Source organism: Candidatus Hartigia pinicola (genome assembly GCA_020541205.1).
Taxonomy (GTDB): Bacteria; Pseudomonadota; Gammaproteobacteria; order Enterobacterales; family Enterobacteriaceae; genus Hartigia; species Hartigia pinicola.
The window spans coordinates 1-115,343 of the sequence record CP048208.1 but is presented as its reverse complement, the minus strand read 5'-3'; the positions used below and the strand labels follow the sequence as shown (position 1 = coordinate 115,343).

General features: G+C 24.8%; 48 protein-coding genes, 2 tRNA genes, 1 other RNA gene and 2 pseudogenes. 14 read left to right on the top strand and 39 right to left on the bottom strand.

Translation table 11 applies throughout. The features are described 5' to 3' along the window. Positions 1-472 precede the first annotated feature (472 nt). Positions 473-545: transfer RNA gene (locus GFV14_RS00265), tRNA-Arg, on the top strand. A 459-nt stretch (positions 546-1,004) separates the two neighbouring features. Here GFV14_RS00265 and spoT read toward each other — a convergent pair. The 4 genes from spoT to GFV14_RS00245 all read right to left on the bottom strand — a co-directional run bounded on the left by spoT (position 1,005) and on the right by GFV14_RS00245 (position 6,192). Then, positions 1,005-3,125, bottom strand: a complete 2,121-nt coding sequence (spoT, locus tag GFV14_RS00260; RefSeq protein ID WP_457914359.1) for a bifunctional GTP diphosphokinase/guanosine-3',5'-bis pyrophosphate 3'-pyrophosphohydrolase — start codon at positions 3,123-3,125, stop codon at positions 1,005-1,007. Between the two features lie 20 nt (positions 3,126-3,145). Continuing rightward, positions 3,146-3,421: a DNA-directed RNA polymerase subunit omega gene (gene rpoZ / locus GFV14_RS00255; RefSeq protein WP_457914358.1), complete on the bottom strand. Its 276-nt coding sequence runs from the start codon at positions 3,419-3,421 to the stop codon at positions 3,146-3,148. A gap of 43 nt (positions 3,422-3,464) precedes the next feature. After that, on the bottom strand, positions 3,465-4,088 hold the full coding sequence (gene gmk / locus GFV14_RS00250; RefSeq protein ID WP_457914357.1) for a guanylate kinase: 624 nt from the start codon (positions 4,086-4,088) through the stop codon (positions 3,465-3,467). Positions 4,089-5,619: 1,531 nt separating this feature from the next. After that, complete coding sequence (locus GFV14_RS00245; RefSeq protein ID WP_457914356.1) at positions 5,620-6,192, bottom strand: DNA-3-methyladenine glycosylase I; 573 nt, start codon at positions 6,190-6,192, stop codon at positions 5,620-5,622. Positions 6,193-10,170: 3,978 nt separating this feature from the next. Between GFV14_RS00245 and GFV14_RS00240 the strand changes: the two genes are divergently transcribed. Then, a tRNA-Pro gene (locus GFV14_RS00240) sits at positions 10,171-10,244 on the top strand. 3,565 nt (positions 10,245-13,809) lie between these two features. On the opposite strand, the gene GFV14_RS00235 is transcribed toward GFV14_RS00240, so the two are convergent. From GFV14_RS00235 to smpB, 9 genes and pseudogenes are all read right to left on the bottom strand, one after another. Further along, positions 13,810-15,033, bottom strand: a complete 1,224-nt coding sequence (locus tag GFV14_RS00235) for a phosphopentomutase (protein WP_457914355.1) — start codon at positions 15,031-15,033, stop codon at positions 13,810-13,812. A gap of 5,986 nt (positions 15,034-21,019) precedes the next feature. Then, a complete protein-coding gene (gene rplI, locus GFV14_RS00230; RefSeq protein ID WP_457914354.1) occupies positions 21,020-21,469 on the bottom strand; it encodes a 50S ribosomal protein L9 in 450 nt (149 codons plus the stop codon). A 46-nt stretch (positions 21,470-21,515) separates the two neighbouring features. Continuing rightward, positions 21,516-21,743 (bottom strand): 30S ribosomal protein S18, encoded by a 228-nt coding sequence (rpsR, locus tag GFV14_RS00225; RefSeq protein ID WP_457914353.1) that lies wholly within the window; start codon positions 21,741-21,743, stop codon positions 21,516-21,518. A 4-nt stretch (positions 21,744-21,747) separates the two neighbouring features. Further along, positions 21,748-22,065, bottom strand: a complete 318-nt coding sequence (gene priB, locus GFV14_RS00220) for a primosomal replication protein N (RefSeq protein WP_457914352.1) — start codon at positions 22,063-22,065, stop codon at positions 21,748-21,750. A 2-nt stretch (positions 22,066-22,067) separates the two neighbouring features. Continuing rightward, a complete protein-coding gene (gene rpsF / locus GFV14_RS00215) occupies positions 22,068-22,460 on the bottom strand; it encodes a 30S ribosomal protein S6 (RefSeq protein ID WP_457914351.1) in 393 nt (130 codons plus the stop codon). Positions 22,461-22,674: 214 nt separating this feature from the next. Next, positions 22,675-23,412: a 23S rRNA (guanosine(2251)-2'-O)-methyltransferase RlmB gene (gene rlmB / locus GFV14_RS00210; RefSeq protein ID WP_457914350.1), complete on the bottom strand. Its 738-nt coding sequence runs from the start codon at positions 23,410-23,412 to the stop codon at positions 22,675-22,677. A gap of 141 nt (positions 23,413-23,553) precedes the next feature. Beyond that, positions 23,554-25,999: pseudogene (gene rnr / locus GFV14_RS00205) on the bottom strand (ribonuclease R). 4,382 nt (positions 26,000-30,381) lie between these two features. Then, positions 30,382-30,744: a transfer-messenger RNA gene (gene ssrA, locus GFV14_RS00200) on the bottom strand. Positions 30,745-30,792: 48 nt separating this feature from the next. After that, complete coding sequence (gene smpB, locus GFV14_RS00195) at positions 30,793-31,275, bottom strand: SsrA-binding protein SmpB (RefSeq protein WP_457914349.1); 483 nt, start codon at positions 31,273-31,275, stop codon at positions 30,793-30,795. A 154-nt stretch (positions 31,276-31,429) separates the two neighbouring features. Here smpB and GFV14_RS00190 point away from each other — a divergent pair, with 154 nt between their 5' ends. Further along, positions 31,430-31,864, top strand: coding sequence for an SRPBCC family protein (locus GFV14_RS00190; protein ID WP_457914348.1), 435 nt, complete (start codon positions 31,430-31,432; stop codon positions 31,862-31,864). After that, positions 31,857-32,162, top strand: coding sequence for an RnfH family protein (locus tag GFV14_RS00185; RefSeq protein ID WP_457914347.1), 306 nt, complete (start codon positions 31,857-31,859; stop codon positions 32,160-32,162). The genes GFV14_RS00190 and GFV14_RS00185 overlap by 8 nt, the downstream gene beginning before the upstream one ends. Before the next feature lie 381 nt (positions 32,163-32,543). Here GFV14_RS00185 and bamE read toward each other — a convergent pair whose 3' ends face one another. Together bamE and nadK are read right to left on the bottom strand one after the other, a co-directional pair. Further along, positions 32,544-32,882, bottom strand: a complete 339-nt coding sequence (gene bamE / locus GFV14_RS00180) for an outer membrane protein assembly factor BamE (RefSeq protein ID WP_457914346.1) — start codon at positions 32,880-32,882, stop codon at positions 32,544-32,546. Between the two features lie 7,162 nt (positions 32,883-40,044). After that, on the bottom strand, positions 40,045-40,944 hold the full coding sequence (gene nadK / locus GFV14_RS00175) for an NAD(+) kinase (protein WP_457914695.1): 900 nt from the start codon (positions 40,942-40,944) through the stop codon (positions 40,045-40,047). 97 nt (positions 40,945-41,041) lie between these two features. On the opposite strand from nadK, the gene grpE reads away from it, so the two are divergent. Continuing rightward, complete coding sequence (grpE, locus tag GFV14_RS00170) at positions 41,042-41,632, top strand: nucleotide exchange factor GrpE (protein WP_457914345.1); 591 nt, start codon at positions 41,042-41,044, stop codon at positions 41,630-41,632. A gap of 471 nt (positions 41,633-42,103) precedes the next feature. On the opposite strand, the gene ung is transcribed toward grpE, so the two are convergent. Further along, positions 42,104-42,778, bottom strand: a complete 675-nt coding sequence (gene ung / locus GFV14_RS00165; protein WP_457914344.1) for a uracil-DNA glycosylase — start codon at positions 42,776-42,778, stop codon at positions 42,104-42,106. Between the two features lie 1,541 nt (positions 42,779-44,319). Between ung and waaA the strand changes: the two genes are divergently transcribed. Continuing rightward, positions 44,320-45,597: a lipid IV(A) 3-deoxy-D-manno-octulosonic acid transferase gene (waaA, locus tag GFV14_RS00160; protein WP_457914343.1), complete on the top strand. Its 1,278-nt coding sequence runs from the start codon at positions 44,320-44,322 to the stop codon at positions 45,595-45,597. Between the two features lie 315 nt (positions 45,598-45,912). Then, positions 45,913-47,373, top strand: a complete 1,461-nt coding sequence (locus GFV14_RS00155) for a glycosyltransferase family 39 protein (RefSeq protein WP_457914342.1) — start codon at positions 45,913-45,915, stop codon at positions 47,371-47,373. Between the two features lie 38 nt (positions 47,374-47,411). Here the strand turns inward: GFV14_RS00155 and rfaC are convergent, their stop codons facing one another. From rfaC to rfaD, 3 genes are read right to left on the bottom strand one after another with little or no spacing between them, the layout of a single operon-like run. After that, positions 47,412-48,383, bottom strand: a complete 972-nt coding sequence (rfaC, locus tag GFV14_RS00150; protein ID WP_457914341.1) for a lipopolysaccharide heptosyltransferase RfaC — start codon at positions 48,381-48,383, stop codon at positions 47,412-47,414. Continuing rightward, positions 48,383-49,429 carry an ADP-heptose--LPS heptosyltransferase RfaF gene (gene rfaF, locus GFV14_RS00145; RefSeq protein WP_457914340.1) on the bottom strand — a complete coding sequence of 349 codons (1,047 nt, stop codon included), beginning with the start codon at positions 49,427-49,429 and terminating at the stop codon, positions 48,383-48,385. The genes rfaC and rfaF overlap by 1 nt, the downstream gene beginning before the upstream one ends. A 10-nt stretch (positions 49,430-49,439) precedes the next feature. Continuing rightward, positions 49,440-50,378, bottom strand: coding sequence for an ADP-glyceromanno-heptose 6-epimerase (rfaD, locus tag GFV14_RS00140; RefSeq protein ID WP_457914339.1), 939 nt, complete (start codon positions 50,376-50,378; stop codon positions 49,440-49,442). Between the two features lie 1,681 nt (positions 50,379-52,059). Here rfaD and ribB point away from each other — a divergent pair. From ribB to GFV14_RS00125, 3 genes are all read left to right on the top strand, one after another. Next, a complete protein-coding gene (gene ribB, locus GFV14_RS00135; RefSeq protein ID WP_457914338.1) occupies positions 52,060-52,713 on the top strand; it encodes a 3,4-dihydroxy-2-butanone-4-phosphate synthase in 654 nt (217 codons plus the stop codon). 1,310 nt (positions 52,714-54,023) lie between these two features. Beyond that, positions 54,024-54,596, top strand: a complete 573-nt coding sequence (rpoE, locus tag GFV14_RS00130) for an RNA polymerase sigma factor RpoE (RefSeq protein ID WP_457914337.1) — start codon at positions 54,024-54,026, stop codon at positions 54,594-54,596. A 208-nt stretch (positions 54,597-54,804) separates the two neighbouring features. Further along, positions 54,805-54,963 carry an RseA family anti-sigma factor gene (locus GFV14_RS00125; protein WP_457914336.1) on the top strand — a complete coding sequence of 53 codons (159 nt, stop codon included), beginning with the start codon at positions 54,805-54,807 and terminating at the stop codon, positions 54,961-54,963. Positions 54,964-54,976: 13 nt separating this feature from the next. Here the strand turns inward: GFV14_RS00125 and GFV14_RS00120 are convergent, their stop codons facing one another. The 3 genes from GFV14_RS00120 to hemF form a co-directional block, all read right to left on the bottom strand. Then, positions 54,977-55,135 (bottom strand): hypothetical protein, encoded by a 159-nt coding sequence (locus GFV14_RS00120; protein WP_457914335.1) that lies wholly within the window; start codon positions 55,133-55,135, stop codon positions 54,977-54,979. Between the two features lie 2,034 nt (positions 55,136-57,169). Then, complete coding sequence (murI, locus tag GFV14_RS00115) at positions 57,170-58,033, bottom strand: glutamate racemase (protein WP_457914334.1); 864 nt, start codon at positions 58,031-58,033, stop codon at positions 57,170-57,172. A 3,995-nt stretch (positions 58,034-62,028) separates the two neighbouring features. After that, a complete protein-coding gene (gene hemF, locus GFV14_RS00110) occupies positions 62,029-62,943 on the bottom strand; it encodes an oxygen-dependent coproporphyrinogen oxidase (protein WP_457914333.1) in 915 nt (304 codons plus the stop codon). A gap of 11,003 nt (positions 62,944-73,946) precedes the next feature. Between hemF and erpA the strand changes: the two genes are divergently transcribed. After that, a complete protein-coding gene (gene erpA / locus GFV14_RS00105) occupies positions 73,947-74,291 on the top strand; it encodes an iron-sulfur cluster insertion protein ErpA (RefSeq protein WP_457914332.1) in 345 nt (114 codons plus the stop codon). Between the two features lie 899 nt (positions 74,292-75,190). On the opposite strand, the gene mtnN is transcribed toward erpA, so the two are convergent. After that, positions 75,191-75,883 carry a 5'-methylthioadenosine/S-adenosylhomocysteine nucleosidase gene (gene mtnN / locus GFV14_RS00100; protein WP_457914331.1) on the bottom strand — a complete coding sequence of 231 codons (693 nt, stop codon included), beginning with the start codon at positions 75,881-75,883 and terminating at the stop codon, positions 75,191-75,193. A 2,693-nt stretch (positions 75,884-78,576) separates the two neighbouring features. Here mtnN and GFV14_RS00095 point away from each other — a divergent pair. From GFV14_RS00095 to eno, 3 genes and pseudogenes are all read left to right on the top strand, one after another. Then, positions 78,577-79,309: pseudogene (locus tag GFV14_RS00095) on the top strand (HD domain-containing protein); the annotation flags it as partial. A gap of 2,058 nt (positions 79,310-81,367) precedes the next feature. Beyond that, complete coding sequence (locus GFV14_RS00090) at positions 81,368-82,996, top strand: CTP synthase (RefSeq protein WP_457914330.1); 1,629 nt, start codon at positions 81,368-81,370, stop codon at positions 82,994-82,996. A gap of 93 nt (positions 82,997-83,089) precedes the next feature. Beyond that, positions 83,090-84,391: a phosphopyruvate hydratase gene (gene eno / locus GFV14_RS00085; RefSeq protein WP_457914329.1), complete on the top strand. Its 1,302-nt coding sequence runs from the start codon at positions 83,090-83,092 to the stop codon at positions 84,389-84,391. A gap of 2,416 nt (positions 84,392-86,807) precedes the next feature. Here eno and prlC read toward each other — a convergent pair. The 16 genes from prlC to mnmG all read right to left on the bottom strand — a co-directional run bounded on the left by prlC (position 86,808) and on the right by mnmG (position 114,084). After that, positions 86,808-88,847 (bottom strand): oligopeptidase A, encoded by a 2,040-nt coding sequence (prlC, locus tag GFV14_RS00080; RefSeq protein WP_457914328.1) that lies wholly within the window; start codon positions 88,845-88,847, stop codon positions 86,808-86,810. 2,024 nt (positions 88,848-90,871) lie between these two features. Continuing rightward, positions 90,872-91,264: a DNA polymerase III subunit psi gene (locus GFV14_RS00075; RefSeq protein ID WP_457914327.1), complete on the bottom strand. Its 393-nt coding sequence runs from the start codon at positions 91,262-91,264 to the stop codon at positions 90,872-90,874. Positions 91,265-93,158: 1,894 nt separating this feature from the next. Continuing rightward, the gene (locus GFV14_RS00070) at positions 93,159-94,142 is read right to left on the bottom strand and encodes a glycosyltransferase (RefSeq protein WP_457914326.1); all 984 of its coding nucleotides are present in this window, start codon (positions 94,140-94,142) and stop codon (positions 93,159-93,161) included. A 2,822-nt stretch (positions 94,143-96,964) separates the two neighbouring features. After that, the gene (asd, locus tag GFV14_RS00065; protein WP_457914325.1) at positions 96,965-98,071 is read right to left on the bottom strand and encodes an aspartate-semialdehyde dehydrogenase; all 1,107 of its coding nucleotides are present in this window, start codon (positions 98,069-98,071) and stop codon (positions 96,965-96,967) included. Between the two features lie 2,684 nt (positions 98,072-100,755). Continuing rightward, the gene (gene glmS / locus GFV14_RS00060; protein ID WP_457914324.1) at positions 100,756-102,588 is read right to left on the bottom strand and encodes a glutamine--fructose-6-phosphate transaminase (isomerizing); all 1,833 of its coding nucleotides are present in this window, start codon (positions 102,586-102,588) and stop codon (positions 100,756-100,758) included. 252 nt (positions 102,589-102,840) lie between these two features. Then, on the bottom strand, positions 102,841-104,214 hold the full coding sequence (glmU, locus tag GFV14_RS00055; protein ID WP_457914323.1) for a bifunctional UDP-N-acetylglucosamine diphosphorylase/glucosamine-1-phosphate N-acetyltransferase GlmU: 1,374 nt from the start codon (positions 104,212-104,214) through the stop codon (positions 102,841-102,843). A 351-nt stretch (positions 104,215-104,565) separates the two neighbouring features. Then, positions 104,566-104,988 carry a F0F1 ATP synthase subunit epsilon gene (locus tag GFV14_RS00050; protein ID WP_457914322.1) on the bottom strand — a complete coding sequence of 141 codons (423 nt, stop codon included), beginning with the start codon at positions 104,986-104,988 and terminating at the stop codon, positions 104,566-104,568. Continuing rightward, complete coding sequence (gene atpD, locus GFV14_RS00045) at positions 104,988-106,394, bottom strand: F0F1 ATP synthase subunit beta (protein WP_457914321.1); 1,407 nt, start codon at positions 106,392-106,394, stop codon at positions 104,988-104,990. Before atpD ends, GFV14_RS00050 begins: the two co-directional genes overlap by 1 nt. Before the next feature lie 34 nt (positions 106,395-106,428). Continuing rightward, positions 106,429-107,292, bottom strand: coding sequence for a F0F1 ATP synthase subunit gamma (atpG, locus tag GFV14_RS00040; RefSeq protein WP_457914320.1), 864 nt, complete (start codon positions 107,290-107,292; stop codon positions 106,429-106,431). Positions 107,293-107,337: 45 nt separating this feature from the next. After that, positions 107,338-108,879, bottom strand: a complete 1,542-nt coding sequence (atpA, locus tag GFV14_RS00035) for a F0F1 ATP synthase subunit alpha (RefSeq protein ID WP_457914319.1) — start codon at positions 108,877-108,879, stop codon at positions 107,338-107,340. Between the two features lie 15 nt (positions 108,880-108,894). Then, positions 108,895-109,428 (bottom strand): F0F1 ATP synthase subunit delta, encoded by a 534-nt coding sequence (gene atpH / locus GFV14_RS00030; RefSeq protein WP_457914318.1) that lies wholly within the window; start codon positions 109,426-109,428, stop codon positions 108,895-108,897. Between the two features lie 10 nt (positions 109,429-109,438). Next, on the bottom strand, positions 109,439-109,909 hold the full coding sequence (gene atpF / locus GFV14_RS00025; RefSeq protein ID WP_457914317.1) for a F0F1 ATP synthase subunit B: 471 nt from the start codon (positions 109,907-109,909) through the stop codon (positions 109,439-109,441). A gap of 48 nt (positions 109,910-109,957) precedes the next feature. Continuing rightward, positions 109,958-110,200, bottom strand: coding sequence for a F0F1 ATP synthase subunit C (gene atpE, locus GFV14_RS00020; protein ID WP_457914316.1), 243 nt, complete (start codon positions 110,198-110,200; stop codon positions 109,958-109,960). Between the two features lie 45 nt (positions 110,201-110,245). Further along, positions 110,246-111,043, bottom strand: a complete 798-nt coding sequence (atpB, locus tag GFV14_RS00015) for a F0F1 ATP synthase subunit A (RefSeq protein ID WP_457914315.1) — start codon at positions 111,041-111,043, stop codon at positions 110,246-110,248. A 525-nt stretch (positions 111,044-111,568) separates the two neighbouring features. Then, positions 111,569-112,192 carry a 16S rRNA (guanine(527)-N(7))-methyltransferase RsmG gene (gene rsmG / locus GFV14_RS00010; protein ID WP_457914314.1) on the bottom strand — a complete coding sequence of 208 codons (624 nt, stop codon included), beginning with the start codon at positions 112,190-112,192 and terminating at the stop codon, positions 111,569-111,571. Between the two features lie 2 nt (positions 112,193-112,194). Next, complete coding sequence (mnmG, locus tag GFV14_RS00005) at positions 112,195-114,084, bottom strand: tRNA uridine-5-carboxymethylaminomethyl(34) synthesis enzyme MnmG (protein WP_457914313.1); 1,890 nt, start codon at positions 114,082-114,084, stop codon at positions 112,195-112,197. Between the last annotated feature and the right edge of the window lie 1,259 nt (positions 114,085-115,343).

Here is a 115,343-nt window from a genome sequence, read left to right as displayed (position 1 = left end):
CATTTGATATCAGTCACATGCTTTATTAAATATCAGAAATAATATCACGAAATAAAAAAGTATATCTATTTTTAATCATAAAATCTAACAATAGATATACTTTTTATCTCAAGAAAAACTATCCTAAAAAAACAATTTTCATTTTAATTACACTTACTCACACTAGAATAGCATGAATACTTAATATTCTTTTTATTACCCATTAATTAATAATCGAATTGCATACCGAAGATACTATAATTAATTTACCATCCTAAAGATATAATATCATATTTATTTAAGTGCATAGTTTTATTAAATCATTACTTGTAAGTTCTTTTGAAAATTCCTTTAAAAGTTTTAAATTATAAATACTGAATAAAAATATAATCAAAATTATTATGTAGAATGTATTTTAAAAAATTAATATAATAAATAAATTTAATTAGATATGAAATAATAGATCAAATACTATAATATATATATTTTTTCAGTCCCTTTAGTTAAAAAGGAAATAACAAACCCCTCCTAAGGGTTAGTTGTAGGTTCGATTCCTACAAGGGACATAAGTGTATAATAATTTATCATTATACGTCCATATAAAAAATAAATTCTCTTATATATTATGTAGTTCACGAGCACTATCATTTAAAAAGAAAGACTTTCAAAATGACTACAGAAAACAAGGTTGACAAATTTTAAAGTAATTTAAAAACACATTAAAAAATTATTTCAAAAACTGAAATGTCTTATAATCATAAATCTAAAATTGCTTTATTCAATCTAATTCAGCGGTAACTATTTTTAGTTAGTAATTATTTCTAGAAACAAAATAAATAAAAATTTTATATATTAGTCAAGCTACATTTTATAGACTTTATAAATCGTTAGGCTATTAACGACTATATCCATCATAAATAGATACATTATGAGATTTATTTTATGCATTTCTTCAAAAAAAATCGAGATCACTTACTAAAATTAATAATTGTTACATATGCAATGATAATGACATTAATTTATTTTTAATGATTATGCTGGATAACATATACAACATCTGGAATAATGCGAATTTTATGCATTATATTTATTAACTGATCTCGATTTTTTGTTGTGAAACGAATAAAAGCGCAATAAATACAACCATCTTTTTTTTCTATGTTCATGCTTTGAATATTAAAGTTCGCATCATGAATAAGAGTAGTTAAATAAGAGACTGCACCTTGATCATCAATCATACCTACTTGAATTCCTGCAACAAAGTCAGCATTGTGATTATTATCCCATTCTACTGATATAAATTTATCTGGCTCTTTTTGGTAACCACGTATGTTACGACAAGATTCATTATGAATAATAAGTCCTTTTCCTGGATTGATTTGAGCGACAATCGGATCCCCAGGCATGGAATGACAACATTTAACAAAAGTAATAAAAACCACATCAGAACCTTTGATAAAATAATTATTATGGTTTTGTATAATTAATGCATTTTCCATCATTGTTACTTCTGAGTTATTTTGTAAATTATAAACAACGACAATGCTAATCGCATTACCAAGAGCTACTTCTTCTAATAGATTATTCATTGAATATAATTTTATGCGTGCTAATGCAATATCAAGATTCACTTTCGGCGCATCAGTTAATTTATTGCATGCATTACACACATTATTCAAAAAATGAAGCCCTTTATTAATAGAATCTTCAAGTGTAAGATTTTTTAGTAACTGACGTATTTTAGATCGCGCTTTTGAACTAACAACAAAATTTAGCCAATCTGCTGTTGGTCTAGCCCATGGAGCTGTAATAATTTCGATTGTTTGACCGCTGATGAGTACTTGAGATAATAAATAAGGTTGACGGTCAACACGTGCACCTATACAAGAGTGACCAATATTAGTATGGACAGCATAAGCGAAGTCAACAGGTGTTGCTCCTATAGGAAGCTCAATAATACGGCCTTCTGGAGTAAAAACATAAATCTCATCAGGAAATAAATCAGATTTAACGTTTTCAATAAATTCAACAGAACTTCCTGCACTCTTTTGCAATTCTAGCAAGCTTTGCATCCAACGTTGCGCTCGAACTTGTGCTGTTGTGCCAGTTTCACCTTGTTTTTTATACGCCCAATGAGCAGCCACCCCTCTTTCAGCCATTTGTTCCATATCTTCAGTACGAATTTGGACTTCAACAGGTACGCCATGTGGTCCAATTAATGACGTATGTAATGATTGATAACCGTTTGCTTTAGGAATAGCGATGTAATCTTTAATTCGACTAGGGCGGGGTTTATATAAATTATGCATCTGACCTAAAACACGATAACAAGTATCAACATCTTGAACAATCACTCTAAAAGCATATATATCCATAATAGAATGAAATTTTTGCTCTTTAAGGTACATTTTACAATAGATAGAATAAAGATGTTTTTCTCGACCATTCACTCGACATAATACTCCGGACTGAGTAAGTCGACTATCAATGTCATAGAGAATGGTTCTAATTATATCCTTACGGTTTCCTCGTGCAGATTTAACAACTTCCTTAATAACGCGATAGCGATTAGGATATAAAGCTTCAAAACCTAGCTCTTCAAGCTCAGTTTTTATGTGATGAATACCTAACCGATGCGCAAGAGGGCTATAAATTTCTAGTGTTTCTTTTGCAATGCGACGACGTTTATCTAGCCTTAATGAGCCTAGAGTACGCATATTATGTGTACGATCTGCTAGTTTTATCAGAATAACGCGAATATCTTTTACCATTGCCATAATCATTTTTTGAAAGTTTTCTGCTTGAGCTTCTTTTTGATTACGGAAATTAAGTTTATCTAATTTAGATACACCCTCGACAAGACCAGCCACTGTAGTACCAAATAGACTTTCTATATCTTGAAATGTTGCTGAAGTGTCTTCAATTACATCGTGCAGTAGAGCAGCCATAAGTGTTTCATGGTCTAAACGCATTTGAGCAAGCATACAGGCTACAGCAACAGGATGAGTAATATAAGGCTCACCGCTTAAACGGATTTGACCTGCGTGGGCATCCCGTGCGATATAAAACACTTTCCTTAGTAATTCAATCTTTTCTTTAGAAAGATACTGCTGAATTATTTGATTTAAATTTTCAAAAAGATACAAAACTAAACCCATATCAGTGATTAACGACTAGTTTCAGCAATAGAAGAAATAGCTCTCATTTCAGCTGTTTCTTGATCTTGTTGCTCTTGACGCTCACAAACATCTAGTATGTAACTATTAATTAAACCTGCTTCTATTTCACGTAAAGCAATCACAGTATATTTATCATTTTCTGTAGAAACTAAAGGATCTTTACCACCTATTTGTAACTGACGAGTCCTGCGAGCTGCAACTAGTATCAGGTCAAAGCGATTACCAATTTTCTCTACTGCGTCTTGAACAGTTACGCGTGCCATAATTGTGCTTCTCCAAAAGAAATAAAAAATACTAAAACTTTTCCTAGTCTGCAAGTAATTTTCTAATTAAAGAATCATATTGTTGTATTTGGCGACAGAGTCTTAAACGCCCGGAACGGAGAATAGATTGAAAATCGCTTAATGCAGTATTAAAATCATCATTAATGATGAGATGGTCGTATTCATTGTAATGTTCAATTTCACTTAACGCTTGAGACATACGTTTTTCAATAACTATACTACTATCTTGACCACGACCACATAAACGAAGATACAGCTCATCTTTTGATGGAGGTAGTATAAAAATACTGCAAACTATAGGCATGACTTTACGAATCTGTTGTGCTCCTTGCCAGTCGATATCTAACAGTATATCAACTCCATTTTTAAGTATGTTTTCAATCATTATCCGAGAAGTACCATAATAATTTCCAAAAACACAAGCATATTCCAAGAACTCATTGTTATCAGCCATTTCTAAAAAATCTGTTTTGGAAATAAAAAAATAATGTATACCATTGACTTCGCCTTGTCGAGCAGATCTTGTTGTATATGAAATTGAAACTTGTATATCATATAACAATTTTTTTTTGAACAACTCTTTGATGAGACTAGATTTACCAGTACCACTTGGCGCTGAAATAATATATAACGTGCCTTGTATCATGATGATTTTAAGTAAAGATTAAATGTAAAAGATAATAATCAATTCCATGCAGTATAGATATACTTCAGTCAATATAAATCATTAGAGATAAATTATATTTATTATGCTTAAAGTTGCATGAGTATTAACAAAATTTAAATACCTAAATTTAATAATCATCTATATTTTAATCTCTTTTGATTATTCTCTAGATATCATTCAAATTATTTAGCAAAATACAATATTTATATGATTAATAGAAGTTTTAAGAATATTAAAAAGTCATGTTATCCTGCATCTATCACTTAAGCTCTTTAAATTTTTTTAAAATTTATAAAATAAAAGATTTTTTGATTATAATTTTATTAATAAAATACTAAATGAAATTCAAAATGTATAATTTTATGACATTTAAGTTGTAAAAAATATAAAATATTTCTGCTCAAATAACTGTGACAATCAAAATAATAAAAATCTAAACATTTATATAGAGCTTATTCATAATCTTTCTTGCACAATATATAGATAATAAAAATTAAATCAACAAACTGAAGTAAATATTTAAATGATTTTATAATACCTCAAAAACATCGACATCTTTCTAGATAACACAATTTACATTAAATGAATCATTTTTTAATATCTCTCTAAAATATAATTCATTGTTGTATTATGACCTCATTAATAATACAGAGTACATACTATTTCTTAGAAAGTTCTAATAATTTTTAATGTAACAATCTATTAACATACTTGTTATTATAAGAGCATCTATTGCTAATAAAATTATACAAAGAAAAATTTTTATCTATATTTCATATGTGTATACTATGATTCTTAAAATTTTTTATATCACAGAAGGCTAATAAAATGTATCAATTTTCTTCACAGTGAACTTGTAAATAATAATAAAATACTATTAGTGATTGTTAATCAGTAATAACACGTACTTTATTTTTAAATTATTAAACTTTAATTCCAAATAGACTTATCTATATTTCTACAAGTTTCTTTCTTCAATTTATAAAAATCACCACATTGATCTTGCACCACATTGATCTTTCTTGAAAATGATTATAGAAATATACTATCTTTATAGTAAAAATTTTTAAAATATACAACAATGAATTCAACACAACACACACATGTAGTAATTTAGTGTGTGAATAATTTAATGATAAAATAATAAGAAATCAATTGACTTAAACAATTACTTTAATTTTATTAGTAATAATATATGTATTTTTCGAAAAAATAGTAATCATTATATTTACACAGAATTCTTAACCAACTTTAATACCTTTGTTTAAATTTGTTAGTAGTAATTACGTTTATTTAATTTTAAGAAAATTTATTACTTTATTGAAAGTATCTTATTTTTCAATATATTAATCATGTTACTAGTTAAATAAATAATATACCCTGCATTGTAATAGAGTTAAAATGCGATAAATTAATAAAACTAATATTTCATAATCACGTATTTCAATTTTAGATTAAATATATAAACATTACTAATATAATAACTATTATTTTGATATTTCTATATTTTTTATTGTAATTTATCATATTGAAAACAACTAATTAAATGGTCATTAATCATACCAATCGCCTGCATAAAAGAATAGCAGGTAATTGAACCTATAAACTTAAAACCTCGTTTTTTAAGTGCTGTAAAAAGTACTTCCGAAGTTAAAGTGCATGTAGGAATTTGTGAGTGTGTTTCCCATCGATTGACAATCGGTTGATGATTTACAAAACCCCAAACAAAATCAGAAAAATCTTCACCATTTTTAGCCATTTCAAGATAGACTTTTGCATTAGTAATAATAGAATTTAGTTTACTGCGATGACGAATAATACCTGGATTTTTTATTATACGTTTAATATCTTGTGAAGTCATACATACTATTTTTTCTGGTTTAAAATCATGAAACAGTTCTCGATATTTTTCGCGTTTTTTAAAAATAACATACCAAGACAAGCCAGCTTGTTGTCCTTCTAAACAAAGAATTTCAAATAATTTACGACTGTTCCAAGAAGGTCTTCCCCATTCGTTATCATGATAAGAGATATATTTAGGGTCTCGATTGACCCATCGGCACCGAGTGAGTAATAATTCCATCTTGCGTCCTTGTATGATTTTATTTTTATTATTGACGTCTGTTAAACTAACAAAGTACAATTTTATTTATACTTCTTAAAATAATTTTCTCTCACTATCTTGATAAAAATAAAATGATGAAACATACATTACTAATTTAATGTAAATAAAATAAATAATAGTTTTTATTAATGATAAAATTCATACATATTTAATCTGTACACCTAGAAAAAATGAGATGTACACTAATGAAATTAAGTTATATTATATGTATTGTGTACTAATCTTTACATCTAATATATAAATTTTTAATATTAAAATCTTCTAAAAGTTTTATTGTAATGCGATAAAATTACTCATCTTAGTCAGGCTATCTTAGTGTTAAAATACTAAATATAGAGATATTAAGATCACAATTACCACATAGTGATACTATACTCATTTTCTCTTGTTTTCACCTAATAAATAAATGTTATGTTTACATTCTTCTTGTACTACTGATGGCTCCTATGGATACATCTAAAATACATTTTATCTTACTAAAAAATTTTCACTTATTAATTAAACCTATTTCACAATATTCAAAAAATATATTTAGAATATTTTAAAAACACTTTAAACTCGATTATTACTATATTTATTTCCTTAAAACAAGCTAAAAAACTTCATATTGAGTATTAAGTAACCCATATTGCACATTCTATTCCATGATATCAATTTCTCATTATTTATTTTCAACCAATCTGTAATACTGAATGTCAAACAATTACTAACTAAGATTAGTTATAATTTTAACACTGACTATACATTCAAAAATTTCATAGTATTTACAAACTCCTTTATTCTCGTGGTTTTTTAAAACCAATAACTATAATATGTTTAGCATTAAACTAAAGTCGAGAAATCAACTTATTAATTGAAACATCCCAAGTAATATTTCTATTCAAATATTTTAACAAATAAAAAACATATTGACTTTGTTAATTAAAAATAACAATTTCTCACTTATGAACAAAGTAGAAGCATAGAAAATCTTGCTAAATATCTAGCATCATGGTAAATTATTTCTATTACTAAACAAAATCTATATCTTTTTATCTGTAATACATGTAAATCTATCGGTTTTTAAAGCTTATTTCGCTTCTTCATAAAGAAATAAAATTCTTTCTCTCTTGAGAATGATTAAAGGATTATTATAATTTATAACATTTATCTAGTCGACATCATTCTCAAACTTTTTTGCTATAAAATCTTTATACACAAAATACAGAATGTTCAGAAAGCGCTTTAACGAAAGTCAATAAATAATACAAACATGAGTAACAAATTCACTCAACTAATTTAAAACCTTGCTCACTATTTCACTTTAACAATTACTTATTTATTAATATATTAGCTAGATCCTAGAATTCAAAATATGAGTAGAATATTTATTCTGATTTTGATAGAATTGATTAACTCATGCAGGCACCTAAAAAATAAGCGCATAATTACATTATTAAGATTTATTAATTTGACTGATTTAAGACTAATAAAAATTATTAGTTATTTTAGTGCGTGCAATTACTAGAGTGCATTAAAAAATTTCTGATCAATATACGCAATAATTTACTGGTAAAATTGTTGATTAATGAATACATTCGCTTAAATAATAACATACTTATTGTATGTATTCTTTTGATATAGTAACATTATTAGTCGCTAATATAATTGAAATCTAACTTTAAAGATAAAAAGCTCTTGTTATCTTATTACCTTTATTGATGGATCCCATCGAGCTGATAATTGAAAATTAAAGTCAGTAATTTATATTCTTTAAAAAATAAAAGATTTATCACTAGTCATTAACTAAATCAGACGTTTCTTTATGCTAGTGAAAGTACTTACCCTGACTATAAGTAAAATTATAAATGATAATCTATCTAAAAATAACTGCATAGTTAAATTACCTGTCGTGTTTTAACTATAGAAAATTTAAAAAACATTCGCTATATTTTCTGAGCAAAGAGCTATCATAAAAAATTAAAATATAAGTTATCACGTTCACATACTTTTATTTTAATATAAATAAATACTATATGCGATAAAACTAATCACTTAAAAATATTATTACTTTAAGTAACAAATAATATCCATATAGATTTAAATCTTGCTACATACAAAACCTACTAACATAATATAATTTAATGACATATATCATGTTAATATTACTAACACGCAATGTGTAATAGCGTGTAGAATTCTCATCATAGCAATATATTAAAATATTGTTATGATCTTTAAAAAACAGAAACATAACTATCTTATGCAGAATCTAACCTGCATATAACTAATATATTAGTTATATTTTCGTTTAATGAATACTTAAGTAAATATCTGTAATATTTCACAGATTCCTAAGAAAATAAAATATTAATTTTATAGATTATCTTAAAAATTCTATCAAGATAATTTAATTAAAACTAAAAAAAGAATGGATATATTAATAACATACAGGTGATTAATAAAAAATATATTAAGTAATATTGTTAAATATATGTTTGATGACTTTTAATTTTTACTATCACATTGAATTTAAAATTAATAATATATTTCAACAGTATCAGTACATCATACAAACTATATTAGCTACTAGTGATACGCATTTTAAAAAACTTAATCATCTCTCTAAACTTAAAAATATAGAAATCCCTAGAGATTTTTAATTTCTTATACATAAAAACAATACATTCTAAATTTATCAAGTGACGATTCATATTGAAATGCTTCTTATATAGTTACTGTACATTTAATAATACGTTATTAATCCATTCAAATGCAGATTTCAAGACTTAACGCTAGATAAATAATATCAAGAATATACAGTGTACTTTCCTATGCTATCTCAAAAATATTTTACAATATGTAATAATAAACATTATTCGTCATGGGTTCACCTATATAAATTCTATCTACATACACTCTGAAGACATGCTCATAACTTATGCTAAGTAAATCTGCTAGATGATTTTCTTTCTTTAAAAATAACTTATTTTGTTTGATATTATTAGATACACCTAAAATCTTTCACTGAATCTCACAATTAATACAGAAAACTATTGAATTGTATTATAATCCTTTAATAAGATATATCCTTAGTGTGAAAACTTGCAGTTTATTAATAATTGCAAAATAATATTATTTATATATTTAGCACAAAAACCGATCTAAGAATATTTATAATTCACTTCAGAAAACTAACCAACTACGTATCTAATAGCTGTAATACTTAGAAAGAATAATATATATTATTCTTTCTAAAAAACATTTATAGAAAAGCAAATATTACTGAAAATTAATGTTGAGAATCTATAATAACATAGAAACATCTTGTACATTCTCACAGAGAAGTATGTTTTCTTCATAAAAAGAAATTAACGTATTTAAATATTTTTAAACTATATTAATTCTATGAGTAATTCATAGCATTAATAGAACTTGTGTAAATAATTATCTTTAATGTTTTTTTATAAAAAAATCTTATACTTACTTTAAAAGTATATTGCAAAACAGTACAATAAGTTAAACTAACCGATCGTATTATTGCATTAAAAATTCATCTCACGGTTATATAATATAAGTCAGAAACGTTTTGTTTATATTACTTCTACTTATCTAAAGAAATATATATCTTTTCATTAAGATAATTAGTACAGATAAAATAAAGTAGTTTGTATTAATTATTTAATTATATTTAGTTAACTACGCGCATTGTGATTAAACGTTTTTCACCTCTCTATTATAATAATAGAGTGATAACTAGAAAGATTTGTTATTAAACATCACCACATCAATTTACGATGAAATTTTTATATACTAACACCTATAAATGTTGATTTTTTTTAAAAAGATAATTAATAAAAGATTACATCTAGCTAATAAAATGATATAATATATCACTAAATATAATAAAAATATCTTGACTGAAATAACTAGTCACAGTACGATTTATACTATTTTCGGCGAGTAGCGCAGCTTGGTAGCGCAACTGGTTTGGGACCAGTGGGTCGGAGGTTCAAATCCTCTCTCGCCGACAAAATACTAAAAACTATTATTAAGGTAAGATATATCAATCATATGAATTTTATGATTTTATTAATTACAAATGATAAATTGTAACCAAATAAATTACAGCATGTTTTGATACATATTGATCCAATATCGTTTTATTTGATAAGATATTTTAGCTACAAAAATATTGTAAGTTTAAATATTATTGCATTAAAGTTTTAATTATTTTAAATTTTATCTTAATTTTATTATGATTTTTGATAAGGATAAAGTCTATATTTTCGTCATTATAAATAATTTTACACATAGGTAAAATAGCTAATATCTATTTATTATATTTAAAATAACGCATATTAAAGATCTATAAATATCATATTATACTCACCTCGATTTAATTTTCCTCAATGTAATTTTATATTTTCAAATCACTAGATCTTTCAATTACTTCTCGATGTTTAATTAAATTAGTCAAAAAAATAGAAAATAAATTAGTAAGTGACAATGAATAAATTACTGACTTGGTAAGTCATTTATATACTCTGAAATTATTACTCATATTATTATAACAGATAATGAATTCATAAACTCATACACTGAATGATGTTTGGTCAATATTTAATTGACTATCAATAATATATATCATTAATTTTCTTTGGTGAATTAAATATTTTAAAACGATATATACGAAATGTCTAGTAATACTGATCATTCAGTTTCAAGTAATGAGTAATATAGATTATAAAGTAACAGTTGAAATTTGCGTTTCTATAATAATCAAATTTCTGTATTTACATTATATTTTTATTTAAGACCGATGCTATCTTGATAAATGAAAAGTTTTACGCCCTATTGTCTAAAGTTTCTTAATTTCATTTCAAATTATAGCACGTACTAATTTACATGCACTCAATATAATACTTACATAATAGTAGTTAAGATATCATAAACTAATTAGTTATTAAGCAATTACTCACTCTATTAACATCTTAAATTTTTCTGAAGATCATAACTTAAACAATCACTTTGAACAGAAAAAATAAGAATGTAATATTCGAATACATCACTATCATAATGATGCATAAAAAACTTTTGAAAGTTTATTTGATTTATTTAGCATATCCACCATAACTGCATGCCTAAAATTAGGATAGTTTCAATAAATATTTTTATGCTCTTTACAATCAATCTTACTTTACCTAGTTATACGTTACATTAACTAGATTCACTTGCTGATTTTAATATTATTATAATTTAAATATCTAATTACTAATTAGTAATAAAATTTTTCATACATAACTACACTATATAATTATGATTTCTATAAAATTTTATAAAAAGTATAATAATTTTTAGGTAATATTGGTTAGATTTAGTGTTAAAAATGTGTTTTACAATTCTATCTGTTCAAGAGGGTGTAAAGGAAAGATGTTATAAAATCATAATAAAATCAATTTTTATGGAATAACGTTGCACTCTAAAGATTTTGTCATACTATCTATATGCAATTCATAATTACATCTTTATAGATGATACACATCCAGGTCATATATTTAACTTTTAAGCTAAAAATGTAAGTAAGAGATACTTCATGGTATTTTTTACAGTAATATAAAATTTTCAATCAGCCATTTTTACCTCATAAAAATTTTTACAAAACCATTAACATAATAATGAAATTCATTATTAAAAAGATCTCTAAAATTAAAAATACAGATTGCTATCAACTATTATAGTTGTATAAGTATTTTGTTAAGCACGGAAAGTTGTATTAATACTAAAGGTTAAAACTTAATCACAAGCTAATAAATCGAAGATTTAGTGAATATAAATAGTATTATATTCAATAGATTTAAATCATTGTATTATATCATCTTCAGTTAAATACAATGAAGATAATACGTACTCATATCTTAAAAAGATTAAAGTAAAACATTTATTGTATCAAAAAATTAAATTATAAAAAAGAAATAATAATGCAATAACGAATATCTTTCAGCTAATTACATAAAATAAAAAAGATTTATAAAATTTTACATCTAAAAATTACCAGAAACAAAATGAATTGACAACTGACGAATAAGCATAATGGCACATCAAGTAATTTTAAACTATTAGCACAGAATCGTGTTCAGAAAAACTTGTACTTTTAAAAAAAATGTAAAAGAAAATTAATATTTTATGAACGACATGAGATACACTCGATATAGTAATTTAAAATTTTTTCAATTTTATAATTATCAATAATAATTAACGATGAACATGTGATTTTAAAAAATAAAATAATCATATAAAATTTACAAATAAGTTTAATTAATTGAGTACTGATAGCTATAATTTTAATTTAATAAATACGCTAACTATCATTTACTGACATTAATTACACAAAAATAAGCTCAGATCATAAAGATCTATTAAAAATTTATTACATTCAAGCACCTTGATAACATATAAAATAAAATTAAAACACTAAGTTATATAAAGATATATGTAGCATGCAGACAACAACCTTAATATAAGTATGCAAATTGGTGATAATAATCATTATAATAATAAATATCTAGACTATTACTTAACATACTTAATTAATAACCATTTAAAATAATCTACGATTATTAGCAAAGATTTTGATTAAACTATTAACTATTTACTTAACTAAACGGCTGAAATTACTGTTTTGTACTCAATAATAAGCAATTAAATATTAATAATAAATATTTACTAAAAATGATATCTTTCTTTATTACGAATTACAAAATTAGAGTCTACGTAATTTAATAGCAAAGCTATTACAAATGCTAATAACTGCAATGTTCGGATAATATTCTAGTAAAATAATATTATTTATACTGTACTTCTTATATCTGTTCAGTACATTAACTCAGTAAACATTAAATAGTAATCTGTATAGATAATCTTATTAATTTAAAATAAAAGAGTAAATACAGTCAAATAAAATTTTGACTAAATAACTGATTTGTTATAATAAAATTATTTTTTTCAATTTAAATTATTTCATGAAATATAATTTGAGACTCAACAAAATAGTTTCTTCACTTCTTAATATGTTTTCATACACAACAAGTTAAAAAAAGACACTAGATTAGTTAATCTATACTAAAACCACAAATACAGTAGATTTTAGTGAAATATATTAGAATTTCTAAATAATACACATCAGAATAGAACAGATTATCAATACAAATATTTACTTACTTAAACTTTCACTCTAACAGTCGTACACACTAAGTTATCACAAGAAATAGATATTACACCAAACTCCGTGCTTGTTGTTACATAAAACACCAGGGTATTTCTATGTATGCAAAAAGTTTAATAATTTTTCTAAACACTAATAACACTTAATATATTACAAACATCTTTATCATTAACAATATTTATAAAAATATTCCATAAGATATTTTATAAATAAGTTAGATTAAAATACATATGAAATTATTAACATGAATTATGAGTATTACTATCTAATAATAATAGTAACTATTAATAAGACTCTATAAAAAAAATATACTATATAGCAGAGAAAAATAAAGTAGTAATCGACTTCTATGTATACTATATTTTTAATAATTAAATCATTGATTTACCATATTTCATAGGTGATAAATCAAAATATTTAGCAATAGTCTGACCGATATCTGAAAATGTTTCACGATGGCCTAATGATCCAGGTTTTACTTTAGAACCATAAAGCAAAATAGGGATATGTTCACGAGTATGGTCTGTACCTTTCCAAGTAGGATCACAACCGTGATCAGCGGTAATGATCAAAAGATCATTTTCTTTTACTAAAGACAGGAGTTCAGGAAAGCGACGATCAAATAATTCTAATGCAGCAGCATAACCTGAAACATCCCGACTATGACCATAAACCGAATCGAAATCAACAAAATTTGTGAAAACAATAGTTTTATCTCCAGCTATTTTCATCTCTTTAGCAGATGCATCACATAAAGCATTAATTCCCGTTGCTTTTATTTTTTTTGTAATACCTACATCAGCATAGATGTCTGTAATTTTACCGATAGAAACAACTTCACCTTGTTTTTCTTCAACTAATTTTTGAAGGATTGTTATTTCTGTTGGTTTCACAGAAAAATCATGACGGTTCCCTGTGCGTTTAAATCTCCCTACTTGATCACCAATAAATGGGCGCGCAATAACACGAGCAATATTGTAATTACTTTTACTTAGCTCTTCACGCGTAATTTTACACACAGCATACAATTTATCTAAACCATATTTTTCTTCGTGACACGCTATTTGAAATACAGAATCAGCAGATGTATACAAAATAGGTTTACCTGTTTTTATATGCTCTTCACCTAATTGATCTAAAATTACTACACCAGATGAGTGGCAATTCCCTAAATAACCTGGAAGCTTTGCACGTTTCAAGATAATATCTAATAAATCTTTGGGGAAACTATTTGTATCATTAATAAAATAGTCCCAATTAAATAAAACTGGGACCCCTACCATTTCCCAATGACCTGATAATGTATCTTTTCCAGAAGAAAGCTCACTTGCGTAAGCATAAGCTCCGATAATCTTTGTCTTATAATCAAAATTAACAAGACATTTACCACAAGACTCTTCTGCCGCTTTACCTAAACCTAAGTTCATTAAATTAGGCAGCTTTAATGGACCTTTACGACCTTTATTTGCCTCAGAACGTCCACAAACTTCCGCAATATGACCTAATGTATTTGAACCTTCATCATCAAATTTATACGCATCACTTGCCCCACCGATTCCTAGAGAATCTAAAACTATTATAAATATACGTTTCATGACCTTCCATTCAGTTATAGTGTTCAATAAAAATATATCACTGATAATTTTTCTTTTATAAATTACTCACTAATTTTAAAATAAAATATTTTGTATATTGTCATATTTTTTTATTAAACACTATCAGAAATATTTACTTTACGTTTAATTCTTCCTAAACTTTACTATTTAAATAAATCATTTACAGAAAGTTTTCTGTCTGAAAGTAAAAACAATACTGTAATGCTATTTATACTAATTTTCTACACAATATTAAAAACTGTGCTAACACGAACTAAAGAAGAATATCAAAAAACATAATGTATTCTCAACTATCTATTATTATCAGAATGATAGATATGTCCATATAGACTACGTTATGTTTTAAAATGATAAATGAATATTTTATTTGTTAATAAAATAAACTAGAACTTTTTGGTTGAAATATAAAATAAAAAATTTCTAGCATTATGTTAGCACTAGTAAAATGTATTAATTTTGATAAATATTATTTTTTACTTTTAAAGATAATACTTTAAACTAATATATTTAAATATAGAAATATACATGATTTATATAGTATATATGAGGCATTATTTTTGTTACAATTGTCATTTTAGATCTATTGTATGAATCAGCAATACTATTGATTGTGTAATCTGTGAAATATTATATTTTATTAAGATACTGCAAAAATTAATATTTTTCTAATACATAATATTAATGACTAAAACTTAAGTTAACTTGTCTTTAAAATTCATTAAACTTTCGAGCATTGGAGTCTCAAAGATCACTGAAAGTGTTTCACACTTCATTATTTTTAAATGTGCAAAACGGAATTATCAAAATCTATAATAATTAATCTTGATTAAAAATTACTTTAATAAAGTAATTTTTCTTGTTCAATTACTAAAACTCAAATCTTAACATAGTTAAGATTGAATGTATTTTATTTACTACAATATATATTCTCACAAAATTATTAACTTAGCACTATACTCTACCAGTCAATTTCCTAAAATCAGTAATAATATCTTGCTATTTTAAACTTTAAAATATTTAATCAATCCTAACATAGCAATTATCAAAAATATCATGCTTCAGCTTTTATTAAACACAGCATAAATACCAATGTCAGTTTTATAATCAGTAATACATATACCATTATGCATAAGGTCGAAACCAATAGAAAAGATGACAATATGTGAAAAAGAATTACGATATTATACAAGAAGCATAGTAAATATAGAATATTCACTGCATACACACACAAAAACAAAAACTAAAAATAAACAAAAAGATACATTAATACTCTGCATCTTAAATAAAAAATATTTTGTAGATGTGAAATATACCCGAAAAAACAATAATTATACAATGAAAATTTTTAGATCATGCATACTAAGTCCTCATATTCTTTTAATGGAGACACGTGATACACTCACATATTTATTAAATGCAGTAGTGTTAATTTATTACAAAATACTTCTTTACTATAAAAATAGTAATAAATATAGATAATATTCAAAGATATTTCAATATCTGTCTTCTATATATTAATCTAATATTACTATGTTGTTTTATACAGAAAGATAGCGTATAGTCTCTATGGCTTTTTAGTGCTATTTTAGTAAATTATTCTATATTACAACTCTTTTTTCCAACAGAGAAAATATATAGCATTAATAGTTCATCTATCACTTCTTCCTACTAATAATTTAGAAAATTATATTAGCGGCATTTTATTTACAATTATCTTGTTATTAATAAAATAAACTTAAGTAATACAACTAGTGATATTAAAAAGTGTTTTTAAAATTTTTTCGAATCTAGAAGTAATAAATATATCTTGTAAATCATTAATCTGAATTATCTGTATAAATATCAAATCACAAGATTTTGAATTTTATATAAATTATCTCAGAACAATAGAAGATTCTCTATCCAAAATCTTTCTAGATAATCACTAAATCATCCAAGCATTCAGGTACGATATAAGAATGTAACATCTCTACAGTATTTTTTAAAAAAATAGTACAAAATTAATGATAAATTAACAAAATCAAGAGTTATACTTTAAAAAACATTAGTATTTATTGTATGTTCAGCGACGTTTTCTATTGGATTGTATATGTCTGCGAGAATTCTTGATGTAGTAAGTGACTCTAAAAATCTAGAGTTAATTATATTTCCTTATTGTAATTATTTTCCCAAAAATGCAATACACATATTTTAAAATATTTAATCTTTGTTACTGACGTACAATTATTTTTTTTCAAAAAACAATTAATCATAGTCTACACGCTATTAAAATACAGTTTTTGTTAATAAAATGTCTTATTATTATAATTATTTGAAATTTATTTTAATGTATGACTGTAAATGATTATTTATATTGAAAATATTTTACCTAGATTATATTATTTTATGAGCTTTATCTATGTTTGTAATATTTTATGAATTGATGATCATAAATATTATTCTCATTTTATCTATTACTAAAAAAACTTCTAAACTAACTTTTTAATGTTTATTCTAAATAAATATAATCTATTTCTAACGTCTCTTTTTCTAATAGTGAAAAGTATAATAGATGATATAGCCTTCTCGTATCATTATTTAACGATTGTCTTAATTAACGATTGTCTTAATAACAACATTTAGAGATGTGATGAAATATAAAATATATTTTATTAAAATTGAAATTTAAGAAAAATATGTATTGGGATTTCCTTAGAAACAATATTTATTTTATTAAAATATTTCTAAAGATTTTTTTATTATAGAACTTATCTTACTCCGATAGAACATTTTTAATCTTTAGATGTAAACAATTTTTAAAAAAACTATTTTAAGTTTAAAAGTCACGAATCGAAAGAAAAGAATTTAAATAATCTAAACTCACCAAAATCACGTTATTTATATCGAAAACGTCAGTCATATTAGTGATAATTAAGATTTTTAATTAAAAATAAATACTGAATCCATTTGTTTCAACTGAAATCATAATAGTTAATTTAGCAAGCTTCTGTATTTTTTTATAAAACTAATGAGAAAAATAAACAAACATAAATCATTGTAATATTTTTAATTAACTTCAAATAATACCATTAAAACTTATTTAAAATCATACTATACTCAAGTAAGTGTTGAATGCCTGAATGCAAGAGTGAACAGCGCTAAAATTAATAGAAATTTTACTTAAAAGTTAATATAAATAATCTATATACGTTTTTATACTAAGTAAACAAATTGTAAAAATTACCTTTAACAAACTGAAACAAAACAACTTCTCTAAATATCGCGATTAATGAAAAAACATATTCAACTTCTCTTTCATACGCTAACTGTAAAATTTATGTACAACTTTTCATACACTTACTAAAACTATTTCGATGATGCAATTTATTAATCTGCCATTAAATCTCTAAGTTATTACACTAATCACATAAACAAATATTATGCGTCATTGACATGAAAAATATATTTATTTTTTACTATCAGTGAAAATTTATAAAAATCTTCACTGACTTTATATGATTAAGTATAATGTAATAAAAATGAACAACCGAGGTACTGTTCAATATTTTTATCCTAGATAACATACAAATATAATAATACTTTATAGCTAAGGTGTATAATCACACATAGTAATATGGAACCTATGTTCGATACGATGATTCAATAACACCGTAGAACCAAATAATGCAGTAAAAATGATCATATAGAAAATTTAACATTATTTCATAACGGAAGAAACTTTTGTTATTTTTTAGATTAGACTACGGTATCCGTAATAAATACATTAAGTAAATAATAAAAATAAGTCTTCTATAAATATATCATAATATTATGTTCGATACATATTATCGTTATTTACTATTTTCACACAAGAATTCGTAGATTATTCAATACATTAATGTATCATAATGATGCTAATATTTCTCCACTAACACTGATGGATTCTATTATAGTTGCACATCTAGTGTTAGACTAGAAGATTAAGCACATTTATATTAAAAAGTTATTAAAGAGTAAAAAATCTAATGAAATAAAAATAAAATATTAAGAAAGCTATTCTTGATATTGATAATTATATGATATTACAAGACAAAAACTAAAATTTAAATCGTATCTATATGGAGTATCTGGCGACTATTTTCTTATTACTGAAGATAATCCAGATAATTAAATATTTAAAAATTTCATTCATTTTATGCAGTTCATTTAATATTGTACTCTTACTGATTATCTTCAGTATATAATACATAAATCTAAACGTATGTATCTTTTGAGTGACTATATGCATTAACATGTTCTGAACATATACAAGTCTTTTATTGTCTTACTGACAATTTATTAATGCGACGTCACCCATAAAATCACCCCGTCATTATCTTAAATGCAAAAATTTATTGAAAGTTTTCACAACTATCTCAAAAGAATTTCTTGTTACGAATAATTCTCTTTCTAAAGATTAGAAGAATATAATATATAATAATTTTTTCTCAAGCATGACTAAGACTTATTTTCATTCATAATCACTTTAAAGATATATAAAAATACAAAAAATCCAACACAGATACCCTTACTAATTGGTATACGCTATAATTGTTAAAAAAATATTTTTAAATATTAAAAATATTTCTTAACCAAGTTCATAACTGAAAAATTTTATTATTGTAAACTAATGAATAAAATGATTATATTTTAAAATACTAAATAAAGTGCCAGTCATTACTTCATGCGCTTATATCAATTTTCAAAAAATAATTTATATTCATGATAGTCGATTAATGATTAACAATAATATTCGTAACTTCAACTTATGCTCTTACATTAAAAATAGAAAACTTCAATATATTCTAAATTTATTATTATCACCATTTTAAACGTTCATCTTAAAAATGTTAAAAATTTTCTTTATGAGTTGCAGTAAAATTATATTAAACCTAATATTATTTCTACTGTCTGTCAAAAATATTATATTTTCTCCTAAAATATATTGTATAGAATATTATTCTAAATTTAGTTAATAAAACTTCACGAGATAATTGAACACGCATTACTTTAGTCAACTAAAGCAATAAAAACTTATTTATATGTTAAAAAGCATTTTAATTTTACCGCAAGACTAATTCAAGAAGATAAACCAGGTTGTAGTAAGTATAAAAGATGTCAAAACATCTTAGACAATCAATTTAAAAACTGATTAATACTTTCGTGTATCAGTATCATCGGAAATACAATAAATAAACTAAATCAATATTAGAATAAAATTTACTCAGTAAGTTTTTATTTTGTAAAACATAATATTTTAAAAACTAATTAAAATATATAATAAATTTGATATGATCACTTCACTTCATACAAGTACTATTTTAAAATTATATTAATCGTTTTATAACTCGATTGATTACGCAAAATAAGTATTATTTATTAACTACGATATTATTTATCATGCAATGGCTACTGTTTATTAACTTGATTTATATTGTACAAAATATATGCTCAGCGTTAAGATTTATGAGATATGATAGTATTTTAAGTAACAATAATATATAGTGAACAACTAAAGTTCAATACTTCAGTAAATACATTTTGACACTTAGACATCAAAACAATAAAACAGTCACTCTTTTTAAAACAAGCAAAAAAACCACTAAACATAACAATAAAAATAGTTGTACAGTGATTGCAAGATAATCATTGCTATGACAATAATAAATTTATAATAAACATGTTAAAAGTATAAAAAATACTAAACGAATTATAAAAAATTAAAATGACATTGAAAATAAATCACCACAATGAAGTGAAGTTATTAGAATTATTTAAACTAGATAAAATAACTTTTAGATTCGTAAATTGTTGTGATAAAATTCACTCACAAATATTATCAATATAATTATACGTAGTATGTATAAAATAAAAATTTAAGTAAGAACAAAACATCTAAAATACTAGCACTTATACTTTTCAATCCATAGAGTGCAATTATTATTAGTTATTCAGAAATAATACTAACGTTCAGTTCGGTAAAAACATCGCTATGTAACTGGCAGCGAATTACATGATCACCAATGGTGCGTAAAACACCATTTGGCAAACGTACTTCACTTTTAGAAATTGAAATACCTGCCGCAGTAATTGCAGAAGCAATATCACGAGCACCGATAGAACCAAATAATTTACCTTCATCACCAGCTTTAGCTGATAGAGTAATAGAACCTATCTCAGTAATTTTTTCTGCACGATCTTTTGCAAGTGTTAAAATGTTTAATAACTTAGTTTCTAGTGCGGTTTGACGAGCTGCAAAGAATTTAATATTTTTCTTAGTAGCAATTACAGCTTTAGCCTGCGGCACTAAATAGTTACGAGCATAGCCTGATTTAACATGAACCTGTTCGCCTAACGTACCTAAACTAGCTATTGTATCAAGAAGAATTACTTGCATTACATTATCCTTTAAAATTTTATTCACAGAATATACTAACTGCTAATTACTGATGACGATCAGTGTATGGCAATAAAGACAAATATCTCGCACGTTTAATAGCGCAAGCGAGTTGACGCTGATATTTTGCACGAGTACCTGTGATACGGCTTGGTACAATTTTAGCACTTTCAGTGATGTAATTTTTCAACATAGCAATATCTTTATAATCAATTTCTTTAACACCATCCGCGGTAAAACGGCAAAATTTGCGACGACGAAAATAACGTACCATCTATCTATTCTCCCAAATCTATTAGATCAATCTTCTCGGCATGAAGCACTAATTTATTCAGTCCATTACGTCCTTCATGAGTACTAATAAAACCAGTCACTGTAATTCGACTGCCGACCGTTATATAGCAAGTATACGATTGTAAGATTTTCCCACTTGCAACAATAGGCATTCTGCACCATGCATACCGAGCGAATCCGCCTTCAAATTGTTCTGAGCGATGTGTAAGAACAAAGTAGCAATGAGGGATACCTGATGGACTTGTGTGTCTAATTAATCCCTTTCTAACAGTGCCTGCTAGTACTAAATAATTAGTTAACATATTCACGATGAATCTTCAGCGTCTCTCGTTTCTTCTTCATGATATTCATCAGGAAGTTCTTTGCTGCGACGTTCGTCTTTCACTTTAATCATTGGAGAAACTTCTGTTATCGCATGTTTAACACGTATTATCATACTACGAACAATAGCATCATTAAAACGAAAATAAGTTTCTAATTTATCAATCGCTGTTTTAGGAGCTTCTACATTAAATAATACATAGTGAGCTTTGTGCAGTTTATTAAGTGGATAAGCTAATTGACGACGACCCCAATCTTCTAAACGGTGCACATGTCCTTTTTCAGCAATAATTGTAGAGCTGTAACGATCTATCATTTCTGGAACTTGTTCACTCTGGTCAGGATTAACCATAAAAACGATTTCATAATGACGCATTAGTAGTTTTGCTCCTTACGGATTTTCAGCCTCTTATAAGAATTTATTATAGTCTGTAGAGGCAAGGAACTTATTGAGTTCGGATAAAATATTCCTTCACTATATCTATCTCTAAAAAAAATACAAGTGATAACGATAATATATCTATTCATTTTCTATTTAAAGACAATTTAAAAGCACTTCAGATATGATTATGTAATTATTTTTGTGTTCATTAATTCATTGCACGCTGACGTACCACTTCAAATAAGCAAATCCCTGTTGCAACAGAAATATTTAAAGAAGAAGAGCTTCCTAACATTGGGATTTTTATAAGGTCATCACAATGTTGACGCGTCAAACGGCGAAGACCTTTACCCTCAGACCCCATAACTACTGCTACCGGTCCTGTTAATTGAATTTGGGATAAAGTATTATCCGCCTTCTCTTCTGTTCCAATAATCCAAATATTATAATCTTTCAAAAAACGTAATGTTCTCGCTAAGTTAGTTACACGAATTAGCGGAACGCTTTCTGCTGCACCACATGCTACTTTTTTAACGGTTGAATTAAGTTTTGCAGATTTATCTTTTGGTACAATAACCGCATGAACACCGGCTGCATCAGCACTACGCAAACAGGCACCTAAATTATAAGGATCAGTAACACAATCAAGAATAAGTAAGAAAGGTAATTTTATATTTTTAAGTAAATGAGGCAAAATAGCTTCTTGATATTGTTGACAAGGTAATATCTTAGCAATAATCCCTTGATGTACAGCTCCTGCTGTTTGCGCATCTAACCATGGGCGCGTGACTATCTGAACTACTATTCCAAAACCCTCAATTACATTAACAATTGACATCAAACGACGATTTTTACACCCTTTTAAAATATATACTTTTTTTAGTCGTGATATATCATGTTTAAGTAAGGATTTCACTGCATGAATACCATAAATGATTTCGCTCATAAATATCTTTTATATTTTTAAAAAAAATAATACACGCCACTTAAGTTTGTTAACAATACTAAAAATGATTTTGCTAGCTTTTAAGTATCAATCATCTGGCATCACCTTAATACTTTCGTTATTAAGCAAAACAAATTATTCTTATAAGATTAGCATTTTCGCTGTATCTTTCACTTTTAGTATCACCAGTACTTTTGTTTTATTGTAGATCTTGGATTTTTTAACCTTTGAGTTTACATTGTTATTAATATTTTTACTTTTTGTCTAAACGGTAAAATTCGGCATTTGATTTAACATTTTTTTTTAATTGCATCACATGTATTACGTGCAGGTTTAGCAACATACTTGATTTCTTTTTTTATTTCATCATAGAAAGTTGGACTTTATGTTTCACTTTAGGCGATGTTGATATTAATGAAAAATCAAGAGTTCTCTCATCCATATTCACAGCTGCAACACGAATTTTAACTTCATCACACAGTCGATATGTTGTGCATGATAACTCACCAATTAATTGTTGCCCAACCGCGTCATAATAATAACAATCATCATTAAGTGTTGAAAGGTGCACTAAGCCATCAATAAATAAATTATGCAAACGCACAAAAAAACCAAAACCTGTTACACTAGTAATCAATCCTGTAAAAACTTTTCCGACTTGATTTTGCATAAAATCACATTTCAACCAATCTACTACATCTCGTGTTGCTTCATCAGAACGTCGCTCAATCAATGAACAATGTTTACCTAAATTAACCATATTATCTATATTTGTATGAAAACCACCAGTATGTGTTTGACAATTATTATTATAACCCTTTTTTTTAACTAATAAATATTTAATACACCTATGTAAAGTTAAATCCGAATAGCGACGAATTGGAGAAGTAAAATGAGCATAAGATTTTAAACTAAGCCCAAAATGACCACGATTTTTAGGATCATAAACTGCATGTTTCATTGAACGCAAAATCATAGTTTGTAACAGTTCGTGATCAGGACGTTGAGAGACTTCATGAATGACCTGCGCATAATCTTTAGGTTGAGGATTTGTACCACCCGGTAATATTAAGCCAAGTTTATTAAATACTGCACGTAAATTCATAATACTATCTTTTTGCGGAAAATCATGCGAACGATATAAAGCTGGCTCTTTATTTTTTTCAATAAAACGTGCAGCAGCAATATTAGCTAAAATCATACATTCTTCAATCAGGTTATGCGCGTCATTGCGCACTACTGGCTCAATACGCTCTATACGATTTTCAGCGTTAAAGATAAATTTTGCTTCTTCTGATTTAAAAGAAATAGCCCCACGATTAATGCGTGCTGCATCTAATACTTGATAAAGCTTATATAACGATTCAATATGTGGCACTAAGGATATATAGTATTTTCTCAGCTCATAATCTCCTTGTAGCAGTTTCCATACTTTAGTGTAAGTCAGCCTTGCATAAGAAGTCATAATCGCTTCATAAAATTTATATGAAGATAAATAACCAGATGCTGAAACTGTCATTTCACATACCATACATAAACGGTCGACACCTTGATTGAGTGAACATAAACCATTTGATAAAACTTCAGGTAGCATCGGTACAACTTGCAATGGAAAATAAACTGAATTTCCACGACTACGTGCTTCATTATCAAGCGGAGTATCCTGACGTACATAATAGCTCACGTCTGCAATGGCTACCCATAAGCGCCAACCACCATTTTTTTTTGTAGTGCAATATACAGCATCATCAAAGTCACGCGCATCCTCAGAATCAATAGTGACTAAAGGCAAATGACGTAAATCAACTCGGTTTTTTTTAGCAGATTCAGGTATATACTCACTGAAATCAGATAGTTGTTTTTCAACTTGAGTTGACCATAAATATGGAATTTCATGTGTACGAAGGGCAATATCTACTGCTACACTCGCATTCATACTTTCACCAAGTACTTTAATAATTTTCCCTACTGCTCGAGAATGACGACGTGGGCGAGTTACCAATTCAACAACGACAATATTATCAATATGAGCAGTATTAACTTGGTCTTTTGGAACAAAAATATTAAAGCTTAACCGATTATCATGAGGTACTACAAAGCCTATACCAGATTTAATAAGATATCGGCCAACAATTTGATTATTACGTGGCTTTAACACACGAATGATACGTACTTCAGTACGACCTTTACGAGTGTGATGGTAAGATTGCGCTAAAACTATATCGCCATGTAATACACGTTTCATTTCATCATGTGATAGATAATAATCTTCTTTTTTGCATTCAACACGAAGAAAACCATAACCTTCTCGATGAGCAATGATTTTCCCTTTAAGTAGAGTTAAATTTTCTGGAAGAGTATAGCATCGACTGCGAGTAAAAACTACTTGACTATCTCTTTCCATCGCACGTAAACGACGCTTCAATGCTTCCAACTCTTCTCTAGAAGAGAGATTTAATAATTGTGCAATTTCTTCGCGACTTACTAGTTTTGTACGTTTAGATAAAAGTTCAAGAATTAATTCTCTACTAGGAATTTTTTGATCATATTCCTGTATTTTTTGATCTTGAAAAGGATTATATAACATTATTACCTCCGTTGTTATCAGAATTGTTTATTACTGTTCTGACTATCAAGTCAGTAATTGGTAAAGCGAGTTATTATTTTTAATTATATTAAACAAGGTATATTTATTGACTGACTCTAAATGTTACGTGTTCCCTCATTAAAGTGCATTTTGAACATGGTAACCAATATAATATAGTACATTGTTCTGTTAACATTTACTTTTATAAGAGACTTAAACAATATTAAAATAACTTTTATACAAATAACCTTAATAGGTTTGACAACAGGCATATTTTTATTCTACATACCATTTATCAACAACCAACTTAATTAAGTTATTTTACTTAATTAAGTTGGTACACTTAATGCATACTTATTACAATCTAATTTTAAGAGATAAAATTCACTTTAGTGACTTTTGTAATATTACTTATTTTATTTTTTTAGAGAAAAACATTTTCAAGATGCAATTCTTTAAAATCATAATTTGTAAAATTCGTCAACTACATTATCATCTAAAATTTTTAAACAATAATTAAGATATTTTTAATAAAATTTATATAAATACTTTAAATTTTATATAGCTATATATATTAAATTTAATTTAAAATATGATAATACATCTCTAAATAATGAGAAAAACTTCTAAACAAGACAAGAAAAACTATTCTATAAATATATTAAAAATGTGATTCAAATAAGTAAGAAAGTAATGATAGTGAAATAAAAAGTATACTATGTAAGCTTTAAGTGAGTTTATTAAACGATCTAAACACTATTCAACGATAATTATTTTGTTATTATTTGTTGCTATATAAAATTTTATATCTTGTATTGAGTTCACAGGCCGTCACCTTATATCAACAAATAAAATATGCAGCATTACACTATAGTTGTATAAAATATATGATATATATTTTATATTTACTGGATAAATTTTAATACACTTAATATAAAGATAAAAAATTTTATACTGGCCATATTTTAAGTTATATTTTTCGCATGCAACTATAAAATATAAAATAAAATCACTTACATGGTTTGGGATATTTTAATAAATAGCTTTCATTATCGTCTAAAAAATTCATCAGATTATTTCAAAGAATATTTCAATACATTAACATTGAACAGTATTTAAAATATTTCTCAAAATTTAATATTATCTTTTACTTTACTCAATGTATAATAACTTTCTCACTTAGTATATACGCAATAAAATTTTATAAAAATTATTAAAATGTATAAACAATATTAAAATATATATTACTAATCTTAATTTTAGTTACGATTTTATTATTAATGTAGTGTAAAAAATTAGTATTTTTTAATTTTAAAAAACTGCTGCCAATCTTTATTAATTTAATTAATATCAAACTGATTGATAATGTTTATTTATCAAATAAATATACCACTTTAAACTTTATATATAATATTTTAATATACTACTTATATATAAATATAAAACGGTTTTTGATAACATGTAATTATTAAGATAATGCTAACGAAATGGATATTTTAATATTTTTATCTCTTAAAATCTAGTTATAAAATAATAAATAAGCGTATTTAATCAAAATTTAAAAAATAATTTGGTGATGTTTTAATATAACACATAAGAATACAACTTATAATATAACCAATAATCATTTGTATATTACAAAATAATCGTTCTCTAGTACAAAATTAATATATATTGAAAAATTAATTTTTTATACCCAAGGTGTTCAGTTAAATACTCATAATCATTATTTTAGATAATACTAGAGTTAAACTCAGAAAAACCCGTGAAATATGTACGCATATTATAGAATATACTAACCAAACACTAAATTAATAATATTATTTTTTAGAAAAACAAGATGTAATATTATAAAAACTGCAAAAACTTAAATTATTTCGTAACTATAAATACTAACTATACAAAGTACTTTTCAAACAAGATAATACATAATTCTTTTCATATTTTATACTGAGATTTCAATAGTACCAAACTATGACCACAGATAATGCAAAGAATTATTATTTTCATTATCTGTGAATTTTGATGAAAATGTATTTAATATTAAAAACTGTTTCTCAATCAGAATACTTACTTTATTCACTTACATTCATTCATGCTATCGTCAATATTAAACTTATTAAAATCGAGTTATTTTAATATCATTAAAGTAATAATTATTTTGTATATATTTAATAAAATCTTTATGAAATAAAAATCGCATAATAAAGTTATTAATTGATTTTTTAAATTTAGATATTATAGTTCTAATTTTTATGCATCAAATCACATTATAAATCTTTTTATAGATCTAATATTTCATTAGCAATAAATATATTAATGAAAAAATCACAACTCACTCAAAATTTTCATAAAATATAATTTTAATTTTATAAATTTATATTAATATACAACTTTTATTATAAAATTTTTTTGTATAAAGATCTTGTAGTGATAATGTCTATTTTAGACAAATTTAATAAATTATCAACTGACCACTAACGAAAATAAAACTTTTTATATCATTTAAATGTTTCTATAAAAAAATAAAAAATAATTTATATTATTATATAATTAATATTATTATATATTCATGATCAAAATTAAAGTTATTAATTTTACATCACTGCTTGCTAAGTAAGTAAATATTAATATTTAATCAATTAATTTTCTTATTGATATTTATATTTTAATTTTATAATGCAAGATCAAATTATTCAAATACAATTGAGTAACTATAATAAAAAGAAATTTATTATTAATTATGTTATTATAAATAATATAAAATATTATCATATCTTAATAGATGATATAATATCATTGTATTATGTAATATTCTTCACACTTACTTGTAAGATATTTTGTCTATAACATAAAATATTCCAGAGGAAATTTATACAAACTTAACTGCAAAAAATAATATTATTTTCTATATTAATATGTAGATAACATTGAATGTATAGTTTATTTTTTATTTACTTTATTAACTAAGTTAAGATTTACTTATTGCTTTATCTCCAAAAATACTGTATGAGATGATTTTTATAGAATACATGGAATATACAAAGTAAGTAACTTACTACAGTTTTTATAATGAAGATATAGATTGACAACTTAATAAATCGCCTACCTCTAAAATATACAATAAGTCGCAGGCCTCTATTCAAAACTCTCTATATAATTTATTATAAATAAAATTGATCCTCATACTCTAACTTTAGATTCTTTAGTATAGTATAAGTCATGCTTTACTGGATATATTAGCTCCCTATCTTTAGATATATACATAATTTAAACATGCAAAATGTTTAAATATTTATATCTTTTATATCTTAAAACTTTAAAAAATGAATAGTTTCATACTAAACTTATTTAGTTAATTTTATTTGAATAATTTGATTTACATCTAAAGAACTTACTTGTTTAATAAAATTTCACATACAATTTATTTAATGTTAATTTCTATGATGCTAATTCATAAAAATTTCCTGAACTTCCTGACATTTTATTTAATTTATACTGAAATTAATTCTTTCAAATATTAACAAAAAATATTTATCATGATTTCATAATATTAAAAAAACTACCTTCAGTATTGTTATACAAAAAATTGACTCGATAAACTAAAATTAGTATTTAAATAAATTTTATTATTTCTTCTATGTTTAAAATACTTAGATATAATTAAATAAACTTTTAAACATATTATCTTATGGCGTTCTATGAGTAACATAGAATTTATTCAGTATTTCTATATTAATTCTTTAGGTAATACACAATATAAATTTCTGAAAATGTTTAACTTATATGAACATATATTACATCTTTTAACAAATGCAATTATTTTGTATGCAGTCTAAAAAGCTTAAGTATTTTAAGCACAATCATTACTAATGATTAGTAAAATTTCATCAGTAACACTTGAAATATTTACTAGAAGTATCTTACTTAATAAGAAAACAATTTTATTATCATAAAACCTATTGTATTATTTATCTCCATACTATTAAAGTTTATGTATTTCTACTGATATAGTTCTATTATGATTTATATAATCATTAGCTAATATTTAAAAGTAACTTTATTTTAAACGTTAATTACAGAATCTAGTTTTTCTTTCTTATAGTTTTTATAGATTTTCAAAAATCAATAGAGAATAATTCATTAAAAATAATTTCTGAAAATGTATTATTATAAAATTGCTCCTACGATACGCAGGAAGTGGTATAAATATATCATGTCAATTCATTTTCTAGAATAGAAGTACATATAATTATAGATAAACAAATATTAAATGAAGGTATTTTAATTAATATTATTATTATAAGTTTATCTATATTTTAGATAATAAATTAAAATAACTTGTCCTTTTAAAAATTTATTTTATCATTAATTCACTAAATTTATGGAGCTGGCGGGATTTGAACCCGCGTCCGAAATTTCTAGCCTTCTTGGTACTACATGCTTAGTCTAGTCTTTAAATTCATTTGTTAATTGCAGACAGACACGCATCAACAAACTATCCTGATAAATTTAACGTTTAACCATAGGCTAGGCTTTTACGCGATCTCTTTTAAGTTTTGTCCTTTCTTGATCCCCGTCCTAAGAGCGGAGGCTAGGGAGAGAGGTTACTATGCAGGTTATTAAGCTGCTAGTGCGTAGTTTTTATTATTTGCAACTATTTTTTCGCGGCTTTTATCGAGGCAAACCGCCCCTCGGCATGCACCTTAAATTTTGTAAATTCCGTCGAATCCAGAATCAGCCCCCTAACTTTTTCCAGTTAGTATAACAGAGAATATTATAAAATCCACTACTTAACGATTAAAATGTTTTATGATGCGTTCTTTATCTCTTTGCCATTCGCGATTTTGTATATCAAAACGTTTATCGTATTCTTTTTTACCTTTTGCGACGCCAATTTTGACTTTACACCATGCATGTTTCCAATAAAGAGAAAGAGGAATAATAGTATAACCTTCACGATTAACTTGACCGTAAAGAGCATCTAGTTCTCGTTGATTTAGTAAAAGCTGTCTATTACGTATCGGATCACAAATTATGTGAGAGGATGCAACATTTAAAGGTGTAAAATGAGCACCAAACAAATATGCTTTACCATCTCTCAGCAAAACATAGCTATCAACAATATTAGCTTTACCAGAACGTAACGATTTCACTTCCCAACCCTGTAAAGATAAACCCGCTTCTAATTCTTCTTCAATGAAATATTCATAACGAGCGCGTTTATTTAAGGCAATTGTTGCAGAATGAATTTGATAATTTTTTTTCTTTCTCATTATTTACTCATTATACTACACCCTAATTTGAAAATATATTTCTATACTAGAATATATTCTCATTATGTAATGATGATCCTTAATCGATTTTATTTTTATTTAGTAAATTGAAATGCTATTATTATATGTATAATGTTTCTAGATAGGAAGTGATATGCTAAAAATTAAATATTCTCTATTAGTTTATTTTAGCGCAGAACAAATGTATAAAATTGTTAATGATATTATTGCATACCCCAATTTTTTACCAGGATGTATAGGCAGTCAAATTATTCATCATGGTTATGACCATGTGACTGCTTCCGTAAAAATATTAATAGCAGGTATTAGTAAGACCTTTATCACTAAAAATATTCTAGAGGATAATAAATCTATTCATATTCAATTGGTTGAAGGATGTCTTAAACAATTAATAGGGAAATGGATTTTCATTCCTTTAAGTTTAAATACCTGTAAAATTGAGCTTCATCTTAATTTTGAATTTACTAACAAATTACTTGAATCAGCATTTAGCAAAACATTTGACATACTCGCAAAGAATGTAGTTCAAACTTTTACATTAAGAGCTAAGGATATTTACGGTGTCTAATTTGAACATTGAAGTCGCTTATGCAATACCTGAAAAACAGTATTTATTATCACTACAAGTTATGGCAGGCACAATCATTAAAGATGCTATTATTGCTTCTGGAATTCTTATACTGGAATCAGATATTGATCTTGAAAAAAATAATGTAGGCATTTATGGTCGAATAGCAAAACTTAGTGACACATTGCGATCTGGTGATCGAATTGAAATTTATCGTCCCCTCATTTCTGATCCAAAAGAACTTCGTCGTACAAGATCTAAAAAAGTAAAACATATAAAAAATAATTACTACTTTTAAAGTCATACAATAAACTGAATATTATTGTATTTTTTTATAATGATGATTTAAATAAAATATTTTAAGTATTTACTAAAATAAAAATGTTAAATAACAAGATATAAATAAAATGTTAACTCAAGAAGTAATATAAAACTTCAGATATTTATTATAATGATATATATTTATTTTTGATAAATAAATGAAATAATTCTTTCTCATTAAACAGCAAATAATATCGTTGTTGACTGGATACTCTTTTGAATATTTTACAGTTAAAAATTTTTTAACTTATTTTATAATTATTTCAATAATGCGAGGTTGGTTAATATTTGATCTGAACAGTATTTAGATTAAGTATTTAAAGACTCAATATTTAATATATAATACATATATAATTATTTATCTTATAATATCTTTATGATGATGAATATTAGTTAAAATACCATCACGGTCGAAATTTAGCGTTAAAGTTTCTTGTTTAACAGGATCATGACCAAGTTCTTGTCGAAAAATATAATACCAAATCTGACCACTAAACATATCAGTTACCATTGGCGTACCTAAAATGTAAATAATTTGTTTTTGAGTCATTCCTTTTTTAATCTTATTAACATCTTGTACTGTTAAATAATTACCTTGGTTAATGTCAGGATGATAAACAAAACTTTCCATTATTGAACAACCAGAAGACATTAGTGTGAGTAACACTATAATAACCGTAAACAGTTTATAATACATAGATGACATTATTCCTTTTAAAATTCGATGTTAATGATAATTGATATGAGTATCATATAACAACCTTCTACGTTACTTTTATAAAGACAAAAGTATAAAATATTTAGAAAATAAATATTAAAAAAAATTCTTTATGTATTTAAAGTTATATGATATATATCATATAATCTATTATAAAATAAAAAACTCTGATTTAAAAATTTTATTTAGTCATTATATATGCTTTTATATTTATATTATTATTCCTACTAAATAATAATACCTACATCCTATCATTATACTAATCCGCATGTAATTTCTACTGATTACTATACCGGTATAATAACTGATAAGTACTCGCTGATATCAATACAGAAAAATTCATATCAATTTCATAAACAATATAACTTTAGAGAATTTATTGTTTATTAACCACCTAGATCTCTAATAAAATATTAGATAACATATACCTATCTACATAATTATAATGAGATACTTAAATATAATTGATTGCATCTACCAATAACGTTAGATGATAACTTTCATAATGTACTGTGTAACTATAAATATTGAGGAATAAATATTAAATTTATAATACATCTATTTGTATACCAGTAAAAAATATGTGTTATAACTGCATTCACTAATGATCTTATATACATGCTAAACATTAATAATGTGAAAATATGTTTTTAGGCGAAACTTTATTAACATTATTTTCACGCTAAACTAACTTGTTTATAAATACGTTGTGAAAGCTTAAATAGACAATTAGAATTTAATATACTTTTCTCAAAACATGTTTCAACTAAGCTAACCTTGCGCGCTTGATATGAAACATCTTTAAATACATTCAAGATATCTTCAAAGATTGAAGCTGGTATATAACTAATGTAGTTAACTGATTTAATACTATTTTATAAACTTTCAACATTGTCTCACAACTAGAACATAAAATTAGCATTTTATGTTAACTAACACATAGAGACATCGTTTAATTAACAGTTTTACTTCAATACTACATTTTATAATTCACTGTAATAAAAAAGAAGTTCTTTGAACTCATCTTAAAACAATAATTTAGTAATATTTCTATAGTTATATTTTTTACATATTTTATATGCACATCAAAGTGCTGATTAAAAGCGTACTATCACTTAGTGTATTATTTTATATAGAAAATTAAAGTTAGTTTAATAACTGTAAATATAACATATTTTTTAAAACATTATTAAATAAAAGGTAAACTACATTTTCTTGTAGATTTGCATTAACAAAATACTATTTTTGATTGCGATAGTAAAGTTCTATCGTAAAACAGAATTAATACATTTTATATAAAAATATTTAAACAAAACATTGTGTATATAAAACTATCTACATACTCTGTAATGTATTGATTCGTTAAATAATATTATTTACAATTTGTACTCAAAATACTTTTTAAGTACTACCAGTGCTATTTTTAAATTCTTACAAAAACTTAAATAAATTAACTACTGAAACATATAAAGTATAAAATAATTCAAAATAGATTTACTTGCATATTACAAATAAAACTGTTCATATTATGCTCTACTTTTCATCTCAACAATATACTAAGTAGATTGCAAAAGTAATAGTAAAGTTTTAAATATTATTTATTTAAAAAATTATAATTAAAACTATACGTTTTAGTATTTATAGTTTCAGTAAAGACGAAAAAATCCTATTTAGTAATTGTATTAATCTTTTAAGAGACAATTACTAAAGTCAGTCACACATCTCGATAATTCGTAAAATCAATAATTAACAATATTATTAAAGAATTGTGCAGATATACCATTGATAGCTGACGTGAATAGATATGTAAGAAACTAAATGAAGTAATGAGTAACAACTAACGTTTTACTATCTTAGTCATCAATTATTGTCTCTATGTAGTTTTTTTACATTCAAGATGTTTACTTAATACTGTAAATATTGCAATATAATTCAGAAGTTTAGATACTCCTAGTTTTTTTAAATTAGATGATGATACTATAATAAATACTCTAATCTAGATATACACAATACTCTATTTTAGTGATAGTTATTAAATTATTGTAAATATTCTCATCATTCATCAGTACATAACATGATTATTTCACAAACATTAGCACAAAATCCACATAGCTCGGTTAACATCTGGTAGAATAATAAAAAACACTTCACATTCATGCTTAATATTTTACTCATGCACTATATATAAGTTAAATCTCACTACTATTCAAACGCTCACTTAAGTAATAAAATATAATCTATTCATATAATTATAATCATTATAGGAAAAATTTTTATAAGAATTTAAATTACTATCATTACACTAACTTAATCTAGCACGTTAAAGATCTTATATAAAGATTGCAGTGCTCACAAAGATGATCAATCTATTTTACAATACTGAATTATTCAGAAAATTAACAACATACATATTTAATTTATACCGTGAGTGATCTAACGATATTAAATTTCACACTTATGATCTTAGATATAATAAATATTAGATCTAATAAAATAAAATAAAATAAAATAAAATAATAAATATATAGTTTGAGTAACACTTATAAAATATCACAATTATTTTTTATGTTAAAATTATATCAATAATTCATGCATGAATATAACTAGTTTTAAAGTGCAATAATATCCTAATCTTTAATTGTTTTTCTAGTTTTTTAAAAATAGTTAAATGCACCATTAAGTAAAATTAATCTAATGTTGTATTTGTTTTACAATTGTACTAAGGTAAAAATATAACGTCTATTAATGAATTTTTACTAATGATCTGAGAATGAATTTACGATTTCTTTAATTAATAAAACTATATTTATTTTTTTAAAAGTGATGTTAACAATCATATTGAAATTGTATTGTAAAAGAGTAATAGAATGTAGTTTTAATATTATAAACTACAAAATAGTTTAAATATAAAAATTCACCAAGAGCACATTTTTATATAATAAAATTTATATTAATTAATAAAATTCAGGACTAAATATTTACCATAAAATTATTTATCTTTTTAGATCTCACAGCATCATAGTTGATACTCATTTGCATTTTTAACTTAAATAACTTTATCTGGTAAACTTGTATAGAATTTTCATAACAAGAAAAAATAATAAGATATTATTCATTGTATGAAGATAAATTAAAATCACGCTATTTAAGATAGCGTAAAATAGTATTATACGTCAAAATTTCACATTAAAAAAACAAAAACACTAAAATTATTATTATACTTCAATAAAGAAATTTATATCGGTAAAGTTAAGTATGTTTTTAAAAAAATATATAAATCACGAAAATATTTTAAAAAATACTATTATATATCACTTCTTTGAAGACTAAACTCTTTCAACCTAAAAACCTAATTACATATTTTATATATATCGTCACTTTAGTGACGATTAAAATAGTAAACTGTACATCTAGATCAAAAAAACTTCAGGAGGAGCTCAATTATTACCTCACAAAAATCATCATTACTTATGATTTTATATTAAAAGCTTATATGCTTCTAAAAGAACAAAATCTTAAAATCCTTAAACTCAGCTTAGTGCAATACTAAGATAACCCGATCTAATGAGAAAATACTTTCCAAGTTATTCAACAATAATATGTAAATACATTTTTCTGCATCAAAAGATCAAGATTTTTAAGTACAACAATATTTAATTTAAATGTAGACAGTTAACTGCACGAGGAAAGACAAATCAATAACAACATAATTTTCTCTTTAAAAAAGCGAATATTATTTACTGGTAATAAAAATTACCTTCAAGGATATAACTATAGTAAAATTTTCAATTTAATCACTAAATAATAGAAAATAAATTTTATATAAAAATATTAACAATGAGTAAATTCGTTCTATTTTTATTAAAACATCTTAACCGAAATGTGCTAAAAAATAAACATGTGATTTTTTTTAAATAATCATTATCTATTTGTAATATATTAATAATCATGTAAGTAATTACATCTTAATATCTGTCACATAAAAAATGTTGCGTAACATGTATTAAAAATTTATTAAAATACAAATGATACTTTTAAAATACTGGGGCATGTGAAAACTATATATTATATTCAAAGATCTTATAAAATTCAATAAAGTAGTTACAATTTATATCCGATAATCGAATCACGATTAATATAAAATGTTAGTTTTTTATTTCATGTCAATGCAGAACACTTCCTCAAAACCTAACTGTCAATATGATTTAAAATGCTGTTTGTGGCATTCTTAATTGTTCTCTTAAACAATAGTTGCATTTAACTACTCTATTAGTATAACAATAGAAAGAGCATCAATAATAATCTCATATTATGAGAGATTTCTGTTTAACGAACATTAAAAAATTAACATGTTTTTGAATTCTCATTTAATACATCAAGCCCACAAATTTTATAGATTAACTATAATCTATCACATAACTCACAATAAGCTTCAGTATTCTTTCTAAATTTTTATGTGCTAACCAAACTAACGCCGAGATATAATCTAATAATTTTTTAAATCTAGAACACAAAAGAAATTTTAGTGCAATAATACTTTACAAGATAATTTACTACACTATATTTATTGAAATTTCTAAAAAATTTAGTCAAAATACTATACTTTAATTTAATAATTAGTAAACATATTATACAGGATTGTATGGTGTTATATTTATAAAGATATATAACAAAGATTATCTTTGTCCAATAGACATGTTATATCTAATATATCAGTTTAAAACTTTAATAAAATAGTTTGCATGTTATAGTATATGAAATGCTAATAACAATGTCATAATATAATCTGTAAAAACTACTTTAGATCAAGATAAAATAAAATATGAGATTTTTAGTAAAAAAAAATTATATTATTTAATATAAGTGATATTTTTATTATTTTATCAACTTTAGTTAATATAAACATTTGATTAATCTTTCAATAAGAAAGATGGTTATGTATTCATTTTGCATTTACACTACTTCTGATCTCAGAATGCTTTAATACATAATAACAAGAATATAAAAAATCACTACTATCTAAATATGTTTTTCATAAGACAATTCATAAAAAATAATATGCAAATACCTTTTGTGAAAATTATTTTTAATAAAAGTTAACACTGAACGGATGATAAAATCAAATTAAAGTAGTTTACTTTAAAATATAAAGAAAATGGAAAAAATAGTATTAATTATTTTTTATTTATTAAGTAATATTTCATTTAATTAAACTCAATTTTGCATTGTAAGTACTTTTTTCATAAATAAATATCATTTAAATCTTACTGTATATTTTTAAAAAATGTCATTATTACTAATAATAATATTTTATTTTATAAAAATATAAAATACCAATATTATATACACTTCTTAAATTTAGAAAATATTAAACATATACTTTCAATGTAAGTATTAATTATTATTTTATTCAGGATATTTCATTAAATTGATTATAACATAGTTACTGTCTTTATTTTAATCTTAGTTTTATTACAACATATACAAATCAATCTAAACAGAATATTTTTACTAAATTTAATATAGTTAGTTAACAAAGTAATAAAAAATCATCTATTAGTATATTTAATTTTAATACAACAATACTAAAAAAATATCAAGAATTCTAAAAAATTAACGCTCATAAGTTTATAAGATTTTAATAAATATTAATATTATAATTAATTAAAATGATCTTTATTATATTTACCTGATTATAAAATGTGTAGACACGACAAGTTGTCTGATTAAAAATAATTAATTTTAAATTTATATAATATATCTTCATATTATACTTTAATAAAAATTTTATGGTAGTGCAACATTGTAATAAGCTAATTGTAAATTTTTCCAAACAACCATTTCACTTAACTCTTCTAACTACTTTTGAATTTCAATACCTTTCATTTTTCATATAAAAACTTAATAAAAAAAACACACAATAAATTATTATTCTGATTTTTAGTCATAGTATACAATACATCTAAATGATTAAGTTTATTTTTATCTTTAATTTCAATATTTTAAGTAAATATTCAATAATTCTTCAGTTATTAGCATTATGTCAATTTATTGTAATAATTTACCGAATGATATTAATATCTACCTAATGTACTTTTCACTATTATTATCATTAATAACGCACAAATTCAATATGATTAAAATCATATTGAATATTCTATACAACAAACAATAATAAATTCTAGATTTTTAAAACTAAAGTAGATATTAAAATATCTTTTACAATTGTTTACATTGAGCAGTGTATTCAGAAAATCTCTAAGAAAATCTACAAAATATTTAATAACTTACGATTTTAAAATGATATTCAATTTAAATAATTATTATATTTTATTATAACGCATACTTGCACTAGTATATGATATATAAATTTCAAAAATATTTTATCTTCGTCCCCATGATCTATTAATATATACTTAATACATAAAAACGCTCTAAAGATTAGAAATGTTAAAAAACTTGTCTAATCATGATCTTATTTATTATTATAGTTAATTGTAGAAATTTTCAATTTCTAGCATGCTTTTATTATTTAATAACATATTTTTTTAGAAACACAAAATGTAAAAATAACTTTTTAATCATTTCTGCATAAATTATTAAAAAGTTATTTTTACATTTTTACGAGTACCATTCATGCAATTGTCTTCAATTACATTCTTAACATTTTTCTAATAAAATTAACTATTATCTGTCAATTTTTGTATTTTCTAATTATACAATTGTAATATACAACCTTCTTTTTAAAAAATATTTCCAAATGATCCTGTTCTACTTAAAATTTTCTTTTCAGACGAGACATAACATAACGAATATTATATAAAATGAATATCTCTCTAATATTTGTTACTTATTTATCTAATAAGGGCTAATTTAATATTTTAAGATATTTAGTAACTTAATACACCTATTGATAGGTAATGAAAGATACCAATAATATTCATTATAATTATTTTTAAATAACATAATGAAATAATAAATAGAATATTCTCTTAATTAGATTATATAAAATTCAGATTCACAACCCGGATCATCAAAAATATTACTAGTAAATTAAATAAATATCTATACTTTCCTGTAAAAAACATCTATATGAATAAAATCTTTACTAATTTTTATGTATTTGATAGTAAGATAAAAATTAAAAAGTTTTTTTAGACCAACCTAACTTTGAGCTTAATATATTAAAATAATTATAATTTTTAGGATGTATGAGATTAAGATTTTTTTTACTACGTCGTACTATCACTTCTTCACCATCCTGTACCGGTCCCATTATTTGACTATCGCAGATGACTTCATAATTAATATTACTGCGTAAAAACTTCATCCGAATACTACTCTTACTGCTAATGACTAATGGTCGTGATGAGAGAGAATGTGGAAACATTGGCACTAAAACAATAGATTCTAAGTTAGGCATCAGTATAGGTCCTCCTGCAGACAGAGAATAAGCTGTAGAGCCTGTTGGTGTTGAAATAATTAATCCGTCTGAACGTTGAGAAAAAGCAAAACATTCATCAATATACACTTCAAATTCAATCATATGTGCAATTTTACCTGGGTGTAATACAACTTCATTAAGTGCAGTGCTTTTACGAGATTTATGATTAGATCTTATGACTTTTGATTCCAATAAAAACCTTTTCTCTTCATAATACTCACCATTAAGAACATGAGACAGCTGTTGTAAAGCATTATCAGGATCAAGGTCCGTCAGAAAACCTAAGTTACCTCGATTAATTCCAATAACTTTATTATTGTATTTAGATAATATACGTGCAGCACTAAGCATGTTACCATCTCCTCCAACAACAATCACTAGATCAGCTTTCTGACCTATTTCCATAAGATTTCCTACATGAGCATTTTGTAATTTTAAATCTTTGGCAACTTGTTTATCAATAATAGGATGGTAATTTTTAGACAATAACCAAGTATAGATTAATTCATGAGCAGATAAAGAATACGGATATCGTGGACGTCCTACTATTCCTATGGTTTGAAAATGTGTTTTCTGTATACTTTTATCCTTAAACATATTTTGTCCTCTCATGCAATCACCTCACTTGAATCCCTGTTTAATACCCCCATAATACTCTCATTATAGGATAAATGCTAAATACGCGGAGATATTCATGAGTAATAAAGAACAAAATATGAATCATGAGCAAGCCCCTGATCTAAAGAAAGTCAAAAAAACTGAACTAAAACAAGACCTGGAAGAAAAATTAGTCAAACCAGAAGAAAACGTAATAAATTTAAATGTTCGCATTACTGAACTTGAAGATAAATTAGCTGCTTCTCAGAAAGTAGAGCGTGAAGCTATGATCCGTGCACAAGCAGAAATTGAAAATGTTCGTCGCCGAACCGCGCAAGATATTGAAAAAGCTCATAAATTTTCTCTCGAGAAATTTTCCATAAAATTGTTACCAGTTATCGATAACTTAGAGCGTGCTATCGAGGCAGCTAATCATAAAAGTGAAAACTCAAAAGCGATGTTAGAAGGATTGGAATTGACACTAAAAACATTTTTATCTGTAATAGAAAATTTTGGCATTGAAGTGATTTTTAAATCTAATATACCATTTAATCCAGAAGTACATCAAGCAATGACAATGATTGAATCGACTGATTATGAAAAAAATCAAGTTATTGATGTTATGCAAAAAGGCTATGTTTTAAATGGTCGTTTATTACGACCAGCCATGGTTATTGTATCTAAATAATAAACTATAGTTCATAGAAAATAATCAGGGATATGCTTCCCTGATTATTGCAATACTCTTTTAAGTTATTTTGATATTTAAAGTTCTTTTTAAAGAATAAAACTGATACTTGAACCAACTAACATTTCAATATCTAATGAATGGAATTGAATTGATTATTTTTATTAGTTTAGTAATGACACTGGTATGTAATATATTCCATATTTTGACTCATATAACTTTACAGCTAAAATATATACTTCATGCATAAAGCATTTAATATAGGTAAGTGCTATTAAAATTTTTGTCATGCACAAAATTTCTTTAATGTTTCACTACTTACACTGAATAACACTCATAAAATATTAGAAAACTTTAATAGTTTATTATGTATAATATATTATATGTAAACATTTATTGAATTATTTTGTACTTTTATGTAATTGTACATAACAACAAGTATAAAATATTAGCGTTATCTAAAAATTACCTCTAAACCATAACATTCCAATCAATAGGTATAAGTTTTTGTTTCTGTAATAAATTATTTGTTTTTGAAAAATGACCACAACCTAAAAAACCACGATAAGCTGACAACGGAGAAGGGTGAGGAGCTTTTAATATATAATGATACTTAGTATTAATACTTCTTCCTTTTTTTTGAGCAGAAGAACCCCACAATAAAAAAATAACACCTGTCCGATATTGATTAATAACTGATATTACTGTATCTGTAAAAATTTCCCAACCTAAATTGGCATGCGAATTAGGACTACCTTCTTTAACTGTTAAAACAGTATTTAATAACAGTACACCTTGATAAGCCCAACTTAATAAACAGCCATGTTCAGGATACTTGAAATCTGCAATATCTTTTTTTAATTCTCGATATATATTCGTTAATGACGGAGGAAACCTAACACCAGGAATAACAGAAAAAGATAAACCATGTGCTTTGCCTAAACTATGATAAGGATCTTGTCCCAAAATCACAACTTTAACATCTGAAAGCTCAGTATAATAAAATGCATTAAATACATCTTTCTGAGAAGGGAAGATAGTCAACCCCTTTTGACGTTCATTCGCAACATAAGCAAGAAGATTTTTAAAATAAGCCTTATTTTTTTCATACCTAATAATATCGCACCACGTTAACATATTAAACATAACTTCCTGTAATAATTAAATAACATAACTACATATCGAATTCTTAAAAGATCCAGTAATATAATAAATTATTTTCAGTATTTTAGTAAAATAAAAATTATTTTTATTTACTATAAAATAATAGTTAAAAGTTTTATCTTAAATTATATCGTTTATAAGTGTTCTAAATATTAATTAAAATCAAATAAACTAGCTTGATATATTTAAGATATATAAATAAAATATATTAAATAATCATTCAATACAGGATAAACATCAAAATAAAAAATCAAAATATTAATAATATCGCTAACATCATATTGTTATAATTAAAACACAAAATTATTAAATAATTTTGAGCATATCGAGGAAAAAAAGTAAGAACACGATAGATACACTAAAGTGGATTGTAATAAAATCTAGGGCTACTATTAAACCCAACTGCATTATTAAATATAGAAAATATTACATCAGCTTATACTATTATTTTTTCTAAACAAAAAATAATAGTATATTAAAAATCTACAGATAAATATTTATAATAATCTTATGTGCATTTCTAAAATTGAACAAGAATTTACCAGATCATAAAATATATATCTAGTCATTTCACACTTAACTATCACATTAAAAACATTCAGTTAATGAAATTTTAGTTTTTTCATGATTAAGATAATCATATTAAAATCTTTTACTTAAAATAAATAATATCTATAACATAGTCTCAATATATAAAAAATATTTTTAATCTAAAATTATCAAAAAAATTTTCTATTCTTGACACAACTCATGTAACTATTATGTATATAATAATATATATACAAGATTATTTAATGTAATATATTATCTAGTACTAAATAGTTGATATCCTGAACACATATACCTGTTCGCATAACGCATGTTTTATCATTTATTCAAAATCTTTTCAAACATAACTATTTATGTATACTTTAAAATTGAAAACCTCTATAAAAAGTAGTTAAGTCTAATAATATTGTAATAAATTATATCCTTTATGACTGAATATCTAAAACGACAATTGACTCATAAATCCATCATTTATTAATAAATTATTTTGTATACTGTATGCTTCTGTATCTTTTCAACATGATCTCCCATAGAATTAATTTTATAATAATTTGCAAAATCACAGAAATTCTCTATTACTATATTTTAAATATTTAAAAACATTGAATAAAAATTCATGTTATTGAAGAATTTTTTGAAAATACACTCAATATATTTATTGATTAACCAATATGACAATACTAATGAAACTTTAATGAAGATTCAGTGCTTTAGTTAAAAAAATAACCATATAACTTGTGTATCATTTACATTTAACTTAACATAACTTTTACAGTTAATATGGATACCATATCCTTATATAAGTTACTTACCTTTACCTTATCTGTAGAAAACAATTTTCTATTCTACTTAGATAGCATATAAATAATATAAATATAAAGATAATTTAATATTATTTTTATATATATATCTAAATACTTTTGTTGATCATTTATGTTAAGATATAATTACTTCTAGTCACTAAATCAGATCGAATGTTATTGCGTTTATATCAAATACTGCTTTATCTTATCCAACCAGCTACGTTGGCTTACTTGTTACTAAGAAGTCGTAAAACACCTGCATATCGAAAGCGCTTAAGGGAACGTTACGGTCTCTGCACGTATCAAGTTACATCTGGTGGAATTTTATTACATTCAGTTTCTGTTGGTGAAACACTTGCCGCCATACCTTTAGTTCGAGTACTGCGTCAACACTACCCATCACTACCTATTATCGTTACGACTATGACTCCCACTGGCTCTGAACGTGTTACCTCTGCTTTTGGCGATGATGTTTACCATTTTTATCTTCCTTATGATCTTCCCAGTTCTATGCGTCGTTTCTTAAAAAAAATTAATCCTATACTGGTTATTATTATGGAAACAGAACTATGGCCAAGTATGATTAATCAACTTCATCAACGCCAAGTACCACTTATACTTGCGAATGCGCGCTTATCTGTTCGATCAGCAGAAAACTATCAAAAACTAAGTTTTTTAGTAAAAAACATTTTAAGTAAAATTACTATGGTTGCAGCTCAACACCAAGAAGATGGAGAACGTTTCATTCAATTAGGGTTGAGACGGATGCAGCTTAATATTACTGGTAGTCTAAAATTTGATATCTCAGTCACTCCTGAGCTTGCTGCTAGCGCCGTTACTTTACGTAATCAGTGGGCTCCACATCGTCCAGTTTGGATCGCGACTAGTACACATGAAGGTGAAGAAGAAATTGTTTTAAAATCTTATAAAAAAATACTTGAAAATTTTCCTAATTTATTGTTAATCTTAGCTCCAAGGCATCCTGAGCGTTTTATCATCGCCGAAAAATTAACACAAAAAATGGGTTTTAAATTTCTTCGCCGTAGTGAAGGTATTATTCCTTCTGCAGAGATACAAGTAGTAATTACTGATACAATGGGTGAATTAATGCTATTCTATGGAATCGCGGATCTCGCCTTTGTTGGTGGAAGTCTTGTTGAAATAGGAGGACATAACCCACTAGAAGCAGCTGTACACGCTTTACCTGTTTTAATGGGACCAAGTACTTTTAATTTTAAAGATATTTGTGAGAAATTAATACAAGCCGATGCCCTTATTACTGTGTTTGACAGTGAATCAATGTCTAACGTTATAATTAGTCTTCTTTCTGATGAGAATTATCGTTTATATTACGGTCATCATGCGGCTGCTGTCTTACATGAAAACCAAGGTGCTTTACAACGTTTGTTAAAAATTCTGCAACCTTATTTGCCTCAAAAAGACCAATAAATCTAGCAAGTATTTCAAAATATTCACTTAAATAAAATTTAAACAACATCTAACTATATATTTATCCCTCTTAATTATTAATTAATATACTATCGTAGAATTATTTTTGATCTTTACATTAACTATTTTAATTTTATCAAACAGAACAATTACAATAACACGTAGATAAATTACTACGATATTTTTAAAACATAGAAAATAATTTAAGATTTTTGTATGTAAACGAGTAGTACTTAAAGCATTATGTAATGCGCTCAATTTCTTATTAATATTTATATTAGATAATAAATATTTTACTTAATTATTTAAAATAGTATGACAGAAGTCAATCAATCAAAATTAAAAAACTATATTTATTTATGGGTAATTAGTTACGCAATTTCGTGGATTATTGCAAGTTTTTACTTAGATCCAACAGTCCCTTATGATGCTATTGAAGCTGTTAATTGGGGAAGAAATAAAGACTGGGGGTCACCTAAAAACCCTTGGTTTGTAGGATGTCTTATGTGGCCCGCTATTTATCTAAGAATATCTTATAGCTTATATTGGTATTTTATCCATTTTTTTGGTATTGCATTGGGCTTGTTAGGCGTTTGGAAATTGGCATATTACTTAAGTAAGCGTTATGATTTAGCTTGGTTTGCAATGTTAATATTACATTTATCTGGTGTTATTAACTTCGATAGTATCCCATATAATGATAATTATATTTTAGTTACTTTATGGTCTTGGACTATATATTTTTTTCTACGAGCTATATATGAAAATCCGGCATGGTGGCTACTATTTTCTTTATGTTCCGGACTTGCAACAATGGGTAAGTATTCTACATTATCCCTCGTAGGTTCTGTGTTTTTATTAACATTATTTATTAAACAAGTGCGTCAAAGTTATCGCTACCCTATTTTTTATATAGCTATCCTATTATGGTTTTTAATTACATTACCTAATTTTTTTTGGTTAATATCTAGTAATTTTTCTGCTTTTAAGTGGCTGAACTCACAGATTAATCCCGGTTTTAGTTTTCATACCACCGTGGCTGCAGTAAGCGTTTTCTATCCTTTAATTATTGCAATTATTATTTTATATTACCATGGTGGAAGGCTAGGTTGGCCAAAACCACTTGCTAATCGCATGGCTAACTTTTTAATTTTATTTCCACTTTCTATAATTTATACGTGGTTTTCTTTCCATAAAGGAGCTCGTATTACTGAATGGCTGCAGCCATTTATGCCGGTATGCACACCATTACTTATTGGTTCTCTAACAGTCATTCCAAAAAAACCATTACAAAAATCATTAATAGGTTTAATAATTTGTAGTATTCTTATTTTATCAGGTTATTGTATTATACAAATCATGAATGTTCATGGTGCTGGACAAAAATTTATTGGTGTAAAAACTTTAATTGCTGAAGGTGAGCGGCGCTGGTATCATCGTTATAATACCCCACTAAAATATGTAGGTGGTGAAGATAATTTGCATCAATGGTTTATTATTTACGCTAAAGATCGACCAGATGTCATTCAACCTTGGGTGTTAGAAAATGATCTTCCACCTAATGTATATAATCGCTATATTACGCAAACAGACATCAAAATGTATGGAGCACTATTGCTAGGACATAAGTACAATGATTGCTTACATGAAAACTTTAAAAATGTACGTAAATATTGGCCACAGTTCATAATAGAAAAAGAAAATGTAACTTATCGTTCTGAACCTAATGCAAAACCAGAAACCATGTGTTTTGGATTTATTGCACCATCAAATTAACAATAAAAACTAAGTTGTGGTAGAAAACAACTTTATCGTTAAATATTTTTTATAATTTTCTTTAACTGTTGAAACACATGTTTTGGAGTGATAGATTCCATTCTGTTATCGGCAGACTTTATTCCGTTCTGCCCTTGTCCATACCCACCAATCAGGTCTGGATTTGTTGGACCAAAGAGCGTAAGGTTATTTTTATTTAATGCTGCTGTTAATTGACTAAGTCCAGTATCAACAGATACAATAACTTTAGCATGGATAATGTGCTGTGCTATTTCTTCGAGTGTTAATTTAGGTAACACCTCAACAAAATTAAAACCATCAGAAAGTCGTATAGCTCTTTGATATTCATACTGTTCTCCCCAAGGAAGCTTAATTTTTAAACTACTTGATGCTAATAATTTTATTAAAATACGCCAACACTCTTCTGGCCAGTGTTTATCATTACGTGTTGTTGAATGCAAGAAAAGTATATAAGTATTCTGATGGTTAGAAGAAGAATACAAAAAATTTTGAGCAATTCCATAGTCCACTTGGTGGTTTAAATAAGAATAATTCAAACTACTAGAAAACAATTGACGGATACGCTCAATCGCGTGCTGTTGCTTACAAATATGATAACAATGATCGTAAAAAAGTTGGGAAATAGGTTCACGAATAGTATGGTGATTGTAACCATGCTTAGGACCATTAGTTAGTCGAGTTACTAAAAAAGCACTTTTTAGCAAACCTTGTGCATCAATGATAGCGTCATACTGTTTTACCTTAAGTTGTTGACGAAATGCAGATCGTTCCGCTCGAATCGGTATAGTAAACCAATGCTTTCGCCATCGACGTATAGCTACAGGAATTACTTGATTAACTGCACTATGCCAAGTTGGAATTTGAGAAAACTTTTCCTCTACGACCCAATCAAACTGAATCCCAGGTAATGCTTTTTGAGCATCTGTTAATGCAGGCAAAGAGTGAATAACATCACCCATAGATGATGTTTTCACTAATAATACACGCATTAATTAATACCTATTTGTAAACGAGTTAATGCATCCATCACTAATTGAGGTTGAATATCGATTAAACTTTGATGATACCCATTTTCACTATGTCCTTTACGAATCTTATGATAACCACTGATTAAGCGAATCACCTCTGACTTATCTGATAAAGGTGGAGTAAAAGAAGGGCTGCTTTGCCCATATAATACAATAATTGGTTTATCTAATGCAGCAGCGATATGCATCAGCCCTGAGTCATTACTGACTCCAGCTTGACAATGAGATATTAAATTCATAGCTTGTTCTAATGATGTTTTCCCTGAAAGATTAATACAATACCTTCTTGAATTTTCTGTTAAACTTTGATAAATATTTTTACCTGCATCATAATCTTTTATCGAGCTAAATAATAAAATTGAATAGCCTTTTTCGTTAATTAGTTTTTCTGCAATAGCTGCATAGTGGTAATGTGGCCAACGTTTGGCTGGACCAAATTCAGAACCTGGAAAAAAACCGATAATAGGACGTAACGTATTAATATTAAAAAAATTTATAGTTTTAAGAACATCTCTTTTGTCAATCACTAATTTAGGCCAGAGAATAGGCGTTGCAATATCAGTTGCATAAGAGATTTTATGTTTATCATAAGCTAATGCAACATAACGCTGAACCATTAATGGAAATTTATTTTTATCTAAAGTACGAATATCATTGAGTAACCCGTAACGCATTTCACCAACCCACCCTGTTCTTTTTTGTATCTTAGTAAAAAAAGGTACTAAAGCAGATTTAAATGAATTAGGTAAAACTATAGCTTGATTATACTCTTTTTTACGTAAACTAATACCGATTTTTCGACGTTCAGATATGGAAAATTTTCCATGGACTAATGGCATTAATATCGCAGTATTCACCTCTGGCATTTTTGCCAATAAAGGATAACACCACTGTGGTGCTACTACATCAATTTGTACATCAGAATATTGCGTCTTTAATGTGCGATAAAGACTCTGTGACATCACCATATCACCTATCCAAGAAGGACCAATTACTAATATTTTCATAAATACTAGATTACATTTTTTTATTCAGGTATTCCATATATTCAGAAATACCTTCAGAAATTGTTTTAAAAGATGCTTGATATCCAACAGAGCGTAATTTTGTTATATCTGCTTGCGTAAAGGTTTGATAATGTTTTTTCAGTTTTTCTGGAAATGGTATATATTTAACTGATATATTCTTATCACTATGAAATTTCACAACTGCATTCGCTACGGATTGGAAAGATTCTGATCGACCTGTCCCGCAGTTAAAGATACCAGATACACTCTTTTTCCAAAACCATAAATTAACAGCAGAAACATCACTAATATAAATAAAATCACGATAAAAATTTTCGCTACCTTTAAAAAGCTGTGGTTTTTTTTCTTTATTAATTTGTGCGTTCATATTATACGCGACACTTGCCATTATACCTTTATGATTTTCACGAGGTCCGTATACATTAAAATAACGAAAACCACACACTTGTGTATTAGTTTTTGGTAAAATATTACGAACATATTGGTCAAATTGAAATTTAGAGTAACTATAAATATTTAATGGTTTCTCAAATTCACGTTCTTCAATAAAATTATTGTTACGAATACCATAGATGGATGCCGAAGAAGCATAAAGAAAAGGAATTTGATGTTCTAAACAAAAATGTAATAATTTTTTTGAATATTGATAATTATTATCCATTATATATTTACCATCCCAATTTATAGTAGATGAACAAGCACCTTGATGGAATAAAGCATCAATGTTACCAAAATTACTACCGGCTATAATTCTGACAATAAATTCTTCTTTATCAATATAATCTAGAATATCAAGATCAACAACATTGACATATTTAGTACCATCTTTCAGATTATCTACAACAAGAATATCTGTGCGGCCTATATCATTCAGTGTTTTGATGATATTACTACCAATAAAACCAGCTCCTCCAGTAACAATAATCATTGATTATACCTCAAAATAAATTTAGAGTAACACCAACATAAATTTATATTATAAATAATATTTTTAGAGTTGAATGATATATAATGAACAGTTATAATATTCTATTAATTAATTTTAAAAAGAATAATAAGCATAATCTTAAACATAAACTTAACTTATGTATATTATATTACTAAATAATATTAGTTTCTCACTATACAATAATTAAAGTCATTATATTACAATATATATTATTTAAAAATAATTTTATTACCAGATATATAAAAAATTAATAAAAAAAATTTTTTAGAGTTGCTGCAACTATCAAAATGATTTCATCGTAATAGAGATTGAAATATAGAGGTTATGACAGTTAATTAATGATGATTTTGTGAGAAGTATTATGTTATTCTTCATAATTTAATAAGAATAGAAAACATTCATAATTTCGATTTATATTGATTTTATATATTTTATTTGAGTACGCAAGATGACTATCATTTACTTAGAAAGATTAACTGATTTTGTATATAAAAGACAGTAATCTATATTTTTTTTGATTTTTAAGAATAATCTCAAATTGTTTAATTATACTCTTCTATAAAGATATAATAAATGATCATGTTTTGAATTGCATTAATCATTGATTAAATTATGTTAAAATATACAATACATAAATCATATTGATCTTAAATATACTTCAACCTAAAAGGTATTAATTATATCTTAATTACGATAAATATTTTATTGTTTGATAAAATATAATTTCTAGCTGATAATATATTCATATATTTATCAGATTAATTTAAATAAATGATAATAATTAATAAATTTATTATTTTATCTTCTGTAAGTACCTTATCATGTTATGTAATAATAAATATTAAAATATTATAAAAATATTGATCTGTATGAACAGGGTATTATCTAAATTGATAAACTCTTTATGTAATTAACATACACCGTCACTACAATAGTTTGAATTTTCATTCAAACATTCGTGTACTTATTTTTAAAATTTTATGCGTAATTTTCTCAAAATAAACGATACAAGGATATATACATACCAATATTTAAACTATCTATCTAATATTTCTGGTCTTATGTTTGTGTAGAAATATAGTAAATATAATTTTAAAAGTTCATTGCTAATATTTTTTAAAAGTAATTTTTAAAAAATATCAATCTTTGAATTTTTTTGGTTTTGAAAATTGCTTATCACCATATGTAGTGCTATATTACTTATGTTTTAGAGCTGAGTTTATCTCCTGGCTAACAATAATATTCAAAATATAACGGATATATATGTGTGTCAACCACAGGTTTCGTAATTTATTGAAAATAATAAAAATCAGAACTTCAGCTCTAAATATAGAAGTAAAAATTATCATTCAAATATAATTAAATAAAAACATTTATATTAATGAATTAACGTATTTACTATTGCTAACTAAAAAATTATGTCAAACTATATAAATCTATGATGATTTTATTAACCTACACAAGGTGTTATCTATATGTCATAATTTATTTATAGGAATCAACAGAAATAGCTTTACTCTATATAGTAGTTGCCTTAATTATTTTCGATGTATGATAGAATTTGTAAAATATATTTTAGTTGTTTTTGTGTTAACATTTCTTAACTTCTAACACTGCCTGATTCTGGTAACTAATAAATTATAACTTAAGAGGTTTTTCCATGAATCAAACGCTACTTTCTGAATTCGGTAGTCCAATTGAACGAGTTGAAAAGGCTATTGAAACTATACGCCAAGGTCAAGGTGTATTAGTTATTGATGATGAGGATCGCGAAAATGAAGGTGATCTTATTTTTGTAGCTGAAACAATGACAAGTAAACAAATGGCAATGACTATTCGTTATACTAGCGGTATTGTATGTTTATGCATTACTGAAGATCTTCGGAAGAAGCTTGCATTACCTATGATGGTTAAAAAAAATACCAGCCACAACCAAACTGCATTTACTGTAACAATTGAAGCAGCTAAAGGAGTTACAACGGGTGTATCTGCAGAAGATCGTATCACCACTATTCGTGCAGCGATTGCTGACAATGCTGTTCCTACCGATATGCATCACCCAGGACACGTATTTCCTCTATGTGGGCGAGAGGGTGGTGTCTTAACTCGTCGAGGACATACTGAAGCGAGTATTGACTTAGCTTTACTATCTGGTTTTAAACCAGCCGGAGTGTTGTGTGAATTAACTAATGATGATGGTACGATGGCACGTGCGCCAGAGGTTATTAATTTTGCAAAAACACATAATTTTACTGTTATAACTATTGCAGATTTAATTTATTTTCGTCAAAAAAATAAAAAAGAAAGCAAATGAAATTAATAAATATATATGTGATACTGAAATTTCTTTAAAATAGCATCTAATTATAGTTCATATTTTAAATTAATATACATTGAATTAAATTTCAAATACTTTGTCGTTTATTGTGATAGATAATAAATTTCTCTATATATTTTAAAAATTTATTATATCAATAATTTTTTCATAAATAACGTTAAGATAAAATATATGAGTAAATATTTAGTATTTATACAATAGAAAATTCATACTATATTAACACTGCATACTTAAGAATTGAATTACTTATCCCTGTCAATAAGGTTAAACGCTGGTATTCTTAAAATGACTAAATAATACTTATATCACTCGAAAACCTTAAGATCGTCACTTATATCAAATAAAATCTATCAAGATCTAAAGAATAATTTTTATGATTTATCACCTGTAAAGAAATATTTTTAAGTAATAGCTTAAAAGTTCTTTAGTGTATTATTGTAATACAATTATCATTATATTATTTTAAATTAACACCTTCACCTCTTGCAATTTATTTTTCATAAGATGAATATTAAGGATCAAATAAATAACTTAAATAATATTAATTCAATATAAGATTAATAATACTACAATGAAGATCTTATATTATAAAATACGATCATCAGTGAAACACTAGATTGATAATATGATAATAGACTTTTTCTTGCTAGATAAGAACAAAAAAAGAACATTGGTACATTCATTTTTTACCTACTCATTATTACCGACAATTTTTCTTGTCTTTCATTCTTGTCCAATACAGCACAATTAATCAGTTTATTAAATTTTTTAACATAATACGTTGATAAAGAAAAAGATAATACACAAGATTCTGTAATTTTTTTAATGTATTATCTTGCTATTAAAAAATAAACTTATTATTGATTGATTAATTAAAATAATTTGTCTTTAACAACATGTAATCAACTTATCTTTATATGAATAATAACACTTTCACTGAAAACATATTCAACATAATCATTCTATAATATTGCGGATTATATTATTATTAATAATATTATAATATATTATACAGAAAAAATTGTATGATGTTTGATATATGTTAAAGATTTTATGATAACCTATCAATCTAAATAATACTATTTTAGTAGAATTTCCAAATTTTTTATAATGCATTACACTTTAAAAAATGTTAATGGAGGTAAATATATTTTGTAAAATTTTACTGTTGGATTTATTCAATTTAACTGCAGATACTTTACTTCTCGCAGTAAAGTATTCTTTAAAAATCGAGACATGCACACACTAAAAAATTTACGCCTTTAGTTCGGGAGATTTTCCACGGAATGAGCGAACAACTAACAGACAAGATACTAGTCGAGAAAATTCAACATGGCGATCAGCAAGCATTTAACTTACTAGTGATGAAGTACCAACATAAAGTTACAAGTTTGCTGGCTCGTTATGTACCACAATCGGATATACCTGATGTTGCTCAAGAAACTTTCATCAAAACTTATCGTGCAATTTCAACATTTCGTGGTGAGAGTGCATTTTATACTTGGCTATACCGAATTACTGTTAACACCGCTAAAAATTATTTACTCTCTCAAGAGAGGCAGCCACCTTCCTCAAATCTGAAAACTAGTAATACTGAAAACTATGACACTGCAAATATTTTTAAAGAAAATTCGAACCCAGAGAACTTAATGTTATCTGAAGAATTAAAAAAAGTAGTTTTTAGAACCATAGAATCATTACCTGATGATTTAAAAAAAACGATAAAACTTAGGGAATTTGATGGTTTAAGTTATGAAGAGATAGCGGAAATTATGGATTGCCCAATAGGCACTGTACGTTCTCGAATTTTTAGAGCTAGAGAGGCTCTAGATCATAAAGTACAAATACTGATTCAGTAGGACTAATGGTTGTTTGTATTTCTCAAGTGTATTGAAAATACAAAATTAAGAAATTACAAATTACATCAGTGAGATGTATTATAATTATAATTTAATTAACTGAAGATGTTTAAACATATAAAAGAGCACTTTCTGCAATTATAAATGGTGGAATTCTAGGTGTAAAATTGATGCAATTTATTATATTTCATTTAATGTTAAAAAATTCTTGGAGAAGTATCATCTTATACGCGATACTCTACGCAATGAACTTTCTAATTTTATTAATTTTAATATTAGAAAAGCATTTTTGACGACAATAGATAATGAACTTATGATCATTTATCCTCGAGTAATTTCGGAATCACAACTTAAAGTGATAAAATAAAAACTTGCATTTTTTAACATAAAATACATCCATCATCCAGATAAAGAATAAAAATTATTGCTGTTGTATCTATGTGTTTAGCGGTAATGCTTGAAGTAAAATAGTAGAATAAAAGTAATGTCATTAAATCTAAAATTAACGAGAATATATTCCACATGACTATCTCTGACACTCCTTCGCCTTAAGTGTAAATTTTTCTAATAGACAGATTGTTACAATAATAAGTAGAGGAAAAAATTGAACAATACAACTAGTTTGTTAATGTGATTCTTTCATCAAGATGAAATAAAAAAAACGTTGAATGCTGTATCTGCAATACCAAGAAAAGAATAAATTTAGAGTGTCAAAAAAAACTGAAGTTATAAGTATCAATACAATGATTATTTTGCGCTTATCTAATTAAAAAGTTACATATATCTAATTAAACTTAAAATCTAAAATATAAAACTTTCCTTTTAAAGGAAAGCAATACTGCATATAATCTCTCATATCCTGTAATGTTAGGAAGGTTAATATTAATTTTGTCTCTGATATATTATAATTTACTCATCAAGCTGTTTCTTAAATAATGTAAATGAACTACAATTAATATAAATTCACGTACATTTAGATTGAATGATTTCAATCTAAATGTGACACTTTTAATTTTAATAATATACAGTCAATGTTTACGTATCATAAGCAGTATAATTTTAATATGATACACAAGTATTCATCTGTTTGCATATATATGTATATCAAAACGGTAATAAAGACCTTGGTAAATATGAAAGAACGACAGGAAATATTTTAATCACTACTTTAATATTTTCATTGTACATTAATGATCTTGATTTAGAAAATACTACAAATTTATTTAATATTAATAAAAGAATTAGTCCATCACTATCAGTGATAAGTTAACCTTAAACTTAAACAGTTTTATCATTTAGCGCAACTAATTTTAAACTCATAATTCTTATTGCAAAAAACGCTCATCTCATTTTAATAAACGTCAAAGTTTTGAACGTTAATTAGAATTTATTTAATATTTTTTGCATAATAAAAAGATAATAGATACATTTTTAAAAATAGTAAGCCAGATATTTAAATATTTTTTATTATTTTCTATATTAATAATATATTTTCTTAGTCATTAACGCATATTGAAAAATTAATTTATTTAGGGGCAGTTGAAAAATAAAAGTAATTTGAGTTTGAAAAATATCATAATATATATTAACCTACAATACACATCATCTCAAATATTTCACTGTAATGATTACTATTTGTGAGTATATTACTTTCATAGGAAATTAATTATTACATTTTAACCTGTAAAATCATTTTTTCTTTATCTATAACTTTTTCCTTTTACTTAAATTTTATTAAATCTAACATGAAAGATACATTGTGACATATCTTTCATGTTAGACTTTACCGCAACATCATAAAATTTCATAACATATGCATGTTATAAAACTTTTGCATACCAATTATGAAAAACTCGCATGCTCTGATCATCACGAATATGTACTGTATTGATTAATAATGAATAATATTAAAATTTATTCTAGTATTTTAGTAGTTTTATTTCTAAAATTTGCAATAGCAGTGTATCACAATCTTTCTGAATTTTTTAAGAAAATATATTATTATTATATTTAACTCAAATTTAAATATATAGCAGTAAAAATGTATTATCTTTTATATATAAGAATTAATTAAAAAAATTTCTTATTTTCGTTTTTGAGAAATAAGTATTACTTATTACCACTCAATATTCATTTACATGTTATATCTTTCTCTAAACATGATTTTATTTATTTAATTCCATCTCTCTAATTTTTACAAATATTGTATTTAACAACAATGAATTAATAATTACTTTATTTATTTTAATTAATAAATTAAAAACTATTAAAAATTTTAAATTATTAATGTGTAATAAATATTAATATAAATTATATCACAAAACGACTAGCAACAATTAGAAGTTTTTATATTAATGATTACAACTAACGCTGTAATAAAAAACTCAACTTCTCTTCTAGCAGAAAATTAACATTTCTTTTATATCTTCATGTATGTTTGTAAATTTATTAGGTCATACCTAACCACCGTTACTGATCCTTAATTCATTCACTGTAAGTTAATGGATGTATATTGTATAAATATAATATTTTAGTAAGTTGATCGTTTTTTTATTTTTATATAACAACTCAGATTAAATAGTCAATTTTTTTAGAGAACTAAATCCTTCAGCAGAGAGTGCTGGATGTAAATTTTGCATATTTTGTTTCATTGTTAGGCAATATGCAAAATTTTTTTTATTAGTAAGGATTATATCTTTCTGATTGTCAATTAAATTGATTACTTTTTTTGCTGTTTTCATACCTGAATCAACAAACTTTGTGTTATGAGGTAATACTGTTTTAAGCTCCTCTATTAATAGAGGGAAATGAGTACAACCTAAGATAATTGTATCAGGAGGTTCTAGCATTTTAAGCCAAGATTTTACTGCTTGAGCTATCTCCCTTAGCGATATTGTTTCACCATAAAGTTTTCTTTCTGCTAGTTGCACGAGGTCAGAAGAACCTAGTGAAAGAATTTTGCAATTCATAGAAAAACGTTTAATTAGTTCATTAGTATACTTACGATTCACTGTCGCTTTTGTTGCTAATAGTCCTACCACTCCATTTTTTGTTAATTTTATAGCAGACTGAATTACAGGAACAATACCAACAATAGGAAAATTAAAATGAGAACGCAAAATAGATAAACTACCTGCGCTTGCTGTATTGCAGGCAATCACCGCAATAGTTAATGAATGTCTTTTTTTTATTGCATCCACTATTTTATAAACTCTTTTAGTGATAAATTCTTCGCTTTTTTCACCATAAGGAAAAGCTTCATTATCAAATGTATAGATATACTGCGCATTTAAAGCAATTTTTTTACATTCACGATAAATCGACAAACCACCTACTCCAGAGTCTAAAATTAAAATAGTTGGGTGATTAGATAAGTTATTGTGAAAATTTATAGATTCTTGAAAAATAATACTTTCTTCCAGCGGAATAATGTCCATAGATAATCTCTTGAACATTTGTCAAAATGTTAGGAATTTTAACATAAATTATTAGAATGTATTCAGTATTTTTTTATAAAAAATAAGAAAATTAATAGTAAATGCACAAACTGCAACAAAAACTTCGATATTTTATCGTTTTTATATTAGATAACTTATTTTCAATTCAATCACTTACCTTTAACAAACCAATATATTTACTTTCAAATTAAAAATATTAAGCTTATTATATGGCGACATCTTAATGATTGAATAAAAATGTATAATACAGATTATTGTAAAATATTGGATTTTTTATCACTATAATCTGCATGTGTTTAACATGCCAAAAATTTTATTGTGTATATGTTGTGAATTCTTACTAAAATTTTATAACGCAAATATTTATCAGCTGCTGCAATGTAATTTACATCTAGTACAACTTTTTGTTAACATAATTCTTTTGATAACTCTATTATATATTTAATCTTTTCACATGAATAATTATAAAATAATATCGATATTATATTTATTATTTAAGAGACGCTGAAATAAGTAGATTGTTACAAATGTTATAAATAAACATCTCAGATGTCAACAAAATATTAATTACATCGTCTTGTATACTCCTAACAACATATTTATTCTCTTATAATAACCCCGAAATAATAAAGTTAATTATTTATTTTTATAAACCAAGATAAAATATCTTTTTAGAAAAACCTTTTTAAAAAAACAACGTTGATAATATCAATGCATTGCACAATAATTTAATCAAACTCTGTAAAAGTATAATTATTTCAATTAATAATTTTTACCTGTAATAATCGAATTAGTTTTATATAGTCTAGAATTAGTAACTTCTTTAACGTTTTTATTTTAATGTTTTATTAATACTGTAAGTTATGTAACTATCAAATATATAATCAAAATTTTACTGTAATTAATGCTTGTTTCATGAAATTAAGATCAAGATTACTGTAAACAATATTATTAGTGTTCAATCATAGAAAAATAAAAACTCATAGTTCATTTCTTGAAATCTGAAATCACATATAGCCAATTCAGTGCAGAAAATAGTTTTACTAGTCTTGATTTTAGTGCAGTTAAACTAAAATCAAGTATTGCTCTAATTACTTTTATCACTATTTCACATATGTTGATAAAGTAGGATATAAATGGTGCATGAAAATAGTTTCACATTACACCAACTTATTCTTCAAGAGAATAACGTATTACTGTGAAAGGTGATAGTGTAATCCGAACATTAATATTAACTTTTATGGAATTTATTAGTAATGACCCTAATGCTTTTAGATTATCACTATGTAAACATTCCAGGACATCTATAAAATTTTATTTCGCAGTAGTTCTGGAAATGTAACATTGCATTGCTGAACTAGTTCGATTATCTTAAATAAGAAAATTATATTCCATGCCATTTTATGAAATTTCAGATGACATGAGTAATTACTATTATTTTAGTGCTGGAAATAAAACTCTTCATGTTGATGAAGAAGATGCAGCATCTTAAAACACAACTTATATTACACTTTTGTGTGATTACCAAAAGTACATATTACTATTATCAACATGCATAAGAGCAATCAAAATAGCTTTAATTAATCTTATTAACTTACATTTTAAAACCTATCAAGTACTTTTATGTAAGATCATAATGTTATATCTTAGACTTCTAAACTGCAAGCTAATATTTTGATGCCATAATGTTACCTTTACGTTAGAGGTATTTTTCTAATTTAATATATAATAAACAATGTTACAGATATAACGATCATATAAAAGTATAAAATTTATTACATTGTGCTATTTTCATTTTCTAATTTACATAATTTTTAATGTTGTATATATGATAAAAGTATTGAAGATGATTTCACTATAATATGAATATGATGATTATAACTTGTATAAAATAAAAACATCAGTGTTTTTACGTCTAGAATTTTACTAGTATAATATTTTTTTACAAATTATACTTATATTTTCACCATAAAATTCTAAGAAAATACTTTAATGATACATGTTTTTAAAAACATATACAGAAAAAAAATGCTCATAATATTTTACATTTATTTTTTCTGATTAATTTTATCTTTTATGAAATGAGTGCATAATTAATTCAAATATGTTTTAATAAATAAGCACTAGTTCAAACTGTGACATTTAATAAAATAAATAAAACTATGACTTTGACAACAATTTTAAATAAAATTTTAATATTTTTTTATTTCAGTGTACTTTCTTTTTGTTATTTTCCATCTATCATAATAGAGTACTCACTACTATATAATAAAATAATAGTTATATTTTGTCTCTCTAATCAAATTTAATATCTATCAAATAAATATACTTGAATTTTTAGTAAAAAAATTCTTTAAATACATCTTAATATGTTTTTTCTATAATTTATAATTCTTAATACCTTATTTAGTAATAAAATTAGAGATGTTATATTTAAAGTTTTTTCGAATAATTATTTAATCATCAATCAAAGTTAAATAATTTTTATTTACATCTCTCAATAGTAAGAATATACATTTTATTTTTATAAAAATAATATAAATAAATTTTATATAATAAAACATTCATAAAAATCAAATAGTAAAATAACTATAGTAAATTCAGTTACTATAACATTTTATTTATAAATGATATTTTAATAAAATACAAAAAATATAAAATATTTATTTTTTATTTTTAAAATATATAATTTTATAATCATAAGATTTTTATTAAACAATAGATAAAATTAATATTGTATAATATTTAGTATTTTTAAAAATATTAAATATTAAAGATAACTAGTTATTAATAAAATTTGTTATTGCAGAAATTATTTACATATATTATTTACTTCATAAATAAATTTTTATCTAGAATAGATTATCCTACTGTATACATTATCTAATTAAAAGAATCAACACTAATCACAATTAAATTTATTTAATAAAAACTATCCAATTAAAACAAAATATTACTTTATTAAATATATATTATATATAGTTTTTCTAAATGCATGATAATATAAATATATCCTATTTAAAATACATATATTTTACCTACAGAACTGATACTTTCTATTCAAAAACAACAAGATAATCAATAAAAATATTAGTAGATTTTACATATTCGTATAACTAAAAAAAAGTTAAAACTAATCTATAAATTAACATACAATTAAATTTTACTATTCATACTTTTACTAAAAAAACCTACGAACAATAAAGTTATTATTCGATAAAATAAGACTACCTTAATAATCTTACAGAATAAGAGTTTACTATAATTTTAAAATACAATAAATATTCTCATTGAAAAATGAGCATATGGAAAGTGTTATTGCTAATATATAAAATATTTTTGTAATATAAGTTTAAAAAATAGTTAGAATGAATTTGTTTTTTGATATTGCTTAAACAATATACGAAAAGATTATTGTACTTATCAAGTATAATAATCTTTTCAAGTTTAATGAGCATTATACTCAAATAAACTTAATAATAAGTGAAAAAGTTTCATGTGTAAATTATGTTAAATATTAATAATATTTAGTGCACAAAAAAATACATTTTCATCTCATCTAAATAAGATGAACTTTTTTCTTATAGTTTATTTTTAAATATCAATTAATGGACCTCAGAATTTTAATTCTTTGATTTTTATAAAATTAAAACATAATTACAATTTTACAAAGTAAAAATAAACTCTTAAAATATTTTATCATTCTAAAAATCTTATAAAATTATTAAAAATAAATAAAATGAGTATTACTTTAAAGCAATAACAAAAATATTTTTAATAATACTTTTTATATATAAAATATATAAATATCACTCATGAAATTACAAATCATCAGTTTATACATAAAAGTATAATAGAATATTATTCTTTTTCTTAATATCCGATCTAATCAAAAAGATTTTAATATAATGAATAGTTGATCATTTCAATCTTTTATTTATATATTAACATTACTGTGTACTCATAGTAAACATTTATTTAAGCCAATCTTTTTTACTTATAAGAAAATTAGTGTATAGTTTAGCTTCTTCAGTGCCTGGTTTGGGATGATAATCATGCTCCCATCGAACTAATGGTGGCATTGATATCAAAATAGACTCTGTTCTTCCACCACTTTGCAACCCAAATAAAGTTCCTCTATCCCACACTAAATTAAATTCAACATATCGACCGCGTCGATAAAGCTGAAATTGACGCTTTTTTTTACTCCATGTACACTTTCTACGTTTTAAAACGATCGGGACGTAAGCTTCTAAAAAACCATTCCCAACAGATTGTGTAAAATTAAAACAATACTCAAAGTTAGGCTGATTTAAATAATCATAAAATAACCCACCCACACCACGTGGTTCATTGCGGTGTTTTAAAAAAAAATATTCATCACACCAATTTTTATATTTAGTATAAATATCTGAACCATAAGGTGCACATAAATCACGGGCGACAGTATGCCAATGAATAACATCTTCTTCAAAACCATAATAAGGAGTCAAATCAAAACCTCCGCCAAACCACCAAATAGAGTTTTGATCTTTTTTCTTAGCAACAAAAAACCGTACATTAGCATGAGTAGTGGGTATATAAGGGTTAAGAGGGTGAATAACTAATGAAACACCCATTGCTTGATAACAACAATCTTTTAATTCAGGGCAATTATCTATTGCTGAACTAGGTAGTTGAGTGCCTTGGATATGCGAAAAATTTACGCCTGCTTGTTCAAAAATTGCACCCTGACTTAATATATAGCTACGACCCCCACCACCTGTAGAATGCTCCCATCTTTTCTCAAGAAATTTTTTTTTACCATCTAGGTGAGTAATTTTTTGACAAATAGTCTCTTGTAATTTCAATAAAAATGTTTTTACACGATATATATCTAAATGATTCATTGTTTTCTAAAAGAGAAATTAGTAAAAAAAGAACTAAAGTATACTTTTTTCTCTAAAAAAATCATATTAAATATTAATTATATTTAAAATATAACGATATTGAAATAATTTCAACTAAAGTCGTTATTAGTATACTATATATTTCATTTGAAAAGTATGTTTTTAAAACACTGCTTGTACTCTAAAAGAGTAGTAATTTGAATGAGTTTAAAAGAAATTTTTAATTTATATTTAACATTAACTTCAGTTTTGCATAAATATTTTCTTATTAATACAAGAGTAATGATATTCAAAAATAGTTATTCATATATCTAAAACACCAAAAGGTATAATATCTTTTTATATTCTAATTATCAATTAATTAAGTATTGCTCCTTGCTTAATCAAGAAAATATTTAAATATCTACATATTTACAATAATGTTCATTATTGGTTATTATTATAGTGAATTTACATACTCACGTAAACTTATTATAATAATTATTAGTAATTAATAGAATTACCTATGAGGTAACATTTTTAATAACATTTTTCAGATAACATGCATTTTAATTAAAATAAATATTACTATATTTTGTAAGAATATAGTTATTTATTAAGATCGGTTTATCATGTTACAATAACATTATTCAAATATTGTGAATCTATTTAAAACTTTTGTATATAATGATTTTTATAAAAACTAGTGCAATCATAAAAAAACATACACTTGAAATAAAAAATTTCTAAAATAGAATAAAAAAATCTACTAAAAATGTAAAGTATATAAAATATATTATACATACAACAATCAGGAAATATATAAATAAAAAACTCCTAGATATTAAATCTTTAGTATGCATCTAAACGAAGAGTCATTATACAAACAAAAAATTTAATAAGTTTTATGTGTTATATACTGATTTAAATCATTCAGATAATTTCACGTAATTCAATGTGCATATTTTATGTTTATACCAAGAATTAAGTTATTGAATATAAAAATATAAGATACATTGTCATATCTTACGTGAGCATCTTAACTGACTATTTCTTCTGTTCTGTGTATAAAAATCTAAATCATATCTTAAAAAATTAATATAGTATGATGTTAAGAAATTAGTCCATAGACTAGACTGTTATTACTAAACTTCTTTGACTTACAAGAGTCAAGTATTGAATATTTCTTAATGTCTAATATAATTTTATGTTATAAATTTAAATGCTTCTATTAAAATAGATAAGAAAATAGGTTGAGAATTTATTTTTTGTAATTTCTTCCGTTACACGTCAGTATTTTTACTGTTTCTTTAAAATTTTTTATCTTACTATCCTGATAGTAAAATGCCATTAATTAGTTATTACAATTTAATAAATAATTTATTGCAAGAGATATATCTACCAGTTTAACTTGTATCAACTCATTAATAAACTTGATACATGAATTATAATAATTTTAAATATTACCTAAGTGATATTTCTGAAAATATCACTCAAGATTCACTGACACTCTTTAATACAATGCGAGTAGTTTGTATGTAATTACTAATACAACATATACATTTTGTAAATACTTAAAAAACTACGCAATATTCTAAGTGTAATCTTCATTTTTTTAAAAACTAGATGTGATCATATTAATAGTACTAAATCATGCAATAAATTAAATTGTTATTATTACAAAATTAAGATTTTATAGAGGCATAATTATATTCTAATCATGTTAATGTATTGGAAAATGACTCTAAACTAAAATTTAATCTAATTTAATTATACATTTATTAATCAATAAGTATGAATTGAGACTATTAGTTATTTTAAAGAAATTTTTAAACACATATCTAATAAGATTATAATAATATTAAAAATACTTTATTTTTATATAATACTGGATCATTTTTAATAATCATCTTCTAAAAAATAAATATGTCTATAGTATGTATACTAATGAGTCTAGTGACAATAAATAAATACATTTTCTATATTAAGGTGTTCATGAAGAATTAGCATGAAACAAATGCATATTATAATATAATTATTTATTTTTCTCTACTTATGAAATTGAATTTAGTGTTTCCTTCAGAATACTGAGTCTTCTAGAGTATAATGTAATATTCACTTAAATCAATTAACTGAAGAAATAATTAGATCACCTGATAGCGGTTTAGTTCTAAAAATACAAGTATTACCTTTTACAATTCCTCACGATAATACATATAGAAATTATAATACATTTTCAGACACTATGATTAACATACATTACTATTTAAAACATTATAAAAAATAAAAAGAAAACTATCTTAAATGATAATTTAGTTAAATAAGAGTTAGTTTAATATTAATAATAATATTCTTAAAACATGATGTCTTTATCAGGAATCTGACGATAAACATTTTTCAAACCTAATCATATCATTTATTATGAATTTAATCTTTAAAATTTCATTATACAATTTAGAAAATTAATATCAATTTTATTGTTCACTTGTAATATTCATTAATCACATAATTACTAATATTAAATAATGATTTCAGCAATCTATTTTTAGAAATAGTGTTGAAAATAGATAAGTAAAATATAATAAATAATTGAGAGTTAATATTTATCATATGACATAAAATACATTACATTTTTAACTAATTTATTTTTTATAAAACCTATTTTATCTAAAAAACATATAATATAATTATATTAAAAATTTTAAATATTCTGCAAGACTAATTAATTCTAATATCAAATAAACTAGTATACTTTACACTATGATTTTCTATATATGAAAATATACCTATAATTTTAATTAACAATTATTCTTGATTATTATTAACATATTTTATATAATTATTTTAGATATAATTTAAATTATTAAGAATAAAGACTGACCATATTTCATTAACTATTTATTATTTTAATTAATATTAACATTAAAATGAAAATGGTTTATTTTTTTAAATTAAAATGTCATTAAATTTCAAATGAAAAAAATTCTAGATATCATTCTAAAGATTTTTTAAAATATTTAATATTTTTAAAAAAATTTTTTTTCGTAGAAACAATAAACAAAAAGTAAAAATAAATAATTTTTTCATTTAAGTCTAATAATAATTTTTTATTATAAAAAAGTCAAAAATATAACTGACTTATTTAAAAAAAATCAATATAAAATTTTTATCTAGAAGATATGTAGAATTTATTATGTTTATTAAAGAGACAAATGTTATATATGCCTAATTTATTAGTGTATTGAGTATCTGATTATAAATAAATATTAAATATTATAAAGATCTATCTAAAGTAGATATACAGAAAAAATTTCTTGATAATTTTTAAATGATCAGTATTAAAGAAAGAAATACATTCTAGTCTCCATAGCTTTAAGTGACTTTAGATTAACATCTAAATTATACATATAAATCATTTTATATTATTTTTTTAATATTTTAAAAAAATGAAAATATTTTATTTTTAATTACTGTAATTTAGAAAAACTGAGTAAAAATTCACTTAAAATCAATAAAAGACTATCTTATGATTAAATTTTCATGATTTATCAATATAAATTATTTATTACTATTAAAAAGATTATACTGAAAAAAATTAAGAAAAAAGTCAACTACAATGAATATATTTAATACTTATTATCAATAAAATTATTTTTAATTGACAATTTATACTAATCAATCAATCAATCAATCAATCAATCAATCAATCAATCAATTATATTATTATATATTTTTAAAATATCTGTGTTCTAAAATAATTTAAATCAAAATAATAATGAAGGTTAACTAGTTTTTAACTATTAAGAATTCTAATTATCTAATTAGTATAATTTTTATATTTTATAAGAATGATATTCTATATCTATTTTTATTAATACCTTTATACTTACACTTCATATTTTTCTAATACGAATTTAATATAAATGTTTATTAATCAAGATTTATAGAGTTATCTTTTATTTTTAATATTGTTATTTAAATATTATGTTTTATCATCTAATTTTACATCTCATCTAAATAAAAATCACATCATTGTGATAGATATATTAATTAGTGAAAAAACTCAGATCATAATATCCTGTAAAAAATATAACTCACTTAAATACTGTAGTAATAAAATTGTTTGTAATCCTAATATCAAAGATCAGTAAATAATTACTTAAATTTTTAATTATATCACGTAAAAGTCTTAATAATATAAATTATAAGTTTATACTAATAAAATATTAATTTTTATATATAATAAGTTTTAGTGAGATATAGCCAGTAATATTACAATATTTTTAAAACTAAAAGAAATAATTATTTAACACATTAGAAGAAACTGTTTCAGTAATTTTTTGTGATTTGAATAATATCTAATATTATATGCACTACTAAAAGTACTCTTTTCATTTCTTATTATTAATAAACATTATTATTCATATTATAATGATTTTTTAGAAATTTCATCTGATCGTTGAATCTTAGTAGTTATAATTAATAAATTAATACTAAAATAGTACATTTTATGTACTTATATATTGTTTTAAAACAAAAAAGTCATTAAAATTTTATTCTATAAATAAATAATAGAACTAATAAATTAATTAAGAAATTATAATTATAAAAATAATTTACATCAAATATATAAATATTGAATTTTTTATTTAATCAATAATATACTTATTAATATAAAAAACCTTTCTGTGCATTTTCAAAACATTAGAATCAACAATATTCTATATATAAATAACTAAAATGAAATTCTATATAATATACAATAGATTTATTTTATCTGTTAATAATGATTTATCAAACTTACTGCAGAAAAATAATCCATTGATTCAGTTCAGTAGAATATTTTCTACATTATTATTGGTGTTAATAAACTGCATGAAGGAATGTTATTATTAGAAGCAATAATTTTAGTAAAATGCTGAGAAAATTTTTATGATTATTTTTTCAGACAGATGTAACGCACATTTTGTAAATACTCAGTCTTAAAAAGAGATAATAAGGTGCTTCTACACAATATTAAAATTAAATTTATATTTAGACTAAATTTGACAGTATGAACTATACTAATAAATTAATAATATTTTTACCATATCTTGATTAATGATGTATAAACATATAAAAACATAAAATTAGAAGAAAATATTAAAACTAAATCAATTCAGTACACGAATATTATCGTGAATAAAATTATTTCAGTAATACGATCATTATTTTGTTAAACATAAAAAATCATAACAAAAGATTTTTTTAATTAATTTTAAAAACATATTAACCTCAGTAATTATTATAAAATAATATATATATTTAAAATGTAATATATCATTTTTGGTATATTAAAAGTGTAATTAATAATTTAGTTTATACACTTCTTAAATTTTCTAATCTTATCGTTAGATTTGAAGGGTTAAAGTAGAATACCTTTTATAAGATGGAAAATTTAGAAAATTCTGTTACGTCTTACATAAGCGTTTAACTGATTTTAACATATAGCATTTTACAAAATTACTAAAATTAAAAATAAAGTATTGTTTATCAAAAAAAGATATCTATCAGCTCTGATTTAAGGTTAAATACATAATTTATTATACTAGTATTAATAACACTGAATCAATTTTCTCAGACACTGTCTGATACGTGTTATACTAATTATTAATACATACTGTGCTATTTTCAAACCTCAATATTTAATTCATATCATTGCAAAATTTTTTACCCTAGTATTATATCTCAATAATAGAAGTTCGTGTTGTTTTACCGATGCTCGTTACTCAAGTTGAAATATTATAAGTACTGATTACTCTTGATCCATCAGGATTTATTCTAGTCAGTGTGGATTGGTTAAATCTAACAGAAAATATCATCCAAGATGATTATCCTAAGAAGCCTTATTATTTTTTAAGATTTGTTAAATCATGTAAAATCTATTAACATTAATATGTTACATTTTAAAGTGTCAAATTCAAAACTAAGATTATTTTCGGTTCAGTACAATCAGTCCATTCTAAAAAATAGAAAATTATTTAAAATAATATAGGTTTTATACACAGCTGATATATAGATCTTATAAAAATAATGATATTAATAATTAATAAGGTAAAACTGTATAATGTGAAAGATAGAAACAAATATATTAGTATATTCAAAACCAGTACATTAGATTATGGTAATAAAAAAATAAAGCTTTTTTATAAAATTTCTCTAAACTTAAAATTACTAAAATTAATAAACCTCTGAAGGTAGGTTTAATAACTCTCAGTCATTCTTATTTTAACAATATTGATCAATAATAAAATATAATCTCACAAATCTTAGATTTTATATAAATAATATTTACTGTTCTGATGTCTTGAATATACTTCAGATAATATTATTATATAATTCTTTTATTACATTATAAATTAATGCTTAAACTTAAAAAGTTTCGTCATGTCACGGATAATGTTTGAACAAAAATACTATTCTAACAATAATAATAAGTAATGCATGTAACATACTGACACATATATTTTATCGTACTAGTAATCTCCAGAAAATTCTTTTATATCTACACAAGAAATTAAGTAATATTGCAAGAAAAAATATCTTACTTGAAGTAAAGTATTCATTCACTAGAAATGAATGTAATATAAATTCCTATTAATTTATTATAAAGTAAATATTTAAAAATAAAATATTAAAATATTACATTAAACTTTAAAAAAGTTAATACATATCAGTAGTAACTCAATCAGCTCTGTTAGTACTTAAACTTTATCTCTCAAGTTTAAGAAAAAATGTAACCCATTCATTATTTCAATTTAAAAACTGATTTAAATAAGTTATTAATAAAATTGTTAGAAAAATCAATACAACTAACTATGAATCATTTTATTATTGTAACTAATATTAACAATACAGCATTTGCTATTTTCAAAACATCTATAATGCTAGCACACCAATGAGCTTGGTTATATATTGTAGTTTGTCATTTTGTTAAAGTCATTTGTTGAACAGTCTTAGCGGATAGTGCTACGAACGATTAAATCATCAAAAATATAAAAGAACTTTCAAAAAAATCATAATCTTATTAAAGAGTTACATTGATTTTATCTTCTTTAAAAAATATAAGATAATGACTTTAGTTCATTTTTAGGAGTTTCACACTTAGAAAAATTTATAGAAATAGCATAAAGAATTGTATATATGAGATTACTCATTACTAAATAATGAGTTAAATACAAACCTCGTTTCTATGATTACATGTCTTTCTATTAAATGTTACTTTATTAAAAAACTTATCACAATTATAACTATACAATAATACTTTTGAGAATAAAACAAATTTTTAACTACTATTTTACGTTGTAAATAAAAAACTGAACTAATATTTTAATAGAAAATCAATTTTTTTAAATAATTTTCATGTAAACGAACAATGTTATCATACTAATTATATCATGCAATAAGCTGATATTTTAAATTATTGTAAAAAGTTAATAAGTTTGTTAATCTTTTGATTTTTATTAATAATCATAACATTGATGTTTTTAAAAGTTAAAAAATTTCTTAATTCTCTTTAATGAACTAGGTGGCTACGTTGATAGTATTCCATCAGTGTGTTATTAATTCACACCAGATAGAGAATATAATACACTCTTAGAATATTAAATACATTTACCAGATATTCTATTAAATTTCTAGCTTGAATCAAATATTAGAATTAATAAATTAATCCACTATTCTGAATTACTTAACGTATTGATATTTATAAAGCTCTTTGTATAATAAAAATCTTAAAATAAAAAAGTTTGTATTAACAATTATTTTTTCTTATATTATTTCTTTAAATAAAGTATCGAAATTATTTTAAGTGAAAACTAGATTCTATTTAAAATATTTCAAAGATAATTGTCTTTATAAATTCTATAAAAGTAGAAAATTTTTGTAGTAATATTAATTAACAATATTAAAAAAAATTTTTAGTAAATTTTCAAAATATACAACTCTAAAAATATTCAGTGTGTATAAAATCTTTTCTATACTATTTTCTTTATATCATTAAAATCTAACAGAAATATACGAACTTAAAAACTACTTATCAAGAAAATATATATATATTTCTATTAAACTTTTTTTGTAGAATAAAAAAAATAAAAAAGAATTAAATCTTGTGAAATCAGTGTTACAAGATAGTGAAGATATTTATTTAAAGGTAGTCTGAACAATATCATTTCATTATTTTAATAGAAAGTATAAAGAATACATGTAAAGTGTTTTAAAAATTTTATTTTTTAAGTACGATTTTAAATTGAATTCATATACAACAGTAGATACTAAAAATTAAACATGTATAATTGTAATAAAACTTATAATATTAAAAATAGAAAATGTGTTTTTATATTTTACAGTGTAGATAATAACCACTAAGATTCGTATAATGTGTATGATTAAATATAAATTATACGCATACAATACTGTTAAAATTTTTATTTTACATACTAAATCAGTTATAATCTTGCAATGAATAGACTTTAGTCTATTCATGTAGAATATTTGCTATTTTTATTTAAATAAATAATAGTTACTGAACTAAAATAACATTTAATGTACTGTATAGTAAGGTCAAACCTTCGTACGAAACTTAATCTATGCTGACATTCGTTACACTAGAATAAGAATAGAGTTTTAATATAACTCATACTTAATATGTTATTTTAAAGGTAAACAAGTATAGTACATGTAGACTTTGTGGTAAAAAGTAAGTAGAAGTTACTAGTATAAATTTATTCTATGATGTTATTTTAGTTATTTGTAATACTGAAAATATTTCTATAAAACATCATAAATTTCTAGTGGTAACTTAAATATTGTTTATAAAAATAATATTATGACATTATGTTTGAGAGAATTTCAACTCCTTTAAATAATTTATTCTAAATTAACAATATTCATCACCACGAACTCAGGTGAGATAGATTTCAGATATGCGTTTACACTTTCTATTTAAATATGTCAGAAAAAATTTTAGGCGTTTTATTTTTATTTAAAATTTTACATAAGTTATTTTATCATTGTCCTTATTAAACAACATTTTATTAATACTTATTGATTCCACACAGCATATGCTTTCACTTCACTCAAATGAAATCACCTAGCTAAAATATAGTATTGCATTTTAGTACTAGCGTTTCTTTTATTTAAAAAAATTATTTTTACAATATTCTGTTCTTAATATATCCACAATAGTATCGTTTGGAGTTATTTAACATAATCAAAAATCGTTTTTATTTATCTTATCAGGATTAAAAGCTCGTTCTCATAAGTCAAATCCTTCCAGTTTTAAAATATCAGTTTTAAAGTAACACGTTATTAGCGGTTTCTATTTTAAAAATTTTAAAGATTCATAACAAATAACAGAACGAATGTTTAGTTAATTTATAAATTCTTAAGATTTTAACAGAAACATTAATCTTCTTAAAATATTAATCTAAAAAATTATGAATCTATATTAAGTAGATTAATATCAAACATATCTTACTCTGCCGTTGATAATCTATTTATACATTTGAAATGTTCTTATAACTAAAAAAGGCATTACTACATGCGAATTACAATAAAACACATACTAATACTTAATGTAGTAAAGTATTAGTATGTGTTTTATTTTTTAACATCATCTCCATAGGCCATGATAGTTTTCTAATATTTTTATTACTATGAATCATGAATTACATCTTAAGGAAAATACTGTTATTTCTAAACACAATACTGTATTTTTTAATAAAAAAATAAAAATAACGTGTTTGTCATCATATTGATTTTCATATTAGTACAAAGTAATTTTTTAGTTAAGAAAAGAACAAATATTTAATAGTAATTAAAATAGTTATTTATCATTAGAATCTTTTGTTTTTGTAATGCACATTCTAAATTTCTAACAAAATACAGGGAAATTCCATCACAAAAAACGCATATCAATTGTATAACTTTCTATGTAATATTTAACAATGATCACAATGGATAAATATAAGAAAATATCTTTATAACAAGAACAAAAGTGATATAATTTTAGTATAACGTCTACTAAAACATATAAGTCACACTCCTTTTCCATCACCGAGTGCTGTACTTAAAAAGTAAGCTAAGCTTAAACTTAAAATAATTTTAAATACCACATAACACCATAAAAAAATTAACTATACGATACTAAACAAAGGTTATTATAAATGAAATTATAGTATAATTTCATAAAATATAAAATATATTAAAATATTTACTTTTCTAAAAATGAAACTTTGAATTCAATTTAACTAATAAATAATCAATTGCACTATAGTATTATTTTGCAGTTAACAAAAGTCATATCGATTTATACAATCATGTTAAAACAGATAGCACTCATGAATTATTCAATTGCACAGTTATCCGTATATTTCATATCAATAAAAATTATTTTACACCTGAATTGAATTTTTTTTACTTTTAAAGTAGTTTTTATATAAAAACGTAAATTTTCATTAATAGATTTAAAAATAACATCACAAATAACTGGGTAATGAATAGCTACACATAATGATCCTTTATTAATTTATATAATTAAAGACATGTTCTAACTTTCTTCATAAAATAGCAATATAATCAACGTAGTTTTAATCAATTAAATTACCATAAAGCAATATGACAATACTTAAAAATAAATTACAGTACTGAAGATTAATTTTTTATTGCATAAGTTTAAACATATCCATGTCAGTTTTCTTAAAAACTTAATAAAAATTTATATCCATAATATTTTAAATAAAAAATCGCATCATACTTAAAAAATAGATCAGATTATATTTTAATATACAGTCCCAATCTTTTATCGTACTCTGAGAAATTAAATAATTAAATTAATTACCATTAGATTACATCTAATATATATATATTAAAATTCATTACAATACTTGAATCAAATAAAAATCTAATAGATAATTCAGTAAATGGATATAAATAATATATTAGCTTAAAACTAAATTTTCCACTTTTACCAGTCTGGAGTAAAAATGAATAATTATATAACTTTTCCATTACAATTTACTGATGCTGCAGCAGTTAAAGTAAAAAAATTGGTTTCAGACGAAAATAATCAAAATTTGTGTTTACGCGTTTATATTATTGGTGGTGGGTGTAGCGGTTTCCAATACGGCTTTACTTTTGATGATCAAATAAAAGATAATGATATGAAAATTGAAAAAAATGGAGTTTCTTTAATTGTTGACGCAATGAGTTTACAATATTTAATTGGTGGAACTGTTGATTATACAGAAGGATTAAAAGGTTCACGTTTTATTGTAATTAATCCACATGCAAAATCTACTTGCGGGTGCGGGTTTTCTTTTAGCGTTTAATTATTGATATAATAAGCATTAAAACTATTTTAGTTTATTTTTTTAATTAAAAATTACTTATATAATTATTAAATAGCTATTAAAATAAATAATTTTAGATAATACAATTAATATCATTTTAAATAAATGATCACTATAGATAATCAGCTTACTAAGTATATTAAGTATACTTAATGATGTTTATCCAAGATAACAATTACATTACAGTATTTGTCTAAAAAATTTTTTATGGTTTGCGTAATATCACTATACTGTAGCGGTATCAAAAATATTGATCTAGTATCAATACACAATTTTAAATTGATTAAATCACAACTTATTGTAATTAGTGATTTTATTATTAAATAATAAATGAATATAATAACCACGAATTAAATTTACAAAATTGTAATATTTTAGAAGACTAGCTATACTTTTCATGTTTTAATAATAAAATAACCAACTCAATATTATCGAATAAAGAAGTAAAGCATAAATGATCTACAAACACTAATTAGCTCATTTAAGATAATTCAAGATCTTATTAATGCTAACTAAAATTATATAAGATTATAAACACTACCATCTTTTCAAGATTAAACTTGTTCTTAGAAAGATATATGTATTTTAATTATGAAACTGTATCTAGAATTATACAAAATAAACGTTAACAGTAACAACACTGTTAACTTCAACATAAAATTACAACTTTTTAGTGATTTTAGATAAAAATATTATTTACAGAATACTGTATTATAACATAACATAAGCATTTAATGAAAATGATAAGTGAAATATTGACAAAGATTTATTATAAATAATGTATTTTTATTATTTCGTTTTTACATTGCATTGTGTAAAAATAATAAAAGGCATCAATGATTTTTTATCTTTAATGCCTTTATTTTTGTATCACGATCTTAGTAAAGTTTAGTTAAAATAGCGATTATCATGAGTGATGATTGGTAAGCAGCGACTGGTAAGAATTTGTTAAAAGTAATATGTGATTCTTTATCAGCTACATCAGAAATCGCACGTACTACTACAAAAGGGATTTGAAATTGATAGCAAACTTGACCAATAGCTGCTGCTTCCATCTCAACTGCGATTGCTAATGGAAACATTTTTTGTATACGTTCTGAATGTTTAGAGCAATTAATAAAAGCATCACCACTACAAATAAGCCCACACACAGCATTCATATCGAGTTCTTGAATGCATTTTTTAGCTAAGTCAACTAATTTTTGATCTGAAATAAATGCTGGAGGACACTCTGCCATTTGGCCAGGTTCATAGTTAAAAGCAGTAAGATCAGCATCGTGATAACGAACTTCAGTAGAAATGACAATATCTCCTATATTAAGACTCGGATCTAATCCACCTGCACACCCTGTATTAATAATAATATCAGGATGACAATACTCAAGCAATAATGTAGTTCCAAGAGCTGCAGCCACTTTACCAATTCCTGATTTTAACAAAACAACATCAACATCATGAATTTTTCCAGTATAAATTTCGCATCCAAAACGACTTATTATTTTAGGTTGTTTAATTTTTTCGCGAAGAATTTTAACTTCCTGCTCCATTGCGCCTATAATACCTACCTTCATTATATTACACTCTCTATTGATTAATAAGAAATTTAAGATTGAGATTGCTAAGTGTAGCACTGAACACACAAGAAAATATATTTTTCCTGTGTGTTATGCTAATAAATATATGTATAAAAATACAATTACATATAAAAAAATAAATAATCTTAACAAAGATTATCTCTGTTCAGTAGAGATTTTATTGAAAATTTATAGAGATACAACGTTCAGCATAAGAAAATAAAGTTGTTAGGAACGCATATGAATAACATTAATTTTTTTACTAAATTAAATTTAAATAAATGATATAAAATATATAACACACTAGGTCTCAATAAATATGATATTAAAAGCTTTTTTTTAAAAATTACCAAGAACAAATAATCAATTTCTGCCTCTATTTGTCATTTACAAAATCAACACCAGTGTTTTTCTAGAACAAAATTCAACTGTATACAAACAGTGAACATAATCATTAAAAGTGAAATAAGTTACTCGTTATATTAGTAAAGAAATAATTAAATACCTAAATAATAAAATTTAATAGAATATGTAGTGTCACAGATCATTTTATCCGTATTGAAAATCTCGTGCAGTATCTGATATAATGCATAATATATATAATCCTCCCTTGAGATACTTTAGTAAACTATCCGTTTAAAACGAGTTTAATAAATTATTAGTAACGAATATATTTATTTACAACAACCCTCTTAATATTGTTATAGCATTATTGTTCTTTCGATTAATAGAGCATATGTAACTGCATTATTATAAAATTTTTTTATCTCAACTTATGTATGACATAAATTATACCTAATAAATATTACATTACATGCATATAAGTCATTAAAAAAAATAGAAAGAATATACTACACAAAATCTATCCTTGGGTTTTACTATCGAGATAGGATCATTTGGAACTATATTAGTCGCATGCCAGATAGATAGACTTATAATGAATTGCGTAACTACACAGTTAGTAATTACATTTTCGTATCTGATTGCTATAACTCAATAGAACTGTCATAAAATATATAGTCATTTTTCTCGATACAAATTTTAAAAAATGAATTAATTTTTTGTTTAATATAATTCAACTTTATTTAAAGTGTTTCTTTTTTAAAGAAAAGTTATTATATGTTTAACTACTAATTTACAGTAAGTTAATCTTCATTGTTTTATATTTTTAATTGACGTCATTATTATCAGTCACGATATATCGGTATTATATTGGTATTATATTTTTAAAAATTTTAATTCTTTACAGCATATGATAATAACAAAAAACTAACTTATAAAAAATGAAATTAATTATTTCATTGAGTTTTTCACATTCATTGAAACACATTGAAATTTAACACATAAAATATTTAGTAAAAATTTTTCTAACTATAACTAACCGTATGAAAAATGTTAAAATAGCTTTATTTTATTATACGATTCATACGCTTCAATTTTTAATTTTCTTATCTTAACTAATTCAAAATCACATCTAAAGGTAAAAACATTAACTTATAAATAAGCTAAATAATATGAAAGTATGACGTTGTAATCTTACTATATTATCCTATAACTTTTTATATAATCAATCATTTACGAATATTATACAAATAATATAAACACTTTTATTTTACAGTGATCAAAAAGAGATTACGCAATGACTAAGTATAATTTACCACTTTTAGTAAAGATTAAATACTGTAAACATTGACGTGTATTTAATATACTCATAAGCAATAAAAAATTTCAGAATATAAGTGCATATATAGATTGCATTTTATTTAAGAAAATTTAAGTATTAAATTAGTTGCAATTCTATACAAAAAGAAAATTATTTAGACTTTTATTTTATTTTCAATTTTAGTAAATTAAAAAAAATATAGAAAATAATTTTTCATACTTAATTTGATTAATATTAATGCAAAAATATGTATTAAAGATATCTGCTAATATTAAAATATATATGGTATCTATTTTTAATATAAAAATCTTGATTACCTTAAAACAGTGAATTTAGTGAAATATACTTTTAAATGTAAAACTGGATTAAATCTAAATAATATAATTTTCAAAAATGAACATTGATTATTAAAAATTTATATACAGTCATTAGTGAAAAAAAATCTTCATAACGTTTTATGAATTATTGTCATCAAATCAAAACTACTACTATAATAATAAAAGATATAATGAAACGCATTTCTGAACATAATCTATATTTATTATATCGTGATCATATTCATATTAGTCTACTAATTCACAGAGCTGTTGAGTTTTTATTAATGTTTTGATATCAATAAATACAACTATAGATCTAAATTCGTGTCTATAATTTTATTATCTATACATAAAAGCTAATAGGTAAAACTAACACATAATTGCTGTCAATAGTCCATACTTATTAAACTAAATGCGTTTTTCTGAAAATTATGTAAACAAATTAAGGTTATATAACGCACAATCAAAACAAAAAATTATTTATACCTCATAATGTTACTATATTAAATGCATAAAACAGGAAACTATTTCTTTATTACTATTAAATAACGTTGAGATCATTAAACCTCTCTCTATACTGCATTTAGATATAGAAAATTTATAAGTACTGCTTTGTTTCCTCTAGTAAAAAATCAGATAAATGAGCTATTTTATTGGTATATTTACTAATTAAATTTATAAATTACTCAAAATGTATTAAAAGGTACACTATTGACCAATTTAAAACTACTAAATCAGGTGCAATAAACTCCACCCAAGCATATAATATCTTCCTTTTTTCTTCTGTCAATTATTCAAAATTTTTGCTGTGTAATGATAAAGCTTACTGAACGAATTTCGTACTTACGCGAAATTAAAGATTTAATTAAAAATCAAGAGAAGTTAATAGAAAAAAAATATTTAAATATTTATATACCCCTTAAAAACCGTTTTGAAATGGAGCAATTAAAATGGAGACTAGAAGACTATTGTTTTCGGTATAGACGTCCTACCGAATATGAAAAAGTTGAAAAATTAATTCATGAACGTCGTATGGATCGTGAAGACTATATTAATAATTTTATTAAAAAATTACATAACACAATGATTAAAGTTCACATCCAAGCTGAAATTTATGGCCGCCCAAAGCATATTTATAGTATCTGGCAAAAAATGAAGAAAAAATCTTTAGAATTTCATGAGTTATTTGATATTAGAGCTGTACGTATTATAGTTAAGAATTTACAAGATTGTTATAATGCATTGAACATAGTTCATACATATTTTCATTATTTACCCAATGAATTTGATGATTATATTTCTCATCCAAAATCAAACGGTTATCAATCTATTCACACAGTAGTGTTAGGTCCTAATGATAAAATACTAGAGATTCAAATTCGCACTCATCAAATGCATGAATATGCTGAGTTTGGCGTAGCTGCTCACTGGAAATATAAAAAAAATGAAAATTTTATTAACAAAAATAAAATTACAACAATAGTATTACTTGATGACATAAACCTATTATATATTAAAAATAAATATCAATTCAAATAAAATCTCAATAAAATGTATCATCAATGATTGAATTATTAAATATATTTATCGATACCTCAAAAATGATCTAATTTATTTACTAATAAATTCGACAACTCTGAATTTTTTCAGATATATCATATTGCTATAGATCAAAGTATATCAATTCTAATGTTAATAGTTTTATCATAATATTTAACTATTATTTAAAATCAATGATTAACGAGAATTAATAATGAATAAATACCTAAAAGTAAACTAATAGTAACTAAATTTATAATATAGATTCCGTAACAACTAGTTTATCATTTAGGGAATTTAATATACATATTTCACTCTTTAAAAAATATTATATTACGTCAGAAAAAGATCAAATTCTAGATAGAAAATTAATGTGTATCAATATAAGTTCTACACAGTTAAAAAAATGAGAAAGTAAATACTACCAAATATATTCTTAAAATAAAATTTATTACAGATATTATAAAATCAGTGATATTAGTATGCATTAATTATTCATTTATTTATAAAATTATTTAATAAAATTAACATTGCAGATTTTTATAGTTAAATTATGAAGGTGTCAAAGTATCAATCCACTTCTTTTACTATTTTCCTTATAAATAATAATATTTAGCAAATAATCATTAAAAATATTAGTAATTTTATACACAATATTATGCAATATTGACAAGATTCCTATATAATAATATCTTTGGTTTCATTACTAAAATATTAAAATATAAAACACTAACTATAAAAACTTTCTAAATTGTAAAGCTACATGCCAAAATCTTTAAAATCTATATAAAGAAGACAGTATTCGAACAGTTACGTCTTAGTTGTACACATAATAAAATAACTAACGATAAAGAATCAGCTATTACGAAATATTAGCATCTATTAGCTTAAAAACTGATTAACGTACTTAATTTAAGTGTTTTTAGTAATAAAAATTAGATACCATGAACACCATAATACAAATTAACAATTTATAAAACACTTGCACCAATATTAAAAATCTTCTCATGACTTAAGATAATCAAAGAAAATATCATTTTGTTTTGTAATGTACAAAATAACAATTGTTGAACAAAGCCAGCATGAATAAACGTAATAAAATAAAACATTAAACATTTATTTTACACTCTAAATAAGACGTAACTTATAGAGTAAATATTTTAGAATAAATAAAATGGTTAAGATGATCGATATCTAATGTTATTACAAGAATTTTATAAAGTTATTAATAATATTGAATGCAATTCTTACAACTCAAACAATCAATAAAGATGTTTATTATATCAAGTTAAGGTTTACATACAGTAAAAAATAATCACAATTTTATGTTGATTAGATTTGTAAAACTATTAATAAAAATCTACTAGAATGAGACTTCTTTCTACTTTCAATGTTTAATATTCAATATTACCCAATAATAGAGTTATTAATTATTAAAAAGAAAAAAACCATATAAAATACACACGTCTCAATATGTAATATTTAATTACATAATTAGTACTCGTAATATCACAATATTCTAAAAAAATCTCTTTTCTATTAACATAATTTACTGATATATCAATACTGTAATTTATCTTAGTGATATGAATAAGAATCTTTATACATTCATAAAAAATTACTAACAATTATAAATTAGCTGAAGAACAAATAAAAATAATATTGTTTAATAATTCATTGATTCTACTACTTTAATAAGAATAATTACATTATACATTAAATATATTCACGTTAACAAAAAATTTTTAAAATACATCAACTACTTAATTAGAATAAAATACAAAGATAATATTTAATAAAATTTACTACAATACTCGCAGATAAAATATTGCTTAAAATGTGTTTGAAACTTATCATTTATGTAAAATCTTAAAGTATTTGTAATAAAATCATGATTCAAGTATACTATTTACCCCTCCAGTTATATCTATTATCTTTTGCATTTAAAAGATCAGGTTTAGCATGAAAACTAATTATATTTTTGTGACCGGTGGGGTCGTATCTTCTCTAGGTAAAGGTATAGCTGCAGCTTCTTTAGCAGCCATACTTGAAGCCCGTAGACTGAATGTTACTATTGTAAAGCTAGATCCATATATTAATGTTGATCCGGGAACAATGAATCCGACTCAACACGGAGAAGTCTTCGTTACTGAAGATGGAGCTGAAACTGACTTAGATCTAGGTCATTATGAGCGATTTATTCGCACTAAAATGACACGAAGAAATAATTTTACAGCAGGTAGTATCTACTCAGAAGTTCTGCGTAAAGAACGTCGTGGTGACTATCTTGGTGCGACTATTCAAGTAATCCCTCACATCACTAATGAAATTAAAGACCGCATTGTTCTTGGAGGTAGAGACTATGAAATAGTTCTTGTTGAAGTAGGAGGGACTGTCGGTGATATTGAATCACTGCCATTTTTAGAAGCTATCCGTCAGATGGCAGCGGAAATTGGCCGTAATCATACATTATATCTTCATTTAACGCTAGTACCCTATTTAGCCGCTTCTGGTGAAGTAAAAACTAAGCCGACTCAACACTCTGTGAAAGAATTATTATCTATTGGGATCCAACCAGATGTGTTAATATGTCGTTCTGATCGAACAATTCCAGAAGAGGAACGCGCTAAAATAGCTTTATTTTGTAATGTTCCACAACAAGCGGTAATCTCACTAACAGATGTTGATTCTATATATAAAATCCCTAATATGCTAAAATCACAAGGATTAGATGAATATATTTGTCAACATTTTAAAATTAACTGTAATGTAGCCAATCTTTCTGAATGGGAACGAGTTATTTATGCAGAAGAAAACCCTGTAGGCGAAGTTACTATCGGCATGATCGGAAAATATGTTAAATTACCAGATGCCTACAAATCAGTAATTGAAGCGCTAAAACATGGTGGACTTAAAAATCGTCTGACCGTTAATATAAAATTAATTGATTCAGAAGACGTTGAAATTCATGGCGTTTCTTTACTTAAAGGTCTTGATGCAATTTTAGTACCAGGTGGATTTGGTGAGCGCGGTATTGAAGGTAAAATTATAACGGCATTCTATGCACGTGAAAACACAGTACCTTATTTAGGTATTTGTTTAGGCATGCAAGTGGCTTTGATTGAATTTGCACGTAATATTGTTAATATGGTAGATGCTAACTCTACAGAGTTTAATCCAAATTGTAAGTACCCAGTTATTGCGTTAATTACTGAATGGCGTGATAAAAATGATAATCTTGAAATTCGTTCAAAAAACAATAATCTTGGTGGTACAATGCGTGTAGGTAGTCAACCATGTCATTTGGTTCAAGGTAGTTTAGTCCATAATATGTATGGTGTCGATATCATTATTGAACGCCATCGTCATCGCTATGAGGTTAACAATACGCTATTAAAACGTATAGAAGAAGCTGGTCTGAAAATTTCAGGTCGTTCAGTCGATAATAAATTGGTTGAAATCATCGAAAACCCAAATCATCCATGGTTTGTTGCATGTCAGTTTCATCCCGAATTTACTTCAACACCAAGAGACGGTCATCCGTTATTTTCAGGTTTTATTAAAGCCGCTAATAATTATCAAAAAAAGTAAAGTAAAATAAAAAAACAAAATAAAGTAGAAAATAACTTCAATTCACAGTGAGTATACTCAATCCTAAAATTAAATTCACACTAAGGAAATATAATGTCTAAAATTATTAAAGTAATCGGTCGTGAAATCATTGATTCTCGTGCTAACCCAACTGTAGAAGTGGAGGTACATTTAGAAGGTGGTTTTGTTGGATTAGCTTCTGCTCCATCTGGAGCATCTACAGGTTCACGTGAAGCACTAGAACTACGTGATAATGATCAGTCACGTTTTTTAGGAAAAGGTGTTTTAAAAGCAGTTAATGCAGTTAATAACTTAATAGCAAAAGCATTAATTGGTAACAATGCAAAAGATCAAGCTAATATTGATAAAATTATGATTAATCTTGATGCTACTGAAAATAAATCTAGTTTTGGTGCGAATGCAATTTTAGCAACTTCTTTGGCTAACGCAAAAGCAGCAGCTATGGCAAAATGCATGCCTCTTTATGAGCATATTTCTGATATCAATGGTACTCACAGTCAATACTCTATGCCTCTTCCAATGATTAATATTATTAATGGTGGTAAGCATGCTGATAATAACATTGATATCCAAGAATTCATGATTCAACCTGTGAGCGCGCCTTCTCTGAAAGAAGCTGTGCGTATAGGTTCTGAAATTTTCCATCATCTAGCAAGAGTACTAAAATCTAATGGAATGAATACTTCTGTTGGTGATGAAGGTGGTTACGCACCACATTTAGAATCTAACGCTACTGCACTAATGATCATTAAAGAAGCGATTGAGAAAGCAGGCTACCTTTTAGGTAAAGATGTTACTCTAGCTATAGATTGTGCAGCTTCTGAATTTTATAATAAAAACAATGGTCAGTATGAGTTAAAAGGTGAGAAAAAAACCTTTACTTCACAAGAATTTACTCATTACCTACAAAACCTAACTAAAGAGTACCCAATCATTTCTATTGAAGATGGTCAGAGTGAGTTTGACTGGGAAGGTTTTTCATATCAAACTCAAATTCTTGGCGACAAAATTCAACTAGTTGGTGATGATTTGTTTGTAACGAATACAAGAATATTAAAAGAAGGCATTGACAAAAAAATTGTTAACTCAATTTTAATTAAGTGCAACCAAATTGGTTCCCTCACAGAAACTCTAGCGGCAATTAAAATGGCAAAAAATGCTGGTTATGCTGTAGTAATATCTCATCGTTCAGGTGAGACTGAAGATGCAGCTATTGCTGACCTAGCGGTTGGTACAGCAGCAGGACAAATCAAAACAGGATCCATGAGCCGTTCTGAACGTGTTGCAAAATATAATCAACTCATTCGCATTGAAGAAGCACTAGGTGATCATGCGCCATTTAGGGGGCTAAAAGAAGTTAAAAATCAAAAATAATTTATTATATATACTAAAATATTTATAATATATTTAAAACTTTTTAAGAATCTGATTATTTAATTATATATTATTACAACATTATATTTAAATAATAGTGTTAATCGATACACAATTTAATACAATGAAATATTTGATTTCGGCTTAACTATGTACTTTACTAAAAAAAATCATAAATATATTAAATAGTTCATACCACTTAAGTTATATTTAAAAGAGTTTAATAAATAAATTAAATTATGTTTGAAAAAATACTGTATGTTTTTGTTTTCATTTTAAACAATAATTAAAAGAAAATTAAAACTTTTTGGATAGTCGTTTGACTATAATGAATAAAATAATTTCAGTGGTATTGATAAAGACATAGCTTTTATAAATTCTAACACCTAAGATTTTAAAAACACAGATTTGTTATGACAATAAAATAACGTAGATACAATATTGTCAAATATTAAATTCAATATATCGGAAAGACGTAAGTATTACTATATTAATGAATAAGATAACCTATGTAAAACAAAAATAAACATTAATAAAGATTGTGTTATAATGAAAGATATTTTTATGATTACGATATTAACTATGATTAAATCGTGGTCATACTATTTCGCATTACTGATGCATGATGTATATTATTCAATGAATTACAGTGCAATAAATTACAGAATGTAGTAAAAAAATACTATAAAATCTAGACTAAAATATTATATTTAAAATGTAGTACATGAAAATAATATTACTTGAACTAAAAACACAAAAAATATTTCAATATTAGAATGCACTATATTAATTTAGCACTTTCAAATAATCGTAAAAATTATATACAAAAATAACTTTATTAGAGGATCTTTAAAAGATAAATCTAATTTAACCATTTTATCATATAATAATAAAATTATATTTTAAAAACAGCAGTCAGTTCTCTATAAATTATTATAATACATTTAAAATATTTTCTAAATATTACAAATTTAAATTAATTATTTTTTAAATAAAAACAAGTCAATTTAATTAATTTTATTAACATTACGCAAAATATATAAATAAGTGCATTTGATCAGACGCAATGATATTTCTAAATATAAATACTATTTTCTGACAAAATACTATAATATCAGTTAAAATTATAAGATAATGTATAATGATACAAATATACTATTTTCTTTTATTTTCAAGTGATTAGAGCGATTTTCATCTAAACTAAATTTATGTAGAATAATTCAACTCATTCATATAAAAAGAATTACTTTCATCACGAAGTACAGTATGTACAATACACTACACTTAATGCGGTTAAGATATTTTAAATATATCTAAAAAACAGATAATCAATCTAAAAATATTTTATAAAATGACAGAAAATTAGTCTATAAGTTATATTTAATATCATTAACCTTATTTTAAAAAAATCACAATTTTTAATTTTAGATAGTTGTTAATGCAAGAAAATTGACATTTAATTACATTTATAATTATAAATTAAATAAAATATTCAGTGTATAATATATAGTTTTATATATCACAATATTTTAAGTATAATAAACATTATATTATCTAATCACAACTCAATCACTAAATAAGATTCATTGATCACTTATTGATCTGTTAAATTTTATCCATTAAAATAATTTAAAAAATAATTTTTTATTACCAAATTTATTCTTAAGTATTATGAGCACATAATTAAATTTGATAAATATATTTTTTTTACTATCTTTTAATACATAACTACAATATTGAGTTCATGATTTTAGTCATGATTACGAATTATGCTTTTCGCTCTATACACACTCTATACGGCAGGATTATTTGATTTATTTCAACATTGATAAAAATAAAACATACATCTTATTTTTTTAAAAAGACTACATATTTATTTTTTTAGTTTCTTTATTGATTCTAATAGTGAAAAATCAAAATAAATTATATTACAGAACATGAATCAATATTTTCTAGAAATATAGATTAGTAATATTGCATTACCTAAACCATTAATAACCTTCACACATTTTTAATTACAATTAATAGTTTTTATCTAAATAAAATAGCTAAAACTATATAATATTAAATGTGTTAACTGTAATAGTTCATACTAAAATAAACAACTTCACAACCTAATCACAATAAATTGTCTCATTATATTAAGTAAATAATATTTTTTGATCTTACATATTTTTGAAATAGATTAGCCTATACATCTATTTAATCTATGTCAATAAATTAACTACATCTAATATTGGAACAGTAAAATAACATTAACGCTAGTTTATGTATTTGATATAATTGTCATTTATTAAAAAGTAATAATAAAATTTACTTTATTTTAGTTATAAAAATCTGTTATTTTTTGAGTGAATTAAGATAAAATATTTTGACAGAAATATTTTACTAATTCATTCAAACTTTATATAATTGATTACAAGAGATCATAACTACTTAACATTGCATCCAGTTTTGGCTTACGACCGCGAAAACGCTTAAATAACACCATAGGTTCCTCTGAACCACCCAAACTTAGAATATTATTAAGAAATGATTTTCCTGTTTTTTGATTAAAGATACCTTCGTCTCTAAAGCGTGAATAAGCATCAGCTGCAAGTACATCAGCCCAAAGATAACTATAGTAACCCGCCGCATAACCACCAGAAAATATATGACTAAAAGCATGAGGAAATCTATTCCATTCTGGTGATATAATAACAGAAACTTTTTCTTTCACAGTATTCAGAGTTTTCATCACTTGTGCACCTTTTACAGAATTATATTCTGCATGCAAATAAAAATCAAAGAGAGCACATTCCAGTTGACGCAGAATAAACATACCAGACTGATAATTTTTTGATGACAGCATAGAGTCTAACATTGTACATGGTAATGGATGAGAGGTTTTATAGTGACCAGATATAAACTGAAGAGCTTCAGGTTCCCAACACCAATTCTCCATCAACTGGCTAGGCAACTCAACAGCATCCCATGGAACTCCATTAATACCTGCAACATCCGCAACGTCAACCTTAGTCACAATATGATGCAATGCATGACCAAATTCATGAAATAATGTGATAACTTCATCATGAGTAAACAAAGCTGGGTTTTTGTCTAATGGTTTATTAAAATTACAGGTTAAATAAGCGACAGGTTTTTGATGTACAATATTTTTATACACCATACGTCCAACACAATCCGCCATCCACGCACCATCACGTTTATTTTCTCGAGCATAGAGATCAAAATAAAAACTACCATACAACACATTTTTATCATCATACAGTTCGAAAAAACGCACGTCAGGATGCCATGTTTCGACATTTTTTCGTTCTTGAATCGTTAGACCATAAATACGATAAACGACTTCAAAAAGTCCCTTAATAACACGTGGTTCTGGAAAATAAAAACGCAACTCCTCATTATTTAGTGAGAATTTATGTTGTTTTTGTTTTTCACTGTAATAAGCTAGATCCCAGAACTCAAGTTTATCAACAGCATAGTGCTCTTTTGCAAATTTTTCGAGTTCAGAGAACTCCTTCTGACCTTTCTGGTAGGCACGATCAGCTAAAGCATTCAAAAAACTTAACACTTGCTGAGGTGATTCAGCCATTTTCGTAGAAAGAGATTTATAAGCAAAATTTTTAAAACCTAATAATTGCGCTAATTCATGGCGTAATGCCACTAATTCATCAATTAGTTTACTATTATCCCATTTACCTGCATTAGGTCCTTGGTCTGAAGCGCGTGTATTAAAAGCGTAGCTCATTTCACGACGCAACTGAGCATTATCTGCATAAGTCATTACCGGGAGATAACTTGGTATATCCAATGTGAATAAATATCCTTCCTTGTTTTTATCTTTCGCCATTATTTTTGCTGCAATAAGTGCGTTTTCTGGCATACCTGATAATAATTTTTTATCTTTAATGAATTTACTCCAACCCATTGTTGCATCAAGAATATTGTTACTAAACTTCGATGTAATTTCAGATATCTTTGCAACTATTTCACCATATCTCTGTTGTTTTTTTAAGGGCAAACTAATGCCGGACAGTTCAAAATCACGAAGTTTATTTTTAATTGATTTACGCTGAGCTTGGCTAAGAAACGTGTACTCATTACTTTTTTTAAGTAACTGATAAGCATGATATAATGGTTGATAATGACTAATCCAAACATGAAACTCTGAGATCAATGGTAGACATTTTTCATAAGCTTTTCTCAGCTCTTGAGTATTTTTGACTGAATAAAGATGACTAACTGTAGACCATACTTTATTGTATTTATCATTTTCTATTTCAAGTGGTGTGCATAGATTTTCCCAAGTATATTTATCAGTTTTTGATAAAATGTTTTCAACAGTTTGTCGATACTCGTTTAATGTTTTTTGAACTGCAGGGAAAATATGAATAGGTTCAATCGAAAAAAACTCTGGTAATACATAATCAGTTAACAAGGGATTGGTCATAATAAATATCCTATGGTAGTTGTTTTATTTTATCAACTAAGATGTAGTATATTAATAATAACTAAAAACGCATTCTTAGTTAAAAAACAACACTCTATATATAAATATGTACAGTGATATTATAACAATAAACACCAACGTCAAATACAACTAACATTCTCTTTTATGAATAATAAAATAGTTGCTATGTTAGATAACATGTTTTACAATTAAAAAAACTAGGACTATACTCTATACTCTATACTCTATACTCTATACTCTATACTCTATACTCTATACTCTATCATCTACTAAATATAGATCATTGCATGTAATATATAGCTAAACTTCTAACTTAATGCATGTTGACGTCAGTTTCTAAATATTTGAGTTTTCTAACAATATACAGTTACAACTTAATAGCACTTTATAACATAGATTTCATTCTTTATAATAACAAAAAAATAAACCACTTTCCAAGTTTTTAATATATAAATTTTATTTATTAAAATTAATTAATTTTAAAAAATACTTAAGGATAAAAAAATAAACATATCATAACTTTTAAAAAAATTTTGCAAACCTACTAAATCAATAAATGTCAACCTAAACAATCCATGTTGATTATATAATTATGATGAATATAATATTAAAATTATTCAGAAAATTATATTATTAAAAATAAATATATTTTAAAAATGCAAAAATTATCAAACAAACATACAATAAAACTCTTATTATGTTCTAAAGATTAATAATCAAAAAACATTAATCTAGTATTTTATAATTGGAATAAGAAAGAAAAAGAATATATTTATTAAAATAAAAATAACGGAACGTATAAAATATATTTTATTACTTCTATATTCAGAACCATTCTATTAGTTAAAGAATCTATTTAGTGAATTCAATTACTATTTATTTTAATCCTAACGATAGAGCTTAATGCATGTAATATATTCTATTAAAATATTTTATCCATATAATTTTCATTTAATAATATATTTTAAGATATAAAATATTTTTGTACAGTCGTAGAAATTGTTAAAAATTTTTTCTGTGATATAATTATTCTTTATTAAAATGATTTGAAATATATTTTAATCTTGACCGAAATATACATTATGTAATACACTGTTATTTGGATGATCGTGTTGATGATATTTTTTAAATTATATATTTTTAAAAGACATAGCACTATAACGGATTAGAAGAAATATATCTTAACATTTACTCTAAAAGATTTTATTATTTTTTAATGATTTTAATGATTTTCATGGTTTTAAAAATTATACGAAAATATTTTTCTAAAAAATTGTTGATTAATGAAACATTGTATTTATTGTAATAGTTTTTAACTAATTTCATTATTGTATATTTATTAAAATCTAAAAAATACATTAAATAATTTCGTTTAAAAAATTGTTATAATCTCTGTGATATTTAGAGATATTTAATAAAAATAAAATTATAAATATTCTATAAAACGAATTATTATAAGATCAAAAAAAACTGGCTGCGCTATATATAAATACACTATTTTAATCTCTAAAATATAAATTTTAGAAAAATTACTTATAAAGTAAACGTTTATTTATTTTATATTGTATTTTTCGTTTAATAATAAACAGATTAGTCAATTTTAAAAATGTTAACGCTAAAATACATAAATCTTTATAAGTTTTCTTTTCTGAAAAGTATTGTATACATAGTGATGTATTTATATATTTCTTTCTCAGAAAAGCTTACTGTAACACACTAGAATTTTTCAATCTAAGAAAATACTATTAATTTCTTATTCACTATGTTTTGAATAAGGAGTTTTTCTAAAAATAGATGATAGTTTTATTATTTTAGAATGATAATTAATAAAAATATTTTATAAAATCTATTCAACTAAAATTAATTAGGCTAAATTTTTTACTCCAGTATGTTATTTATTAACTTTAATTTTTAACATTGTCTCTAAAATTAATCAAGTCACTAAAATTAAAAAAACTAATACATGAACTTTTGAATATTAAACTATGATTATATCAATTTTTTTACTTTTCGTTATATTTGCAAATTTGTTTCCATAATGATATTTTAGCACTTTTTTTAACATACAACTCAGATAAGATAGGAGAAATAAAAAAATTTTCTGATTTTTTTATCTGAGAATTATTACTTAATACCCAACACATTATTTTTATTGGTACAGGTATCATTGCTAGCTTCTTAGAATTAATATAAAAAACCTCTGATTGATGAATTTTCATTAAAAAAAGAATATCGTTTAATAAACTATCATTTGAATTAATGTTCTCATCAGAAATAATAATAAGCTTAGTGAACTCTGGAATTATGAGATGTTTTTTGATATTTAATAAATAAGGATTTCTCACTATCCATTGAGTGATACCCAATTGATTCAAAAGTCTATCACGTCGTGTCATTAGTTTTATTCCAATCTACTCTATATTAATAAATATATTTTTAAATAAAATCAATAGTAATAACATTTTTATAATATTACTTTCTTTATAATCATATATACATAAAATAACTTTATTTTACCTGTATACGGAGTTATTTTATTTCATATAGATAATTAATTTTAATAACTTTATATATGTTAAATAATTAATAATATAGAGACGTAATTTAATAAACATTAAAATACTCAAACTATCTAAAATTATAAATATAAAAATAAAATTATAGTTAATATTATAATAAAATAATTTTAAGAAGATATATGCGTATTTTATAAAAAAATATATAACATAATATGTATTTCTACATTATTAATATTTTTCAAACTTTTTTATTGTACTTATCCTATTAAAATTCAACACCTCCATTGCTTTATATGAATCAAGAAATACGAAATAAATAATTTTTTCTTAATAATTTTAACACACAGTCTTCAAGACGTAATACATATAAAATTTTTTTTAAAATTATAGTGCCGAAAAATTCTAGTAAAATATTTTAATATGTTTTTACATAAAATACTTATATTTTATTGTTTTAAAATATTCAAAATAAACTTATAAAAATAATTTAATATACTAAATAAGGTGATAACAAATATATTTATATTCTGTCTGTTTTTCTCATGATTAGAACCATAATATATTTTTGTAAAAATAAATACATAAAAATTCTATCATTCGATAATAATGATCTTTTAATATAAAATAGTAAATTCAATACTAAGAATATAACTATATCACATCAATATAATACTTCATTTTACATATAACATTTTTTATCACTTTGAAATATGTATAAAAATTTTTAATATATATGAATAATTTCTTAAAAAATGGGTAAATATTAAAACCTTATACTAAAAGTTAGTATTTAAGATTCATTATATTATTAAATAAATAAGATGTAATCGTCTTTAATATATCATATATACAGAAAAATTATTTATGTATCTTTATGTAATTTAAATATTTATTAAAGTATTTTCTCCATTTAATATAAACTTTTTCATTCTTTTGAATAGATTATCTTGAGTATTTATAAAATAAATATATAAAATTTAATAAAATTTTTACTATATGATCATGTATTTGAAGATGTATCATATTATAAGACTTGTAAATAAATATTTACTAAAGTCATGTATTGTTTTAAACATTACTAATAAAGATATTTATTAATTAAATTATTTAATACTTTTCTGAAATGTTTCTTCTATCAAAATTTATTTTTTCAAAATCTTGAAATTAAAGTACTCAAGTATCTTTATAAAAATTCTTATAAAATACTTACTAATCATTGCTTTTTAGATACAAAAAAACATAAAAATAATTCATATACATCAATTTTTTTAGATTAAGAGTTTTTACGGATATTAAACAAAAAGGTTTTTAAATATTATAGTCTTATATGATAATTTTTAGCTTCATCTCTTTCTAAAAACATGCATAAATAATGACTTATTAAAAATAATAATACATACTACAATCTCATCTCATGTATCTAATATGCATCCAATAATTTTATTTATATTCATACAATTAATTCATTGTATACTTATTTAAGTAAAATATAACATGATTTTATATACCTTATTTTTATATAAATAATTTTTTAATAATTTTATTTCAAATTTATATATCATAACATCATAAATAATAATTATAAAATATATTAATATTAACATGTTATCATATGTATAAATATTCAAAATCTAAAGTAATTATAAAAGTATTGACTTTGTATAAATATAGAGTACACGATCTTAAAATCATTGATCAATTAAATAAAAGAGTTACTTTATCCCAAGTAAATATACTACTTTACTATAATATAATAATTATTAATAAATATCTACTTAATTATAGCTTTAAGATGAAAGTAACGTCTAATCAATCTCCATTTTAACATGATTGTTGTTGCATGTGACCATATAATATTCCAATAACCCTGTTCAAAAAAAAATCGTGACATATTACGTTGAATTTCTGGTGATTTAATAGATAATATAGCCTGTACTACGCCCAACCCTTCTTTACCTATTTGCCATAAACATGCTGGAGATTGCTTAACTTGCTTGGGATAACGTTTATAAATATCTAAAAGCATATCAATAATTTTCAAATAAGTATAAATTTTACGAATTGCGCGTTTATCTCCTGTTAAAGAGTGAGATATAGATTGATTATGAATCAAATATTCATAATATTGCTCATTAATAAACTGAACACGTTTTGCTACTAATAAAAGCTCTGTTGTCCATGGAATATCTTGATGATGTAATTTTGGTTCAAATAAAAAATTATGTTGTTTAATTAAACTCAATCGATAAATATTTAACCACGTAACATGTAAAAATTTACGAGAACTCAACCCAATTTCTAGCCACTTAGGTCCACTAATCACACTGGTAGAAGGTACTTTGTGTAGTGGAAAAATCGCTTTAGATATGTTGTTATTAAGATAAACATAAGTTCCGTTACAGATTGCAACATCTAAATCTCCTTCAAGAGCAATTTTTAAAAGACGTTCATACATTTTAGGACTAATTTTATCATCAATATCAGGGAAAGTGATATATTGTCCTATGGCTTGCTTCATGCCATTATTACGAGCAACAGACACACCTTGATTTTTTTGAGACAATAATTTAAAATGATTAAATTTCTTTCTATATTGAGAGATTATTTCTTCATTATTATTTTTAGATCCATCGTTTACCACAATCACTTCAAAATTATTGCAACTCTGTGCTAATAAGTTATCAAAAAAATGAGAAAGAAATTTCTCACCATTATATACTGCAACAACAATACTCAAAACTGGATAAGAAGACATAAATTAACCTTATTAATAATAATTTTATAGCAATCATGTATTAATTATATATTGTTATTTTATTAAATTTAACATCTAAAATTCATCTATGTAAAAACATTAAAATATTAAATATACCATTCACACCATCTTAATAAAATTTATTAAGCTATTTACTTTTATTATGTTAACAATTCAAATTACCTTTAAACAAAACGTAGGTAGTAGTAATATTGTAGAATAGTTTTCAATTGAACAACAAAATATAAGATTTATTTAAAAATATCTATATAATATTTTATTCAAAAACAGAATAACAAAATTTATATTGATACACTTAAATCAGATATTTAAATGTACATCACAGATTACTTTAATTAAAGTGATTTATATAAATAATGTAATAAATATTTTAATGTGAAAATTATTGAATACTATATTCAAATACAAAATTTATCGATTTTTAAAATTTTATCTAGTGCATAATAAATGTTGTTTCAATATTACACTTATCGCTCTAATTAAATCTTTATATATTTTAGTTATTTTTATACAATGTAAAAGAGGTTAATTCTCGTTGAGTATCTATTACATTCTCTTTTTTTTACTGAAACTCTGTTAAGTAAATATTAATTATATATTTAGACATGCGATTTAATAAAGAAAATAATTTGATTTCATAATAATTTTTGTAATCTATATACATTGTGATATTTTTCATATTAATTATTAAAATTTTTTCAATATTCTATTTTTACCTATATTTTATTTTATTAGATATTTTTTATGACTTAAATATGACAATTTTTTAAATTTTTTGAATGAATTTTATTTTTAAAATTTTCAATAGTAACAAATTTAAATATTAATATTAATATTAATAAATTATTTCTTTTCGTTAATTTTTAGATATAGAACATTACATAAAAACATCATGCAAATTATCTTTATATACATTTTATTAATTATTATGCTAATTAATAAAATGTATAATTTATTAAAATTAAAAATCATATAACGTAATTTCTATATATTGTGTTTCAATAAGATATATCTAATAATTATGTATAAAACTGAAGCAGTATAAATTTTTTCTTAAAATTATTTTTATTTATTCTTACTGATTAAATTTTAATAACATGTTAATTGAAATATACCATAATTTTATTTAAATAATAAAATATAAAAATATTTTAACTAAATTAGATATCAAAAAAAATCAGTTTTGTAATCAAAAAGATATTATATTCAATTTAATGAATTAAATGTATTATTAATACTATAATTATATTTCTAGAAAATTTCTAAATCATTAAATGAAAAATATCAGAATCCTTTATAATTCATAAAAATTACAAAGTATTTGTAACAGTATATTTTTTTACAATCACACTAATCAATATAACTTCCTAAATTTTTTAATTTTATTGTCATGAACTATTTTATAATTAATTTCAAATCTTCCATTATTGCGGAATCATATTAATGTGATTTATAAAATAAAATAATTATAGAGAAGTATATATAAGATATATTTTACGATATAATATCAAAAAACATCAAGAAAAATTTTTATATTTTATTAAAATAAGTTAAAAGACTAAGATAATTTATGTTTGAGTCTTATTAAGATATATTCATCTAGAGTTTATGTTTTTAATAATAGATCATATTAAACAAAAAAATAATCTATAATATATATTTAATATAATTTAATAACTTTAATATTTAAAATCTATATATAATTTTCAAATACTAACTAAAATTTTGAGATAAAAATAAAGATTGTTAAACTTATATTAAAAATATTAATATTTACTAATTATAAAATACTTTAAATTATAAAATAACTAATCTTGAATTAATGTATTGTATTTAACAAAATAATATATTAAGTATTAGTGTGTTTCTTAAACATAAATTTATTATAAAATAAAGTACTATAATCTAAGTAAGTTATATAAAACTTTTTTAAAATTAATTAATATATGTATATTTTAATGTTTTCTATCTATTTATTAAAATGAAAATGAAATAACATTATTAATAATCCACTACCTTTATATAATAGTCATACTTTAAAAGACTCTTATTTATAAAATAAAACGTTATAGAATTACAAATAAAATATTTATCTATAGAAATGTTCTTAGTACTTTTTACTAAAAAATATATTTTTTATAAATCTTAAAATAAAAAATTAAAAAATAAAAAAATTATCAAATAAGATATTAAAATATAATTAATAAAATATTAATTATAAGTATTTAGAGAATCAAAATAATTTTATCATTATTAATGCAAAAAAATTTCTTCATCAACTGATATATTACAGTATATCTTTGCTATTAATTCATCTAATTTAGTTACTTATTGATGAGTGTTAATAGAAAATAACTAGAGAGTTTTTTACAAAAAGTTATACTTTTATGTAAAGTATATATTAAAATAGAGATTGTATAAATAAATAGTATTTCGCTAGTAAAAAAATAAATACTAATATCAATTGTTTATGTTACTACACATCATCAAACTTATATGTTTTAATTAAGCTATCATATAATAATCTTTTTTAGAAAAATACAACTAAATATAATATTAGTAACCTGTATTTAAATTATCTCTTTGAGTCTGTCTATTTTATATTTCTTTTTTTCTTAACAAGATACTAAATAAATTTTTAGAAAAAAAGTGCTTTTTACTGTTAAAAGATATGATTTATATGACATTTAAAATTATTTAAAAAACTAGATATATAAAGATAATCAAAATTTTCAACTTTCACTAATTAATATTTTATAATCAATATATAACTATTTATTTTAAAGTGCATTTAATAAAAATTAAAGTAAAATATTTAGCATGCGACGAAGGGGTTCAGCAGCACCCCAAAGTAATTGATCACCAACAGTAAAAGCTGATAGATATTTTGATCCCATATTTAATTTACGTAGACGTCCAACAGGTATAATTAATTTACCATTTACGGCGGAAGGTGTTAGTTCTTTTATAGTTCTTTGATAATTGTTAGGTATTATTTTAACCCACTCATTATGAGATATAAGTAACTGTTCAATTTCATTGAGAGAAATCTCTTTTTTCAGTTTTAATGTAAATGCCTGGCTATGACATCGAAGCGCTCCTACACGAACACATAATGCATCAATAGGGATAATATTATTACCCGTATCTAAAATTTTATTAGTCTCTGTTTGATATTTCCATTCTTCGTAACTCTGACCATTTTCTAAGTCTTTATCAATCCATGGAATCAAACTACTTGCCAATGGCACATTAAACGAATCTGTTAACATTCTACCACTACGAGAGAAGTTAGTAATTTTTTTTTCAATATCTAAAATTTTCGAATTTGGATCTTTTAGTTCTTTAGCTACTTGCATATGCAAATCTCCCATTTGCACTAATAATTCACGTATATTACGAGAACCTGCACCAGATACAGCTTGGTAAGTTGCTACAGACGCCCATTCAATTAAATTATTTACAAATAAACCACCTAATGACAGTAACATTAAACTAACTGTACAATTGCCACCAACGAAAGTTTTAATACCTTTGTTTAATCCATCTTGAATTTGTTGTTGGTTTACTGGGTCAAGAATGATGATCGCGTCATTTTTCATACGTAATGCCGAAGAAGAGTCAATCCAGTACCCATTCCAACCTAATATACGCAGTTTATGGTAAATATGATTTGTATAATTCATACCTTGACAACTAATAATAATATCGAGATCTGTCAGAGCGTTAATATCATTCGCATTCTGCAAAATTCCTTTGTGACCACCATATGTAGGTGCTGCATTACCATATTGAGAAGTACTAAAAAATATAGAATGAATTTGATTAAAATCGTTTTCTTCTACCATTCGATCCATTAATACTGAGCCGACTATACCTCGCCAACCAATAAAGCCTACATTTTTCATTTCATTAACCTTAAATATTATAATTTTTTATTTTAATATATTTTTAAGTGTAATGAAATAATTTACTAATTATTGATTATCAACCTCAATGCATTCAATCATTTCCATTAAAAATATAAACTAACATTAAAATTTATTACATTAAATATAATCAATATTTTAGTTATTGCACTAATTCGAACATCATATTTTAAATTTTATTTTCATTAACATGAATTAATTGTTTAAAATTTTTTATCAAAAGACTCATTTAATTATGTAAAATTTTATCTTATATATCATGTAAAATACATATATGAATAAAACAAAAATGTTTATAATTAATTCTGTTAATCATACATATCATTAAAATATACTATTATTATGTAATAGTTTTACTACAATTACATAGATCTTTGATTTTTTTAATAATTTTATTATATCCATTAAATGATTCATGTACAATTAATAAATATTATTTTATCCAAAAATCACATATCAATTAAATTCGTTAATTTTTTATATATATTTTAATATAGACTACACAGTATTAATTATAGATAACATCATATCTTTATAGAATAAAATTTATCATCTCAGTTATCACTATCAAACTTTATGATGATTATATTTTAAATTTAATCATGATCTTTAATGTATATTAAACCATATTTTCTTCACTAGTTAATATAATTGACTTAGTATACTTTACTTTAATTCTCGTTCAAAATTATTTATTTTATATTTTATATTTTATATTAGTTTTGTTCTTTTGAAATTCCGATAAATATAAATATTCATGTTCCTCAATCATCAAAAAAAAGAAAAATAAATAAAATATTACTACTTATGAATTCAATTTCTTTTTTATATTGTAATGATTACTTAGATTAAACTAAGATTTTATATATTATTATATTTTCTTCAGAGAAAATTTCATCATTTATGACAGAAAATACTTTTAGAATATTATGATTATTTATAAGATATTATCCTGTATTTACCTTTATGTCATGATTGGTTATACTCTTAATGTTAGTTTTAATTATATTATCAATAAAATTCAATTTTACTGTTTTTATATAATTAATATTTTCAATAAATTTATATTGATAGTCTATTAAAATATTTTAAAAGTGATTTTTATATATTTTATTAAAATTTAAAAAAAGAACATGCATAAAATATTTTTAATAAATTATATTTATCTTTTCAAGCTTTGATAAATGTAACATAATAAACATTCATGAAATTTTTTATGCTTTTCTTTATCTATTAATATTAATTTCTTATAAATAAAATCGTATATGAATTTTCTAGAAAAAATAAAATCCTAAGATAATTAATTAGTTATTTGATGATCTTAGGATGTTTGATAAAACTATTTTCTTTTACATTCGGAATTAATAACATTTAAAAATATCAAATTCATTTTAATAAAAAATTAAATTTCTCTAAACTTTAATTAAGACTTTAACATTTATATAACTTTAATATTAATATAGAAGATGTATCATATATAAATTTTAAGTTCATGTTTGTGAATATTAGTTAAAATTTTTAGTCTTTTTAGTCTTTTGTTACGACAAGTAAAGATTTTAGAAAGATTATATTTATTTTGTTCAAATAATATTTTTCTACAATTCTTTACTTTATCAAAAAAACATTGAAGAATATTTATATTAATTTATTAAACTTAATATTTAATATTGATTCTTTTATCTCTTAATTTAATATTATTCAATTATTTAATAAAATAATGTTACGCACTTAACTAAAAAAGTATAATATTTGAATATTTTAAAAAATCAGTAAATATCTCATTTTCTATTTTTATTTCTAATATTATGATAAAAGAATAAAATTTAAAAAATCACTCAGTGGTATTCGTTGTATACTTTGAGTATTTTCAGTAACTAATAAATATATTATATTCTTCATATAAGTTTTTAATTATGTATATGAAGCGTGAATTTATTTATATAATAAATTCACGCTTCATATACATAATTTATTTAGATGATCCTTTTAGTGCATTAAAAGAGATTTTTGAAATTTTTTTATTTTTCTAAAATATAATGTTTATATTTCATGATTTTTGTATAACAATAAAATTGTTAAGATGAATTAAATTAATGTAAAAAATTTTTATAACTAAGATAAAACTTTGATGAATTTTTCTCTTAGTAAAACTATAGAAAACTAATTGTAAAATTACAAATAAGAATTACAAAATAATTTAATTCATATAAATTGAATGATTTTTTTTGAATAACTAACAATACCTAAATATTTAGTATTTTTAAAATTTTATTGTTAGTAATAAAGTATTTCATTTCTATATAGTGTAAAATATAAAAATAAATTACTACTAGTGTAGTTTATGAATATCATATAAAATATATTCAAAATATTAGTATTTGTAGGTATGCTTGTATTTCAACATATCAAATATAATTTTAATAATAGACACAATAACTAATCTTCATTAGAGATAAAATTTTTTAGAAAAAATCTAAAAATATTTTTTTTGAATCATCTCTTATTAAAACTAAAATAATAGATCGATCTAAGTTATCTAAAATTAAAAAAGTATCATAAAAATAAATTTAATAGCTATTGATCTGCATTAAGATTAACTAATCATCTTAAAAGATGATTATTTTTATATATATTTTATTATTATACTAATGTGTATCAAGAATTTATTCAACTGTTACCGACTTAGCTAAATTACGAGGTTGATCAACATTAGTACCTTTAATTAAAGAAACATAATAAGAGAGTAATTGCAATGGAATAGTATAAAAAATAGGAGAAATTAACTCTTCAACGTGTGGAAATAAAATGATTTTCATATTATCTCTTTCCTCAAAACCTGCATTTTGATCAGTCAAGATATACAATAAACCACCTCGCGCGCGAACTTCTTCAATATTCGATTTTATTTTTTCTAATAATTTATTACTCGGAGCAATGATGATTACTGGCATATTAGTATCAATTAAAGCTAATGGTCCATGTTTTAACTCACCTGCCGCATAAGCTTCTGCATGAATATAAGAAATTTCTTTTAACTTCAACGCGCCTTCAACTGCAATAGGGAATTGCTCACCACGACCAAGAAATAATGCATGAGTTTTATCAGAAAAATGTTTCGCCAGTTCTTTAATAACTTTATCATAAGATAATATATTTTCAATATGTTCAGGCAGGGTAAGTAATGCATATACTATATTTTTTTCAAGCTCAGGAGGGGCTCCTCTTAAACGACCTATATATGCTACTAACATCAACAAAATAGTTAATTGAGTAGTAAAAGCTTTAGTTGAAGCAACTCCAATTTCTATACCTGCTTTTGTCATCAAAGAAAATTCTGATTCACGCACCAATGAAGAACCTGTAACATTACAAATAGCTAAAGAAGTTAAATATCCTATTTTTTTTGATAAACGTAACGCAGCCAATGTATCTGCTGTTTCACCTGATTGTGAAAGAGTAATTATTAAACTATTTTTACGATAAACTGGATTACGATAGCGATATTCAGAAGCTATTTCGACATCACAAGGAATATTTGCTAAAGATTCAAACCAATAACGGGAAACCATACCAGCATTAAAAGAAGTACCACAAGCAACAATTTGAATATGTTCAACTTTTGATAAAATCTGATCTACACAAGAATCTAACTCACTAAAATAAATAGTATGATTTTTACTTAAACGACCTTTAGTGGTATTTTTAATCGACATTGGCTGCTCGTAGATTTCTTTTTGCATATGATGACAATAAATACCTTTATCACCTGCGTTATATTGAATATTAGATTTAATTTGTTCACGTTTAACAATTTTACATTGTTTATCAAAAATACGAACAGAGCAGTGAGTAATCTCAGCGATATCTCCTTCTTCTAAATAGATAAAGTGCTGAGTCACAGATAATAATGCCAGTTGATCTGACGCTAAAAAATTTTCTCCAATTCCAACACCAATAACTAATGGACTACCAGAACGAGCAGCTACTAATAGTTCAGGAATACGACTATCCATAATAACCGTACCATAAGCGCCTCGTAATTGAGGCGTAACACGTTGAACAACTTCAAGTAAATTCCCTCCATATTTTTGTTCATTATGAACAAGATGCGCAATTACTTCAGTATCAGTGTCAGAAGTGAAAAGATAGCCAAGTTGTTTTAAATTTTCTTTTAGCTCAAGATAATTTTCAATAATTCCATTATGAACAACAGAAATGAAACCAGAAATATGTGGATGAGCATTTTCTTCACTAGGAACACCGTGTGTTGCCCAACGGGTATGTGCTATTCCTACTCTACCAACTAGTGATTTTGTTTTTGCCTTTTCTACTAGCATTTGAATGTTACCAACTGATCGTAAACGCTGGAGATGACCTTGAGAGTTAATGACAGCTATACCTGCTGAATCATAACCACGACATTCGAGGCGACGTAGTCCTTCTATCAAAATTTCTGCGATATCACGTTTTGCGATAGCACCTACAATTCCACACATGTTATTTTATTCCTAAATAGAAAGATATTAATCCTTACAAGATTACTATATTATCATTGTACATTTTAATTGCAGTCAAATTGTTGTAGAAAATAAAGGTTACAATTCGTTATAATTAAAGTTATACCATTACTGTTAACCGGATACCAACAACTAAATTGTATAATTACTTATAATATTTTTAGTTTATTTATATAAATTTAAAAGTTTTTAGATGTTAATATTAATAAAATAATGTAATCTACTCTAATATTATATCTTATTTTTTATTGGACGTTGCCAATTTTTAATATGTACTTGCTTAATACGACTAATTACTAGTTCATTTTCATATATATCATGTGTAACAGTTGTTCCAGCACCAATTGTTGCACCATTAGCAACAGATACTGGTGCAATAAATTGAGTGTCAGAGCCAACAAATACATTATCACCAATAACTGTTTTGTATTTATTTAAGCCATTATAATTACAAGTAATAGTACCTGCCCCAATATTTACATTTTCACCAATCTGCGCATCTCCTAAGTATGTTAAATGACTAACCTTAGAATTAAATCCAAGAAATGTATTTTTTATTTCAACAAAATTACCTACATGCGTTTTCTCTGATAAATTCGCACCCGGTCGCAAACGTGCAAAAGGACCAACAGTACAATCCGTCAATAATTGAGAGTCTTCTATTATTGAATACGAATTAATAACTGAGTTATCGCCAATCACGCAATTTTTCAAAATACAACCAGAGTGGATATGTACATTATTACCTAAAGTAACATCACCAATGATAATTACATTAATATCAATAACGATGTCCTGCCCATGTTTTAACGTACCACGAATATCAAAACGTGTAGGGTCAATTAATACAACTCCAGCAAGTAATAATTTTTCAGCTTGCGCTTGTTGGTAAATACGTTCAAGAGTTGCAAGTTGAACGCAGTTATTAATACCTCTGATTTCATTAAAATGAATAGGGTGAATAGTGTTAATTCTATTCCCTTCTTCATGAGCTAGTGCGATAATATCAGTAATATAATATTCACCTTGTATATTATTATTATTCAATTTTGATAACCATCGTTTAAAATCATTACCGCTTGCAACTATAATTCCTGAATTAATTTCTTGGATATTACATTGTTCTTTCGATGCATCTTTTTGTTCAATAATACCCACTACTTTCTTGTTTTTACGAATAATACGACCATAACCAGTCGGATCATCTAAGGTTGCTGTTAATAAACTAATACCATTTTTAGGTTTCACCGAAATTAATCGTTCTAAGGTATTTTGTGAAATTAAAGGAACATCACCATACAACATAATAATACTTTCATCATTCTGAAAACTTGGTGCAGCTTGTTTCATGGCGTGTCCTGTTCCAAGCTGGTTTGATTGTAAAATCCAATTCAGTTTTTGTTTACCTAATTTTTCTTTTAACATATCACCACCAGACCCATATACCAAATAAATGTTTGATGCTCCTATTAATTTAGCTGTGTCAATAACATGTTGAATTATTGGTTTACCTGCTAGTAAATGTAGAACTTTTGGTAATTTTGAACACATTCTAGCACTCTTACCAGCAGCAAGAATGACAACACTTCTTCTTTGCACGGTCATAATTTCCTAAAACTCCACACTGAAGATAGCAATAACTTATTTTGATAAAAATTAGATGTTGTATTAAAAATAAATTAATTATTATACAATAACTAGCTTGTAATTGTATATTTTCATTACATACATGGTAACTATTCTTTGATGATTAAATTGCCTATATATTTATATATATTATTCAATATTTTATTTATTAATATTTGATTTTAATTTAATGAAAATTAGTTTGTGTATCGTAATTATCATCATATAAATAATGAATATTCATGATTATTAAAATATAATATCTATACTAATGATTAAACTGTTCATGGCTGTGCTTAAAACATAAATAATTTTATTATTAATATTACTTCACATTAGTTTTTGTATTAATTTAATTACATGAAGTTTTGCGAGTGCTTGTGCAAGCTCTGCAGATGCTTGAGCATAATCAATATCATTATTTGCTTTACAGATACGATCTTTTGCTTTTCGTTTAGATTCTAGAGCTCGCGTTTCATCTAAAAATTTACCACGAATTGCTGTATCTGCAAGTATGATTACTTTATTTGGTTGTACTTCTAAAATGCCACCAGAGAGATAAATTATTTCTTTTTCACTCAATTGATTGATAATATATACCATGCCTGGCTTTATAGAAGTGAGCAATGGGGAATGATTAGGATAGATTCCTAATTCACCTTCACTACCTGTTACCTGAATTTTTTGTACTAATCCGTCAAAAATTTGTTCTTCAGCACTAACAACCGTTAATTGATAGTTTAATGCGGTCATCACATGAATTTCCTATCAACTATATTCATTTTTTTTGCTTTTTCTATAGATTCTTCAATAGAACCAACCATGTAAAATGCCTGTTCTGGTAAGTGATCGTATTCTCCATTAAGAATACCAGAAAAACCATGAATAGTATCTTTCAGATAAACAAATTTACCTACTGAACCAGTAAAGATTTCTGCAACAAAAAATGGTTGAGACAAAAATCGTTGAATCTTACGGGCGCGAGCAACAACTACTTTGTCATTTTCTGATAATTCATCTATACCTAAAATTGCAATAATATCTTTCAGTTCTTGATAACGTTGAAGAATGCATTGAACGCCACGAGCCACATCGTAATGCTCTTGACCAACGATCAAAGGATCAAGTTGACGACTAGTGGAATCTAAAGGATCAACTGCAGGGTATATACCTAAAGATGCGATTTGACGGCTTAAAACCACGGTTGCATCTAAATGAGAAAATGTTGTCGCTGGTGATGGATCAGTTAAGTCATCTGCTGGAACATAAACAGCCTGTACAGAGGTAATTGAACCCGTTTTAGTAGAGGTAATACGTTCTTGAAGTATGCCCATTTCTTCTGCGAGCGTTGGTTGATAACCCACCGCTGATGGCATGCGACCTAGTAAAGCTGATATTTCTGTACCGGCAAGTGTGTAACGATATATATTATCGATAAAAAATAAAACATCACGACCTTCTTCACGAAATTTTTCTGCTATAGTTAAGCCTGTTAGCGCTACTCGAAAACGGTTTCCTGGTGGCTCATTCATTTGTCCATAAACTAATGATACTTTATCTATAACATTAGAATCAATCATTTCATGATAAAAATCATTACCTTCACGAGTGCGTTCACCCACACCTGCAAACACCGAATAACCTGAGTGTTCGGTAGCAATATTACGAATCAGTTCCATCATATTGACGGTTTTACCAACACCTGCACCACCAAATAATCCAACTTTACCACCTTTTGAAAAAGGACAAATTAAATCCATAACTTTAATACCGGTCTCAAGTAATTCTGTTGAGCTGGATAACTCTTCATAACTTGGCGCTGCACGATGAATGGGCCAACACTCTTCTGTACATATATCACCTTTCATATCAATAGGTTCACCAAGAACGTTCATAATACGTCCAAGAGTTGCTTTACCAACTGGAACTGTAATTTGATGATTTAAACTTTGAACTTTTAAACCACGATGCAAACCATCTGATGCTCCCATTGCAATACATCGCACAAGACCACCACCTAATTGTTGCTGAACTTCTAGTGTTAGTTTTATTTTACCATCCATAACTTGAAGAGCATCATATACTTTTGGTGCGTTATATTGAGGGAATTCAACATCCACAACATCGCCGATTATCTGGATAATTTTTCCAGTTATCATCTTGAATCCTCTATCTAATTAATAAACTTAGTAGTTAAATGGAAAAAGCACCTGAACTAGTTTCGATAAGCTCCTGGGTAATTTTAGCTTGACGAGCTTTGTTGTAAATTAATTGCAATTCTTTGATCAGGTTTTGACTATTATCAGTAGCAGCTTTCATCGCTCCCATTCGTGCAGCTTGCTCACTAGCTAAATTTTCAATAACACTTTGATAAACTTGCGACTCAATATAGCGACGTAGTAAGGTATCCAATAATATTTTAGGGTCATATTCATATATATAATCCCAATATTTTTTCTTCAATGTTTTATTATTATTCGGTAATATTGGCAGTATTTGAAAAATATTTGGTTCTTGATACATTATATTAACAAACTTATTACTGACTAAGTGTAATTCATCTAAACACCCTTCGTCGTATGCTTTTAGCATTGAATTAACTGGTCCAATTAAATATTTAAGTGTTGGTATGTCTTTCATTCCAGTAACTTGTGCAATTATATTTCCGCCAATATTTCTAAAAAATGAAACTGCTTTAGAACCAATTAAAGACAAATCAATTTGAACATTTTTTTTACTCCACGCATGCATTTCTGTAAGCAGTTTTTTAAATAAAGCAACATTTAAACTACCACATAGGCCACGATCTGTTGAAATAACTATATATCCAACACACTTAATCTTTCGTTTTTCAAAATATATGTGTTTATATTCCAAATTACCTAATGTTAAGTGATCAATAACACTACGCATATTTTCTGTATAAGGACGACTAGAGGCCATGCGTTCCTGTGATTTACGCATTTTTGATGCAGCGACCATTTCCATAGCTTTAGTAATTTTTTGCGTATTTTTCACACCACCCATTTGAGAACGTATTTCTTTTGTACTGACCATTTTTTGTCCTTATCAACTAAAATAGCTTAATAGACTACCTAGTTATTACCAGGAATGAGTCGTTTTAAATGATTCAAGAAGTAGTTGTAATTTACTTAAAATTTCATTATCATACTGACCAGTATGATTAATTTGATTCATCAAATCAGTATGCATTTCTAGTGCATAGGAAACCAATGCAGTTTCAAATGAACTAATTTTTTCTAATTCAATATCTTCTAAATACCCCTGTTCTACAGCAAAGAGAGATAAGGCTTGCTCTGCTATGGACATAGGTGAGTATTGTTTCTGTTTTAATAGTTCAGTTACTTTTTGACCATGACTCAACTGTTTACGAGTTATATTATCAAGATCAGAACCAAACTGAGAAAACGCTTCTAGTTCACGATATTGAGCAAGCGCAGTACGTATACCACTAGACAATATCTTGATAATTTTAGTTTGAGCAGCACCGCCAACACGAGATACTGAAATTCCTGGATTAACTGCCGGACGAATACCGGAATTAAATAAACTAGATTCCAGGAAAATCTGACCATCAGTAATCGAAATCACGTTAGTCGGTACGAATGCAGAGATATCACCGCCTTGAGTTTCAATTATAGGTAGAGCTGTTAATGAACCAGTTTGGTTTTTAACTTTACCTTTAGTAAATTTTTCAACATAATTTACATTTACGCGAGCAGCACGTTCAAGTAAACGTGAATGTAAGTAGAAAATATCACCTGGATAAGCTTCACGTCCTGATGGACGACGTAGCAACAATGAAATTTGGCGGTATGCAACAGCTTGTTTCGATAAGTCATCATAAACAATTAATGCATCTTCACCACGGTCACGGAAGTATTCACCCATAGCACAGCCAGAGTAAGCTGATAAGTATTGTAGAGATGCTGATTCTGATGCCGTTGCGACAACAACAATTGTATTGCTTAACGCACCATGCTCAGTGAGTTTACGAACTACGTTAGCAATTGTAGAGGCTTTTTGACCAATAGAAACATAAATACATTTAATACCAGAGTCACATTGGTTAATGATTGTATCGATTGCCAAAGCAGTTTTACCTGTTTGACGGTCACCTATAATAAGCTCACGCTGACCACGACCAATTGGAATAAGTGCATCAATTGATTTATAACCAGTTTGTACTGGTTGATTTACTGATTGACGTTCAATAACACCTGGAGCAATCATTTCTATTGGAGAAAAACCATCATTCTTAATGTGCCCTTTACCATCAATAGGTTGACCAAGAGCATTAACGATACGTCCTAACAACTTGTGACCTACTGGAACTTCTAAAACACGACCAGTACATTTTACTTTCATGCCTTCTATTAAGTCAGCGTAAGGACCCAAAACAATAGCACCAACAGAATCACGTTCTAAATTTAATGCAATGGAATAACGATTTTTATGCAATGCGATCATCTCACCCTGCATAACTTCAGCTAAGCCGTGAATACGAATAATCCCGTCATTAACAGAAATGATAGTACCTTCATTATGAGCTTTACTCATAATATCAAACTGAGCAATACGCTGCTTAATCAGTTCGCTGATTTCGGTGGAGTTCAGTTGCATATATTCTATCCCCTTTCAAGACTCCAAGAAGTCAGTTAACCGAGCTAAGCGACCTCGAACACTTCCATCGATAACAAGGTCTTCAGCACGAATAATTACTCCAGCAATAATAGATTTGTCAATTTTATAGTTCATCTTAACTTTGTATGAGAGGTGTTTTTCCATTAATGCGGATATTTTTTTTAACTGTTGTTTATTTAATTTAGTGGAAGAAATCATATCAACTTCGATAATTAATTCCAGTTTTTTATGCAATTTAGTAAACTGTTTTAAAACCTCGGGTAATATACCTAATCGCTTATTTTGAGCCATAATACGAATAAAATTGCGCATATGTTCATCAATTTTATCGCCACAAATAGAGATTAATATTGTAGCTATTTTTTCCGGTACAATATGATAAGATAGCAAATGACTGAAATGCTTATTACATATTACTTTAGAAGTAAACATCAACATATGTTTTATTTTTTCAAAAGACTGATTTTCTAAAGAAAAATTAAATATTGCTTTAGAGTAAGGACGAGCTACTGTAGCAATTTCAGGCATATTTTACTCCTTACAATTTACATATTACTTTATTGATAATATCAGTACTAATTTCTTCATTTATAGAACGCTCAATAATCTTTTCGGCAGCTGCGATAGCAAGCATTGTAACTTGTTTACGTAATTCTTCATACATCCGCTTACGTTCAAAATCTATGTCTGTTTGAGCTTGCTTAAGAATTTTCAAACGTTCTATTTGAGCATCTACTTTTGCTTTTTCAATCATTTTGTTACGTTGCATATTTGCTTGTTCAATAATGATACCAGCATTAAGTTTTGCTGTTTTTAGTTGGTTAATTATATCGGTTTGAGCTGATTCTAAGTTTTTTTTAGCACTCTCTGCAGAAAATAAACCATCGGCTATTTCTTTCTGACGGTTTTCTATAGTCTTTATAATTGGAGGCCATACATATTTTATACAAAATAAAACAAATAGGATAAACGCTATATCCTGACCCAATATTGTTGCGTTTAGATTCATAAAACAATGCCTCTTACTAGTTAATAACTATGCTATAAATATTAAATATTAACCAATAACAACGAACATTATATACATTCCAAGACCAACAGTAATCATTGGAATAGCATCTAAAAGACCTATGATAATAAAGAACTGCGTACGTAGAAGAGGAATTAAATCGGGCTGACGAGCAGCACCTTCTAAAAATTTACCACCTAAAATCCCAATACCAATTGCAGCACCTACAGCTGCTAAACCCATCATGATGGTGGAAGCCATGTAAAGTAGATCTATATTTATATTTTCCATAAAATCTCCAATTTATTTTAGTTAATACAATTATTTATAGTTTAATTAATGCGATTCAGATGCCATTGATAAATAAATAATAGTTAAAACCATAAATATAAAACTTTGTAGTGTAATAATTAATATATGAAAAATAGCCCAAGGTAAACTTAGTAACCACTGTGACCAACATGGAAACAGAGCTGCAATAAGAATAAAGATTAATTCACCCGCATACATATTACCAAATAATCGTAAACCCAACGATATAGGTTTTGATATAAACGTTACTCCTTCAATAATCAAATTTATAGGAATAAAAATAGGATGATTGAAAGGTTGAAGAGTCAGCTCTTTCATAAACTTACTCATTCCCTTTATTTTGATACTATAAAAAAGAATTAAGACAAATACCCCAAGAGCCATCGACATAGTGATATTTAGATCTGCAGTTGGAACTATACGCAGAGCCGGTAACCCTAAATAATATTCACTAATATACGGAATAAAATCAATGGGAAATAAATCTAAAATATTCATTAAAAATATCCAGACAAATACAGTTAATGCTAAAGGCGCAATAATCTTATTCTTACCGTGATACATATCACGCACTTTATTGTCAACAAAACTAACAATCAATTCTATTGCGGTTTGTAACTTACCAGGTATACCACTACTCACATTAACTGCAATTATTCTAAATAACCAGAGAAATAAACACCCAACAACTACCGAAAAAAACAACGAATCAATATTTAATGTCCAAAACGTAGGACTAGCGTGGGATTGTATAAGCTTAAAGGTACGAAGATCTAATTGAAGATGTCTCAAATGTTGACCTATATATTCGTTTTTAGTCATCACTTTTCCTAATATATATATAATGTCTGTTACATTTTTTATAGTTTAAAAACAATTAACGATTTTAAATCGTTAGTGTAAAAATTTAAATATTTAATACAGCTAAATAAATTAAAATTTAATAGTATTATTAATATTTTTAAGATACAAAAATACATAATTTAGCTACAATCATTACAATGATTAACTGTTTCTCTTCTAATGTAAAGAAGAAGTTAATGCGGAACTGTTTGTTTTCTTCTTACTTCTGAAATTATTATAATAATATCAAATAAAATCTTGAATACTTAATAAAGTCGTTTGCTGAAAAAAACAAAATATCTTTTCTATTTTATCTACATAACAACTTACCAACAATAACATAATACAAATTGTCAAGATAATTTCTTTAGTAGTCTTATTTTATAACAAAATGCATTTTAAAAATTATATTAATAATATTTATTTTCCAATATTTATTACGAAAGAAAATAAGTAAATTATATTAGAAAAATAAATTTAATTAGTGAGTAATTAAATATAAATCTATTTCATAGATAAAATAATTAAATGACGCTGTTCATTTAGCTCAGGGATCATCAATTTTGTTATTGACTCAATAAAAAAACCAGTAGGTAAATTTACTTTTTCTTCATCTCGTATGATTCCTTTTAGTGCATAAAAGTGACCGCAAGGTTTTAAAATATGACGACATAAAATCAACATTTTATACAGTGACGCAAATGCACGGCTAATTACTCCATCAAATCCTGTCTCAATTTCGTATTGTTCAACTTTCGATTTTATCACATTAATATTTTGTAATCTTAGTTGATATTGAACTTCCTTAAGAAAGCATATACGTTTCCCTAAACTATCAAGTAAAACAAAATAAGAATGGGGGCGAATAATTGCTAAGGGTATTCCAGGTAACCCCGCTCCGGTACCAACATCGATAAATAACGTTCCGTTTAATTGATTATTTACTACTATACTATCCATAATATGGCGTATTAGTATTTGATAAGAGTCATGAACAGAGGTTAGATTATAAATCTTATTCCATTTCACAAGCAACTTGACATAAGTGACCAACTGTTGTTTTTGTTTTTCAGTTAAGTTTACATTAATTGTTGCTAATAATTGAGTTAATTGATTGAGTAAAGTCATATTTAAGAATTCTTAAGTAGAATTTGTTGTTTTTTTAACCAAATAAGCAAAATAGAAATCGCAGCAGGAGTGATTCCAGAAATACGTGAAGCTTGACCAATAGATGTTGGTTTAAATTCGTTTAGTTTTGTTATGGCTTCATTTGATAAACCCTTACATTCTTTATAATTAATATTGATAGGCAATTGAGTATTTTCATTTTTTAATTGATGTTTTATTTTTTCTTTTTGACGTAAAATATAACCTTCATATTTAATTTGAATTTCAATCTGATCTGTAACTTGTGTATCAGAAATACCTGGTGAAAAATAGTTTAACGATGTCAATTGTTGGTAATGTATATCTGGGCGACGTAATAGTTCCTCACCATTTACCTCTTTTGAAAGAGGTACAGAGAGTATTTTATCTATTTCATTATAATTTTCTGATTTAGGGTGAACCCAAATATTTTTTAATCGTTGACGTTCTTTTTCAATTAATTCTATTTTGTTATTCATATGCGCCCAACGAGTATCGTTAACTAATCCTAGTTCACGACCTTTTTCAGTTAAACGCAAATCGGCATTATCTTCTCTTAAGATTAATCGATATTCAGCACGAGAGGTAAACATGCGATAGGGTTCTTTTGTACCTAAAATGCATAAATCATCAACGAGAACTCCCATATAAGCTTGATCACGGCGAGGGTACCAACCGCTTAAATTAAAAGCATATCGAGCTGCATTTAACCCAGCAAGAAGCCCTTGAGAAGCAGCTTCTTCATAACCTGTTGTTCCATTAATTTGACCAGCAAAGAATAATCCATTAATGAATTTGCTTTCTAAAGTTTGTTTTAGATCTCTAGGATCAAAAAAATCATATTCTATAGCATAACCAGCTCGAACAATTTTACTATTTTCCATACCTTTAATTGAATGAATCATTTGTACTTGTACATCAAATGGCAAACTAGTAGAAATTCCATTTGGATAAATTTCATTGCTTGTTAATCCTTCTGGTTCTAAAAAAACTTGGTGGTTATTACGATCAGAAAAACGTATAACCTTATCTTCAATTGAAGGACAATAACGGGGACCCACACCTTTGATATTTCCAATATAAATTGGACTACGATCTAAATTCTTTCTTATAATATTATGAGTTTTTTCATTTGTATATGTAATATAACAAGATACTTGTTTAGGATGCTGTTCTTGTGAACCCAAAAAAGAGAAAACAGGTATCGGATCGTCACTAGTCTGTTGATCTAATTTATTAAAATCAATTGTTCTAGAATCAATTCTAGGAGGTGTACCTGTTTTGAGCCGATTTATTCGTAAAGGTAAATCTTTTAATCTTTGTGCAAGCAACACTGAAGGGGAATCACCAGCTCGACCAGCGCTATAATTTTTTAATCCAATATGGATTTTACCATTTAAGAATGTTCCGACAGTTAGTACTATTGATTTAGCTTTAAATTTTACTCCTAAATGAGTAACAACACCTGTTACAGTATAATTTTCTATAATTAAATCTTCGACAGATTGTTGAAAAATAAATAAATTTAGTTGATTTTCTAATGCCGTTCTTATTATTTGCTTATAAAGAATTCGGTCAGTTTGCGCTCGTGTTGCACGAACAGCTGGTCCTTTCCTTGCATTCAGTATTTTGAACTGAATACCCGCTTTATCGGTTGCAGTAGCCATTAAACCACCTAAAGCATCAATTTCTTTTACTAAATGTCCTTTACCGATTCCACCAATAGCTGGGTTGCAGGACATTTGACCTAATGTATCAATATTATGAGTTAATAATAAAGTTTGACGCCCCATACGTGCAGATGCCATAGCCGCTTCAGTGCCTGCATGACCACCACCAATTATAATCACATCAAATTTTTCTGAATAAAACATATACAACCTTCATGTAAGAGATATGCTGAATTTTTATGTTGAGCATGTTAATATAATTTATATAAAATATTTTTTATTTAAAGATCTTTTATTAGATCTTTTATTAAAATGGTTCATTTCTGTGGATAACAAAAAATTCACTTTAAAGATCATAAAAATACAAAGAATGATATTCTGTGCATGACTCGTGATTTTATTGCGTATAAATTGGGACTAAATTAAATACTTATACACAGAAAAAAATTACTAACAATTTTTACTCTAGATAAGTACAAGTTAATACCATGTTATTACCAGAGTTATCCAGAGATAATGTTTGTGAATTTAAATATATTATGGCTCGTTGAGAAAAATGGAACATTTAGTAATTTTGTAACTGTATAATATATAACAAGTCCGTTTGTTTTATTAAAAATACCATTATTAGATAATCATTTGTAACGTAAAATATTGTATAAAGTTTGATAAATTGCTCAAACTGTTTTATGTAAGTTATGAATATATATTATTTTAATTAAATTGTATGGTATGATTTTACATATTTAATTAAATATATCATTGAATATCGGAAAATTTTATATGCATAATAGTCCTTAAAAAGAAATGCTATTAATGTTTATAAAATTAGTTTTATCAATAATCATAAAATGCTATCGGCCTTCACATTGCTTTTGACATAATTTTAAACTATAGATTTTTTGAAATCTGATATGATAGGTTGATTACTATTGTGGATACTTTTTTTTAAAAAAATGTTAACAGTAAAATATAGTAAGTTTTTATAGGAAAAGAGTTATAAAGTGTATGCATTTTAATAATCTTTAAAATATATTGTAATATAAAATATTGAATAAATATAAATTTACATGCAGTAAAGTATTTTTGTTTAGTTTATTGAATGACAAATCTTCAACTTGATTGCAATATTAATTAATGGGTATTATGTAAAAATTTTTATTATTTTAACAGATATGTCAATATGATAGATTTTAAATCATTCTAAAAGATTTTTAATAATTTAAAGGATTTAAATTTATATAATTATTGAGTGATTATTACTTAATTAATTATTTCTTGGTGATATTATTTAGAGGTAATTCATGAAACGTAGTATTTATTACAATGATTTAATATTATGTATTTTCCTGTATTGTTGATTCTTTTATCCTGCATTTTAAGTTGTATTAATATGTGTTTATATATTCAGTTTAGTTAGTAGCGTTTATAAGATAGAGTAAAATAAAAGTTCTATTATTTGT

What these genes read in the sequence shown, in the direction of transcription:
- rpoZ (WP_457914358.1), bottom strand. Translation starts at nt 3,421, where the DNA reads ATGGCACGCGTAACTGTTCAAGACGCAGTAGAGAAAATTGGTAATCGC.
- atpA (WP_457914319.1), bottom strand. Translation starts at nt 108,879, where the DNA reads ATGCAACTGAACTCCACCGAAATCAGCGAACTGATTAAGCAGCGTATT.
- hemF (WP_457914333.1), bottom strand. Translation starts at nt 62,943, where the DNA reads ATGAATCATTTAGATATATATCGTGTAAAAACATTTTTATTGAAATTA.
- priB (WP_457914352.1), bottom strand. Translation starts at nt 22,065, where the DNA reads ATGTTAACTAATTATTTAGTACTAGCAGGCACTGTTAGAAAGGGATTA.
- ribB (WP_457914338.1), top strand. Translation starts at nt 52,060, where the DNA reads ATGAATCAAACGCTACTTTCTGAATTCGGTAGTCCAATTGAACGAGTT.
- rplI (WP_457914354.1), bottom strand. Translation starts at nt 21,469, where the DNA reads ATGCAAGTAATTCTTCTTGATACAATAGCTAGTTTAGGTACGTTAGGC.
- glmS (WP_457914324.1), bottom strand. Translation starts at nt 102,588, where the DNA reads ATGTGTGGAATTGTAGGTGCTATCGCAAAACGTGATATCGCAGAAATT.
- eno (WP_457914329.1), top strand. Translation starts at nt 83,090, where the DNA reads ATGTCTAAAATTATTAAAGTAATCGGTCGTGAAATCATTGATTCTCGT.
- smpB (WP_457914349.1), bottom strand. Translation starts at nt 31,275, where the DNA reads ATGAGAAAGAAAAAAAATTATCAAATTCATTCTGCAACAATTGCCTTA.
- GFV14_RS00070 (WP_457914326.1), bottom strand. Translation starts at nt 94,142, where the DNA reads ATGTCTTCTTATCCAGTTTTGAGTATTGTTGTTGCAGTATATAATGGT.
- GFV14_RS00245 (WP_457914356.1), bottom strand. Translation starts at nt 6,192, where the DNA reads ATGGAATTATTACTCACTCGGTGCCGATGGGTCAATCGAGACCCTAAA.
- atpB (WP_457914315.1), bottom strand. Translation starts at nt 111,043, where the DNA reads ATGACTAAAAACGAATATATAGGTCAACATTTGAGACATCTTCAATTA.
- rlmB (WP_457914350.1), bottom strand. Translation starts at nt 23,412, where the DNA reads ATGAGCGAAATCATTTATGGTATTCATGCAGTGAAATCCTTACTTAAA.
- nadK (WP_457914695.1), bottom strand. Translation starts at nt 40,944, where the DNA reads ATGTTTAAGGATAAAAGTATACAGAAAACACATTTTCAAACCATAGGA.
- prlC (WP_457914328.1), bottom strand. Translation starts at nt 88,847, where the DNA reads ATGACCAATCCCTTGTTAACTGATTATGTATTACCAGAGTTTTTTTCG.
- mtnN (WP_457914331.1), bottom strand. Translation starts at nt 75,883, where the DNA reads ATGAAGGTAGGTATTATAGGCGCAATGGAGCAGGAAGTTAAAATTCTT.
- atpH (WP_457914318.1), bottom strand. Translation starts at nt 109,428, where the DNA reads ATGCCTGAAATTGCTACAGTAGCTCGTCCTTACTCTAAAGCAATATTT.
- GFV14_RS00075 (WP_457914327.1), bottom strand. Translation starts at nt 91,264, where the DNA reads ATGACACGACGTGATAGACTTTTGAATCAATTGGGTATCACTCAATGG.
- rpsR (WP_457914353.1), bottom strand. Translation starts at nt 21,743, where the DNA reads ATGGTACGTTATTTTCGTCGTCGCAAATTTTGCCGTTTTACCGCGGAT.
- rfaF (WP_457914340.1), bottom strand. Translation starts at nt 49,429, where the DNA reads ATGAAAATATTAGTAATTGGTCCTTCTTGGATAGGTGATATGGTGATG.
- waaA (WP_457914343.1), top strand. Translation starts at nt 44,320, where the DNA reads ATGTTATTGCGTTTATATCAAATACTGCTTTATCTTATCCAACCAGCT.
- grpE (WP_457914345.1), top strand. Translation starts at nt 41,042, where the DNA reads ATGAGTAATAAAGAACAAAATATGAATCATGAGCAAGCCCCTGATCTA.
- glmU (WP_457914323.1), bottom strand. Translation starts at nt 104,214, where the DNA reads ATGACCGTGCAAAGAAGAAGTGTTGTCATTCTTGCTGCTGGTAAGAGT.
- rfaC (WP_457914341.1), bottom strand. Translation starts at nt 48,383, where the DNA reads ATGCGTGTATTATTAGTGAAAACATCATCTATGGGTGATGTTATTCAC.
- bamE (WP_457914346.1), bottom strand. Translation starts at nt 32,882, where the DNA reads ATGTATTATAAACTGTTTACGGTTATTATAGTGTTACTCACACTAATG.
- murI (WP_457914334.1), bottom strand. Translation starts at nt 58,033, where the DNA reads ATGGACATTATTCCGCTGGAAGAAAGTATTATTTTTCAAGAATCTATA.
- GFV14_RS00050 (WP_457914322.1), bottom strand. Translation starts at nt 104,988, where the DNA reads ATGACCGCATTAAACTATCAATTAACGGTTGTTAGTGCTGAAGAACAA.
- atpG (WP_457914320.1), bottom strand. Translation starts at nt 107,292, where the DNA reads ATGGTCAGTACAAAAGAAATACGTTCTCAAATGGGTGGTGTGAAAAAT.
- GFV14_RS00190 (WP_457914348.1), top strand. Translation starts at nt 31,430, where the DNA reads ATGCTAAAAATTAAATATTCTCTATTAGTTTATTTTAGCGCAGAACAA.
- mnmG (WP_457914313.1), bottom strand. Translation starts at nt 114,084, where the DNA reads ATGTTTTATTCAGAAAAATTTGATGTGATTATAATTGGTGGTGGTCAT.
- GFV14_RS00235 (WP_457914355.1), bottom strand. Translation starts at nt 15,033, where the DNA reads ATGAAACGTATATTTATAATAGTTTTAGATTCTCTAGGAATCGGTGGG.
- rpoE (WP_457914337.1), top strand. Translation starts at nt 54,024, where the DNA reads ATGAGCGAACAACTAACAGACAAGATACTAGTCGAGAAAATTCAACAT.
- atpE (WP_457914316.1), bottom strand. Translation starts at nt 110,200, where the DNA reads ATGGAAAATATAAATATAGATCTACTTTACATGGCTTCCACCATCATG.
- asd (WP_457914325.1), bottom strand. Translation starts at nt 98,071, where the DNA reads ATGAAAAATGTAGGCTTTATTGGTTGGCGAGGTATAGTCGGCTCAGTA.
- erpA (WP_457914332.1), top strand. Translation starts at nt 73,947, where the DNA reads ATGAATAATTATATAACTTTTCCATTACAATTTACTGATGCTGCAGCA.
- gmk (WP_457914357.1), bottom strand. Translation starts at nt 4,088, where the DNA reads ATGATACAAGGCACGTTATATATTATTTCAGCGCCAAGTGGTACTGGT.
- atpD (WP_457914321.1), bottom strand. Translation starts at nt 106,394, where the DNA reads ATGATAACTGGAAAAATTATCCAGATAATCGGCGATGTTGTGGATGTT.
- GFV14_RS00090 (WP_457914330.1), top strand. Translation starts at nt 81,368, where the DNA reads ATGAAAACTAATTATATTTTTGTGACCGGTGGGGTCGTATCTTCTCTA.
- GFV14_RS00155 (WP_457914342.1), top strand. Translation starts at nt 45,913, where the DNA reads ATGACAGAAGTCAATCAATCAAAATTAAAAAACTATATTTATTTATGG.
- rfaD (WP_457914339.1), bottom strand. Translation starts at nt 50,378, where the DNA reads ATGATTATTGTTACTGGAGGAGCTGGTTTTATTGGTAGTAATATCATC.
- atpF (WP_457914317.1), bottom strand. Translation starts at nt 109,909, where the DNA reads ATGAATCTAAACGCAACAATATTGGGTCAGGATATAGCGTTTATCCTA.
- ung (WP_457914344.1), bottom strand. Translation starts at nt 42,778, where the DNA reads ATGTTTAATATGTTAACGTGGTGCGATATTATTAGGTATGAAAAAAAT.
- rpsF (WP_457914351.1), bottom strand. Translation starts at nt 22,460, where the DNA reads ATGCGTCATTATGAAATCGTTTTTATGGTTAATCCTGACCAGAGTGAA.
- rsmG (WP_457914314.1), bottom strand. Translation starts at nt 112,192, where the DNA reads ATGACTTTACTCAATCAATTAACTCAATTATTAGCAACAATTAATGTA.